Here is a 115343-nt window from a genome sequence, read left to right as displayed (position 1 = left end):
TGAGAAGGCCGGACAGTACTATACTCCACGTGAGATTATCCAACTCCTGGTCAACCTGGTGATGTGTGGCGAAGAGCGGAAGATTTATCAGGAAGGCCATTTATATACAGTCTATGATCCTTGTTGCGGTACGGGTGGCATGCTTACCGTGGCCAAGGAATATCTGGAGAAACTGACTGGCAGAAAGAATGTAGTGCATCTGCATGGGCAGGAACTTAACGAACAGACCTATGCCATCTGTAAGTCGGACTTGATCATGAAGGGAGATGAGGCCAGTGGCATTCATTTGGGCAACACCTTGACTCACGATTGGGAACAGGGAGCTACCTTTGACTATATGTTGGCCAATCCACCCTTTGGCATGGACTGGAAGAAAAGCGAGGAACTGATTAGGGATGAGGCTGAAACCCCCGGAAGCCGTTTCGCTCCCGGTCTGCCCGGAACCAGTGACGGCTCCCTGTTGTTCTTGCTCCACATGATCAGCAAGATGCGCCCCAATGAGGGGAGCCGTATCGGAATCGTGCTCAACGGATCTCCTCTCTTCAACGGGGATGCCGGTTCGGGATGGAGCAATATCCGCAAGTATCTGCTGGACCAAAATCTCCTGGACCTCATCGTTGCCCTGCCGGGAGACCTCTTCTATGGCACCGGTATCAATACCTATTTGTGGGTGCTCGACAACAAACGGCCGGAGGCCCGTCGGGGGAAGGTGCTTTTCATCAATGCCAACCACCCCAAGTTTGAAACCCTGCTCCAGCATTCCCTGGGCAAGAAGCGTTACGAACTAAGTAGGGAGGGAAGTAAGGAAATCGTGGAATTGTACCACAACTACCGTGATGCTTCCGATGATATTGACGGGAAGTCTACGGCTATTGCCAAGGTCATTTCATACGAAAACTTTGAATACACTAAAGTCACCGTCCTCCGTCCGCTCCGTTTGGTGTACAAGGACAGTTCCCGGAAGATCGGAAAACTTCTGCAACAGGGGAGTTTGAAAAAGACCGACCAGTCCTTTTTCAAACACATTGCCGATTTACCTGACATTGATTCCGAACGGACTGACGCAGCGTTTTTTGATGAACTTCGTCAAGACAAGGCATTTCGGAAGTTGACCGCGGTTCAGATTAAGAAAGTGCGCCAGCATTTGGGAGAGACCCGGGAGGATGCTCCCGTGGTGCATGGAGACCCCTTCGATGATAGCAGTCCCATAGTGCCCGATCCCGCCCTCACGGATACAGAGAATATTCCATTTACGGAAAACATTGAAACCTATTTTCAGCGTGAGGTGTTGAAGTTTGTTCCAGATGCCTGGATGGATCGTACCAAGGACAAAATAGGGTGCGAATTCCCTTTCACCCGTCTTTTCTATGTGTATCAACCTTTACGTTCCACGGAGGAAATTATGGCTGACCTCAAAGCCTTGGATGCCGATAGTGAAAAGGATTGGAAAGCATTAATGGATGAAAAGTCATGAGAAGATACAAGCACTATAAGAATTCAGGTATCGAATGGATCGGAGAAATTCCGGAACATTGGGAAAGATACCGTATAAAATATATGCTTTCTCGCTCTGTTTCTGGTGTTTGGGGAAATAATCTTAAAGGGGATAATAATGATACTGTTTGCTTTAGAATTTCTGATTTTGATTATGTGCATGGTTGTTTGAAATTTGATAATCTTACAATGCGTAATATAGATTCTAAACAGTTAGAAGGTAGGTTATCAAAAGAAGGTGATTTAATAATCGAAAAATCTGGAGGAGGGAACTTATGGCCAGTTGGACGAGTGGTTAGAGTAAATAGTAATCTACGAGCTACTTGCTCTAATTTCGCTTGTTTAATTTCAGCTCGTAAAAACATATCATCTAATTATTTATATTATTACTTTTATTGTATGTACAGTAGAGGTGCCAATCTCTTATATTTTAATCAGACTACTGGAATACAAAATTTGAATATTCAGGCATATTTAGGACAAGAGATTTTTATTCCATTACTCCCCGAACAACAATCCATTGCCAATTACCTTGATAAGAAGTGCGATTTGATAGACCGGATGATTAGTAATCTACAAAAGAAAATAGAGTTATTGAAAGAACTGAAGTCTTCCGTCATTAGCCAAGCCGTAACCAAAGGTCTTGATCCTCATGCTAAGATGAAGGATTCAGGCATCGAATGGATCGGAGAAATTCCGGAACATTGGGAAATCATGAAAACAGGTTTGGCTTTTAGGACCATAAGCAGTGGTATAACTCCTTTATCCAGCAAAAAAGAGTATTATACCGAAAAAGGGGTATGTTGGTTGCAAACAGGTGATCTTAATGACGGATTTATTGACCATACTGCAAAACAAATTACACAGAAAGCCATTGAAGATTACAATATGAAAATCTTTCCTTCTGGATCAGTAGTAATTGCAATGTATGGTGCTACAATATGTAAAGTTGGATTACTGCATATTGATACTGCAACAAATCAAGCATGCTGTGTCCTTTCAGATTCCAAATTAATGACATCAGAATTCACCTATGAACTTTATCTTGCTGCAAAGAAATTTCTCATAGCTAAAGCAGTAGGTGGGGGACAACCCAATATTAGCCAAGACATAATTAAAAGATTTTTAATTCCTGTTCCTCCTCTCCCCGAACAACAATCCATTGCCAATTATTTGGATGATCAATGTAAAAAGATAGACGGTGCTGTCGCAAGGGCTCAGCGCAAGATAGATTTATTGAAGGAATATAAGACCGCGCTGATTAGCGAGGTGGTGACTGGAAAAAGGAAGGTGAGTGCTTAACCAAGAATTAAAATGTAAGAAGATATGCCGGAAAAACTGAATGAAACTTATTTTGAACAACATATTGCAGACTATCTTGCTTCAAGTCCGCTGTATGTGAAGAGGAGTCCGAAAGATTTCAATATTGAACATCTTGTGGACCGTGAATTGCTGGTAAGGTTCCTGAAAGCCCAGAAAGACAGTTGGCGGAGACTTCTTCGGATTTACGGATCGGAAGAAGAGGGCGTGAATGAAGTCATTGCTGTGGTCAACCATAAGATCGACCGGGGTGAAAGTTATCTTAAGTTGCTTCGGGAGGGGGTGGTTTTCAGTGGTGTGAGCTTCAAGCTCCTGCAGTTTAAACCAGACATGCACTTGGAGGATGAGACGCAAAGGCTCTATGAGCAAAACCGTTTTGCAATTGTTCGCCAGATGAAGTATTCGACTACCGGTCCTGACAAGGATCATGAACTCGACCTGTGTATTCTTATCAATGGTTGGCCGCTCATGACCTTTGAACTGAAAAATGAGGCTACGGGACAGACAGTACAGAATGCGATGCGTCAGTATGAATATGACCGGGATGCGAGAAACCGGATGCTCAAGACTTGTCTTGTGCATTTCGCGATGGATAATAATACGGTGATGATGACTACCCGACTGGAGGGGGAGGCTACCCGGTTCCTGCCTTTCAATAAGGACACGAAGAATCCGGTGGTAAAGGATGATTATGCCACTTGCTATATGTGGAAGGAAATCTTGAAGGCGGATTCGCTTTTGAATATCATTCAGCATTTCATCAAGCAGTTTCCTACCCGTAAGGGTCAAGTGACGATCTTTCCCCGTTTTCATCAGTTGAGGGTGGTCAGGCGTATTATCCGGCAGGTGAAGGAGGAGGGAGTGGGACGGAACTTCCTGATCCAACATAGTGCGGGAAGCGGCAAGACCAATTCTATGGCTTGGCTTGCCCATCAGTTGGCCAATCTTCAGAATCCGGACAACACTCCGGTGTTTGACAGTGTGATCATGGTCACGGACCGTATCGTACTCGATAAGAATGTGGCAGATGCCATCAAGAAGTTTGAGACTGTACCGGGTACGGTGAATGACATTCGGCACGGGAGCAAGAAACTGGCTTCGGCGCTGGAGGATGGCAGCCGTATCATCGTGAGTACGGTACAGAAATTCGGTTATGCCATGGACTATCTGAATCAGATTGCGGGGCAACGTTTTGCGGTGATTATTGACGAGGCCCATTCGGCGATGGGGAACGAGGCTGCCAAGGATATTCAGGAGGTGTTGACCCGCAAGGACCAGTTGGAAGATGTGGTGGACGACTATGATCCGGAGGAAGAGACACCTTTGGACCATGTTCTCAGCGAGTTGCAGGCTTCGCGAAAGCAGATGAAGCATATTTCTTACTTTGCGTTTACGGCGACTCCCAAGGACCGTACCTTTTCCCTTTTCGGGGAGCCGAATGGAAAGGCGTTTGACTATTATACCATGAAACAGGCCATCGAGGAGGGCTTTATCCTGGATGTGCTGCAAAATTACACGACTTTCCAGACGATGTTTGAACTGGTGAAGGATGAGAAGGTTTCTCCGGAGGAGGCGAAGGACAAGACATACGAGAAGAAGAAGGCGCTCCGCCTGGCGATGCAATATGTTAACGATCAACCTTATGTATTGGACTACAAGGCTAAGATGATGGTGGACTGGTTCATGACTAAAACTGTCTATAAGATCAAAGGCAAGGCGAAGGCTATGGTGGTGACCAGTTCACGCAAGCAGGCCGTGCGCTATAAACGGGCGATAGATAAGATTATTCAGGAGAAGTACAATGGGACGGTGAAGACGCTGGTCGCTTTCTCCGGAACGGTGGAACTAGATGGCGTGAACTATACGGAGGAGTCCCTGAATGGTTGGGGCATCAGAGACAATGCCATCAAGGTGAAGTTTGAGGAACCGGATGAGAGAATCCTCATTGTAGCTGAAAAGTTCCAGACGGGGTTTGACCAACCTTTGTTGCATACGATGTTCGTCGACAAGAAAATGGGCGGTATACAGTGTGTGCAGACGTTGAGCCGACTGAACCGTTGCCATCCTGACAAGGAGGATACGATGGTCATAGACTTTGTCAACAAACAGAAGGAGGTCTATGATGCGTTTAAGGATTACTATCAGGTTACTTATCTGGAGGGGAAGGATGACCCACAACGCCTCTATGACTATAAGAATGACATTGAAAGTTATGGCCTTTTTACTCCGGAAGAGGTAGAGAAGGTGGCAACGGTGGTGGCTGGTAGTGACTTTAAGAGTATAGAGGCGCTTTCGCCGATGATGCGCAAACTCACGGATGAGAAAGTCAAACCTCTGGAGCGGGATAAACAGACACGGTACCGGAGGTCGGTCAACCGCTACATCCGTCAATATGGGTATCTGGCACAGATCATGAATTTTATCGATCCCAAACTTGAAGCCTTTTATATCTTCTGCAAACTTTATTATAAGTTTTTGCCCTACAATGAGGATACTTTACCTACTGACTTGCTCAATAAGATTGACTTGGATAAATACCGGGTGCAACTGGCTGAGGAGGGGGCTATAAAACTGGACGAGGAGGATGGTGCGTTGAAGACGCCGAAGGGTAGTGACGTGCTGAATCCGCAGGAGGATGAAATTACTTTGGAAGACTTGTTGAAAACGGTCAACGAGCCCTATGCCGGTTTCCTGGATGAGAATGACCGGCTCATCAAGAACATTGCGGATCAGTTGAAGAACGACCCCGAAGTCATCCAGATGTATCAGGCCGGAAATACCTTGGATACCATCATGGCGGAAATGAAAAAGAAGTTCGGACAGAAGACCATGGCCGAAATCGGTAAGTATATCAATCTTACGGAAGCGATGAAAAAGAGTCCGACTCTTTCTGAAAGTATCATTACCGCGATAGTGGATTTTATTGCTGAATATGCCAATAAGGACAGGGCGCCGGAGTATGATGAGGCTGTGTTGAAGGAGAAGATGCTGGACGAGTTCAGTGATGAGTTTGCTGAAATTTGCGGACCGGTGTACCGTGGACTGGAAGAGGTGCTGGATGACTTTTTCGTAATTCTGGGGACGGCGACAACCCGGCAACTCGATGGACTGAACCAGTCTACGAAGAATGCTCTGAATGCGGTGTATTGCGGCAATCTTGACCAGACTTATAAGGCTTTGTATTTTTCGCAACTTTCTACGAAATTTGAGGCTTTTCTGCGGAAGATATACTATCTGGAATATGGTGAGGATGTGCCTGTGGAAGAGGGATACAGCAGCGGACTGGCAAATACGTCCTGGCATTTTAAGGAATTGTGGAGGTTGAAGAAGAACAGGGACAAGCGTTTTGACCAGCTCAGCCGATATTATGAAGACTTGAGGGGCTGGCGCAATGAGGAGTCGCATGGTGCGCCGAGTTATACGGAAACGGAACTGGACGAGAATCTCCACAAAACGGTATCACTGTATCTTTTTTCTGTCGCTATCAGTATCACGGAACTTGAGACCGCGGGGAAGATTTAATTAAGAAAACTGTGGGGCTGAGTATTATTTGTAAAGAGAACTTGACAAGTTTGTTTGAATTCTGCGACTAACCTTTAATTATTGTCTGATGAATAAGACTTTATGGAATTACTATAAGAATTCGGATGATGGCAAGCATGCTGTTGAGATGTTTGATCCTGAAACGAATGACATAGACGGTCATGTGTGGCAAATTGCCTCGTTTTTTAAAAGATGGGATCCTTATCTTACTCCGGATAATGTACAATTTGTGGTGTATGTTTATTGCATTAATTTCTTACATCAAAAGTGGCTTCCAATAAAAAAGGTAGACCGTAGGTCTTTTGAAAATTTCGTTGAGCAATATGAAATAAGGTTTTTTGATTTCTCAGAGAGTTATATATCCAGGAATTTGATGGTTCCTGAAGATGTGAACTTTGATAATTCTCCTCGGAGTCTGTTGATTCCTTCAGACAAATATAGAGCCAAGGCTGCTTCAGCACATTTCTTGTCTCTATTGTTATATTATTTTGATCCTTTTTTCAAACCGATGATGTTGGTTGAGCGATTTGATATTTTCCAACGCAGCTGTGATATGTTGGGAATAGATCTGCCCCCGATTCCACGCACCAAAGCCTATAAAGACTATCTCTTGTATTATTATGATTTGTGTGAAAACCTGAAAGACTTTCAAAACGAATATGGATTATCTGATGCGGAAGTCTGTGCCTGCATTTATGACTATGGGGGAAGGGTGCTTCTTGAGGAATCGGAAAATAAAGTACCTCAGGAATTGCCTCAACCTGTTAATGTGTGGTTGACGGGTGCATCTGGAAGTGGTGATTTTGCATTGCTGGATGCGATTAAGAATTCCCCTGTTCAGAGAAAGTCTATGGTTTGGGCAGGTAATGAACACACTCGAACTGGAGATATTGTGGTGATGTATTGTACTTCACCAAGATGTTATATTCATTCTATCTGGAGGGCAGGATCAGGAAGTGTTTTTAATCCCTTTGATTACTATCATGACCGGATACAAATATGCGACGGTCATGCCATACCGGAAATCACTTACAAGGAATTGAAGGCAGATCCGTATTTCTCCAAAGTTCCTATTGTACGCAAAAATCTTCAAGGGGTCAAAGGGGTTGAGCTTAAGGCAGAAGATTATGATAGATTATTGAAGCTCATTCAGCAAAAAGGAGGGGATATTTCCTGTTTGCCTCATTTGTTTAGTGGTACAGCGTTCGACTTTGGTAAGATTGTGCACGAAAAAGATGTGGAAGAACAAATCCTCATTCCTTTTTTAAAAATGATAGGGTATCAGGAATCTGATTGGGTACGTCAGTTGATGTTGAAAGCTGGAAGACAAGAAAAGGCAATCCCTGATTTCGTGTTTTTCCCCGTGGGTGAAAGGCATTTTGAAAGTGCTCCGATGGTAATCGAGGTAAAATTGGATTTTTCCTCTCATCTGGAACTTCAAAAGGCTTTTCGTCAATGCTTGTCTTATGCAAGGATGCTCCGATCTAGATTGATGGGTATATGTGATAAGGAGCGGTTATTGATTTATAAAGTGAATATGAGTGGTATGGCTGATATTACATCTCCAATTTTTGAAAATCATTGGCCAGTTATTTTTAGTAATGATTTAGTGGGTGCCCATCTAAATCAACTGATTGGAGCTGAAGTTATCAAAACAAAATGAGAGTTTATGTTCATTCTTTCCAGTATTGGATGAAAAATATACTGTTATTCCTACTAAATTGTGATTATCTATTATGGAAAGCGATGAATTGGATAAAATGATTATCTTTATGGTTAGTTTTAGCGTTTTGCGATGACTGTATCGTAGAAATGCGGGTATTAAGCTAATGTGAGTTCGATGACTCTTATTAGAACAAAGTCAATTAATGGTCAGAGCCTTTCTGTACTTGAATGGCGGGCTTTTTAGGGAAGAAACAATACACGGCAATACCACTGAGAAGATTGACGAGGAAGTTTTCAAATGACCTGTGTCTGGAATATTCTATCTGTGCAATGTTCTTCAACTCGTCATTGATGGTTTCGATTAAGATCCTCTTCCTGAGCAGTAGTCTGTCAGAGACGGATATCAGGGCTCCTTTCATGTTACTTTTCAATTTGGTGATGAGCTAGCTATATAGGGTCTGCTGATTTATTTTCATCAGCCGATGGCAAGAAACAGAGTTTTCTCGGGCACCCGACTTTGATTTCTAATCATTACCGTATTTTCTAGGATTATTTTGATGATTTCCATCATTTCAATAAGGGCATAAAGAAGTTCCCTGAAGAACTTCATTCTGTTTTTCACGAAGTAGCACGCGCCAACCCATGAAGCTCCCGTATCAGCACGTTTTGCCCTGATGTTGTTTGCCCTGTATATCCGCTTGCCTGTTCCGAAGGTCGCCTCCACCTCGTTTCTCTCTCCCACATTCCTTGCCATAAGGTCCCGTTATGGATATTGTGCAAACGGCTGTTGTAGATCCTTTCGATCTTATCCTTGGGTAAGGTGTCGCCCAGTTTCACCCAGCGGTTCGTCTTGGGCAGCCCTTACAGGGAAGACTTGAAAGCCTCGAGTGTCAACTCCCGGTTTTGTGAATTGAACTTCATTTCTACTTATTTTTAACACTAAAAGTTACTAATGTTCCCTTAATTGACCAAATATTGTATCATGTATCTTGCTGATAATCAATCAAATAAATATTAAATCAACTTATTCAGTGGATCCTAATTATTTTCATTTATAATGGAAGATTTCTTCCATTATATTTGGAAGATATTGTATTTCTGCTTATATTTGCCAGTAAAAAGAATTAGCTATGCTTAGACAGAATCAGATAGCTCAGGTAATTGATATACAGGAAGCAACGTATAAGCCACGCCATGGTGAAATTATAAGAGAGCAGCTTCCATTCATCCACTGGCTTGCGAAGAGTGGGCAAGAGCACACTACTACGTCAGATTGCCAACTCAAGGAAATATCGGCATGTGACCTACCTGAACTTCGATGACATTCGGTTGAGCAGTTTTGAGCAGGATGACTTCAATCGCCTTTATAAGGAGATACGGGCCAGAGGGTCTGAGGTGCTCTTCTTCGATGAGATACAGTTGGTAAAGGGATGGGAAATCTTCATTCACCAGTTGCTTCGCGAAAACTTCACGATTTATATAAGTGGCTCCAACGCCACGCTGCTCAGCGTTGACCTGGGCACGCATCTTACAGGCCGCCATATCCAGAATGAGCTGTTCCCATTTTCATTTACCGAGTTCCTGACTTTTGAAAAGATGGAGAACTCACCTTCGGTTTTTCAGAAATATTTGCTGATGGGCGGCATCCCAGAGTATCTTCGGACGAAGGAACCGCTCGTACTGAGCTCGCTCCTTGACGATGTCCTGGTACGGGATATTGCTGTCAACAAAGGTGTCAGCAATGTGCGGTCACTACGCCAACTTGCCGTTTATCTCCTTTCCAACATTGGAAAGCCTTACTCTGCAAACCGACTGAAGTCAGTATACGGAGTAGCATCTGCGACAACAGTCTCTGATTATATCTCATATATGATGGATGCCTATCTCGTCGGGAGTATTGGTCTTTATAGCGATTCTCTGCAGGTCACTGCAAGAAATCCTAAGAAGGTGTATTGCTATGACACAGGCCTGGCTGCAAGCTTTTCTTTGTCAAGATCACCCGATAAGGGACGGCTGTTGGAGAATATGGTCTTTATCTGGCTTCGCCATCGATATGCACTGGATCATATCTATTATGAGCAGGGAGAGGGCGAATGCGATTTCGTCGCGGTTGACGTTGCCAGCCATCCGGAATTATTGATACAGGTGTGTTATGAACTCAATGATGAAAATTTCCAGCGAGAGATGGACGGACTGACTGAAGCCATGCGGAAATTCCAGTTGCGCGAGGGATTCATCATCACTGCTGATGATGAGGACGAATTCAATACCGAAGTAGGGAAAGTGAATGTAGTCAAGGCCTGGAAATGGATGGATGGTCAGTAAACTCTCAATTTTGTCCATGCCGCCCAGACTAAGGGAGGAGCAGAGGTTGCTCTTGACAACCTTGACAAGAAATGGGGTGAGCAATATCCCATCGTTATCTAATCATGGCGTGATAAATGGGAACTTCTCACCAGTTATTTTCAATATATAGAAGTTATCCGTCAATCTATACGACCAATACGTTGGAGGGCTATCACCGTCAAATTCGCGAGATTACCAAGACCAAAGGAGTATTCCTGAATGACGCTGCTTTGAAAAAACTGGTATATCTCCGGCATACCGCAATATCAATAAGAAATGGACTATGCCTCTGACTAAGTGGGGACAAAGTGCACAACAATTGGCGATAAAGTTTGGTAGTTGCAAATATGTTCACTACCCGTTGGCGGAATTAGAATCTGTGCTCCATCCTGTAGTGGACAGAATGTTGAAGGGCAGGGCAGCCTTTTTCTCTCAGTGGTCCTGGTATTTCCGGAGGGGGAGTCGACAGCAGACCGGATAAAACTGACATGATGAAAGTAAATACGATCGTATTCTTTCTTTTTGATTTTTTAAGACCTTTCAAAACGGCGATATTTTCCAGCAGGTTGTCTTTGGTCTGAAATACGTGATTCTCAGCGAATATCCGCAAAATGCTATGAATCAATGACTTCTGATTTGTTGATACATAATTTTACCTTTCCGGATCGGTAACCAACGTTCGTTCAGGGTGCAATCGCCGTACGTTTGTACCCTGGCTTCAATGCTTTTAGAAGGTAAAAGCATTGTAGTTGCCTCCTAAAGGAACGTCGATTGGAAAACAGGGTTCCGGAGATGTAAGAAAAAACGGAGGTAAGTAAGAATTCAGGACATTTTTTCTTTCTGGTTGAAGAATTTTCACGGAAGTTTTTGAAAAGCAGAAAGTAAGGAAAGGAAACTGAAAACAAGCAATCTGTCATTTCCAGAAACCTTCCTGTCCGAGGATATTGACACAGAAGGAAGCAAGGGAAGAAGTAAGGCCAGAGTATCCCGACGCCGACAAAGGGTATAGGACCTTCACAGCCTTACCCTGCTCTCGCAACTGGCAGATCCGTTTATGGTCATCAGAATATGCGCCCTTGATGAGCAGGCTTTCCACATAGTTGTTTAAAGTCCTGTTGGCCAAGACGGCCTTCTTTTTTAGTATCTCAAGAACATCTGTTCTCAATCTGAAAGAAGTAGATTTTCTTATTGTCTTTGTATCCATTCCGTATCACTTTAGATATTATTTATATGGCAAATGTAATACTAATATTTCCATGGACACATTTGATCTGCTATCGGGTCTTTCACGATATATTCGGATATTCCGGTAAGTCGTGCCTCGAATCGGTCGTCTTGGGATGCCGCCGTGGTTTACGCAAGTCAATTCCCCGCAGCTCAGAATACTCTCAAAAAAGTGCCGGCTTTTTTTATCTGATAACGAGTTTGTCGCTCCCTGCTGCCTTAAAACTCATATCTAATCCTGTGACGCTGTGGGTAAGTGCACCAAAGGAAATAAAGTCTACGCCAGCTTTGGCGTAGGGTATCATGTTGTCAAAAGTGATACCTCCGCTTGATTCTGTTTCGCAACGTCCTGCTACCCGCTCAACAGCCCTCTGCGTTTCCTCCGGTGTAAAGTTGTCGAACATGATGCGGTCGCATCCCTCGGCAAGAGCGTCATCAAGTTCTTTGAAGTTGCGCACTTCACACTCTATTTTCAAGTCCTTCCGGTTGGTCTTGCAATACGCTTTAGCCCGTGATATAGCATTGTGCACACCGCCACAAAAGTCAATATGGTTGTCTTTGATCAAAATCATGTCGAAAAGACCGATGCGATGGTTCATTCCTCCGCCGATTTTGACGGCTTCCTTTTCAAGCATACGCATCCCGGGGGTGGTCTTGCGCGTGTCGAGTACACGTGTCTTTGTTCCGGCGTCGATGAGGGCCTGCTGATACCGATGGGTCATGGTCGCTATGCCACTCATGCGTTGCAAGATGTTGAGCATGAGCCGTTCGGTCTGAAGCAAACTCTGTTCACGTCCCTTTACGCTCATGACAATATCACCAGGTTTCACATGCGCTCCATCCCGGATAAATGCTTTTACGTTCAACTCAGGGTCAAAGCGGTGAAATACTTTTTTGGCAATCTTGACGCCGGCAAAAATACCCTCTTGTTTGATGAGCAGTTTGCTTTCCCCCATAGCATCGGCAGGAATGCAGCATAGAGTGGTGGGGTCACCGTCACCGATGTCCTCACTAAAAGCCAAGTCAATCAACTTGTCGTTAAGTTCGTCTACTGATAGCATAATTATGTTGTTGAATGGTGATTTAAGTTATAATTTGATAATCTATCCGTATCGATTAACTACAGCCCCAACTGCTTGGATATTTCGAGCATTTTATTGATGGGGCGAACGGCTTTTTGGGCAATCTGGGCGTTAACCTCGATGACAGGCCATTCATATTTCAGACAGTTGTATACTTTTTTCAGTGTAATCAGTTTCATAAAGTTGCATTCGTTGCATCCACAGGTACTATCGTCGGGTGGGGCAGGGATGAACAATTTGTGGGGGGCTGACTTCTGCATCTTATGAAGAATACCGCTCTCGGTGGCTATGATGAACTCTTGAGCCTTGTCCGTGATGCTGAATTTAAGCAAGGCAGCTGTACTTCCTACTTTGTCGGCCAGTTTTAAAATAGGGCCTTTGCACTCCGGATGAGCCAGTATTTTCGCATTGGGATATTCATGTTTGAGTTTTAGTATCTTCTCTACGGAGAATCTCTCATGTACATGACAGGCACCGTGCCAAAGTACCATATTACGACCGGTGAGGCTATTGATGTATCCGCCGAGATTTTCATCCGGGCCAAAGATAATCGGTGTGTCTTTGGGAAATGATTCCACTATCTGGCGGGCGTTGCTGCTGGTTACAACCACGTCGGTCAAAGCCTTGACGGCGGCCGATGTATTGACATAGCTGATGACCGTGTGCCCGGGATGGGCTTCAATAAACCTTTTGAAGTCATCGGCCGGACAACTTTCGGCCAGTGAGCAAGAAGCATTGAGGTCGGGAATGAGTATGGTCTTCTCCGGGCATAATATTTTATTGGTCTCACCCATGAAGTGAACGCCACACATGACGATTATGTCGGCATCAGTTTTGGCAGCTTGTTGCGCCAATGCAAGACTGTCGCCTACAAAATCGGCGATGTCCTGTACCTCACCATCTGTATAAAAGTGAGCCATGATTATAGCGTTTTTTTCTTTACATATCCGGCGGATTTCCTTTTTGATATTTATGCCGCTGGGGATTGCTTCATCAATGAAGCCCTTCTTCAACCATCTTTCGTCAGTCATTTTCATATTATCGTTTTTTATAGATATCTAATACATTATTATTTCTTGTCATAGGCGTGTTTAGGATAGTCTATCGTGTAGTGTAGTCCACGACTTTCTTTGCGCTCAATAGCTTGACGCGTGATCAGGTAGCCTACGTTAATCATATTGCGCAGTTCACAAATATCCCGGGTAGGCTTCACACGCTTGAAGAGTTCTTCTGTCTCTTCATACAGCAGGTCAAGTCGCTTCCATGCCCGGTGCAGGCGTAAATTGCTGCGCACAATACCCACATAGTTTGACATAATCTGGCCTACTTCTCTTTTATCTTGTGCGATGAGCACTTTTTCCTCGTTACTCATCGTACCCTCGTCGTTCCATTCCGGAACCTTGTCGTTATATGTATAATTATCGATCGTCTTGATCGAATGATCTGCAGCAGACTTTGCATAGACCACAGCCTCTATCAGCGAGTTGCTGGCCAGACGGTTGCCACCATGCAGTCCTGTGCACGAACATTCTCCTACGGCATAAAGTCTTTTAATGGAACTCTCGCCGTTGAGATTGACCTTGATACCCCCGCACATGTAGTGAGCGCTAGGGCACACGGGGATATACTGTCTCGTGATATCGATGCCTATAGACAGACACTTGGTATAAATGTTCGGAAATTGTCTTTTTGTTTCTTCTGCATCCTTGTGAGTCACATCGAGACAAACATGATTGAGTCCATGAATCTTCATTTCCCGGTCGATGGCTCTTGCCACAATGTCGCGAGGGGCTAAGGACAGGCGTTTATCATACTTCTGCATAAATTCCTCGCCGTTGGGCAGCCGTAATACGCCTCCATAGCCACGCAATGCTTCAGTGATGAGAAAGGCCGGATGAGTTTCTGCCGGGTTATAGAGTACTGTAGGGTGAAACTGGACGAATTCCATGTCTTTTACGGTGCCCTTGGCCCGGTAAACCATAGCGATGCCATCGCCGGTTGCAATATTGGGATTGGAAGTTGTGGCATACACGGCACCGGTGCCACCTGTAGCCATGAGGGTGACCCGACTTAGAAAAGTATCTATTTTCTGTGTATCAGGATTTAGAATATATGCCCCATAGCATTCTATGTCTGGTGTCTTGCGCGTCACCTCAACACCTAAATGGTGTTGGGTAATAATCTCTACAGCGTAATGGTTCTCGAAAATGGTAATGTTTTTGTTTGCTTTGACTGCAGTCATCAGACCGCGTTGTATCTCGAAACCGGTGTCATCAGCATGGTGTAAAATCCGGAATTCGCTGTGCCCTCCCTCCCGATGTAAATCAAAGGAGCCGTCTTCTTTTTTATCAAAGTTTACTCCCCACTGCAACAAGTCATTAATGGCCCCTGGCGCATTTCGTACCACATGTTCTACGGCCTTTCTATCGGAAATGAAATCTCCGGCAATTATCGTATCCTCTATATGCTTGTCGAAATTGTCCACTTTGAGATTGGTTACAGCAGCGATGCCCCCCTGAGCTTTTGCCGTATTTGTTTCGTCAAGTGTGGTTTTACACACTAAGGCAACTTTACCTTTACCGCTGTTAGCTACTTTTAATGCATAGCTCATACCGGCAACGCCACTGCCAATGATGAGAAAGTCAAATTTATAAATCATACCCATTAATTGAATTGATTTTATAAAACATTTATGTTAAAAAAGTTTCGTCCGTCATTAATTCTTAGTAATTGAGTTGTTCTCAAGACATGAAGTACCATTATCATATCCATGCACAACTTCATTGCAAAGTTCCGGGAGATTCTTGACATCTGCAAACAGTTTGCAAGAAGTCACGTCAATGACCATGGAAATATTCCTCGCCATGGTGTCGTCCCCAAATTCTCTGACATGGAAGTGGTCGCACTTTCCATAACTTCGGAGGCATTCAGCATCGATAGCGGATTGACAGGCTTGCCGCCAATGGCCTGACCTCCTTTATCTGAAGGATGTCAGGTGGGAATACCATGACTGGATGATACTCGGAGACAAAGGTATCTGAGTGCGCCGGAACAGCAGGATCTCTTTGAAACAGCCACCACAACTCTTGAAGTTTCCTACAGATTGAACCGGTAGAATGGAAGACCGTCTTTCTGGGCATACCAGCGTTTCCGAAAGAGAATAGAGAAGGTCTTCTCGTAGCTGAGAGGCCATCTTATAATGATACGCAACTATGCAAAGCAACCGGAAGGCTTCTTCGTAAGAATTGCGACCAAAGTTGCTGCATTTACGATGTTGCAGTATTTCAATCTTCTCAATCATAGACCTATAGGGTCAGTCAAGTATGCTTTATTTTAATTCAACCAATAGGTACATGAAGTATGATATGTATGTCTCAGTTTGGTGCAAAGGTAGTAAAAAATTGATAATTCCTTTCATATCTATCGTGTTTTATGGATATATAGAATAAAAGATAAAGATTGAGTGCTATTCAACTTGCGATTTGATAATGGAAGGAGTTAAGTCTGGTTTGCTCAATATATCTAACTTGTGGAACATTAGCATATATTGTGTAATTTAAATATGCTTATTTTCCGATATTTGTTTTCTAGGTTTCAAATTAGATGGAAATAGCTGAGAATCAGTCTACGCAAAGGGGCTGGTACAGATAAATGATAACAATTTGAGGAAATTGCTATTTAAGATGGATAATATATTGAGAAAAACGCATCATAAAGCAAAATACCTCAGAATACACTATTAAACCAAAAGTGATGCTTCCAAATACACATAAATAGAAAAGATACAAAAACAATCATGTTCACACCGAATGGAGAAGGTTGGAATTCGAACTATTACAAAGAAAAAGTCTTAATTTTCGAAAACTTGGTCTATGTGCAATTTGCAAGCGGTGGGAAATAAACCTTTTTTTCTTCAACTAAACTAAAGTGAAGAAAAATCATTTTTTCTAAGTTAAACCAATAATGAGACAAAATGATTAAAGGGGAAATAACCGATTTCTGGCTATAATTCATTATCAGTACATTTCCTTTATGGTTGCCCCCGTGTTCGCAAATAAAAGAAAAAGGAGTTACAGTAATGCAACTCCTTGATATTCAGTGTGGACCAGATAGGGCTTGAACCTATGACCTCCAGATTATGAGTCTGTTGCTCTAACCAACTGAGCTACAAGTCCGTGAAAGCAGCCTCAGTCACTTTCGGCTGCAAAGATACAATGTTTCTGCCTATTTCGCAAATAATTCAGTAAAAATCTTGATGAACTGTCTGTGTAGGATAGGGTATAAAAAAGTGAAATGATTTGGGGAAAAATAAATGAGCCGTTAACAGGATTCAAAAAATAAATAAAGTTGTATAAATATTAAGTAGGTTATTTGGTATTAAATAGAGAAATATCTATATTTGCAAAACATAGAGGGTCACTGTTTATTTGATCAGGCAGAATTTAGTTCTATGTTAAAAGAGAATGATATCTACACGAAGTTGAATGCGATGATTATTGCTGACTTGGGAAGAAGGTTCAAGAGATACAGAGTGCTTTCTCAGTTAACACAACGGGATGTAGCAGAAAGGGCTGGAGTAAGTATTTTTACAATCAGCCAGTTTGAAAAGGGCGAAGACAGGAATATTACTTTTGGCAACTTCCTCGCTTTGTTACGTAGTATCGGATTCTTGGAAGAAGTGGATAAACTCCTTCCCCCGATGCCAGATGAAAAAGGCCTGCAAAGAAGAAAAGAAAGGGTAAGGCACGGAAAATAATATCGTATTTTCTTGTTTCAAATATGAATTGAAGGGGACGGATGTGGACAAGGGAGTGGAATTTGTCTCAAAAAATCTCTGTCCGGACATGACTAACGTGCTGTGATTTGGTGTTAAATCATATTGAGAAGTGGAGAATTGATTTGATTTTCATTAACTTTGCACATAATTTAGGATATAAAGTATGAACATGAACCAGAAATCAGGAGATTTTAATCCCCAGGGTCTGACCGACCGGCAAGTATTGGAAAACCGTGAGAGGTTTGGCAAGAACTTTTTAACACCTCCTCACAAAGTTTCGATGTGGAAATTGTATTTGGATAAATACAAGGATCCGATCATTGAAGTTTTGCTGGTAGCAGCAGCAATTTCTCTTGCCCTGGGTTTTCTGGAAAATGATTTTGTAGAGGCGATCGGCATTCTTCTGGCGGTCTTTTTCGCTACCACGGTAGGTTTTTACTTTGAACGGGATGCCGCCCATAAGTTTGATCTGCTGACGGCTTTGGGTGAGGAACAACCAGTAAAGGTTCGCCGTCATGGTAAAGTGATGGAAATCCCGCGCCTGGATGTGGTGGTGGGTGATGTTATTCTGGTTGAAACTGGTGATGAAATTCCGGCTGACGGCCGGCTTTTCTTTTCCAGGAACTTGCAGATCAATGAATCTCAGTTGACCGGTGAACCGGTGACGACTAAATCGGCTGAACCGGAAGAAGAGGCAGACGCTAAGAATGCTGCTGCTTTTCCGAAAAATGTTATTTTGCGTTCCTCTATGGTGATGAGCGGACGCGGGGAAGCGGTGGTGACAGCTGTAGGAGATGCAACAGAGATCGGCAAGGTTTCAGAGCTGACGACAGCAGAAACTTCCGTAAAAACACCGTTGAATATCCAGCTCTCCAAGTTGGCTGCGCTAATCTCCAAGATCGGTTCGTTGGTTGCTGTTGCGGCTTTCGTCCTTTTCCTGGTTCATGATATTCTGACAAATCCGGCCTGGGGATCAAAGGATTATTTCTATCTGGCACAGATCGTCCTGAAATATTTCATGATGGCCGTAACCCTCATCGTGATGGCAGTTCCTGAGGGGCTGCCGATGGCGGTGACACTGGCTCTGGCGCTGAATATGCGCAGGATGCTGAAATCAAATAATCTGGTCCGGAGACTTCATGCTTGTGAGACCATGGGCGCTGTGACGGTTATCTGTACGGATAAGACCGGCACGCTCACGGAAAACAAGATGACAGTGGGGAGGATGTGTTTGTGCCATCCGGAACCCTTCAAGACCGGCGTCAGCCTTGGTGAACAGGCGGAAAAGAACTTCCTCGCACAGGCTATTGCGGTCAATTCGACAGCGGAACTGGATGGGGATAAAGGTATAGGCAATCCTACAGAAGTGGCTCTGCTGCATTGGATGCGGAGAGAGGGATACGATTATGAGACTTTACGGACTAACCTGGTCATCGAGGATCAGATGCCTTTCTCTACAGAGAAAAAATACATGGTTACCATTGCTGCTGTGAATGGACAGCGGTATCTGTTCATCAAGGGGGCCCCTGAAAAAATACTGGCTTTATGTGATCTGACGGATGATAATCGGAAGAACGCGCAGGACGAGTTGCTGGATTTCCAGAATCATGCCATGCGGACACTTGCCTTTGCTTATAAAAGGATTCCGGAGGGCAGATCTGAACCCGAAGAGGAGGAGATCATCAAATCTGATCATCTGCTGACTCACCTGTCCCTGCAGGCGCTTACGGCTATCTCAGACCCCGTCCGGAAAGAGGTTCCTGAGGCAGTACGTAAATGTCAGAAAGCCGGAATAACGGTTAAGATCGTTACGGGTGACACTTCGGCTACAGCCGTGGAGATAGGACGACAGATCCATCTTTTCGATGATGTCAAGCCGGGGACGGATTTGTCCCCTTATACAATTACCGGCGCAGAATGGGAAGCGCTCTCTGATGAGGAGGCTTCCAAACGTGCCAGGACCCTCCGGGTTATGTCCCGGGCGCGTCCTGCTGACAAGCAGCGTCTCGTGGAATTGCTGCAGAAGGGGAAGGAGGTCGTGGCGGTAACCGGTGACGGTACCAATGATGCCCCGGCATTGCATTACGCTCATGTGGGACTCTCCCTGGGATCGGGTACTTCTGTGGCCAAGGCTGCCTCCGACATCACGCTGATGGATGACTCCTTTGGTTCTATCACGAGCGCGGTGATGTGGGGACGATCCATTTACAAGAATATTCAGCGTTTCCTGTTCTTCCAGCTCACGGTGAACGTGACCGCTTTACTGTTGGTCCTCGTGGGATCGGTCGTCAGCACACAACTGCCCTTGACCGTGACTCAGATATTATGGGTGAACCTCATCATGGATACCTTCGCTGCAATGGCCTTGGCTTCCCTGCCCCCTTCTCCCGAAGTCTTGAAGGAAAAACCGAGGAATCCAGACAGCTTTATCATCACCAGACCCATCGGTATTGCCATCTTTAGCTGCGGTTTCTTCTTCTTCCTGGTTATGTTCCTGTTCTTGCTCTGGTGTGTCAGACGCGGACCGGAAGGAGGGGTGAGCGTACATGAACTGACATGGTTCTTTACGGCTTTCGTGATGCTTCAGTTCTGGAATCTCTTCAATGCCAAGGCCTTGGGCAGCCACCATTCGGCTTTCCATCATTTCTTCGCAGACAAGGGGATGTTCTGGGTGTTATTGATCATCCTGGTAGGACAGTGGCTGATTGTGACTTTCGGCGGCAATATGTTCCGTACGGAACCTTTGTCTTTCAAGGAGTGGATGATCATTATCGGTGCCACTTCAATGGTGCTGTGGGGAGGAGAGGCCGGTCGTGCTGTCGAGAGACTGGCTGCGCGTCACAAGGAGTGAGAAAGTAATGACCTGACTGCTGGTTCTTGGTAGGTGGGTGCTGCTCTTCCGTGACTTTCAAAAAAGAAATGCTGATGATGTATAATAGATATAGTAGTGGTAAAGATTTGAATAAAAACAGGAATGAATCAGATTAAGAATATAATATTTGACATGGGCGGTGTGCTCGTCGGTTTGGATGTTCAGCGTTGTGTGGATGCCTTTACCAAACTTGGAGCGGGGAAGATCGCTCATTATGTGCAGGACCATCTTACGGAAGATCTTTTCTTCGATATTGAGACGGGATCGATCAATCAAAAACAATTCTGTGACCATGTCCGCAGCGTCTCTGATTGCCTGGTCCCTGATGAGGATATCGTGTGGGCCTGGAATCAGTTGCTGACAGGTATTCCGGACATAAAAAAGGAGCGGCTGCTGCAATTGCGCCAGAAAGGCTATCATCTCTTCCTGCTCAGTAATACGAATGTTATGCACTGGACTTTCAGTGTCCGTGAGTTTTTCAACGATGGAAAATATACGGTGAATGATTATTTTGAAAAATGTTTCCTTTCCTATCAGATGCACCTCGTCAAACCTTCTGAGGCAATCTTCCGGACAGTACTGCAACAGACAGGTATCTGTCCATCAGAGACGGTCTTTATCGATGACACGAAAGTGAATCTGGAGGGTGCTGCCCGACTTGGACTGAAGACCTTTCACCATACGAAGGATCATAATTGGGTCTCTTCTTTGGGGGAATGGATAGAAATGGGTAAATAGGTTGTAAGTATCATCATGGATAAGATATATTATAGGAATGGTCATGAAATCCCGGAAATGAGGCCTTGCGTGGCAACCATCGGCTTCTTTGACGGAGTACACCGCGGCCATCAGTTTCTGATCAGACAAGTGGTGGATGATGCTCACCGGGAAGGATTGGATTCGATGGTGATAACTTTTGACCAGCATCCGCGCAAGGTGCTTCAGAGTGATTATCAACCTCAGTTGCTGAGTACACTGGATGAAAAACTCGTCTTGCTCTCCAAGACGGCAATTGATCATACGGTGGTACTTCACTTTGACCGGGAGATGGCTGCCTTGTCGGCTTATGATTTTATGAAAACAATATTGCGTGACCGGCTTAATGTCAGAAGGCTCTATATCGGATATGATAACCGATTCGGGCATAATCGGTCTGAGGGTTTTAACGAATATGTGAAATATGGCAGACAACTGGGCATAGAGGTGGTGAAAAGTACTGCCTTTGTACTGAATGGGGTCAATGTGAGTTCTACGGTCATCCGCTCTTTACTCAGAGAAGGGGAGGTGGAACTGGCAGATCATTGCCTGGGGTATCCCTATACTTTATTCGGAAGGGTGGTACGGGGACATCAGGAAGGACGTAAACTGGGTTTCCCGACGGCTAACCTGGATACAGGGGAATATGATCAACTCGTACCGGCAATGGGGGTTTATGCCGTCATGGCGCGGATCGAAGGGTCAATGGTTTATATGCGGGCAATGATGGACATCGGAACACGTCCTACCTTTGGAGGGAAACAGGTGACCTTGGAGGTGAATATCTTCCACTTTGAAGGAGATATCTATGGGAAAAGACTGTTCGTCAGTTTTATGCACCGCATACGTGAGGATAAGAAGTTTCCTACAATTGAGGCTTTGCAGCGCCAACTCTGTGAGGATGAGAAAATGGTAAATGAACAATTTGATAAAGATTTGGAAAATGAATAAGACAACACGGGGAATCTTAGATGTCGTTTGGTTTGTAATTGCTTTTTTTATGATCCAGGTGATCGTCGAAATGGCTGGCACCTTAATCGTGGCAGTTCATAGTCATCAACCGTTTCAACTAGTCCTTCAGGGGATGGCTGCTGGTCGTCAGGGGGCACTGGTGGCCATTACTACAGCCTTGAGCAGTGTCATCACCATCGTTCTTTTTGCTTGCTTGAAATGGTCTCCGGTGTCACGTACCTACCTGCAGTCCAAACCGTGGGGAGTCATGATCTGGGTTGTCCTCCTGACTCTGGGAACGATCCTGCCGGCTGAATGGCTGGATGAGAAATTCAATCTGGTCATGCCGGAGAACTACGGACAACTTTTTGACAGTGTGATGAAGAATCCATGGGGGTATATTGCTATTGGCATCTTTGCTCCTCTGGCTGAAGAAATGGTCTTCCGTGGAGGTGTCCTGCGTGTCCTGCTCCAACTCTTTCATCAGAAATGGCACTGGGGAGCGATTGCTCTTTCGGCTTTGGTCTTTGCTTTTATGCATGGTAATGTCGCCCAGGGACTGCATGCTTTTGCTATCGGACTTCTGCTGGGGTGGATGTATTATCGTACGGATAGTATTATCCCTGGTGTCATCCTGCACTGGGTCAACAATACGGTCGCCTATTTCATGTTTAATCTCATGCCGTGGATGGAAGACGGCAAACTTATTGATCTTTTCCATGGTAATGCTCGGCTGATGACCGGAGGCATTGTATTTTCTTTCTGCATCCTCATTCCCAGCATCTATCAGTTGTATATGAGAATGAAAAAGGCTTAGCCCTTGTAAGCGTAAGCAGTGGAGTAGAACTAAAGTTGCAGGTATGAAAAAGAAAAGGTTCAAATAATATTGTTGTTGTTTACAGTATACCTCTGATTCTACGGCCTTAAAGTCCCTGTGACACCTGATTCCGGGCGTATAGTCATGGAGGAGCAAAATGCACCATTTTGGGGGTCAAAATACACCATATCGGTCACAATTGACTATGGCCGTGAGAATCAGTGACTATGACTCTTTCTTATCGTTAAAAAATCAACAATATTATTTGAGCCGGAGTCTGCTGTCCGCAGGCATGGATCCCTATAAAAAGAGGAAGGGCCGTCAGATCTCACGAGATTGGCGGCCCTCTTTCTACGTTAGTATGTTATGAAAAATTTGAGAGAATTGAAACTTCACAGTTTCAAGAGTTGTTGTTTTAACTAAACATGATTTTTTTATAGAGAAAGCATAGAAAAATTCTATTTCAATATCGTACCGGCAGGAGTAGGAGTGCTAGGCACCACATTACTCTGCTGGACACTGTCCATGACGGCAGTATCCGCTCCCATGGCCACGGAAGCACCTCTTACGGTCTTTGGGCCTGTCGTGCTTGCAGCCGGTTTGTTTTCTTCCCGGAACGGCACCTGGGCTGCGTTGCCCAGTGTCAGGAGGATAGCGACAATGGCAGCAGCCTTGAACAGAGGCATCAGACGTTGCCGCATGGTGATCACACGGGCACTAACTGTTCTCGTCCCCTCTGTCTTCGACAACACCTTCTGATCGAAATCGTCCCCCAGAACATCCGCCTTTATTTCTTTTTGCGTATAGCAGAAAAGATCCTTGTACGGAAGAAGTTCATCGGGAACATCCTTCTGGCTGTAGAACGCACGGAGAATCTCCTCTTCTTCGAGAGTAGTCTCGCACTTCCAGTAGCGTTCCAAAAGTTGTTCAATGTACTTATAGTCCATATTTGTCGAGTTCCTGATATTTCTTTTTAATGTACTGACGTCCGCGGAAGAGATTTACCTTTACCTGTTCTTCGGTAATATCCATAATTGTGGCGATCTCTTTGTAGGATTTTCCTTCAAAATCACGAAGTTGTATGCAACTCCGCTGCTTCTCCGGTAAGGTGTCTACAATTTCTCTTACTCTTTCCATCCGGTCTTCTTGAATCATTTTCTCTGAAGGATCGGAGGAATGGTCTGCCTGTTCGGTTACCGTATCGTCATCCAGTGAGGCGGTCTGGTTCTCCTGCCGCTTGAGGCGGTCGAGGGAAAGGTTGCGGGTGATGGTGTAGCAGTAAGCTTCTATAGAGTCTAATTCTTCCCATCTATCCCGGTTGTTCCAGACTTTGATCAGCGTATCTTGCACGATGTCTTCCGCTTCTTCTCGGTTGAGAGTGATGCGCAACGCCAGTCTGAAGAGTTGATTCTTCAGCGGCAACACATCGTTACGAAAGCTAATCTTTTTCATCCTCTCTAATTCAATGACGATTCGGTTAACTGAAAGTTACAGTCAATCGGCAGTTTCTCTCGATTTTAATATTCATTAACTTATGAGCTACTCCTTTTTCTTAAAATGACCGGAGAATCCGGTTATTAAAGGATCTGAGTACCCTGGTGTCCGTTCAAGGCTGAATATTTGGTAATAATGACTTCCTTGACTCCTTGGTCTACGGCGTTGAGCGCATTCTGAAGTTTGGGAATCATCCCTTTTGCCACGGTTCCGTCATTCACGAATTGATCAAAATCAGAACGGGTAATTTTAGGGATGACACTGTGGCTGTTCTCTGGATCGCGGAGTACTCCATTTTTTTCAAAACTGTAGACCAGTGTTACCTCATAAAGTCTTGCCAGGGCCTGGGCAGTTTGCGCGGCGATGGTATCGGCATTGGTGTTGAGTAATTGTCCCTTGCCATCGTGTGTCAAAGGGGCTATTACCGGCAGGATACCTTGTTCAATGAGGCTTTGCAGGGCATAACCGTTGACCCGCTCTATGTCTCCTACGAAACCGAAATTGATGCCGTTGACCAGTGGGCGTTTGTGGCTGCGGATCATATCCAGATCGGCTCCTGTCAGCCCTAAGGCATTGAGTCCCATAGCTTGTAGCCTGGCGACCAGGTTCTTGTTAACCAGACCTCCGTAGACCATGGTCACGATTCGTAACATATTGGCATCCGTGATACGGCGGCCTTCCACCATCTCGCTCTGGATGCCCAGGGCTGCAGCTATCTTTGTAGCACTACGCCCTCCTCCATGGATCAGCACTTTATGACCGGGAAGGGCTGTAAAAGAGGTGAGGAATTCTTCAAATTTTGACGGATCTTCCACGACGGCACCGCCTACTTTTACGATTGTCAGATGTTCTTTCTTCATTTTTCCGAGTATTTTATCGTAGTCTGGAAAACGGGAGGTCTTCCTGCAGGGTGACGGTACTTCGTGCTTTCCAGCGAGGAGACCGGCAGACTAATCCAGATAGGTGTATCCGTAGAGGCCACTGCGATAGTTATTGAGAAATTCTCTTCCCTCTTTCAGGGAGATCTTGCCTTCTTTCATGCTCTTGGTGACCCACTGTTCCAGTTGCCTGACGAGCTTCTTAGGATTGTATTGCACATACCCTAGAACGTCTGAGACGGTCTCTCCGTCATAGATCTGGTCTATATTGTAATGACCGTCCTTCACGGTAATATGAGCCGCATTGGTATCTCCGAAGAGATTGTGCATATCTCCTAAAATTTCCTGATATGCCCCCACGAGGAATACGCCCAGATAGTAAGGCTCTCCCTTCTTCAGGGGATGGAGAGGGAGGACATTGGTGATATGATCGTTGCTGACAAAATTGGCAATCTTGCCGTCACTGTCACAGGTGATGTCTTGTATGGTCGCATTTCGTGTGGGTTTTTCGTTGAGTCTTTCTATGGGCATGATTGGAAAGAGCTGGTCAATAGCCCAACTGTCCGGGAGACTTTGGAAGAGAGAGAAATTGCAGAAATATTTATCGGCCAGGATCTTGTCCAGACCGCGCAGTTCATCCGGAACATGCTTCATGGTCTTGGCCATATTATTGATCTCATGGCAGACACTCCAGTACATACTCTCGATCTCTGCCCTGGTTTCCAGGTTGATGATCCCGTGGGTGAAGAGTTCCAGCGCATCATCTCTGATCTGTTCTGCATCGTGCCAGTCTTCCAGCATCGAGTGGGGATTCAGGTTGTCCCAGATTTCGTAAAGGTCTTTGACGAGTTGGTGGTCGGTCTCCTTGGCCTCGAATTCTTCCGGCATTTCCGGCAGAGAGGCGGTCTCCAGCACGTTGATGATCAGCACGGAATGATGTGCGGCAAGGCTGCGGCCACTTTCCGTAATGATATTCGGATGGGGTATATGGTTCTTGTTCGCTGCGTCGACGAAGGTGTAGACACAGTCATTGACATATTCCTGAATGGAGTAGTTGACGGAACTTTCACTGCTTGAACTTCTAGTGCCGTCATAGTCCACCCCGAGTCCGCCGCCGCAGTCTACAAAATCTACATGATAGCCCATCTTATGGAGGTTGACGTAGAACTGTGCGGCTTCCTGCAGGGCATCCTGAATACGGCGGATTTTGGTAACCTGGCTGCCGATATGGAAATGAATTAACCTGAGACAGTCGTGTAGTCCCATCGCATCCAGTTTCCTCAGGGCTTCCAGAATCTCTGAGGAAGTCAACCCGAATTTTGAAGCGTCTCCGCCACTCTCTTCCCATTTACCTGATCCGGTAGATGCAAGTTTGATGCGGATGCCCAGGTTGGGTTTGACATTCAAGTCCTTGGCAACCTTGGCGATAATGTCGAGCTCGTTCAGTTTCTCAATAACGATGAAAATATGCTTGCCCATTTTTTGTGCAAGCATGGCCATCTCGATATAGTTCTGGTCTTTATAACCATTGCAGATGATGAGAGAATCACTCTGGCACTGTACGGCAATCACAGCATGCAGTTCTGGTTTTGACCCTGCTTCCAGTCCCAGGTTGAATTTCTGCCCATGGGAGATGATCTCTTCTACGACGGGCTGCATCTGATTGACTTTGATAGGATAGATGATATAGTTCTGTCCCTTGAAATCATACTCTTTTTTTGATTTCGCAAAGCAGTTTGCAAACTTTTCGATACGGCTGTCCAGAATATCTGGAAAACGGAGAAGGACAGGTGCCGTGACGTCGCGAAGCGCCAATTCGTTCATTACATCACGCAGATCAATCTGCGTGCCGTCCTTGCAAGGAGTTACATAGACATCTCCTTTTTCGTTGATGCCGAAGTAAGAGGTGCCCCATCCTTTGATGTTATAGAGTTCCTCCGAGTCTTCAATCGTCCACTTTTTCATTGCTTGATAAAGAGAAGTTTTTTATCAGATTTCCTGATAACGGGTACTTAAAATTATTTTATCATTTTTTCTAACTGGTCCACCGTGATCTTGATTTTCTCGTAATTGTCCATCAAGTTGACGTCCAGGACATGTTGAGCTTGTAGATAGAACGGTTCACGCTCAGAAAGTTGCTGCCGGATAAAGGTCTGGACTTCCTCAGGGGTCTTGTGGAGCAGGAGCGGGCGTACTGTCTTTCCCATCTTCAGATGCCGGTAGAGTACTTCCGGAGTGGCTTTCAGATAAATGGTCTCGCCTTGATGGTTCAGATAGTCCATATTATCAAAGAAACAAGGGGTGCCTCCGCCGCAACTCAGTATTACCTGGTCAAATTCGGCTACCTCGTGAAGCATGTTATGTTCAATCTGCCTGAAACCGGTCTCTCCACGTTCATCAAAGAGTTGTTTGACCGTTTTCCGCATCCTGCTTTCAATATACCAGTCCAGATCGTAGAACTGGCGGTTCAGGTCCGTGGCAAGTGCTTTGCCTACAGTAGTCTTTCCTGCACCCATATATCCGATGATGATGATTCTTTTCATTCGTTCGCCTTACTCATCCGTTCCGTCTTTCATCTTCGTATTACTTCTTGACTTTCCGGGTTTTCGTACGGGGCTCTGGAGCATTCTTGATAATATCCATACATTGTGCGGAGGTCAGTTCTGCTGCCTTGTCATGAAGGTCCTTCGGGATGCGGTAGTTCTTGCTCTCGTAGGAGATGTAAGGACCGTAACGTCCGTTGAGGACTTCCAGTCCGGGGACTTCATCAAATGATTTCAGATGACGCTTTTTATCTGCTTCGCGTTTGGCCTCAATGAGGCTGACAGCGGTATCCAGGGTGATGGTCATTGGATTGTCTGCCTTTGGAATGGATACATATTTCTTGTTGTGAAGGATATATGGGCCGAACCGTCCTGCACCGATCGTGACGGGGGTACCCTCATAGTCTCCTATTGTCCGTGGCAGTTTGAAGAGATCCAGGGCTTCACTGAGGGTCAGCGTCTCCATGCTCTTGTCTTTTGGAATCTGGGAAAAACGTGGTTTTTCCTTATCTTCGGCTGAGCCGATCTGTACGACAGGGCCATAACGTCCGATCTTGACAAATACAGGCTTCCCGCTCTTGGGATCAATGCCCAGTTGGCGCTCGCCGGCCTTATGCTCGTTACGGGCGTTCATCACCTCGGTGACGGTGGGTTCGAATTTCTTGTCGAAATCTTTCATCATCGTGTGCCATTCTTCCTTCCCGTCAGCGATGCGGTCAAACTGGTGTTCTACCTTGGCGGTGAAATTATAGTCCATGATTTCCGGGAAGTTTTTCATCAGAAAGTCATTGACGACGATTCCTACATCCGTAGGGACGAGTTTGCCTTTTTCTGATCCTGTCATCTCCGTTTTCGTCCTTTGGCTGACCTGCAGCCCTTTCAAAGAGTCTATTGTGTAGTTGCGTTCCTTGCCGGGCTGGTCTCCTTTCTGCACGTAGCCGCGTTGCTGGATGGTAGAGATGGTCGGGGCGTATGTAGAAGGACGCCCGATGCCCAGTTCTTCGAGTTTCTTCACCAGTGAGGCTTCCGTGTAACGTAACGGCGCCTGGGAGAAACGTTCAGTGGCGGAAACTTCACGGCGTTCTAGTTGGTCACCGACTTTCATGATGGGCAGGCTGTGAACATAATCTTCGGCACTGTTGTCCTCGTCATCAGTGGATTCATGATAAACTTTCAAAAATCCGTCGAAAGCAATGACTTCCCCGTTAGCAATAAATTTTTCCTTGGCGTTGCTGAGGGAGATACCTGCGGTAGTCTTCTCTATGTGTGCGTCGGCCATCTGGGAGGCTGCCGTACGTTTCCAGATCAGGTCGTAGAGGCGGCGTTCCTGGGAGGTGCCATCTATTTCTGCATTACTCATAAAAGTGGGGCGGATGGCCTCATGGGCTTCCTGGGCTCCCTTGGAGTGAGTGACATAATTGCGGGGCTTGCTGTATTCCTTTCCGTAGAGTTTGATGATCTCATCCTTGCTGGTATTGATGGCCAGGCTGGAGAGGTTGACACTATCGGTTCGCATATAGGTGATCTGCCCGCTTTCATACAGCCGCTGGGCTACCATCATGGTCTGACTGACCGTAAATCCGAGTTTGCGGGCGGCTTCCTGCTGTAAGGTTGATGTAGTAAAAGGAGGTGCTGGCGTACGCTTTAATGGTTTCTTGGTTACCTCTTCCACGGAGAAAGTGGCATTCTTGCAAAGGTCCAGAAACTTTAACACCTCTTCGTGTTTCTTAAAGCGTTTGTTCAATTCAGCTTTTACTTCGGAGGCGCTGCCATCAGGACTGATAAGGGCAAAGATGGCGTTGACACGATAATAAGGCTCGCTCTGGAATTTCTGTATTTCTCTCTCCCGTTCTACGATCAGTCTGACGGCTACACTCTGGACACGGCCGGCACTCAGTGCAGGTTTTACTTTCCTCCAGAGTACGGGGGAGAGTTTGAATCCTACCAGTCGGTCCAGGACGCGACGTGCCTGCTGGGCGTTGACCAGGTTCATATCCAGATGGCGGGGGTGCTTGATGGCTTCTATTATGGCAGGTTTAGTAATTTCATGGAATACGATCCTGCTGGTCTTGCCCTCATCCAGGCCCAATACTTCACACAGATGCCAGGAGATGGCTTCTCCTTCACGATCCTCATCAGATGCCAGCCATACTTTCCTGGCATCTTTGACGTTTGCTTTCAAGTCTGCTACGAGTTTTTTCTTTTCCGGCGGAATCTCGTAGGTAGGGTCCATCGTCTTCTTATCTATACTGAGCTCTTTCTTCTTGAGGTCACGGATATGGCCGTAAGAGGACATTACCTTGTAGTCTTTCCCTAAAAACTTCTCGATGGTCCGGGCTTTTGCGGGACTCTCGACGATAACCAAATTTTCTTGCATATCTCGCTCTTTAATTGTTTTATAATGGCTTTTGTGAGATAGATCAGAAAGCCTGATTTTCCTCACTTCGCCTTCTCCTTCCTGATTTTGTTCCAAGATTAAATTCACAATTTCTGAGACCGTTTTTGTCGTTGATTTTTTACCTTAAACTGTTTGCAGAATGCCGGAAATGATCTCAGATGTCTGTCATTTGCTGACAGGTCTCATTTTGGGCGCAAAAATAAGCAAAGTTTTGGCTTATACCTTATTATATAAAATTATTTTTTTCGTTTTTTAATGTTTTTAGGCGTAATTTATAACTATTAACTATTGCAGCTGGGAGAAGATGGAAGAAAACAGAAAATCGTCTGGTTTTCATGAATAGAAAATCCTTTCTTGCATTTGCACGTCGGATAAAGAAGACGGTGCACTTGCAGGAAAAGATCGTTTTGTTCGGTTCGCGGCTAATCCAGCAACCGGTGGAGTGCCTGACGGATAGAAGACAGGCCAAACTGGTCTATGTGCAAATCATTCAGCGGTATCCATATCAGTTCTGCCGCATCATCTGAAGCTTTGGGACTCTGACCTTCACGGATCGCACACTTGAAGAAAAAGTCAAGTGTGGGAATATCCATGCCTGAATAATGGTAAATATTGGGCAAACTGAAAAGATATTGTGTGGAGGTGAGTTTAAGGTGAGTCTCTTCCCAAACTTCCCGGGCAATTCCCTCTTCAGCGGTTTCTCCTATATCGGTAAACCCGCCTGGAAGGTCCAGCGTCCCCTTTTCCGGTTCCCGTCCTCTTCTTTCTACGAGAAGTTCTTTCCTTTGATTGATGATAAAAGCTGCGGTAGAAGCACTGGGGTTCAGAAAATATTCGAAACCGCAGTGCTTGCATTTCTTGCTCTTTTCATCTTGCACGTCAAAGCAGGAAGAGCCACACACAGGACAATACTTGAATTTTTCTAAAGGGTGCATTCTATCAGTGATTAAAATCTGTTCATTCCCAGTTGTCGGTCCTGAAAGGGAAGAGGGGTAGCAGGGCACGGTTCTTGACGTTACCGTACCCCCAGTTGCGGAATGCATAGCGTACGGCTACCGGATTCTTTACTTCCGGACAGGTGAGAATGATCCCCTTCGTCCAGTAATAGGAAGCATGGGCTTGATGGAAAATCTTGTCCGCTCCCGCGATCTCAAAACCTTCGAGGTCCTCATATCGGCTGATCGCACCGTAATCATTCTGGAGATGGATATAACAGGTATCATGACTGATTTTCAAGTCTTTGAACTCGGGGCTCTCACACCATAGGGCTTTTATTCCGTAAGTCTTGTTCAGAGCCTGAAGGGCCAGCCGCTCTCCGACGGGCTTTTTCTGGCAGGGATGGATCTGCTGGCTCTCGTACGGGTAGACGCAGTCATCCGTGCACACCAGCCCGCAGTCGCGTATTACCTTGGATGCTTTCCATTGGTCTTCCCGTAACCTGGCTCCTGCATCTCCCTTTTTGTCACCATAGAAGTAGGGAGCGATCTGTACGTAATAGAAGGGGATGTCTCCGAGCCGGAAATCCCGCCGCCATTGGCTGACAAGTATTTCCAGGCGCTTGGCATACTGTCCTGACGGGTCACCGACATTCGAGCATCCCTGATAATAGAGAATACCTTTTACGGTGTAGTTGAGGATAGGACAGAAGGTACCGTTCCCCCATACCAGTGGACGGAGATAGTCATTCCTTTCGTATTTTCTGACATTGGTCATAGAATCCAGGCTCTCGCTGGTGTATCTCTTCAGATTATCGGCATCGAGCCAACTTTCCACGCGGGTACCTCCTTTATTGGCCATGATCAGTCCTACTGGTTCATTCAGTGTCTTGCTGATGAGTCGTGCAAAAAAGTAACCCACCGCAGAACAGTCTCCAACGGTACTTGGGGTGATGGTCTTCCATATACAGTCTGCATCGTCGAGAGGTTTCATGCTCATCACGCTCGGAATCTTCACATAATGGATGCCTTGATGATGAAGGGCACCCAGGACAGCCTGATTATATCCTTTAACCGGACAATTATTAAACCCTTTGAGGGTGATCTCCATATTACTCTGTCCTGCACAGACCCATACTTCGCCTGACAGGATGCCTTTGAGGGTCGTGGATTCTCCGTCATCAAACGTGATGGAATGGGGAGTATAACTGGCTGGCGGCGTCCTGACGGTCAACTGCCATTTGCCGTCTTTTCCGGTTCTGACAGTATATTTCCGCGAGGTCCAGGATGGGGATACGCGAATGGTCTTCCCCGGCTGGTCCCATCCCCAGAGACGTGCGTCCGTCTGTTGCTGAAGGATCATCCCGTCTCCCAGCAGATGGGGGAGTCGGACTTTTGCCTGTGTCCCGGCCATAATCATGGCGAGGATTCCGGTCAGTAAGATTGGTTTGTTCATGATAGTAAGGCTTGACCGATTCTTTGCGTAGCGTTATCGCTTCAACAGTGCCTGGATCTCTTGGTCGATATTCTTGACTTGCACATCCCGTTTCTGGAGCACATTGTTCCGGTCTATGAGGAAGTAAGTCGGAATGGTCTGCACGTTGTATTCCTGCAGGCTCTGTCCTTGTACTCCCCCTTGGTCACGTACACAGATCCATGGTAGAGATGCGGTCTGTTGTCTCCAGAAAGATTCGTCCGGGTCTACGGACACCTGGTAGATCTCAAAACCGGCTTTATGATATTTGTCGTACAGGCCGCGTAGCCACATGATCCTTTGCATGCTCTGGTCACTTGCGAAGAGATGAAAATCGAGCATCACTACCTGTCCTTTCAGTGAGGAGAGTGTCTGTACCTGGTTCTTGTTGTCCGGGAGCTGTAGATCGATGAGCCCGGCATTGCTGACCTGGCTGGAAGCAAGTTTCTGGGCTTGCTGGGCAGCGACGATACGGATGTTCTTCATTCCTTGTAAGGCAATCTGGTGCAAGTTCTTGCCGCGCTGCGAACCGGGATAAAACGTGTCCCAACTCGTGGCTACTGCGGCGAACACCTGGACGTCAGACTTGGAGGCTTGCGGATTGAATATCAGGGTGTTCTGCCCGCCGATCTGAACGGTCTGGAACAGGGCATAATAGGAGGAGGCCTTCATCGGCTCTTTGAAAATATAGTGGATCTTTACTTTATTCTTGTAAGCGTCAATGAGATTCCCGATGGCTACTTCTGATGAGTCGATACCGAAAGAGGGGTTCTGGGCAATGGCGTTGATCTGCCCTTGTAACTGCATCTGCATGAGGGAAAGTTCCTTGATACGGGAACAGTCATCGGAACCCTTGACGGTATAGTGTGTGGACATCTGGGGCCATCTGGCGTTGACGGTAACGGTTTCTGTGGAGTCAATGGAAAGGTTGATGCTCTGACCGGCAATGCGCAGGCGATAGAAGTTCGGACATACCGAGTCGGCAGCACTCTCCGTAAAATCGAAGGCTCCTTTCTCATCGAGTTTCATGGAGTCGATTTTTACCGGCCCGTTCAGACTGATGTTCTCCAGATACAGCATCGAGTCTTTGGCATTTGTGATATTGCCTTCTATATGGAATTTCTTGCTTGAACAGGAGGTGACTGCCAGAGCTGCTCCGACGAGGACAATTGTGGTAAAGAACTTAGCTATTTTCATTTTCAGGTTTTATTGTGTTCATCTGCACCGGAATCGTTCACTGTGCCCTTCTTCCCAACTCCTGGAGTTGGGTCGATTATTCTTGCAAATTTACTGTAAATGCAGCAGATTACAAAATTATTCTTGCATTTTTCTCATGCCTGGGACTAATTTCAAGAATGCGTGCTTCTGAAAAATGACTTTTTTGATCGGATTCTTTCCTGTAAGCCTCCTTCTGTTGACCGGACAGGATTTTCTTTGTGAAAAGACAGTATTGCTCTTGCTGGGAACATAATTGATGTCATTTTCCGATAATAAACATAAATAAATACGCTTTTCTTCTTTATTAAGTAATAAATTAGGTATCTTTGCTTCGGTTTTTACTGAAGAAACGCTTTGGTAAAGTCTTTTAGAGGTTAGTCAAAACAATAAAGTATTAAATTTTAGATGAACGTAATTACGAAAACAGTTCAATTGCCGGATGGCAGGACCATCTCAATTGAAACCGGAAAGGTTGCAAAGCAGGCCGATGGTGCCGTTGTCCTCCGAATGGGCAAGACCGTCATGCTGGCCACCGTTTGTGCAGCCACTGAAGCAGTGCCGGGGACAGATTTCATGCCTTTGCAGGTAGATTATCGCGAGCAGTATGCTGCCGCAGGTCGTTTCCCGGGTGGCTTTACCAAGCGTGAAGGTAAAGCGTCAGACAGTGAGATCCTTACTTCACGCCTCGTGGACCGTGTCCTTCGTCCACTTTTCCCCTCTGATTTCCATACAGAGGTTTATGTACAAGTGATGCTTTTCTCGGCTGATGGGGTCGATCAGCCTGACGCGCTGGCAGGATTTGCAGCCTCTGCAGCTATGGCTGCTTCAAATATTCCTATCGAATGTCCGATCTCTGAGGTCCGGGTGGGCAGGATTGATGGCAAGTATATCATTGATCCTACTGTCCAGGAAATGGCAAAGTCGGATATGGATGTCATGGTCGGTGCTACGAAAGAGAATATCATGATGGTTGAGGGTGAGATGGATGAGGTTTCTGAACAGGACCTGATCGGTGCCCTCAAGGCTGCTCAGGAGGCTATACGCCCGATGTGCGAACTTCAGGAAGAACTTTCTAAAGAACTCGGCACGGATGTAAAGCGTGAATATTGCGATGAGACGAATGATGAGGATCTTCGCAAACAGGTTCGTGATGAACTTTATGACAAGTGCTATGCTGAGGCTCAGGCCAGTGATGCAGACAAAAAGCACCGTGAGGAAACGTATGATAAGATCAAGACGGATTTCGTAACGGAATATGATGCCGCTCACACGGATCTCTCTGAGGAGGATCTGGATGAGAAACATGCGGAAATTGACCGCTATTTCGCTGACGTGCAGCGTGATTCCATGCGTAACAGCGTCCTGGATACTCATAAGCGTATGGATGGCCGTGCCCTGGATGAGATCCGGCCGATCTGGTGTGAGGTCTCTCCTCTACCAATGCCTCACGGAAGTGCGATCTTCCAGCGTGGGGAGACAATGTCACTGAGTACTTGTACTCTGGGTACAAAACTGGATGAGAAGCAGATTGATAATGTCTTGGAGAAAGGCTATCAACGCTTCATCCTTCATTATAATTTCCCACCGTTCTGTACGGGTGAGGCTAAAGCCCAGCGTGGCGTTGGCCGTCGTGAGATCGGTCATGGACATCTGGCATGGCGTGCACTGAAGGATCAGATTCCTTCTGACTTCCCTTATACGATCCGCCTGGTATCTGAGATTCTTGAGAGTAACGGCTCTTCATCCATGGCTACGGTTTGTGCCGGTACACTGGCACTGATGGATGCGGGCGTACCTATCAAGAAACCGGTTTCCGGAATTTCCATGGGCTTGATCAAGGATGGTGACCGCTATGCGATCCTCACGGATATTCTGGGTGATGAAGATCACTTGGGAGATATGGACTTTAAGACTACGGGTACGAAGGATGGATTGACCGCTACACAGATGGATATCAAGTGTGACGGTCTGAGCTTCGAGATCCTTGAAGAGGCTCTGATGCAGGCTAAAGGTGCCCGTGAGCAGATCCTTGACAAGATGCTCCAGACTCTGCCTGAGCCGCGTAAGGAATTGAAGCCGCAGGTGCCTCGTATCGAGGCTTTCGATATTCCGAAGGAGTTTATCGGTGCCGTCATCGGGCCGGGTGGAAAGATTATCCAGCAGATGCAGGAAGAGACGGGTGCTACGATTACTATCGATGAGACGGATGGAAAGGGACACGTTCAGGTCTCTGCGCCTAATAAGGATGGCATTGATGCTGCCCTGGCCAGAATCAGATCCATCGTGGCTGTTCCTGAAGTGGGTGAGGTCTATGAGGGAACGGTTCGCTCCATCATGCCTTACGGCTGTTTCGTGGAGATTATGCCGGGGAAGGATGGTCTCCTTCATATTTCGGAGATCGACTGGAAACGGCTGGAGCGGGTCGAAGATGCCGGTATCCATGAGGGCGATAAGATCAAAGTGAAATTGATCGATATTGATTCCAAGACCGGGAAATACAAACTTTCTCATCGTGCATTGCTTCCTAAACCGGAAGGCTGGGTGGAACGTGAGCGCCGTCCTCGCCGTGAATATGGCGACCGTGATCGTGAGCGTCGTCCGTACCATGAGCACCGCCGGTTCGAACATCATGATCACGCAGAAGCTCCTAAGGATGAAGCTCCACGGGAAGATGGGGAGAATCAGGAAGATTGATTGATCCGTCGTCCTTCTCCGGGAAGGACGGAACGAAAATAAGCAAGGGCCTCGCAAATATTTGTTTTGCGGGGCCTTTCTGGTTTTCAACAGGAGACCTTCCTCCTTTGGGAAACCTGATCAGCGTAGTTGCGATGACCGGTGAGATAGGACTATGGGGCCGTTTTTGTTTGTAATTCTAAAAAGATTAAATATTATACATATTCTTCTTGCTCCTTTCCTTTTTTATTTATATATTTGCACAAAGTCCTGATAAGGGACGATCATACATATTATAAATAAAACATTATGAAAAACTTAAAAGGTACAAAAACAGAAAAGAACCTGCAGGATGCTTTCGCAGGTGAATCACAGGCGCGTAACAGGTATACTTTCTTCGCTTCCAAGGCTCGTAAGGATGGGTATGAGCAAATAGGCGCTCTCTTTGAGGAGACGGCTAATAATGAGAGGGAACATGCTAAGATCTGGTATAAATACCTTCAGGGTGGTGATTTGAAGGATACCGCTACTAATCTTCAGATTTGTGCTGACGGTGAGCACTATGAATGGACGGATATGTATCCTCGTATGGCCAAGGAGGCTCGTGAAGAGGGCTTCACCGAGATCGCTGCTAAGTTTGAGATGGTCGGTGCCATCGAGAAGCATCATGAGGAGCGTTACTTGAAGCTGCTGGATAATGTCAAGCATGATGTGGTCTTCTCTAAGGATGGTGACAAGATCTGGAAATGCCGTAACTGTGGACATATCGTAATCGGTCCTAAGGCTCCTGGGGTTTGCCCGGTTTGTGGCCATCCGCAGAGCTTCTTTGAGATTGATGCTCGAAATTATTGATTGTAACCTTGTTTGGAATGCCTGTCTGTCAGGCATTCAATGAAAAAGGCGGACCTCTGTGGTTCGCCTTTTTCTGTGTTTGCGGCAGTCTGCCGGCTGGTGATCAGTCAGTCTCATTCCTTTATTCCTGCGGCAATGATCTTAGCCAGTTGGGCAGCACCTTGGGCGGTGGGGTGGATACCGTCCTGCTGCATCAGACTGGCGTATGGGGAGAACAAGGTGTGGAGGTCAAGCATCTTACAATGGTTCTTCCGTCCGAGCTTCCGGATCACTGGAATGATCCCTTTCGTGATGACGCTGTCATTGATGTTCCAACTCGGCTTGAATGCGGGGATAGGGGTCGCAAGATAGATCGTCGGATGACTGGGCAGGGATTTGAGTGAGTCAACCATCTGCTGCATGTCTTTCCTGAAATCCTGACCATAACGCCAGTTCTCCGGCTTGGAGTCGTTGGTGCCTAATTTTATGATAACGATCTCGGGGTCAAATGCCAGGGCATCCTTCCACGCTAACTCTTTCATGTAGGGATGATCGCCCCTGTTGAGCATTGTCCGTCCGCTTACCCCGAAGTTCTTCACGAGGTATCCTGTTCCCAGATCTTTCTGCAGACAGGCGGGATAGCCTTTCTCTGAACTCATGTCAATGCCTGCCCCATCGGTGATGCTGTTGCCGATGCAGGCTACACGGATGGCATTCATGGGTGGTGTGGGATGAGTTGACAGCCATTCGGAGAGGTCGTTCAGCACTTGTTCATGATAAGTGAAGTGTGGATTGAAGCCGAATCCGTGACCGCCGGTGGGATAGATATAGAGTGAGCAGTCGTTGCCTGCCTCCCGCATCGCGGTGTAGTAGGCTACGCCGTTTTCAACGGGGGGCACAATATCATCGTCATTGGCAAGGAAGATGACAGCAGGAGGGGTGAGGTGTGCCCGTACCTGTTTCTCGTTAGAGTAGGCTTTGACTAACTGTGCATTGGGTGATGGTCCGAGGAAATTGTCTTTCGACCCTTCATGGGTGCCTCTCCCCATCGTGATGACCGGATAGAAAAGGAGGGAGAAATCAGGACGGGCAGCATAGTCGGCGTGGGTGCTTACGGTAGAGGCTAGGTGCCCTCCGGCGGAGAATCCCATGATGCCTACGTCGTAGGGATTGATCTTCCATTGACTGGCGGAGTCACGGACGAGCCGCATGGCATTTTCGGCATCACTGACGGGCAACTGGCGGTTGCCTTTCGGCATGCGGTATTTCAACACGAAATAGCTGATTCCCTTCTGGTTGAAATAACCGGCCCAGTCGTTGCCTTCGCTGTCCATGGACAGCCATACGTAACCTCCCCCGGGACAGTCGACAACGGCTCTTCCCGTAGGGTGGTCAGCCAGGTAGCAGGTCAGTGTTGACGTTCCGTCTGCGGTGATGTTCAGTGTGAACTTACGGGCAGTCTGCGCGGACAGGGAGAGAGCTATAAGCAGAAATGAACCAAATAGTAAATTTCTTTTTTTCATGATGGATGATTATTGTTAAATAAAGGATATTTCCTTTGGGAATGGTTTCCTGCAAGGAGAAGCAGGAGACCATCTAACATACTTTGCTCCCGGGTTTGACCTGATCCAGAATGGTCGTAACGGCCAGACGGTTGTCAGCATCGAGTGCGGAAAGAATCATCCCCTGGCTTTCTATACCCATCATCTTCCGTGGGGGCAGATTGGCAATGAAGAGGACATCTTTGCCTTTCAGGTCTTCCGGTTTATAGAACCTGGCGATTCCTGAGAGGATGGTGCGGTCTTTCCCTTGCCCGTCGTCTATGGTAAACTGGAGGAGTTTGCTGGACTTCTTGACCTTTTGACAGTCTTTGATATGCCCTACGCGAATATCGAGTTTGTCGAAGTCTTCTATAGTGCAGGGGGTCTTGACTGGCTCCGCTTTATAGGCTTTGGCTTCATTGGCTTTCTTCGTGTTCTCCAGTTTTTGCAACTGGGCCTCGATGGCTTCGTCGTCAATTTTCTCAAAGAGGAGCTGGATCTCTCCGATCTGATGTCCAGGTTTGAGCAGGTCCGTGCTGCCTAGTTGGTTCCATTCGAAGTGCTCCATACCGATCATCTTGCGGAGTTTTTCAGAGGAGAACGGCAGGAATGGTTCGAAGGCAATGGCGAGGTTAGCGACGAGTTGCAGGGAGATATAGAGAATGGTCTCCACACGCTTCTGGTCTTCTTTCCACACTTTCCATGGCTCACACTCCGTAATGTATTTATTGCCGATACGTGCGAGGTTCATCGCTTCTTTCTGGGCTTCACGGAACTTGAAGTGGTCCAGGTAACCTTCCATTTTCTCCTGTACATCCTTGAATTCCCTGATCGTTCTTTGGTCTACTTCCTGCAGTACGCCGCATTCAGGGACGACGCCGTCCCAGTATTTCTTGGTCAGTTGGAGGGCACGGTTGACGAAGTTGCCATAGATGGCCACGAGCTCAGAATTGTTTCGTTCCTGGAAATCCTTCCAGGTGAAGTTATTGTCTTTCGTCTCCGGGGCATTGGCCGTGAGAACATATCTCAGGACATCCTGCTTGCCGGGGAAATCCTTCAGGTATTCATCCAGCCAGACAGCCCAGTTGCGGGAGGTGGAGATTTTCTGGTTCTCCAGGTTCAGGAATTCGTTTGCAGGCACGTTATCCGGCAGGATATAGCCGCCGTGGGCCTTCAGCATCGTCGGGAAGATCAGGCAGTGGAAGACGATGTTGTCCTTGCCGATGAAATGGATCAGGCGGGTATCGGGGTCCTTCCACCATTTTTCCCAGTTGCCAAACTTCTCAGGCTCTTTCTGACAGAGCTCTACCGTGTTACTGATGTAACCGATAGGAGCGTCAAACCAGACATAGAGGACTTTTCCCTCTGCGCCCTTGATAGGCACAGGAATTCCCCAGTCGAGGTCACGGGTCATGGCTCGTGGCTGGAGGTCCATATCCAGCCAACTCTTGCATTGGCCGTACACGTTGGACCGCCATTCCTTATGGCCTTCCAGTATCCATTTCTTCAACCAAGCCTGATATTCGTTCAGCGGCAGGTACCAGTTTTTGGTCTTCTTGAGGACCGGTTTGCTGCCGCTGATGGTCGAATGCGGGTTGATCAGTTCCATCGGACTCAGGTCACTGCCGCAGGCTTCACACTGGTCGCCGTAGGCGTTCTTGTTATGGCAATGGGGACATTCCCCCATGATATAGCGGTCGGCGAGAAACTGATGGGCCTCTTCGTCATAATATTGTTCGCTCTCTTTCTCAATCAACTTGCCATCATCATACAGTTTCCTGAAGAAATCGCTGGCAAACTGGTTGTGGATTTTTGAGGTCGTACGACTGTAGATGTCAAAACTGATGCCGAATTCCTGGAAGGAATCTTTGATCAGCCGATGGTAACGGTCGCAGATATTCTGAGGCGAGCAGCCTTCCTTCTTGGCACGTATGGTGATGGGTACACCATGCTCATCACTTCCTCCGATGAAGCAGACCTCCTGCTTCTTCAGACGGAGATACCTTACATAAATATCTGCGGGGACGTAAACACCGGCCAGATGACCGATATGCACACCGCCGTTGGCGTAGGGGAGTGCCGCCGTCACGAGGGTACGCTTGAATTTCTTTTCTTCCATGAACTTATCTTTTTTACTCTTTTGTGCAAAATTACTATAAATTGGGCGGAGAACAAAATAAATTGATTGTTTTTTGCGGGCATGGAGAAGAAGTGGAGTGCCATGCCGGGATAAAGGCTATCATTGTGTAAAGTCCTCTGACAGAGGGGAGAGCGTTTCCTGGAATGTGAAGGGGGAGGTCAGGAGAAGGGGACTTATCCCTGGCCCTCTCTTGTCTGGTCAAAGGGAGAAGCCTCTTTCTGCCCAGTCCCCCCGGTCTAACTCGCGGTAGGAGATCGCTTCTGCCAGATGCTCGGGTCTGACGGTCTCACTTGACCCTAAGTCGGCAATGGTCCGGGCAACCTTCAGAATCCTGCTGTAAGCACGGGCGCTGAGGCTGAGTTTGTCCATGGCCGTACGCAGCAGGGCCAGTCCTTCTTCATCTGGCTCAGCATACTGATGGATCATCCGTTCACTCATCTGGGCATTGCAATGTATGCCGGGGACATCCGTGAACCGTTCGGTCTGGATGGCACGGGCGGCGATGACGCGCCTGCGGATCTCTGCGCTGGGCTCTCCCGGGGCAGCCTTGCTGATTTCCTGAAAGGGCACCGGGGTGATGGAGCACTGGATGTCTATCCGGTCCAGCAGTGGCCCGCTGATCTTGTTCATATAGCGCTGGATCTGTCCTGGAGTACATACGCAGTGGTGGGTGGGATCACCGTAATAGCCGCAGGGGCAGGGATTCATGCTGGCTACGAACATGAACGAACAGGGATAGGTGATGGTATACTTGGACCGGCTGATGGTGATGGTCCGGTCTTCCAGGGGCTGCCGCAGGACTTCCAGGGTGTGCTTGTTAAACTCCGGCAGTTCATCACAGAAGAGTACTCCGTTGTGTGCCAGGGAGATCTCTCCGGGCATCGGGTTAGTGCCTCCGCCGACAAGGGCAACTTCTGAAATGGTGTGATGGGGGGAGCGGAAAGGCCGTTGGGAGATGAGGGAGATCTGACGCCCCAGTTTCCCGGCAATGGAATGGATCTGGGTCGTCTCCAGACTCTCGGCGAGTGACAGGGGTGGAAGGATGGAGGGCAGCCGCTTGGCCATCATCGACTTACCGCTCCCCGGGGGGCCGATCATAATAAGGTTATGTCCTCCTGCGGCAGCTACTTCCAGGGCACGCTTTACGCTTTCCTGCCCGCGGACGTCTGCGTAGTCGAGGTCAAAATGACTTTGGTTCTCATAAAATTCTTTCCGGGTGTCAATGATGGTTGGTTCAATGTCCTGCTGCCCGTCTAGAAATCGGATCACTTCCATGATATGATCCATCCCGTAGACGTCCAGGTGGTTGACTACAGCCGCTTCCCGGACATTCTGGCGGGGTAGGATCAGACCCTTGAAATGTTCTGCCCGGGCTTTGATGGCAATGGGCAGTGCTCCCTTGACGGGCTGGAGCTTCCCGTCAAGGCTCAATTCTCCCACAAGCATATAGTCCTTCAGCCGGTCACCACTCATGTTCTCATTGGCGGCGAGAATTCCGATGGCCAGGGGGAGGTCGAAGCTGCTGCCTTCCTTCTTCAGGTCTGCCGGAGCCATATTAATGGTAATGTCTGCGATGGGAAACTTGAATCCGTTGTATTGCAAGGCGGCAGCGATGCGGTCGCGGCTTTCTCTTACAGCTTCATCTCCCAGACCGGTGAGATGAAACTGTACACCTCTTGTAATACTGACTTCGATGGTTACCGTGGTCACTTCAAGTCCGTTGACCGCGGCACAGAATGTTTTTATAAGCATAGATATAAGGCAACTTTTTCCAGACCATTCCGGCCTGTTAAGATCATTTTACCAGTTTCTTGAGTTGGCTGTTGATCTGACTGATCTTGATGCCGCGTGCGATGACACGGCCTCTTTTCAATAGCAGGTTATCGGGAACATCAGTGAGCCCCAACTTCAGCAGGGTCTTGTTTTCGAGCATCTGCCCGTCCCAGATATTGGGCCATGAGATGGTGTCATTCTTCAGGGAATTTGTACAGTCCTGCCTGCTGGCATCAATGGAGATGCTGACTACTTGCAGTTTACCGCCACTACGGCGGCGGAAGGCATTGACTTGCCGCAACATCTGCTGACTCTCGTCATTCCACGTGGCCCAGACGATGATCATGGCGTATGGGGAATGCGCAAGAGTGGTGCTTGTGACAGCACCACCGTTCATGTCTGTGGCCTTAAAACGGGGCAGTTGGCGTCCTGCCTGTGTAGCTTCAAGACTGCTGATCTTTTCCCGGATACGGACCAGTGTCCCATTTTTCCCTTGGGCTCTCAGCATCAGCCCCGTCAAATTCATCGCTTTGGTGTAGTCAGGCTGTGGGTCCTGGATAAAATATTTCTGAACGAGGTAGGTACCCACCTGGGAGGTGGGATGATCCTTGATAAACTGCTCTGCATAGTGCTTGGCCTGCGGTGGGGAAGCATTTTCGATTTCTTGCCGGAAACTGGTCATCAGTTGATTATCTTTTGTCCCGGTGACTTTCATCTCTTTTAATTTGGACGCATCAGCACTGATCTCAACGGACTTTCCGGATTGGGCGAAAATAGGCTGCTGGGAAAAATTGGGGAAAACGAGCATCAATATGGCTTTTTCCTTCAGAGGAATCTCGTAAGCGAAACGTCCGCCCTGAATCTTGATGGTATCCATCCCGATGGTGCCTCCGTCCAGGCTGTAAACGTACAACTCCCCCTGATTGATATGAAGGATGCGGCCTTCTAATTTGAAGTGACCCTTGCTCACACCGCAGGAGGTGAGCAAGCAGGTCAGAATAAAGAAAAGGGTGTATGCTGCTCGTCTCATGTATTTACCCTCACTGATCCTTGAAAACAGGGATCTTTAGTTGATGATTTAAGAAGTGCCGCGAACGGGACTCGAACCCGTACAGCCATTTCTGGCCAAGGGATTTTAAGTCCCTCGTGTCTACCAATTCCACCATTGCGGCTCCCGGAATCGGGAATGTGAGCGGCAAACGGGACTCGGACCCGCGACCTCGACCTTGGCAAGGTCGCGCTCTACCAACTGAGCTATTGCCGCCTCTCGTCATACCTGAATATCACATAACGATTGCAAAGATAGAGCTAAATCTTTGAAATGCCAAATGAATTGAGGACTTTTTGCTGAGGAATGTGCTTTTAGGGAAACTTGACTTCCTTTCTTTGATGGGGGTAGTCATAATCACCTGCCATCAATATGGTGCATCCGGTTTGTCTGTATGGTACATTCAGATTGTCTGTATGGTGCATCCAGGTTATCTGTATGGTACATCCGGATTACCTGAATGGACGATATGGCAGAGCACCATGCGCCCTTGCAGTGGTTGCTGACGATGACCGTGAAAGAGGATGGTGCCTGTTGAATCAGTTTATTTCAATAAATCTTTTTCAGCCTTCTCAACTTTCTCAAAGTGAAAATCGCTGAGGTTTTTCTTCATAAGAAGCTCTATCTGATCATTACAGAGATTGCCGATGGAGCCCTCGTGAGTGTGGTGGATATGCTTGTCGGGTCTGAAGGTCCCGGCTTCGATTTCCAGTCCTACTTTCTTGTAGGCATCCCGGAACGGCATCCCGCCTGTCGTGAGTCGGTTGACTTCTTCCACGGAGAAGATCGGATCGTACATCGGATCGTCCAGGATATGGGTGTTGACTTCCATCTTGTTAATGATGTAAGCTGTCATCTGCAGACAGTTGATCAGTTCGTCGAATGCTGGCAGAAATACTTCCTTGATCATCTGCAGGTCACGGAAATAGCCGCAAGGAAGGTTGTTCATGATCATCATGATCTGCTGTGGCAGACTCTGGATCTTGTTGCTCTTGGCCCGGATCAGTTCGAAGACATCGGGGTTTTTCTTATGGGGCATGATGCTTGACCCTGTCGTACACTCTTTGGGAAGGTGTATGAAACCGAAGTTCTGACAGTTGAACAGGCAGGCATCATAAGCGAGTTTGGCGAGTGTTCCCGCCACGGTTGCCAGGGAGAAGGATACGTTGCGTTCCATCTTTCCACGGCCCATCTGGGCGTAGATGACATTATAGTCCATGGAGTCAAATCCCAGAAGCCGGGTGGTCATGGAACGGTTGAGAGGGAAACTGCTGCCATAGCCTGCCGCACTGCCCAGGGGGTTGCGGTTAACCATACGGTAGGCGGCCAGCAGATAGAACATATCATCTGCCAGTGATTCGGCGTAAGCGCCGAACCAGAGTCCGAAACTGCTTGGCATGGCTATCTGGAGATGGGTATAGCCTGGCATCAGGACATCCTTGTACTGGTTGCTCTTCTGGATGAGTTCGTCAAATAGTATCTTTACATGGTCCACGACTTCTTTGAGTTCATGCCGGGTAAAGAGTTTCAGGTCAAGCAGGACCTGGTCGTTACGGCTTCGCCCGGAATGAATTTTCTTGCCCGTGTCTCCGAGTTGGCGGGTCAGCATGAGCTCTACCTGTGAGTGGACATCCTCCACGCCCTCTTCGATCTTGAACTCTCCGCGTTCACAGATCCTGTAGATATTCTTGAGCTCAGAGAGGAGCTGGCTGAGTTCGTCTTTTGTCAGAAGACCGATGGATTCCAGCATCGTGATGTGAGCCATGGACCCCAGGACATCATATTTGGCCAGGTACAGGTCCATCTCCCGGTCATGTCCGATTGTAAAGGTTTCTATCTCTTTATTGATTTCATAACCTTTTTCCCAAAGTTTTTTCGCCATAATCGTCTCTCTTTAAATTGATGTTCTCCGGCTTTTCCGCAAACGACTTCCAGGTAAGCCGGGCTCTCTTGTTATACCGTTACGGCCTTGCGGGGGGATCTCGTAAGGCCGTTTTAAATTCTGTTATTGGTTCTCCAGAAACTATGCCAAGGGCTGTCTTGTCAAAAACAGGGAGGTAGTCTTATTCTTCTTCGTAGGGGATAACGGCCAGAGCATCGGCCATTTTCTCCAGGCCTTCTTCTAAAGGTTTCTGGATCATTCCCTTCAGGAAAGGACTGACTTCAGCCTTGACCGTGAGTTTCATCTTACAAGCGTTTTCCTCCTTGGGAAGGAGCTGTATCCAGAAGGTGAGAGGAACCGGACTCTTTACAGTTTCCAACTTAATGGTCTTCGGTTCTTCCCGGCTCACCACTTGCATGGTGACCTGCCCGGCCATGGGGACTTTGAAAGTGATGCTGTCACGGTCAAAAGACACCTCCCCGACCTTATCTGCCGGGATTTTATCTTTGAGCCGTTCCAGATGGCTCAGGTCACTGAGGTTCTTGTAGACAGTCTCTTGTGCGTAGGGTATCTGCTTGACGCTGCTTTCGATCTTTATCATGTTGCTTTCTCGGGATTATCCCTTGAGACAGGGGTGAAAATTGTTTTTATTCTAGTGATCAACAGTTGTGCGGTTATTCCTTCTTCCAGTTTGCCGGATCTTTGCGCCATTTATGCAGGACCTCCACATCGCTGTCGGCAATATAGCCGGTTTCCAGCGCTTCAGCCACGACATGATCATAATCCGTCAACGTATAAAGTTGGACGCCAGCATCCTTGAAGGCTTTCTTCGCTTCCGGGAATCCGTAGGTATAAGAGGCGACCATTCCGATGACTTCACAGCCGTATTTGCGGAGGGCCTCAACAGCCTTGAGGGATGAGCCGCCGGTGGAGACGAGGTCTTCCAGGACCACTACTTTCGTCCCTGGTTTCAGTTCACCTTCAATCAGGTTTTCAAGGCCATGGTTCTTAGGCTTCGAACGGACATAGACGAAGGGCAGGTTGAGCACATCGGAGACAAGAGCTCCCTGGGGGATTGCTCCTGTAGCGACGCCTGCAATGGCTTCAACTTCAGGAAACTGTTCCTGGATGATATGTGCGAATTCGAGTTTGACGAATGTCCTGAGGGTGGGATAAGACAAGGTCTTGCGGTTGTCACAGTAAAAGGGTGACTTCCAGCCGGACGCCCATGTAAAGGGATTGTTGGGCTGTAACTTGATGGCCTTGATCTGAAGAAGTTTTAGTGCAAAAACTTTTTTTAAGTTGTCCATAATAAATGTTAGAAGTGATATAGATTTCCGTACAAAGGTACAATACTTTTCTCAATAAAAGGTCTTGAGAGAGACTAATTTGCATTTTTTGGATGATGACCGTTCCTTTTTAGAATTCGGGAATAGTGCTTTTAACTCTTTGAATATCCTAAGGTCAGAATACTGAATTCCTTCCCTCCGGCTTTCTGGAGTGCCCGGGCACAGGCAGTAAGCGTGGCACCGGTCGTACAGATGTCATCCGTCAGCAGAAGATGACAACCGCGAACCTGCCCGGGATGATGAGCCTGGAACAGTCCTTCTACATTGTCTGCGCGTTCCCACCGGTCCTTCTCGGTCTGGCTGGTGATGAACCGGCTTCGTGTAATGATCTTGTCCCATACGGGGATGCCCGTGCTCTCGCTGATGCCTCTGGCGATTTCATCGCTTTGGTTATAGCCGCGCTGGCGCAGGCGCTTTCGGGCTAAGGGGACGGGTACGATAGCATCTATGCCTTCAAAAAAATGTGAGGGAGCGATCTCCTCAGCAACCATCTTCCCCATGAATTCCCCGAATTCCCGGTGCCCTTGGTATTTCAAGGCATAGATCATGCGTGCTTCCTGGGATCCGCCATGGTGGTAGATCCAGGCAGCGGCACGCTCCACGGGGATCTTCCCCCAGAAAGTCTTTGCCATCTCGTTGTCGTAAGGATGCTGCCACTGATAAGTCCGGGGCAGGGAATAGTTGCAGGAGGAGCAGATCATATCTTCTCCCGGTGCCAGCCGTCCGCCGCAGATGGCGCAGGTTCTTGGTGCGATGAGGCTGAGGATTCTCTCAAGCAGACTGATGGTCATGTGTTTTTTTTCTTGTTGGTGGCTGGTGTTTGTGCCCCGAAGGTTGTGGAGACCCTGTCGATCCGGTCGTCTTCGCCGAAGGTGCTCGATAACCGGTCTTCCTGTCCGTCATCCCCGAAAGTCCCGGAGAGCCGGTCCGGGGTGTCTTCCCGATCGGTGAAAGCGCCGGTTTCTTCGGCGTCCAGGGGGAATGCATCCATCTCCTCTCCTCCCGGGATACATCTCCGGATCACCTCCGCCGTGAATCCGCGGCCGGCAGCAAAGCGGAAGAGTTTCTGGTTCCGTTCATATACCGATCTGGCACGGACGGATTTTATCCTGGCTTCCATCAAGGGCCGGAGGATGCTGAGATAGGTTTCTTCAGGAACGGCATCAAGGACAGGAGTTGAGATCTCCTTGGAAACACCTTTCCTATAAAGAGCCAGCTCGAGTTTGCGCCGTCCCCATTTCGCATAGTGGATCTTGTCATGGATAAAGGCACGGCAGTATCGCTCATCATCGATGAAACCGTCTGAAATGAGTCGTCCGATGACCCGTTTGCGCATGGCCTCAGGCATATCCCATCGTTTCATCTTTTCGTCCATTTCTCCTGAACAGTACTCCGCCGTGGCGCAAAGAGAGGAGAGAATGTTCAATGCCTGTTCTTCTGATTTCTGTCTTGAGGATCTTCTCATAAGTATTTCCATTATTCCGGATAAACCGGGGTATCTTTTTAAATAGATTCATTTACAGGCGGGCCATCAGCATCCTGAGTTTTCCGAAGGTGTCCCTATGGAGGACCGGATGAGGGAAGCCTGCTTCAGAAACCAGCGATTTCATCGCATCTGCATAGAGGGGATTGATCTCGAAACAGAGCATTCCGCCTGGCCGGAGAGCCATTCTGGCATATTCGGTAATTCTCTGGTAGAAGCATAGAGGATGATCATCGGGGACAAAGAGGGCCATACTTGGTTCATAGTCGAGTACGTTCTTCTCCATTTCTGATTGTTCCTTTTCCGTCACGTAAGGAGGATTGCTGACAATGACGTCCCACTGCTGGTTGCCCATGGGAAGGTGGAGGGCGTCCTGGCGGGCGAAGGCCACCTCTGCATGGAGTCTCTGTGCATTCTCCTCAGCGATCTGCAGCGCTTTCTCCGAAAGATCCCAGCCGGTGGCTTGTATATCTCCTTTCAAGGCCAGCGCAAGTGTGATGGCGATGCACCCGCTGCCGGTTCCGATGTCCAGGATACGTCCATGAGGCTTCCGGTGCACGATGAGTTCGCAGAGTTCGGCGGTTTCAGGTCGTGGGATGAGTACTCCCGGAGCTACCCTGAAGGGATGTCCGCAGAAGTCCGCTTGCCCTAAGATGTACTGTACGGGCTCACCTCTCTTGAGTCTCTGCATGATTTTTTCCAGTGTTTGGCACTCTTCTGCTGAAAATTCACTAACTTTGTCACAGAGTAGGTCAGCAAGTGTCAGGCCGAAGCGTACTTCAAGTACGGTGCGGACGATGGCTTTTGCCTCGCCGGCATCATAGAGGGGTGACAGTTCCTGCCAGAGTTGCTGAATGCTGATCATGTTGCAAAATTACTGAAAATATGGAGAAAGACCAAGAAGCTCAGGATGAAAAATTCATGCATCGTTGTCTGCAGCTGGCTGTGAACGGCCGTCAGAACGCAAAACCGAACCCGATGGTGGGAGCCGTGATTGTGAATGCTGCGGGGCGGATTATCGGAGAAGGCTATCATGTGCGTTGTGGCGAGGGGCATGCAGAGGTGAATGCTTTTGCTTCTGTCCGTCCTGAAGATGAACGATTCCTGCCGGAGTCTACGATTTATGTCAGCCTGGAGCCTTGTTCTCATTATGGGCGGACTCCGCCTTGTTGTGACCTGATTATCCGGAAGGGCGTGCGTCGTGTGGTCTGTGGCAGCATCGATCCCTTCGCTAAGGTGCGCGGCCGTGGCGTAAAGAAAATCCGGGCTGCAGGCATTGAGGTTACCGTGGGAGTCCTGGAGAAAGAATGCCGCCATCTTAACCGGCGGTTCATGACTTTCAATACTCTTCACCGGCCTTACATCATTCTGAAATGGGCTCAGAGCGCCAATGGACGGATGGATGATCATTTCAGACCTGTACAACTTTCGAGTGATTTTACCCGGATGCTGGTTCATCAGCTCCGGGCAGAGAATGATACGATTCTCGTAGGTCGTATCACCGATGAGCGCGAGCATCCGCAACTCAATGTCAGGGAGTGGAGCGGTCCGGACCCGGAAAGGATCGTGCTGCGGCACCCGGATACGCCGAAAACAGTCTTGGACCAACTCTATGAGGAGCAGAAGCAGAGTCTGGTCGTTGAAGGAGGTGCGGTAACGCTGAACAGTTTCCTGTCCGCCGGCTTATGGGATGAGATCCGTGTAGAGACGGCCTTGGACTGTGTGATTGATGAGGGGACACGGGCACCACAGCTGCCGGGTGACCTGATGCTGCTGAGTCAGAAAATCTATGATCACCAACTCATCTGTACTTATGAAAGAAGGGAGGAGTATGGCAACGAATAGGTTTACTTCACGGCTGACAGCTTCGGATGACTATAAACGCGAGGTCTTGATCCGGAAGATTGAAGAGGCTGTAGAGAAAATGACGCTGGGAGAACTGGATGCTCTCAGCTATGATATGTTCACGAAGGGATATATTGAGGACCTGTAGACCGAAACCATTCGGATAGTGCAGGAGAAAGGACACGGATCCGACTCTGCCAACGGGTTGATATTGTTTTTAGCAATATCTTGTTTTGCTGCATTTATTTCATCAAATTATTTATTCAGTTTACCGACAATAACAGATAGGTTCACCGAAATAGGGTTGTAGAGTCAGTCTGGATACGCTAACTTTGTACCGATTTTGTAAAGTACAGATACAATGTACTCTGATTGTTTTTTAAATTAATAAATGAAATAAGATGAAAATACATGGTTTGAAAAGTCTGTTTTGGGGCGTTCTTATTGTTTTAGTGGGAGTAATTTACCTCCTGTTCAATTTTGGCGTTCTGCCGGTAGAGTGGAAATCCGTGATACTATCATGGCAGATGCTGTTGATCTTGATAGGAGTTACACAATTCTGCTATCGTCATTACAGTTTAGGGATTGCCACTTTTGTCTTTGGAGCCCTCTTCCTGTTTCCTAAATTAGCACCACTTATAGGATTATCCTATTCCAGTGTTACCTTCCATAATGTGTTCTGGCCTGTTGTGATCATTTTTGTCGGATTGTTGATCATCACCCACCGTTGTCATCATTGTCATGTCCACAGGCAATATCTTAGCGGGTGGCGTGGACACCACGCGCAATATCCTTATCAGGATAGAAAAGACGGCCGTGTGAATTATCATTTGATAATGAATGGTATTGATGAGATCTTCTTGGAGCCAGTTTTCCGTGGAGGAGAAATTAACAATGTGATGGGAGGAATGAAACTGGATCTTCGCAAGACTACTCTTCCTGAAGGAGTGACGACACTTGAGGTTGATGTCATCTGTGGAGGCGTTGATATAATTGTTCCTGAGGATTGGTATGTGGAAGTCGTTGTTGATTCCTTTCTAGGAGGATTCGAAGACAAAAGAGCAGGGAACGGGACCTTTGCCGACCGGAAATTGATAATTAAGGTAAATGCGATTTTAGGCGGAGGTGATATAAGATGTTGAGAAATCCGATATTATATGATTACTATGTTAGGCGGAACTATATATTACTTGATATGATGGCAGGTTTCGCCTATGCTTTCGCTTTCGGATATTCCTCTAAAATGCCGGTTTATCCTATTGCGTCGCCTGCCTGACTCTGTTTTCAGGCTTTGAACTATTCATCGCAGATATTGTATATCCGGAATATTTTGGCGCATTTGTTTCCCAACTTGTCCCTCGTGTCTTTTGCCAGATAACAATATATCTGGCATTTCGCGGGTACTATTTAAGTAATCAACCCGAAAATGTGGGAGAGTCACTTCATGATAGCAATATTGATGAGACGTATGACAGAGACAATGACCATCTTACGCCAGCTCATTATGAGCAAATAGAACGGGTAACGATCAGGGTGGGACAGAAGATAAAGGTTATCCTGGTAGAAAACATCGTATTTTTGAAAGCAGAGGATGATTATGTCTCAATACATACGGAAGAAGGGCACTGGCTTAAAAGTGAGACCATGAAGAGATACGAAACCTGCTTGCCTCAGGATCGGTTTGTCAGGGTTCATCGTTCATACATCGTCAACCTCTCTAAGATACTGAAAATAGAACGATATGGGCAAAAGCAATTGCTGCAACTTTCTGATGGTACCTCTATCCGTGTCAGTGCAACGGGGTATAAGCTGTTGCGTGAAAAACTGGATCTATAGAATAAATAGCTGGCATCGTCCGGTTAATATGTTCACGGAAGAAAGAAGATGTCCGACGACCGTAGCGGTAAATGCATGATTAAAGTGAAGGTGCGGATAGAATCATCATTTTTAGGTATTCTCGATAAAAGATTAATCATGTACCTTTGCCACAACTTAATGTAAGTGACTTATTATTGGATATAGAGATATGGAAAATATTCAGTACAGAAAATTCGGAGAGATCAATCATGATGTTCGGTCTGAAAACATTATCTTATCATCGAAGGATATCGAAATACGTTGGGTGGATATTAGTTTTGATCATGATGAAAGGGTGAAAGTTCATGAAAGGAATAATTTCATGGAGCTTCATTTCCAGTTTAATGGAGTTAGCAAGACCCTTTTTAAAAGCAGAGAGATAATCCTGTCTCCGAATTCTCAGACCGTATTTCATGTTATGGATTTTTCAGGTGAGCACCGGTTGTATAAGGACAACGTTAATCCTTTTTCTTTTCTGGAAATAAAGATGGGGAAAGATGCTGTGAGCAGATTGTTCCCCCGGGGAATGTGGAATGAGCTGGGGACAATGCCGGATGTTTTCGGGAGGAAAGTTGCATGCATCAGTCCGATCAAGCCGATCTCACCACAGATGTTTAGTGTCATTTATGATATATGTCATAATTCCTTCAAAGGGGAGCTGAGAAAATCTTATATCGAAGCTAAGATCATTGAGCTTTTTCTCTTGCAGACGAAGAGTCATTGTCCGGTACAAAAGATTGATTTGAAGAGAGAAGAGCAGAACAAGATCATTGCCGCCAGAGAATATCTTGACAGGAATTATCAAAGGAAAATACGTATCATCGATTTGGCAATGATAGTAGGTACGAATCAGCAGACTTTAAAAAGGGGATTTAGAGAGATGTTTCATACGACAATTTTTGCTTATTATAATGGACTGCGTATGGAAAGGGCAAAATATCTGCTGATGGATAGTGGCAAGAGCATTTCGGAAGTCTCAGATGAGATAGGATATAAGAATCCTCAACATTTGACCGTGGCTTTTAAGAAGAAATTTGGTTTGTCTCCGAAAAATTTCAAATAGGAGTTCTTATGCTACTATAGGTTATTTCTTATAGCGTTGTTTTTATTTCTTTTTACGTTATCGGTTGCCATTGATGTAGCAGTATCTTTGCAACGTAAGAAAAAATAAGAATATTTTATGATGAAACTGCTCAAATTCTCAGCGAGAGAAAGGTACAAATCGGGTAGTGTACTTGTCCTTTTTATGTGTGTTTTTTCGATCGCTTTCCCTCAGGGGGTAAAGCATTATACATTAGACGAACTTGTTCGTAGTGCTTATGTCAATTATCCTTTTGCAAGGCAATTAAGTTTGACGAAGTTGCAGAACTTAGAGTCGGTGAAGAATCTCGGCACCGACTGGCTTCCTCAGGTATCTGTCTCTGGTAAAGGGACCTGCCAGTCAGAGGTTTACTCTTTGAAGATGCCCGAAAGTATCGTTCAGGAATTCGGACTTGATCTGAGCCAGGCCAGGAAGTTACAGTATCAGGGGCAGATGGGGATCTCTCAGTTGATTTATGACGGAGGAATGAGCCGCGTCCGGAAAAAGCAGATGGCCATAGACGGAGAGATTCAATCTGATCAGATAAAATCTTCTATGTTGCAAGTAGAGGAACTGGTCAATACTTTATTCGAGTCCATACTGGTTGACAGGGAACAAATCAAAATCATTCGTTTCCGGCAGAATGATCTGGAACAGAGAAAGAAGGATATTGCCTGTGCCATTCAGAGTGGCGTTTCCCTTCGTACCGATCTTCAGGAAATAGATGCAGATCTTATCCAACTCCGACAGCAGAAAATGGCTTTGTTAATGCAACAATGCCAGTACTGTGTACAATTATCTTCCTATACCCGGCAATCTGTTGATACCACAACCGTACTGGATCTCCCGGAAGTGAAGGATGTGGAAAACAGTAATTATACGAACAGGCCGGACTACAGAGTGTTCGGAGAACAGTTGCAGGGTGCAGATTGTCAATTGAATCAGTTGAGGCGGGAGGCACTTCCCCGAATTTCCTTTTTTGCAAATGGCTATTATGGCCGTCCGGGACTTAATGTCATGAACTATTCGACTCATCTTTCAGGAATCGTTGGCGTTTCGCTGACTTGGAATATTGCTGCTTTATATGATAATGGCCATAAAAAGAAGATGGTCGAACTGAACAGAGAACTTGTAAAAAACAGACAATCTGTTTATGAGTTAAACATGGACAAACAGATTGAGGATTTGAAAATTGATGTCTTAAAGAATAAAGGGCTGATGGATAGTGATAATGACATCGTGAAAATTCGCCTGAACGTGAAAAAAGTTGCAGCCTCTCAACTTAAGAACGGTTCCATAACACTGGCTGATTATCTGATTAAGTTGAATGACATCAGCCGAGCGATGATCGGTCAATCGATTCATAGGATAGAGTTTTCTATGGATATGGCTAAGATGAGGACATTATTGAATAAAAACAATTAGAGAGAGAAACGGAATATGGATAATAAAGGTAAAAAGAAAAAGATCTCCCGGACAGTCATTTATATGGGAGCAATAGCAGGGATCATCGTTCTCGGCCTGGTTTTAAAATTAGGATATGATTCGTGGTGTCACGAATCGACGGATGATGCACAGATTGACGGTAACATCATTCCGCTTCGTACGATGGTGACAGGATATATCAGTCAGGTCCGGTTTACGGATAATCAGAAGGTGAAGAGAGGAGATACCCTGGTAGTTTATGATACAGCCAGTTTGAGTGCGCAGGTCATGGAGGCACGGGCAGCGGTTCTTGCTGCACAGACCGAATTACTGTCTTGCAAGAAACAGGTGTCAGCATCAGAATTCAGTGAAATAGTAGCCGGTCTCAATTCTGGTTCGGTGAAGGAGAATATCACGATGGCAAGGGCCAAAGCATGGCAGGCCCTGAGAGATTATCAGAGAAAAGAAAAGATGAGCAAAAATGGCGCTGCTACCCCGCAGGCTCTCGATGCTGCTAAAGCTGCATGGCAGATTGCTGATGCCCAACTTGCTGCTTCGGAGAAATCATACGAATCTTCTATGGCTCAGGTATCCACGATCCGTTCACAGACCCATGTCCACAGCATTCAGATCAGACAGGCTGTTGCGCATATCAAGCAGGCACAGGCCCAGCTGCTTCAGGCGGAAGATCAATATAGACATGCTTTCATCACTGCTCCATGTGATGGCGTCGTTTCTAAGAAGGTGATAGAGCCCGGTCAGTTTGTCCCGTCAGGGATGGTTTTGGCTTCTATCATTGATCTGTCAGATATCTGGGTTACTGCTAATTTTAAGGAAACACAATTAGGCAGGATGCAACTCGGACAGAGAGCGGTAGTGACCGTTGATGCTTATCCTGGACTGAGATTAAAAGGCAAGGTGCAAAGTTTCTGTGGTGCTACCGGGAACAAGTTCTCGATACTCCCGGCTGAAAACGCAACAGGTAATTTTATTAAAGTAACACAGAGGTTGCCGGTACGTATTCACATCAGCAATTATAGCAGGACAAGACGCCTGCTTCCCGGAATGAGTACAGAGGTGTCCGTAAAAACAAGATGATATGGGCGGAAGAGTGCAGAATATAGAATATCCTTCCGGAATCTTACGGACCATCATCGTTGTCACTTGTATTATCGCATCCATGCTCGAGTTGGTTGATACGACGATTGTCAATGTGTGTCTGCGTCATATTGCCGGAAGTCTGGGCGTTTCGACGACCGATGTCGTATGGGTCTCTACCGCTTATGCCATTTCCAATGTGATCATCATACCTCTTAGTGGAATGCTTTCACAACTGATAGGGGAAAAGAGGTACTTTACTTTCTCGATATTATTGTTTACTTTCTCCTCATTTATGTGTGGTAATTCGACCGAGCTGTGGCAGTTGATTGTCTGGAGAAGCATCCAAGGACTTGGCGGGGGAGCATTGATGGCTCAGTCACAGACCATACTGGTGAGGTCTTTCCCTCCGGAGAAGTTGAATACGGCTACAATGATCTATGGCATCGGGGTGGCAACCGCTCCTGCACTGGGGCCGACATTAGGAGGGCTTATTGCAGACAACTATTCATGGAACTGGATATTCTTTATCAATGTTCCCTTGGGATTGTTGGCGGCAGCAATGTCGTGGGTGGTTGTCTCTGATGAAAAGGATGTAAACCTTAAGAATAATATTGACTGGTGGGGCATCATCTTTCTTGCCGTAGGAGTCGGAAGCCTGCAATATGTCCTGGAGGATGGTAACAAGAACAACTGGTTTGATGATCATACGATTACTCTTTTCAGTATTGTTGCCAGTATGGGTATCCTTGCTTTTATCCTGAGAGAACTGCATGTGAAGTTTCCTGCTGTCAACATTAAATTGCTGAAGAACCGGAATCTGGCATTGGGGATATTCTTTAACGGAGTGATGGGAGCCTTGCTTTATATTGCAATCTATGCTTTCCCTCTGATGGCTCAGATCAATCTGGGATGGACTACGACATTAAGCGGGTTAGCCTTGGTTCCCGGGACATTTATCTCGATTGTCGGAATGGCGATCAGTAAAAAAATGCTGGCAAAAGGGGTCAGCCCGAGAACGTTGATGATCGGTGGATTTATCTGTACTTTCATTTTTGGTTTATGGATGTGTTACCAGTCCCCGGATTCTTCATGGTGGGATCTGTTCTATCCTTTGCTGTTCAGAGGACTTGGAATAGGATTGTTCATGCTTCCTGTGCTCATTATGGCGCTGGAAGGTCTTCGGGGTGCAGATATAGGTCAAGGAACAGGACTTGCTAATATGGCAAAGCAGCAGGGGGGTGCGTTCGGACTGGCCTTAATAGGCACTCATATCAGTAATTCGCAAGCAGTTGACCAGGCCCTGCTCTCTTCACATATCACACTGTATGCGCCCAATTGCACGAATGCCGTCTCCGGCTTGACTCATCTGCTTCAGGGAATGGGCTATGATACCGGCAGTGCCCAGGCTTTATGCTATAAACTGTTGGACTATAGTGTCTTCCAGCAGTCCTCTTTATTGAGTTATCTGTCTTCTTTTCGTGTTCTGGCCATTATCTGTGTTGTCTCTTTACCTCTTATGCTCCTTTTGAGAAAGCATCAGGAGCCCTGATCGTTGCTCCGCCTTGTTCCGGTTATCGTAAAGATACTTTGGACCCATCCTTATCAGATAACCTGAGGTTAAAAACAAGAACATTATTGCCTGATTTTAAGATGATTTTTCTTTTAAATTGTGAAAAATGTTCCAGTTATATGATATTCCTTGATGAAAAGATAGCCTGTTGGATTTTTTTTATTAATTTCGCAATCAGAAATATAATAAGTTCTATGATAACAGGTATTCCTATTCTTTATATGTTGTTTGATCATGGAATCCAGCCTGAAGAAGTTCCGAGTTTTCGCCGCGCAATGGTTCGGTACATGAATAATGATACTAATCCTAAAGCAGATGTTTGTAAGAAAGGTGAATCAGAGAGCCAATATCCGTTGGCACAATACAAGATCCTGTGCGGCCGTCCGGTAATTGTTGCTTTAGGTAATGCGATTCCCAGGGTAGATTCTCTTCTTTCTCGGTCAAGTTTTTCCTCTCTTCTTGGCGTTCGGAAGGTGGATATGAAGATTGAAAAGGTTGAATGTCATCAGTATCAGCCTCGCATACAAGCCTCCCCCCGGCATTATTCCATGAACCATTATGTGTTCTCGGATCATGATTCGGGAAACGGGGAAGGAGCATTGTTGCCCTTAAAAGATCAGACCCATTATATCGAAGGTCTTTTGAAGAAAGATATTCTCACTTTCTTTAAGAGTATTGGCTATCATGGAGAGAAAGAACTGAAGATTATCATTACAGATAAAGTTTTTCCGGAACGAATTAACTATAAAGGTGAAATCGTCCAGGTTCTTGATTTCCACTTTATTTCAAATATACTTTTGCCGGATGGTATCGGATTGGGGAAACATTCTGATATAGGTTTTGGAACCATCATCATGGACTTGTCTACAAAACCTTATTAGTCTGCAATATGAGAGGGAAGAGCCTTAGAATATTTTATAAAGTAGTTAACAGAAAAAATCTATTTCTTCTTTCTTCCGAAATCAGCCGGACATTCGCCCCATTGTGAGGTTTCCCACTTGAGAATCGGTACATGGACCGGATGTGCATGCAACCATTGTTCCGCGCGGTTAATGATCCCATACAATGGAGCAGTACCCGCATTTCGTACAAGTTTGGTCTTGCATTGCTTTTTCTGTACCCACAGGATTGCATTGTAGCTGTCAGAATAGATTACCTTATCCTGAATATGACGCTGATCCATGAGTGCCAAGGCATGGACGATAGCGAGGAATTCTCCGATATTGTTCGTGCCTTTTACGGGTCCGAAATGAAACACACGCTCTCCCGTAGCCAGGTCAATGCACTGATATTCCATCGGTCCCGGGTTGCCGGAACAAGCTGCATCCACCGCCCATGCGTTTGCCTTTACCGCCATAGGTAAAGGCAAGACCGTATCGTGACGGTAATCAGGGGGATTGACCGGTTCTTTTTTCTGTGCTATCATCTTATGAACTATTCTCTTCAATTTAGTGGAAGGGCATCGTGGAATTACATTCTTTCCGGCACTTCGATCCCCAGGAGGCTCATCGCATTTTTGATGACTCTGGACACGTTCTCTGCGATGACCAGACGAGTGATCTTCTCCGCCTCATTCTCTGCATTCAGGATACTATAGTCATGATAGAACTGATTGAAATCCTTGGTCAGTTCATAGGCGTAGTTAGCGATCACGGCAGGGTTATAGTTATTCCCTGCTTCCTGTACCGTTGCTGAAAAGTCATTCATCTTCTGGATGAGTTGGACCTCCTTTTCATTGATAGGCGCATTCTCCGGGAGTCGGGCAGGAATCTGGATGTCCTGTTCGGCAGCTTTCCGCATGATGCTGCGGATACGGGCGTATGTATATTGGATAAAAGGACCAGTATTACCGTTGAAATCGATGGATTCTGCCGGATTGAAGAGCATGTCCTTACGAGCATCCACTTTCAGTATAAAGTATTTCAATGCTCCCAGGCCCACGATACGAGCTACTTCATTCTTTTCCTTTTCCGTCATATCCTTGAATTTCCCGAGTTCATCGGAAGTCTCCCGTGCCTGTCTGATCATTTCAGCGATCAATTCGTCAGCATCCACGACCGTTCCCTCACGGCTCTTCATCCTGCCGTTAGGCAGATTGACCATCCCGTAAGAGAAGTGCACCAGATCTTTGCCCCATTTGAATCCGAGTTTATCGAGGATAATGGAAAGTACCTGAAAGTGGTAATTCTGCTCATTGCCGACAACATAGATCATCTTGTCGATAGGATAATCATGGAAGCGCATCTCAGCCGTCCCGATGTCCTGAGTCATGTAGACGGAAGTGCCGTCCTTCCGGAGCAGTAATTTCTGATCGAGCCCCTCCGGAGTCAGGTCACACCAGACACTATTATCCTCTTTCCGGTAGAAAAGGCCTTTTTTCAAACCCTCCAGGACCTTGCGTTTCCCTTCAATATAGGTATTTGATTCGTAATAGATCTTGTCAAAGTTTACTCCTAAAGCCTTGTATGTCTGGTCAAAGCCTGCGTAGACCCATGAGTTCAGTTTCTTCCACAGCGCACGGACATCCGGGTCATTGTCTTCCCAGCGTACGAGCAGGTGGTGAGCCTCCTGGATGAGCGGAGCTTCATTTTTGGCTTTTTCTTCAGCTTTCTCCTCATCGAGCCCCTTTCTGACATATTCAGCCTTCAGCTCTTCCCATTGAGCCTTATAGTGCTGCTCGAAGGCCACATAGCAGTCGCCGATGAGATGGTCTCCCTTCTTGCCTGTAGATTCCGGGGTCTCTCCATTAAACCATCTCTTCCACGCGATCATCGACTTGCAGATATGGATACCGCGGTCATTGACAATATTGGTCTTGATAACCTTCTTACCTGTGGCAGCCAGGATCTGAGAGAGAGCCCAGCCCAGCAGGTTATTGCGGACATGGCCCAGATGTAATGGCTTGTTCGTGTTAGGCGATGAATATTCCACCATATAGAGCGGAGCATCCTTAGCGGGAGCCGTCTTGCCGAATTCCGGGTCAGCATGAATATCATTAAGCAGTCCTACCCAGGCGGAGGGAGCAATATTGAGGTTCAGGAATCCCTTCACCACATTATATCCCGCTATGGCCTTGCAGTCTTTCAGCAGGTATTCTCCGATTGCCCTGCCTGTATCTTCCGGTTTCTGATGAGAGATTCTGAGCAAAGGGAAAACCACAAGCGTGAGGTTACCTTCGAAATTACTTTTCGTCTTCTGAACCTGGATCATCTTGCCAGGTATTTCCTGCCCGTATAATTCCTTTACGGCACGGACAGCCGAGTTACTGATTTGGTCTTCGATTTTCATACCGGTATGTTTTTTTATTAATATCGCTGAAGTTCAACCGGCTGTACGGGTCCTATGGGATCCAGTCATAGCAATGACCCTCCCGTTGAACAAGGCACGAGTGAGGATTCTGTGACACGGGCCGGTTGCAGTTGCAAAGTTACTGAAAATAATCGGAAAGTCCACGAGACGAGAGGAAAAATCCCGAATGATCTGTCGTTTGTCCTTGTGTCTTCTCTTTGCTTCCCATGGCTATTAATCTCATCAGGTAATGCCTTTTTTTATCAAAAAGCACTATCTTTGCAATAGACTATGGCAGAGCGGAAGATCATACATATTGATATGGATGCTTTTTTTGCAAGCATTGAGCAGCGGGATCGTCCAGAATTGAAAGGACTTCCTGTGGCGGTAGGGCATGACAGTGTACGCGGTGTTGTGGCCACAGCAAGTTATGAAGCACGGAAATACGGGGTTCATTCAGCTATGTCTATGGTGACGGCAAAACGCCTGTGTCCGGATTTGGTCATTGTAGAAGGGCGCCGGGATTATTATGTCCAGGTCTCCGATGAGATCCGGGGAATCTTCCACGAATATACAGATCTGATCGAACCGATTTCCATCGATGAGGCTTTTTTAGATGTTACGGTGAATAAGAAAGGCCTTGTGCTGGCTGATGATATAGCCAAGGCTATCAAGAAAGAGATCAAGGAGAAGTTGAACCTGACAGCTTCTGCAGGAGTATCCTATAATAAATTCCTGGCAAAGATTGCCTCCGATTACCGGAAGCCAGACGGGCTTTGTACGATTCATCCTGCAAAAGCGCTCGATTTCATTGCTCAGTTGCCGGTAGAGAAATTCTGGGGCGTGGGGTCAAGAACGGCACAGGTCATGCACGATATGGGTATTTTTACCGGTTCCCAGCTCCGGGCCTGCTCACAGAAGCACCTCAATGATGTTTTCGGAAAGGCCGGCACCGTGTTCTATCATTTTGCCAGAGGCATAGATGACCGTCCTGTGATCACTCATCGTGAGAGGAAATCCGTGGGTTGTGAGCGAACGTTCCCCGAAAATATCAGTTTGAAATCGACCGTGATCATCGAACTCTATCATACGGTACTGGAGCTTCAGGACCGTCTGGAGAAAAGTAAGTTTGAAGGTCGTACGTTAACACTGAAGATTAAATATGGCGATTTCACCCAGATGACGCGGAGTCTGACTCAGGGGAAGATCCTCAGGACAAAGGATGATATTCTGCCATTAGCCAAGAGTCTGCTCCACCAACTCCATTATGATGTCATGCACCCCATCCGTCTCATGGGACTTTCAGTGTCAAGGGCAGGGGATCATGAGAGTAAAAGACCCGAATGGAAAGAATTGGATATTGTTTTTGATGACTGAAAGATTCTTTTATTGAAGACGATCCGGCTATAAAGAAACGAAGAGATCTGGAAGAAACAACAATAAGAATGGGAGAGCATAAAGAAATATCAAGTGGAAGTCAGAGTGACGCAAGAGAGACACTCTGGAACAGTAATTATATCAAGGTTCTGGCAGCCAATACGATGATGTATTTTGCCTTTTACCTTCTGGCTCCATTGCTGCCCATTTACCTGAGCGAGCGGTTTGGGGCGACAAAGGACATCATCGGAATTGTACTCTCCGGTTATACCGTGGCAGCCTTGGTCATTCGTCCGTTCAGTGGTTATGTCGTTGACAGTTTCAACCGGAAGAAAGTACTGATGATCTGTGTCTTCACCTTTGCCGCCTGTTTTGCCGGTTATCTTGTAGCCGGCACCTTGCTGATGTTCGGCATCGTGAGAACCCTCCATGGAGGTCCCTTTGGGGCTGCTACCGTAGCGAACAGTACCGCAGCGATTGACGTGCTGCCTTCATCCCGGCGTACCGAAGGCCTCGGCTATTACGGTCTGAGTAATAACCTGGCCATGGCATTGGCCCCTTCTGCCGGTATCTATATCTATCAAGCCTGCCACGATTTCACCGTTCTTTTCTGGATCGCCCTGGCCGTTGCGCTCCTCGGATTTTTCATTGATGCTTCCGTCAAGATACCTGTCAGGGAGATTGTCCGGAGGAAAGGCCGGATCTCTCTGGACCGTTTTTTCCTGACACGAGCATGGCTGCTTGCGGTTAATATAGCGCTGTTTGGCTTCTGTTTCGGGGTGTTGAGTAATTACTTAGCCATTTACTCGAAGGAAGTCATGGGGATAACCAGTGGGACCGGGACCTATTTTGCCCTTCTTTCGATAGGACTTTTCAGCTCCCGTCTTCAGGGGGCAAAGGCACTGCGTCAAGGAAGGGTCACCCATAATGCAGCCTATGGGATGTGTATTGCCCTTGCCGGGTATCTCCTTTTTGTGGCCTGCCCGAACCAGGCCGGCTATTATCTCTCCGCCTGTCTGATCGGTCTGGGCAATGGTCACATGTATCCAGCTTTCCTGAACATGTTCGTAGCTACAGCCCGTCATGACCAGCGAGGCACTGCCAATTCCTCCATCCTTACTTCCTGGGATCTAGGCTTTGGCATAGGGATATTGCTGGGTGGTGTCATATCCCAGTTTTTCGGTTATACGGCCGCTTTCTGGATGGTCGCAGCCGACAATGCAGTCGGAGTATTGCTCTTCTTTCTGGCGACGAGGAGATTTTTCCTCAGAAGGAAACTGGGGACGATCTGTTAGCCGGGTTGAAAAGTACGTCGGCAAAATATAGAAACAAGGTGAAGCTATTCCTTCAATTTAACCATTTATGCATTACGTCTCATCTCTGCATTTTTCAGAGGCAATCTTTTCTTCAGATGATGGTAGAGCCAGGCGAAGGCAGGGATGAGGAACAGGTCAGCCATACACCAGGCTACAGGGTCACCATAACATACTCCCAGGAATTTCAGTGCTGGCACCAGCCAGATGCTTACCCCACAACGGGCGATCATCTCCATGACTCCGCTCATCATCGAAAGGTTCGAATAGCCCAGTCCCTGGATAGAGTATCGCAGGATGGTCAGGATACCCAGCGCCGGGTAGAAATAATTGGCTATTCTCATGAACAGGGCAGCATTGGTGACGACTGCCGTCTCACCGGATTTGACGAAGAGACTCATCATGTCATCTGCAAAGGGGTAGATGATAAGGATAGTGAAGACGAAATAAACCAGCATGATCTTGATAGCAGAGCGGACTCCCAGGGCGACCCGGCGGAGATCACGGGCTCCGATATTCTGTCCGCAGTAAGTAGCCATGGCTACGCCTATATTTTCAAAGACACAAGTAAACAGGTATTTGATACGCATGGAGGCCGTGAAAGCTGCCACGTAAACAGTGCCCAAAGCGTTGTTGGCACTTTGCAGCATGATGATGCCGATACCGGTGATGGAAAACTGGAGCCCCATCGGTACGCCATTGTTGAGGAGGATGCTGATCCGTTTGTTGTCATATTGTTTTTCTTTCCCTTTAGGGATAAGGATATGCAACTTCCTCCTGATGTAAATCCAGCAGAGCAGTCCGGCAAAAGCCTGGGAAATCATCGTGGCAAGGCCAGCTCCCGCTACTCCTAGATCCAGCAGGATAATGAGGATGATGTCCAGGAAAATATTCAGAAAAGAGGATAGGATCAGAAAGTAGAACGGTTGTTTCGAATTGCCAAGAGAGCGGATGAACCCGGAGAAGAGATTATAGGAGAATATAAACGGGATAGCCAGGAGTTGAAGCAAGAGGAACACGTAAGCATCATGGAATATTTCCCCTGGAGTATTTACAATCTTCAGGAGTTTGCCGCAGAAGATACAGGCCAAGAAAGTGATGACAATGACAAAGATGATACCGATACGGATGGCATTACTCACATAAGATCTCATCTTGGAATAGTCCTTTGCGCCGAATGACTGGGCGATGGGGATGGCAAAGCCTGCACAGCAGCCGTTGCAGAAGCCCAGTATCAGGAACATGATAGAGGATGAGGCTCCTACGGCAGCAAGTGCGTTTACACCGATCCACCTGCCGACGATAGCTGCATCGATGATCAAGTACATCTGCTGGAGAATATATCCGACGATGAGAGGTACAGCAAATTTAAGGATTCCCCGTGTAGGAGAACCCACAGTCATATCATTTGTATTTGCCATGTTTTTATCCGTTGAGAGCCATAAGGAACAGCTCCGGCTGTAATTTGTTTTTGAAGATACCTTACTTTTGCTTATCCTGGGACAGGAGTTGATCCGCCCGCATAACTGCGAACAGGGTCCGGGCGTCTCAATTTTCCTGTAACTGTCGGATATGAGCCAGTTTCTGCTGCCTGCTCATGGAGTATGTGTCACTCCGCTGGTCAACATAGTCTAGAAGTTTAAAAGCCTTGTCCAGCAACAGGTCACGCAGAGGCTTGCTGCCCATGAGATCGCCCTCGTCATACCAGAGTTCGGCCAGCATTTCCAGTCGTTCGATACGTTCCTCCTCTTTCCAGTTATCCTGTGCATACGTGAGAGCCTCGTCCAAGGACATATTTCTCAGGAGTTCGTATTTACCCACATACCGACGGTAAAGTTCCTTGAGCATGGCATCCTTTTCCTTTCCTTCATTTTTCTCAAGAAAGGCCTGGACAGCAGCTTCGAATTCTCGGAGTACTCTTATAAAATAGTCTCGTTCTAGCATAAATATTTACTGATTTGAAAAATTATTGTTCTTTGTCTTTTTCCGGATTGTTTGTGCCCGTCTGATCTCCTGTGCCAAGGCTTGTCTTTTCCGTCGAGGCTGTATGTCCTTCATTAGTCACCTGGATATAATTCCATAGCTTCAGGTAGAACGGATGTCTTGTCAGCGTGGAGACATCACCCAGGATGATGAGTTTCATCCTGGCACGAGTGATGGCCACGTTCATACGTCTCAGGTCGCTGAGGAATCCAATCTGCCCGTTTTCATTAGAGCGGACCATAGAGATTAGGATGATGTCCCGTTCCTGTCCCTGGAATCCATCAACAGTATTGACAGTGATCAGGGACCGGTAAGGCTTGAAGAAAGCCCGTTTATGAATCAGCTTCCTCAGGTATTGTACCTGAGCACGATAAGGAGAGATAATCCCAGTGTCGATCTCTTCGTCGAGGATACGCTGTTTCCCGATTTTCCTGAAATAACCTTCCATGGTGTTCAGGGTAAGTTCAGCTTCGGCCTTGTTGATTCTTCCGAAGGAAGTTCCCACATACTGTTCGTGAAAAGGGCGGCTCGATTCGTCCTCTTCTTCTGGTTGATAGTCCGGATTACGGATGAAGTCCCGGGGGTCGATCCACATCATCGGATGATCATAGTCCAGGATACCACGGTGCATGACTTGAGGCGCACTGACCACCTGTCCGTCATAGAACCAGTCACTGGAGAAGCGCATGATCTGGTCATTCATCCGATACTGTACTTTCAGGAGCGTTACCACCTCCGGTTTGTTCCTGACGATTCTTTCCATCAGAGTCTTGCCAAGGCCAGCCTTTACTGCGGCAAGACTTTTGATGGTCGGTGGCAACTGGCAGTGATCTCCAGCGAGGATCACGCGTGTACATTTGCGGATAGGGATCCAGCAGGCCGCTTCCAGAGCCTGTGCTGCTTCATCGATGAACAAAGTGGCATATTTCTGTCCGTCCAGGAGATGATTGGCAGATCCGGTGAGTGTGCAGGCGATGACACGGGCCTCACTGAAGAGCCGTGCCCGGATACGGAGTTCGAGTTCAACGGCCTTGTTTTTCAGGCGTTCCAGTTTCTGGTGCTCTCCTTTTTTCCGGTTCCGTCTCAAGTCCCGGATATTTCTCCTGACAGCCCAGAGAGACGGATAATCAGGATCATCCTCAAATCGTCTCTCATAGGTTGACGACAGCATCCGGTCTGTCACCCGTGTGGGGTTCCCGATACGCAGGACGTTGATGCCCCTGTCATCGAGTTTCTCGCAGATCCAGTCAACGGCCATATTGCTTTGAGCACAGACCAGCACCTGATTCTCACGCATCAGAGTGGCATTGATGGCCTCCACGAGCGTCGTTGTCTTTCCCGTACCAGGAGGGCCGTGTACGACAGCTACATCTTTTGCCCAAAGCACTTCATTGACCGCTTTCTCCTGGGTGGCGTTCAGCCACGGGAAACTGGACGGAGCAAAAGAAAACCGGCCAGCCGGACGATGGGAATAGAACAGGTCACGGAGATAAGCCAGCCGGTTGTCTTTAGCATTGATGACCCGGTCCAGAGCGTCGAACATCAGCCGGTAGCTGGTTTCATCGAAGAAAAGTTGGATTCCCATCTTGTTTTCGCAGCTCTGGATGCTGATAACTTCCGTGTCCGGAACAACGATAGCCATACGGTTACCCTCTACGAAACTCACCGTTGCGGTGAAATTGAGATAGCGGATATAGTCCTTTCCGTTCTTCTGGGAAATACTGAACAAAACAACCGGTTTCCCAAATTCAAAGTTGTGCTCAATGCCCTCCTCCTCTGTCCGGAAAACTTCCAGGATTCTTTGATTCAGAGAATTATAATAACTTTTTCCGATGGTTAAAGGATACCAGGCATCACCCCGTTTGATTTTACGTTGCAATCCCATCGTTTCCGTCTGTTTGCGGAAGGCTTCCTTTTCCTCGAAATATTCCATCTTCAGGAGCAACTTCTGTCGCTGGAGAGCCTGAATAGGAGAATCTTGATCACTCATCTTGTCGCAAAGGTACAGAATTTATCTCATAGATGTACAGAGATTTGCCGGAATTATTGTCTTATGGAGGCACAGACCTTGTTATATCTATTGTCCAGAGTCTTTCTTCCTGTAGATGATATGTTCCATAATGAGCACGGTGATAATGCCAACGACGAAACCATTGGCTAACAGCGGCCGCAGAAGGGATGGCATAGCAGCGACGTACGAAGCAGGCATGAAGACCGGTATCATTGCGATCATCAGAGGAACAGCAATGACCATGCAACTGTCAAAGTCTGGTGCTGCATCTTTCTGACTCATGAGTTGGAAAGAGGAAGCCAGTTGGGTCATCATCAGATAGAGGATGATGATCCCCATGACCGGTCTGGGGATCAAGGTCAGGATTCCGATGGCATGGGGGAATAAGGAGCATAGGATCAAGGCGATTCCCGTAGGAATCATCGTATATCGTGATGCACAGCCTGTACTCATGATCACTCCCGTGCTGAGAGAATAGTCTACCGGTCCAACGACGCCTGCGGCACCGGAGAGAGCGTTCAGCAATCCCGTAATCCTGAGGCCCTTCTTGCTCCTTTTCTCCAGGTCCTTTTCATTGATGGCCGTGCCTACTGATTGAATAGATCCGATGTCATTGATAAAAAGGGCGATATAGCAAAACAGGAAAGACAGAAGGATGCCGGGATTCAGATGAAAATGACTGATTAATAATGATTGTCCGGGCAGGCTCGAAAGAGCGGGTATAGATGGTCTTATCCCTGATAGAAGGTTATAGCAGACAGAGCCGATCAGCATCCCCCAGAGGACGACCGTAGATTTCCATATTCCTTTCAGGAATCTGCTGGCTATGAGGAGTCCGAGTGTCAGGATCAGCGTGAACCAGAGCGGAAAAAGCCCCTTGTCGCTTCCATCAAAAATCAGTTGTAGTATCGTCGGCATCATGGTAACACTGATCAGAGCCAGTATCACGACGATCACCCTGCTCGTGAAAACTCTCTGAAGATAGGACATGAGCCGGGTATAGGACAACAGGAAGATCAACAGCCCCCCACAGATCATCGCGGTGCCTACTTCGGATAAATCGGAAGTTTGTGAGGTAACCAGTCCGATGAGGAGGGCCGTGGCAGGACCTAAGACCAGCGGCAGCCGGTGTCCGATGAAAATCTGGACGAGGAATCCTATTCCTGTTATGGCAAATAGTTTCTGGTTATAAAGGGTTACTTCCGCAGGATTTAATTTTTCTATGCCACCCACGACTACACCGATGATAATGATGAAGGGAATGGTGATTAGGAACCATTGCAATCCGTATAGGATGGATTGGAAGAGTGACGGTTTGTCGTCATTCTGATATTTTAAACTTGAAGAATGAAAACTCATGATAATATTTATACTTATTGAAGAGGACCGGAGGATGGATCCAAATGATTTGGGATGCAAAAGTATTAATAATTTGAGGTACTTTGTGTTATCATCTGTACTTTTAACAAAGATTAAGTGCTTGTTCCTCCCTGGAAAGTCAAAAGCGCTTGTCTTATGCGGACAGATATGAGGCAGAGAATCCGAAAGTTAAGATTTTCCGGTCAGAATCAATTAAACTCAGGGATTTTTGCACATTTGCCTGGAGTTTGTTAATTTTGCAGTATGGAGACCTTGCGATTAGAAAACCTCAGTATTGGTTATGCAGAACGCCGGAAAACAGTAAGGACTGTCATGTCTGGGCTCAATGCTTCATTGTACAGTGGCCAGCTCACCTGTCTGTTAGGCGCTAACGGAGTAGGGAAGTCGACCCTTCTCCGTACCCTTTCCTCTTTCCAGCCCCCCCTAAGCGGGGATATATTGCTGAAGGGAAGACCTCTGTCCGCTTATTCCACCCATCAACTCTCTATGCTGATCAGTATCGTCCTGACAGGTAAGCCACGGGTCCGGAACATGACCGTTGCAGAAATGGTTGGTCTGGGACGTTCTCCCTACACTGATTTCTGGGGACGGTTGTCTGCAGAAGATAAGGAGGTAGTTGAAAAGGCACTTGCCCTGACTGGCATTACCGCCTTGAAAGACCGCTTGGTCCAGACGCTTAGCGATGGTGAAAAACAAAAGATGATGATCTCAAAGGCACTTGCCCAACAGACTCCGGTCATCTTCCTGGATGAACCAACTGCCTTTCTGGATTTTCCGAGTAAAGTGGAAATGCTGTTGTTGCTTCGTAGATTAGCCCATGAGATGAACAAGACTATTTTTTTATCCACCCATGATTTCGAACTTGTCCTACAGGTGGCAGATACCCTTTGGCTTATGGACGCCGAGCAGGGCATCTCCTCAGGCACTCCGCGGGAACTGGCTGATTGTGGGGATCTCAGCCGGTATGTAGAGCGGAAAGGAATCTCCTTTGACCGGCAGACCATGAGGGTTACGGTTATAAAAAACGAATAGCAGACCGGAAAGTCTGCTATTCCCCAATCGTCAATGAATTATCCTTATTCGTTTTTCAGGATATTCCTGATGTCTCTTTCCGTGCCGTTAAAGGGCCCATTATGTTCCAGTTTAAGGGTACACATGGCTGCAGCATATTTCCCCGCTTCTTCTGGAGACCGCCCCAGCATTCTGCAGTAAAGGTATCCAGCAGAATACGTGTCACCACACCCTGTCGCATCCACAAACCGATGTGGGGAATAAGCCGGTATCTGGTAAAGATGCCCGTCAGCATAGATGATGGAACCAAGACTGCCCAGTGTGATGCAGACTTCTTTTACTCCCCAGTTGTGCAGCTCGTGTGCAGCTTCCTCAGGATCCTTCTTCCCGGTGATGGTTTCCATCTCTGTCTCGTTTACCTTAAGATAATAGGTATGCCGGAGCACTTCTTTCTTCTCTTTCCAGTCAACCGGGTACACATTTTCCCCGCGTACTTCCCGCAGGTATCCCTGCGCATCAATGGATACCCTGCCCTTTTGAGCCAGATATTCAACCAACTGCAGAGAAAAGTCATCGTGGAGCAAACTCCCGAGATGGTAAACGGTCGCATGGATATTCCGGAGCTGATCGATCTGAAAAGGATCAGCTTTGGCCAGGACACGTTGTGAACGGTCATTGGGATCGTTCCCGTAGATGTTTTCGAAAAAGACAGTGTGGCGTGAGGGAAACAGTGTGACCTCAATGCCATTCCGCCGCATTTCCTCTGCTGGTTCAGTTTCCTCCGGATTCATTGCTGTAACCAGCGAGAAAGGAACTCGCCTGGGGAGTCGGTTGATGGCATAGGAGAAATAGAAAGAAGTCCCCCCCGACATGTAGACCGTTCCTTGTGGCGTGATGATCTTGTCTTTCGTAATATGACCGATACAGCAAATGTTATGATTCTTTTCAGAAACGTCCTCCTCACGGGCTTCCTTCATCCCTTCAGAAGCTCCCTGTTTAACCGACTGGCTCATGTGTTAACCTTTTAAAATTTTGCAAATATACTCATATTTTTGCAGAAACCATCAATCTTGGAGTTGATATTCTGACCGGATCATGAATCGGACAGATAAAAGGAAACTGCTGATTCAAAGAATCTCAGGATCATTTGCACCCTCTCTATTCTATCATATACTTTTTGCTTTCTGTTTTTTCAGGAAAAAACAAATAAGTGATGTGATGTCTTGATTTTTTATTAACTTTGCGTGCGAAATACATTTCGATATGGATCAGAAACAGATATTGCTCATCAATGACATTGCCGGTTATGGAAAAGTGGCTACTGCAGCCATGCTGCCTATACTCTCTTATTTCGGCTATTCTACGTACAATCTTCCCACGCTCCTGGTTTCTAATACACTGGACTACGGTAAATTCAACATGCTGGATACAACCGACTATATCAAGGGTGTCTTTCCGGTGTGGAAAGAACTCGGTTTCCATTTTGATGCTATTGCTACAGGCCTTCTTGCAAGTGTCCGCCAGGCCGATTATATCAGCCGGTATTGTAAAGAGCAGGCTGCTGCGGGTACACCTGTCTTCGTTGATCCTATTATGGGGGATGAAGGAAAACTTTACAATGGAATGACCATGGACTCTGTCCGCAGTATGAGAGAAATGTTGTCTGTAGCTGATCTCTGCTATCCTAATTATACGGAGGCCTGTCTGTTGACCGGCCATCCTTATCAGCCGGAAGGAGTCAATCAGGCAACTGCTCGTGTGCTTCTGAATCATCTTCTGAAATTGGGGACACGTTCGGCACTCATCACCAGTATACCTGTAGATGGCCAGACCTGTGTCTGTGGTTACAATGCCGGATTAAAATCCTATTTTACCCTTCCCTATACGGAGATTCCCGTCCATTTCCCCGGTACGGGGGATATTTTCTCTGCTGTGCTGATCCGATACCTTCTTGACGACTGCCCTCTTGAAGAGAGTACGCAAAAGGCAATGGATGCGGTATGGAAACTCATAGACTTGAATAAAGACAATGTGGATAAGAATCATGGTATTCCTGTTGAGCAGTATTTGAATATCTTGTAAAAGATGCTGCCTGATGCGGGGGGAGTTATGAGGTGAATTTATGTAAACTACTGGATGCAATTCTCAAAAAATATTCCTGACGGTCATTTTCTATCGAATATTTAAACGTTTTTTAAGCATTTTGTTTGGAGTTTTCATAAAATAAAGTAATTTTGCACACAAATTTGAATTCATAGTAAAAAACATGGATTGGCTTGCGGGGCTTTTTAAAATTCATTCTGATATAGAATCAGTAGTTGTCATTTCACTGATTATTGCTGTGGGACTGGGTTTAGGGCGAATCAAGGTGAAAGGCATTTCACTGGGGGTCGCTTTCGTTTTCTTTGTCGGCATTTTTGTCGGCCATTTCGGCTTGAGCATTGATCATACCGTCCTTATCTATTCAGAAACTTTTGGACTAGCCCTGTTTGTCTATTGTCTGGGTTTGCATGTTGGTCCTAATTTCTTCGGATCATTGCGGCATGAAGGACTGGACTTGAATCTGTGGAGTCTTTTTATTATCCTGTTCGGCACCATTTTTGCAGTTTGCCTTGTTCCGATTACAGGCATTAAACTTCCTGACATGGTAGGTGTGCTATGTGGAGCAACCACCAATACTCCCGCACTGGGTGCTGCAACACAGGCAATGGCCCATCTGGGACTCCCTTCCGGGAGTCTGGCTCTGGCTACTGCGGTAACCTATCCGTTGGGGGTCCTGGGCGTTATTGTCGTCATGGTCGTGATGAGAAAGGCGTTTGTCAAGCCTCGTGATCTGGTAGTAAAACCTTTATCGGAAGATGATGAGACTTATATCGCCCAGTTCGTAGTCATTAACCCGGCATTGGAAGATAAGACGATTGCTGATCTTACGCACATGACACATCTGAAGTTCATCGTCTCCCGTTTATGGCGAACCGGTCAGGTAATTATTCCCGAGGCAGATACAGTATTGCACATTAATGATATAGTGATGGTCGTGACGACCAAGGATGATGAAGAATCCCTGGTCCTTCTTTTCGGAAAATTGAAGAAAAACTGGAATGAGGGGAAAATCAACTGGAATGCGATTGATGCTAAGGTTGAAAGCAGGGTACTGGTGGTGTCCCGGACAGTGCTCAACGGAAAACGGCTGGGGCAGCTCCATTTACGTGATACCTATGATGTCAACGTGAGCCGTGTGATCCGCGGTGACATCAAACTGTTGGCTACGAGTGATCTGAGATTGCAATATGGAGACCGGGTTACAGTAGTCGGAACACACGATGCAATAGATAATGTGGAGAAGTTTTTTGGAAATTCCGTCAAAACACTGAATGAACCGAATCTATGCAGCATCTTTATCGGCCTTCTTCTCGGACTGGCCTTGGGAACGATCCCTATTCATATTCCTGGGATAGAGAGCCCTATCAGGCTGGGTATTGCAGGAGGTCCTATTATCATGGGAATTATTGTAGGAGCTTTAGGACCACAACTTCATTTCATTTCCTATACGACCCGCTCTGCATCATTGATGCTGAGAAAATTCGGGTTAAGTATCTATCTGGCTTGTCTGGGACTGGATGCCGGTAAAGATTTTTTTGCCACGGTCATGAAACCAGAGGGAGTGATCTGGATAGTCGTCGGTTTCCTGATCACCGTTATTCCCTGTCTGATTATAGGTCTCATAGCCTTGAAAACCAAGAAGTACGACTTCGGTACAATATGTGGCATCCTCTGCGGGAGTATGGCCAATCCGATGGCTTTAGGCTATGCCAATGATACGCTGAAAGGAGATTCTTCAAGTGTTTCATACGCTTCAGTTTATCCGCTGGGGATGTTCATCAGAGTCATTATCGCGCAAGTCCTGATTATGTTTTTTGTTTAGCGGATCTATTTCTTCGTGATCCTTTCTCCGGATTCCATCTTCCTAGTTATTCCTGTGGCAGCAGATACCAGAGGATGGGACGGCACTTGCTTTCACATGCCGGATAATAATGCAGATGTTTCCGTATTTCTCCCTTGGGAGATTTTCCCCACCAGAACATTGCCATGCAGAGAGGGTGAAGATGATGCTGATTAGCATACTGTAAAAGTTTAGGTTCACAGCATTCCCCGCAGCCCGCAGGAGGATAAACATCATTGATCAGGGTCTCCCTTCCCGATGAATTCGGCCGGAAAGAAGGATGAATGGTGATATAGTGCTTCCTGTAGATTTCCAGCAGATTATGCTGCTCTCCTTTGGGAGAACATAGGATGAAGTGGTCAAAGAGCCACTGCTGCAAGGCATCACTGTGCGCTTTCCGCTGGAATTTCAAGTTGGTTATCCTCATCCGATATTGTTCTAATGCGAATTTTTTATTGTCTAGATAAGTATCGTATAACCTCTTCGTACGGCGTACTTCTGCTTTCAAGAACTGGCTTTCATGGATCATCTCCTGTTTTATACCATAGGACAGTTGCCCTTCAGCCCGTTTCCTGTCTCTGAGTTGTTTGGCCCTTTTCATGGTATTCCTTTTTTCGTTGATTGCCTCTTCTGCCTCATGTCGCAGGGCGTTATAGGCCGTTAGTTGGCTATGGTACCTTTCAGAATGTTCCATTTGATCGATATGGCGGTTGATATTTGTGATCTCTGTTTCTTTCTTCTTGAAGTATCCGTCAGGTTGCAGATAGTCAAAGATAGCAGGGACAAATCCTTCCCAGTCACTTCGTCCGTCAATTTGTCCTCCATAACCTGCCAGATACCCAATATCCTTTAGCGAATCCTGGACGACCAGGACACCGAACATCTTGCCGCGTGCGATTTCTTCTTTAAAGGATGCCGGAATCTCTGATGAAATCAGAAAATTCTGTACTTCCTGGGCGGCAAGAAGACATAGCGGATGAGGCTTGTAATGAAAAGGGTCATTGAATCTTGCAGGCAAGGGAATGGTGGTATGGAAAGGATGGAAGAGCGTATGCGGGCTCATAGAGAGTTGGCTTTTAACAATTTTATCCTTATCAGTATTTATTTCCATGTTTTGAATCTTTATATGCAAAAATAAAGAAAACTTTTCAGATTAAATTTATTTTTGTCGTATCTTTGCAAATAATATGAGCGATATTTTTGTGCCTGCGTTGTTAAGATGGTTTGAGGCAAATGGACGGGATCTTCCGTGGCGTCATACACATGATCCATACGCGATCTGGCTGAGCGAAGTGATCCTTCAGCAGACACGAGTCGTGCAGGGGCAGGCCTATTGGGAACGCTTTATGAAAACCTATCCTACTGTCCGGGACCTGGCATCTGCCAGTGAGGACGATGTCCTTCTGCTCTGGGAAGGTCTGGGCTATTACAGCAGGGCACGTAACCTTCACCATGCAGCAAGGCAGATTGTCTCCTTGGGACATTTCCCTGAAACTCCGGAAGAGCTGAGAAAATTGAAGGGGATAGGCCCTTATACGGCAGCAGCCGTGGCCTCTTTTGCTTTCGGCGTTCCCGTGGCGGCCGTTGACGGCAATGTCTATCGGGTGCTGTCCCGTGTGATGGGCATCGATACACCAATCAATTCTCCGGAGGGGGAAGCTCTTTTTCCCCAGATGGCGCAGTCGCTTATACCCAAGAACCGTCCTGCTGATTTCAATCAGGCGATGATGGACTTCGGGGCCACACTATGTATGCCCCGTTCTCCCAGATGTGACAGTTGTCCGTTTCTGGAGATTTGTTCTGCTTTCCGCAGCAATAAGGTCGGGCAGCTGCCGGTGAAATTGAAGAAAACGAAAGTGCTTACCCTCCGGCTGGCCTATATCTATATTCGCTGTGGGGGAAAGGTTGCCATTCACCGCCGGGGGGAAGGGATCTGGCATGGGCTTTGGGAACCGCTTATGATAGAAAAAACAGCGGATTCATCGGTGGATACGGTATTCGCAAAATGTGGAGGAAAACCTGTCTTGCTCAGACAAGGGGTCAGACATGTGCTGACACACCGGGTGCTCTATGCGGACTTTTATCTGTTGGAGAAGCAGGAAAAACCGGAATTGCCGCGAGAATATATCTGGGTGAAAGAATCGGAATTGAGGCACTATGCAGTGCCCAGGCTCGTGGAACTGCTTCTGGAAGCAGTCCATAATTATGAGTCGGACTGAAAGATCTGTGAAATCTTAGAAGTTGCTTTGTAATAACAAATGTATGAATCACAAGAGATGAAGTCGAAAAATACCACCATCCTATTAGTTATCCTGTGCATTACTGCATTCTTTGTCAATCGTAGTGCTCTGCCTACCGACATTATGGAATCGCGGAATATCGTGACCGCGCGGGAAATGGTATCAGACAACAACTGGCTGGTGCCTACCATGAACGGAGAATTACGGTTGGAAAAACCACCCTTGCCCACGTGGGTGGCAGGTCTTGTAGAGATGATTGTGCCGAACAGTCTTTCCGCACAGCGTTTTGCACCGGCTGTCATGGGATTCCTATGGACGTTGTTCCTGTTCTTGACGGCGAAATATCTGACAAGGAGGAACCGCTTCGCTGTGAATAGCGTGCTGGTCTTTCTCACCTTATATAATGTGGTGCTCATGGGGCGTTCGGCTACATGGGATATTTACTGTCACGCTTTTATGATGGGAGCAGTCTATTTCCTGTTGCGTGGCTTTTATGATGATGATCATGGGTTCTATGAGGAAGACCTGGGATTTTATGATGGCGGACTGGTGCATACGCATAAATGGCGTTGGTTTCTTCTGTCCGGACTTTTTATGGGACTTTCCTTTGAGAGCAAAGGTCCCGTTTCCTTTTATGCACTGCTTCTGCCTTTTATCGTTACGGCAATATTCCTCAGAAGACCCCGGATGAAAGGGAAGTGGGGACCATTAGGTGTCGCCATCCTGATCTGCCTTGTCCTGGGCAGTTGGTGGTATATCTATTTGCTGATTTATCATCCGGAAGCGACCGAGTATGTTATCCATAAAGAATCTTCCGCCTGGTCTGACCATAATGTCCGGTCTTGGTATTATTACTGGCGTTTCTTCCTCGAAGGAGGCCTCTGGGCTCCTTTCATCCTGGTAGCCCTGGCTGTTCCCTTCTGGCGGAAACGGGTGACCCAGCCCCGGAAATATGTTGCTGTCGTCATCTGCATGCTGCTCCAGCTCGTCTTGCTTTCCTGTATGCCTGAGAAAAAGATGCGTTACCTGTTGCCTATGGCTCCCACGGTCGCAATGTCAGTTGCTTTCGTCCTGGACTGGCTGGAGACAAAAAGCAGGCACCCGAAATTATCAGAAGGATTCGTGTGGGGTTATGCAGGACTCTTTTTCATAGCAGAACTGTTTTTCCTCCGCCCCGTCGGCAAGTTGTTCGGCAACCCTGATGAGCATAGCATCAGTGAGGTCTGCTCTATGCACCATCTTGATCAGGTGCCATTCTATTATAATGAAAAGGAGCAGTTGCGTATCGAACTGGTCTATGAAGCACATCGTAAGATCCTGCCGTTGAATTTGGGCAAGAAGGCTGAAGTAATGTCGGATCTGCCCTGTGTCATCGTCTCTCGAAAACCAGTTGGCCAGGAAATTCCAGCTTCCATTCTGTGCAGGTTGGACACCGTGAGGATCGGCTATTACGATGACAACAAGCATCCGAAGAAAGACAGTCATTACAGTAATTTGTTTCTCAATTATGTAACCCTCTTGAAGGAAAAGAATATCCGGAAGAGCGGTACGGCCGGAAGAAGGGCTGGCAAATCAGTAAAAAGATAATTAATTATTCCTGAAGACAAGACCGGAAGGATATTATATAAAAGGATTAAATCAGAAAAATGAATCATACGAAGGATTATGACTTTACGATTATCATGCCTGTCTATAATGAGGAAGATAATCTGGATCGAGTGGAAAAAGAGTTGTCGGCTTACCTGCCGAAAGCCCCTATGAAGACTTGTCTGCTCCTGATCAATGATGGCTCCAAAGACCATAGTCTGGAGAAAATCAAGGACATCTGTACTCGTAACAGAGATTTCTATTTTATCTCTTCAGATAGAAATCATGGTCTTAGTACGGCGATGAAAGCAGGGATTGATACGGTGGAAAGTAAATATATCGGTTATATTGATTCCGATTTGCAGACAAATCCGGAGGATTTTAATCGCCTGCTGGAGTTTGCTCCTGAGTATCAACTGGTCTCCGGTATCCGGGCTCATCGCAAGGATTCCGGGTTCAAGAAATTACAGTCGAAGATTGCAAATGGATTTCGCCGCAAGATGACCGGTGATACGGCAACAGATACGGGATGTCCGTTAAAAGTGATGTGGACCGATTATGCCAGGCGACTGCCCTTCTTTGACGGTATGCATCGTTTCCTTCCTGCTCTGATGATGCTGGAGCACGGGAAATTCAAGGAAGTTCCCGTCCGTCATTATCCCCGCGTAGCCGGTGTCTCGAAGTATCACCTGTGGAATCGGCTGAAGGGTCCGTTTGTTGATTGCTTCGCCTATCGGTGGATGAAAAAGCGGTATATCCGTTATCATATTGATGAACAGAATCTTTATAAGAAAGCCTGAATGCAAACCTCTCCTTTATTTGTTTATGCTATAGGCTTTATTGCGCAGGGATTCTTTTCTGCGCGGATGCTTATCCAATGGATATTGTCAGAACGGGCCAAGAAAGTAGTTTCGCCAAATCTTTACTGGATCTGCAGTCTGGTGGGTAGCATTCTGCTCTTTGTCTATGGGTGGATGAGACATGATTTTGCCATCATCCTGGGACAACTGATTTCTTTCTATATCTATATATGGAACTTGGATATCAAGGGTTTGTGGCATAGGATACCCCTGGTGTTCAGAATATTGATTGGCGCTTTACCTCTGGTTGCCATTTCATTTATGCTTTCAGATGTGCCGCGGTTTATCCATAATTTCCTGCATAATGAGGCGGTCTCTCTACCTTTGCTGATCTGGGGATCTGTGGGTCAGGTAATCTTTACTTTAAGGTTTATCTATCAGTGGTTTTATTCTTACCACCGTCATGAATCCATATTGCCGGTAGGTTTCTGGATTATCAGCCTGATAGGATGTTCCATTATCGTAAGTTATGGTGTGTTCAGGCTGGATCCAGTGTTGATTCTGGGACAGTCAGTGGGATTTTTTACTTATTTCAGGAATATTGTCCTCCACCATAAGGAGCAGAAGAGACAAGAATGTAATAGAAGTGTGGGTGATGATTCGTCATCCTGCGCGCAATAGGATTAGAAAATGAAAATATTAATTACAGGAACGGCCGGTTTCATCGGCCATCAACTGGTAAAAGTGCTGGCTGCAGAAGGGGCCGACATGGTAGGCTTGGATGTGATCAATGATTACTATGATCCGAATCTGAAATATGCCCGTCTGGCAGATACAGGCATCTCCAGAGATGAAATTGTCCGAGACAAACTTATACAAAGTAAGACCATTGCCCGTTATCGTTTCGTACAGATGGACCTTACGGATCGGGAAAAATTGAATCAACTTTTTGAACGAGAACATTTTACCCATGTCTGTAACCTGGCAGGACAGCCAGGAGTACGTTATTCCATAGAAAATCCATATTCTTATGTTCAATCGAATATTGTGGGTTTCCTGAATCTTCTCGAGGCCTGTCGTCACCATGGGCTCCCTCATCTCGTCTATGCCAGTTCAAGCAGTATTTATGGTATGGATGCTCATGTGCCCTTCTCTGAAACTGACCGTACAGACCAGCCGGTGAGTCTTTATGCTGCTACGAAGAAAAGTGAAGAGGCGATGGCATACGCATATAGCAAACTCTATGCCATTCAGACGATAGGACTTCGTTTCTTTACCGTGTATGGTCCTTGGGGACGCCCGGATATGGCACCAATCAAATTCATGAAAGCCATTTCCTCGGGGCAGGAGATCCCTGTTTTCAATCATGGAGAGATGCTTCGTGATTTTACTTATATTGATGATATTACAGAAGGAGTACGGAGGATCCTTCATGCTGAGGTCGATGAGAAAGTACCTTATCGTATTTATAATATAGGTAATTCCCAACCGGTAAAATTACTTGATTTTATCCATAGCATCGAGGTCGTAACCGGTCACCAGGCCTGTATGAAAATGCTGGGAATGCAGCCTGGGGATGTGACCCGTACTTATGCAGACACCTCCCGTTTACAACGGGATTTCGGCTATAAACCTGCTACTTCCTTGCAGGAAGGAATGAGCAGGTTATATGCATGGTATACAAAACATGCCGGACTCATCCGGTAGAATTTGCTATCCGTCTGTCGGAGAGATCACTTATAACATGCGGTTTCATCGGAGTAAGATTCTGGTCTTACTCCGTTTTTTATCAGGTTAGATGAACTTCAGAAAAGCATCTGCCTGTTTCTCCAGGTGTGCCTTGTCCTCAGGGGAGAGGGTGAGGAGGTCTGATGTCCAGGCTTCTTGATTGACGTGGATTTTGGTCATCGGTTCTTTCATGACATCAGCTTTGATGAAACCAAAGAGTTCCGTTAATTTTTCCTGCATTCCTTGGGTCGCAAAAGTGCCGCCAGCACCGGTGATGGTAATCTTTTTCCCTGCAATGGCCGTTGGTCCGTTGGGTGTTCCGGGATCATTAGGACGTGAAAGCCAGTCAAACAGGTTCTTGACATATCCCGGATAACTGTAATTATATTCCGGAGAGAATACCCAGAGACCATCAGCGTCCATTACTCCTTTTCTTATCCTGGATACGATTCCAGGTACAGGGCTTTCCTGATCCTGATTGATAAAGGGAAGATCAGTGAAATCGAGATACTGGATATTTGCTTTGCTCTTTAGCAGACTTTCAACATATTGTGCGGTCTGTCGGTTAAAGGATTTTGCTCTTGTCGAGCCAATAATAAAAAGTATTGTTTTCATATTGATTTTACTTATAAAACTCATCAAAGGTAATCATAATTTTTTAAAGTCCGGGTATTTTAGACAGATGATTTATGGTTAATCTTAATGGTAGAGGTCTTGTGCCCTGCCCACCTTGTTTTTTGACGGTATGTAATGCGTTCTTCATGTTTATGTCTCGTTTTTGTCAAGTACCAGTCTTTCCATTGTAATATGGAGATTATACTTTTGCATCCGATAATTAGAAATAATGACTTCATAATGAAAAAAGGCAAACGGGTAATTTTATTTGTTTTCTGTATGGGAATGTGTTTATGGGGTAAGCGAGCTGAAGCCCAGTCATTTCCCATATCAGGAAGAGTGGTTGACGCAGCAGGGAATATTCCATTGATCGGTGCGATCGTTAAACAGGAAGGTACGAAAAATATGGCGGTGACTGATCGTGACGGATGCTTTTCCCTTGAAACGGATGACCGGAATAAGCCACTGGACATCTCTTATATGGGATATAAGAAAACAGAATCGGAGATAGGTAAGAAGTCGGATCTGTCCGCTCTTATCATCAAGATGTATCCTGATGGGATTATGTTGAAAGGTACCGTGGTGACCGCTCTGGGTATCAAGCGCAAGACAAAGTCTTTAGGCTATTCAGTAGCTAACATAGATGGTGATGTCATTACGGAAAACTTGTCAGGAAACTGGTTGAATGCGCTGAATGGAAAAGTCGCCGGACTGGAGATGCTTCAGACAGGCAGTGGTCCCACCTCTTCCGTGAGAGTTACCTTGCGGGGAGACCGTTCTTTAAACTATGGGAGTAATGAGGCCTTGTTTGTCGTTGATGGAGTGCCGATCAGCTCTGGGGGGACATCGACAGGTAGTGGATCCTCTTATTCCAATGGGGATGCACCCATAGATTTCGGGAATGATATCAGTCAATTGAATCCAGAGGATATTGCCTCGGTAACGGTATTAAAAGGGGCTTCTGCCGCTGCCCTCTATGGTTCGCGAGCAGCGAATGGCGTTATCTTGATTACGACTAAGGGAGGACGACTCCAGAAAGGACTTGGCATTACCGTCAATTCTTCGGTGCAGTTTGATAAGGCAATGCGTTTTCCGGATTTTCAGAAAGAATATGGTCCGGGTTCAGACAATGGTGCTTCTCCTTATAGTTTCTGGACATTGTCCGGAGATGAGGCCGCCGATGGGCAGAGCATCAAGATGCATGATTCTTCTTATTCCTTCGGGGGGAAATTTGATCCCTCTCAGTACCGTTATCTCTATGCTTCGAAGAATTGGGATACGGATAAATATACTCCTTTGCCCTGGAAATATCAGGATGACTGGTATAAAGGTATTTTTAAAACGGGTGTGACTTGTACGAATACGGTGACCATCTCCGGGAACAATGGGAAGGGAACGACCGGCAGACTTTCTTTTACCGATGAGAATAATCACTGGATTCTGCCCAATACGGGTTATAGGAGGGATGCAGTATCCTGGGCGTCTGACCATCATCTGAACCATTATATCAGTATCAGTTCACGGTTGAACTATATTCTTCAGACGACAGACAATACACCGGCCGGAGGTTATGGCGACACCAATCCTTTGTATGATCTGGTATGGGGGGAGAATGTCAATCAGATGCAGTTGTGGAAGGATGAGTACAACAAGGGTCGTTTTAATGAAGCCAATTATTCCTCTTCCGATCATTCCGGAGGAGCTGCTTTAGTCGCAGATGATAATCCTTATCGGACCCTGTATGAAGAGTTGAATGCTTCCAGAGTCAACCGGGTTTATGGGCTAGTAAATGCAACCGCTGCTCTTTATAAAGGGTTGAATTTAGCTCTTCGTACGGGCATAGACTGGACGGACCAGTTTCGTACTCAGCAGAAGCCCTTTCTTTCCAGCAGTTATCTTCAAGGGTTCTATCGTGAGCAGTCCATCCGTAAGTTGGAGTACAACACGGATTTCCTGTTGTCTTATCACGATGATTCATGGTTCGGAAATCGCTTGTCCTTCAATACTTCCTTTGGCGGAAATGAACGGTCCAACTATTATTATAGCAATAAAATCTCTTTGGATAAGTTGGAGGTTGATGGAGTCTATAACCTGAACAATTATCCTGCGGACGTGATCCCGGACATCGGGACTTACCGTTCCAAGAAACTTGTAAACAGTTTGTACGGATTAATGGATTTCGGTTGGAATAACAGTTGCTATCTGGATGTGACTGCCCGTAATGACTGGTCCAGTACCCTCTCCCGCAACAACTGGTCATTCTTTTATCCTTCCGTCAGCACAAGTATCCTGCTGGATCAGGTCTTGGGTCTGCATGACAGCATGCCCTGGATAGACTTATTGAAAGTGCGGGCATCGTGGGCAAATGTAGGGAATGATACAAGTCCTTATTCACTTTTGGAATATTATGGCACGACCCAATTCCCCGGAGGCTATGATATGCCTTCTACTATTCTAAGCAAGAATATCAAGCCCGAACGGACGGAGAGCTGGGAAGGTGGAGTAGACACTTATCTCTTTCGCGGACGCGTAAAACTGGATTTTACAATGTATCTGGAAAGAGGCTTTAATCAGATTCTCAGTATTGATTTGGATCCCATTACAGGTGCTTCGGGAGAGAAAATTAATGCTGGTGAACTGCAGGATAAGGGAATTGAGATTTCCGCATCATTCATACCTGTGGAAACAAGGAATCTCACCTGGTCATTTAACGTGAACTGGGCAGCCAACCACAACAAACTGGTAAAGCTCCAGGATGGATGGGATCCGTCAGAACCCCTTCAGACTGATATGGGTACGACCATAGGCAGTCGTACTTATGTTTATTCTTACGTCGGGCACGAAATGTATGAACTCTATGGCCGTGGCTATCAGCGTGCTCCCAAGGGGGCCTATTATCTGGATGCGAAAGGGAATAAAATAGACTGCTCAGGGGCAAAACTTGTCCAGACTTCAGATGGAATGCCAGTTCTGGACGCTTATCCTACACGTCGGATCGGAAAGATCACTCCGGACTGGCAGGGCGGGATGACACAGACTTTACGTTATAAGAACGTGACCTTATCCGCGGATTTCTCTGCTCAGGTCGGAGGACACTGTTTCTCCGTTACCAATTTCGCCCTTTCTTATCAGGGGAAATTGAAGAATTCTCTGGCAGGGCGTGACAATGGTCTGACCGTTGAGGGCGTAAATGCTATCCAAGGAGCAGACGGTACCATCACTTACCAGAAGAATACAACGCCAGTGAACAGTATTGTGACTTATTATAATAAGTATGTCTGGGTTCGTAATAATACGGAGGAAAACACCTTCAGCACAGATTTCTTTAAATGCAGGGAGGTCCGCCTGGACTATGCCATTCCTGAGAAGTTGTTGCGCAAAAGTAAAGTGCTGCAAGGGGCGCATATCAGCGCGTGGGTAACAAATCTGTTCTGCATCACCCCCTTCCCCCAGTATGATCCTGAGACCGGTATGCTGAATGGTACGGATGTGCATGCAGGAATAGAGACCATGGCTTTCCCTATGACGCGATCCTATGGGCTAGATCTCATGCTATCGTTCTGATCCTGAAGATGAAATCTTTGGAAATCAGCGATCGTTTTGATGATGATGGCGACCAATAATAATTTTTCAAATGAGAAGATAATGAAAAGAATAAGAAGATATATCCTTTTGGGTATTGCGGTACTGTCCCTGTTCTCCTGTACTTCTGGTTTTGATTCTGCAAATCAGAATCCTAATGCTATCAGTACAGGAAAAAATCTGCACGCTTATAATTTCTTTGAACCGATCTTGTATCGTGTGGGTTGCAAATGGCTGAATTATACATGGTACTGGAATGATGAATTAATCCAGTTTACTGCTTTTACTGGCGGGACAACCCGTGAGGAACACCGGTATTTTATTTCAGATGCAGACTGGGAGAGTGTATGGAATTTCTATACAGGATATGCCACCGATGACATGCAGATGATCAGGACAGCTGCTCAGGAAGGTGATAAGGCCACTGAGGCCATAGGACTGACCATGAAGGTGTTGCTGATGTCTAATCTGACGGATATGTTCGGTGACATTCCTTATTCACAAGCCTTCAAGATCAAGGATGGAATCAGTCAGCCAGTATTTGATGCCCAGCAGCAGGTCTATCAGGAGATGTTTGCAGATCTGGATTCTGCCAATGTCCTTTATAATACAAAACCGGTTGAACCCAAGCCTGAACTAGATGGTATGTATGGCGGCGATGTCAGCAAATGGCAGAAATTCAATAACTCTTTGTACCTGAGATTAATTTGCAGGATTAGTGGACGTACGAAAATGAATCCTGCTGCGTTATATAGCAAGATACTGGATCATCCTGATCAGTATCCGATCTTTACTTCCAATGATGACAATGCTATGGTTCATTTCCGGGATACGGATCCTTATCGCAGTTATTTCGCTGATATGACGGAAAAAGATTTTACTTCTTCAGGAAGAAAACTGACTCAGCAGTTGATCAAGATGACGGTCATCAAAGATTCTATGGGCAATGAACTCTATGAAGATCCCCGGTTGGCCGTATGGGGGAAGAAAGCTAAAAATTATACAACCTGGAAGGGTACGGTATCAGGTTGTACTTCAGAGCAACAGGGCTCTGTTGACGTAGGTACTTCCTGGTTGAATACGGAGGTCTTTTGCCGGGATGAGATGCCGGCATATTTTATGGATTATGCCGAAGTGAATTTCATACTTGCAGAGGCGGCCTTGAAAGGACTGATCCCCGGTGGGGAGGGGAAAGCCGAAACGTACTATCAGGCTGGTGTGACTGCCTCTATGGAAAAATGGGGTGGAATGGGACAGTTCAGCGCCTCCCCCGTGACGATTATTCAGGCAGATATAGATGCTTACCTCAAATCTCCTCTTGCCTCGTGGGATAACCATTCAGATAAGACTGAACTGATAGCAGATCAAAAGTATCTCGCCCTGTTCTTTGTAGGCATGGAGGCTTATCATGAATACCGGCGTACAGGCTATCCTGTCCTGACCATTGGCGCCGGTACTCTCAACGATCATGTCCTGCCTACGCGCTTTGCCTATCCTACTGTCACGATGGCCACTAATGACGCTCATGCAGAGGAAGCTCTCCAGAGGATGGGGGGCGCTAATGATATGAAAACACCGGTATGGTGGAGCAAACAGGCCATTGATGAAGGAAAATGAGAATGAAAAGGGATAGTTGTGGATGCCCTGTTAATGGCTTCTTTATTGTTCAGAGAATGTTTCAAATAAAAATATTTTATCATCATGAATAAGAACAAAGGAATTCGTTTTACATGCAGAATGACTTTCATTCTCTTTTTCTCCTTTCCGATGTGCATCTTTTCTCATGCCGTGGCCGGAAAAGAGTTTCTTCCTGGACTTCCTGCTGCTGAAGGCACGAATGTCGAGGGCTCTGTAACTTGCGATGGGAAAGGGGTCGGAGGTGTGGAAGTATCTGATGGATATGAAGTGACACTTACCAATGATAGAGGGATGTACCGACTCAACTCGAACAAGAAAAACGGGTATGTCTTTATCTCTATTCCTTCAGGGTATGAGGTGGCTTGTGACGGTAGCCGTCCTGTTTTCTTCCAGTATCTTACGCGGCCAGTCAATGATGTAGAAGAGAAGAATTTTTCACTGGACAGGGTGGATAATCGCCATTACTATTTATTATGCTTCTCTGATACGCATCTTGCGGCACGGAATAATGATACCCAGGTGTTTGATCATGTGTTCGTGCCGGATATAAATACTACGATAGGACATTTGGAGTCTGGTGGAGTGAAGGTGTACGCGATAGCGCTGGGTGACCTGACCTGGGATCTATACTGGTACAAAGATCATTTCTCTTTAAAGGACTATCTGAGACAGGTGAATAAAATCCATTGTCCGGTATTCAATGTGATGGGAAATCATGACAATGATCCTTATGCTGCTGCAAATCCGGATGATGGCACGGATGCTGACTGGAATGCAGCTAAGCCGTTCAAACGGATCATCGGTCCCTCTTATTATTCTTTTAATTTAGGCAACACTCATTATGTCGTGTTGGATGATATTCAATATCTTAATACTGGAGGTGCCCAGGGGAAGATCGGGAAGAGGAATTATAGAAATCGTATTGTGCAGGCACAGATGGAATGGCTGAAAAAGGATCTCGCGACGGTTTCAGATAAAAATGCACCCCTGGTAATCGCTATGCACATTCCCCTTTATGGTGTCCCCCAATTGGTCGGACAGCAGCAAAAAGATCATTATTCTCTTGATGGGGATAATGCTAAGGCCCTGAAGAAAGAACTATCAGGCTTTAGTAATGTACATATCCTTTCCGGGCATATCCATCAGAGTTACAATGTCACTTGTGATGCTCATCTGTTTGAGCATAATACTCCCGCCGTCTGTGCTACCTGGTGGTGGACCAGCAAGGACGGTTATGCCAGGAATATGATTTGTAAGGATGGCACTCCGGCAGGCTATGGTATCTATGATTTTGACGGCAACAAGTTGACTTGGCAATACAAAGCTTTGGGATATGATACCAATTTCCAATTTCGTGTGTATGACTTAAACCAATGCCAAATAACTGCTGCAAAGTATGCTCCTTCTGCTGATGATGCGGATGTCAAAAAATATGCCGGAACTTATGCAGAAAAGAAAAATAATAATGAGGTCTTGATTAATGTGTGGAATTATGATCCGGCTTGGAAAATTACAGTTGAAGAAAATGGAGTGAACTTGCCTGTGAAACGAGTTTCGGCTAAAGATCCACTTCATATTATATCATACGAGATGCTTAGGCTCAATCATGGTGCGACCCCTACGAAGGACTTTGCTACTAACCGCAATTGTCATTTGTTCCTGGTGAAAGCTTCCAGTCCGGATTCTACTCTTCTGATCCGAGTGACTGACCGTTTCGGCAATGTCTATACCCAAGAAATGAAACGGCCTAAACAACTTTCCTGTTCGATGAGGTAAGGATATATTTTATTTGCCTTTCTTCTTGAGACTGCCTTCAATTCTGATTTTCATTCCAATAGATAAGTCTTTGTATTGACAATATAAAAAAATGTAGAAATCGGTCTCTGACCTCTTATGATATTTGTTTATATTCATCCTTCAGTGAAGGAGAATGGGCCTTAAGGATATTATCGGATCAGTTTCGAATTGATGATTTGTATGTCCTTGCCATCTATTTTGATTGCACCTTCCTGTTCGAAGTGGGAAAGGACACGGAGCAATGAGAATTTCTGGATGCCGAAGCTTTTGGCAATTTCCTGCCGGCTTCGGTCCAGGTGAATGAGATTACTGTCTTGTTCGTCGGCAATCTTGCGGATGAGATAAGCTACTTTTTCTCGAACGGTATAAAGACTCAGGATCTTGATCTTTCCTGTAAGGAATACATTGAGATCAGAGAGCAGGCGGATGAAGTTCATGCGCACTTGACGGTTACTGTCTGCCAAGGTTCTGAAACTCTCTTTTGACATTCGAAGGATCTCTGCTTTGGTATCAGTTTCCACGCTGACCGGCATTGCATGGTCTTGGGAAAAAAGATAGGCCGGAGCAATCATATTCCCCCGAGACAGACGACTTACCTCTAGTTGTTTGCCACTCAACGAGGCCATGCTGCAAATGAGAGAGCCTCCTACAACGATGTCTGCATATCGGCAGGGGATACCGGCTAAAGCGATGATTTCTCCTTTTGAGAATTCAACGGTCTTGTAATTTACGTTTTCCATTACAGACTCAATCTCTTTCCCATCCATTTGTGCAAATAAAGGGCAGGACATGAGAGCCGTTCTGATCTTTTCTTCCATATTGCAAAGATAGATAAAAAGGAATTTCAAATCTTTGATTCATGTATCTTAATGGAAAGGAGAGAGAAACTTTAACAGAGATTAACTTGATAAGGGCACAAAAGTGACTTGTGGTTTAATCTTCATTATATTACCTTTGTAAAATAAGAGGAGGAGAAGCCTTCTCTTAAAAAAAGCATACGAAGGGTGTTGAGTTTATTTAGTGAGAAAAAATCATTTTGGAGGAAACAGATATGGTGAAGTTTGAAAAAGGAAAAGTATTCAATATGAATGAAAGCATTATCTATGCAGACGGTGGAGTGGTCAGCAAAGAACTGGTTCATACTGATTTTGGTTCAGTGACTCTGTTCTCATTCGATGCAGGGCAGGGCCTGAGCCCTCATCAGGCACCATACGATGCTTTGATTAGTGTGATTGACGGGAAGATGGAACTGACGGTAAATGGTCAGAAGAATATCCTCAGGAAAGGGGAAAGTTTTGTTATTCCGGCCGGAGCATTGCATGCTGTGAATGCTCCTGAACGTTTTAAGATGGAATTGACGATGATCCGGAATCAGGAAGGGGATAAATCATAATGCCGATCCATCCGATTTTGATTAAACGCATTTATACCCCTGTAGAGCCGGGGGACGGCTATCGTGTCCTCGTTGACCGTCTCTGGCCAAGAGGTATGGCGAAGACCAGAACCTGTCTTGATGAATGGAATAAAAATATAGCTCCGACTTCAAGCCTGAGGCAATGGTTCGGTCATCAGCCGGAGAGGTTTCCGAAATTTACGCAAGATTATACGGCAGAACTCGACCAGAATGCCGAGGCACATGCTTTCGTTATCAAATGCAGAGATTTGCTAAAAAAATCTCCCGTAACTTTACTTTACGGTGCCAAAGACGAAGTGTATAATCATGCGATAGTCCTTCAGTACTGGTTAAAAGAACAATTAAAGTCTGAGTCAGCTGGTAAAGACTGATATGTCATTTTTGACTTAATACAGAAAAGGTTTACACCGTTTTAACAAATTAAAAGTACCAAAGCCTGGTTGACAACCTAATTTGAGGTTAACAAATTATATTGTCAACTAAATGGTAATTTAACAACTAAAGCTGTCAACTAATTCCAGTATACATCATGGTATGCTCATTACCAAAGTCTGGTAATATCATTACCACAGTCTGGTAAACTAATTACCACAGTCTGGTACGCATGTTACCATAGTCTGGTAATTATATACACTTAAAGATGAGATATCCTAAGTTTGATGAATATTAGCGATATGTGCAACTTTTTAAGCATGTTTTTTCTTAAAAATTAATTCCCCCAACGGGTTAACTTCGACAAATCACTTTCTACATTATACCGATTTACAGAAGTAACAAAATATGTTCCTTTTTCTGATAATGGATAAGAGGTTCCGGAAGTTGTGCCAAGCAATGTTGCTGTTTTTCCAGGTCCATTGCTTTTATATACAGCATATTTTACTTCTTCCTGGCCTGTGCCTGTCCAAGAAAGTTCTCCTTTACTGGCCAATACTCCAGAAGGAACTTCAGGTTTATTATTTGCCATAGAGGAAATTACACAAGGAGGAAGTGCCGGATTTTTGTATTCATCCTTGATTACATCCGTAATTCCCACTTTATTCTCAGTCAAATACTTAGCACTGTACAATAATCCGCCTTTCACTTTTTTCATGGAAGTCGCATAGGCAAACTGTTTCTTTAAGTCATCTGAAGACTGGAACTGTTCTCCCTGAGTCGAATCTCCGAATTTATAAATCCCATATCCTACCATCAAAGTATTCTTGTATGTAAACTGAGACCACCAATAGAGGAGTTGGTTAAAACTCGAATCATCTGTTCCGGTAGAAAAATACAATTGGGGGATAATCACATCCGTCCACCCATTCTGAGACCATTTCAATACATCAGCATATATGGTATTATAATTGTAAGTGTTGTCAGCTGCCGGGCTTATCGAAAAAACCACCCAAGGTTTTACGTCCCTGATCACTTGCTGCACCTTCTGAACAACTGTATCCACATTGTGCCGTCTGAAGTCTTCGATACTTCCGAATGTCCCTTTTCCATACTGGGCGTATTCGGCATCATCCTTCATACTCTCCGATGAAGAAAGCGAAGGATAGAAATAATCGTCAAAATGAATGCCATCCACATCATAGTGTGAAAGAAGTTCTTTTACAATATCCGAAATTCGTTGCCATACTTCCGGAAGAGCAGGATTATAAATTCTCACCTTATCATAATCTTTCACCCACATCTGTGGAATCTTAGCATCCAACTCAGAGAAAGATTGTGATTTATCTGCTCTGGTAGCTATCCGGTAAGGATTAATCCACGCGTGGAATTGTATTCCTCGTTTATGAGCCTCATCAATCAAAAAGTTCAATACGTCATAGGATGGTTTCTGCCCCGTCACTCCGGTAATTGTCTTACTCCAAGATTCATACCGTGAATCATAAAAAGCGTCGGCCATGCTCCTTACTTGAAAAAATATGGCATTGATATGACAAGATTCACACAAATCAAGATAATCAGTATACAATTTTTTCTGAACCTTTTCATCGTAATTTCCCATAGGCCAATCCAGCCCCCATGCCGTAGTCATCCATATCCCTCTCAACTCCTTTTCAGGTAGAATGGGCAAATTCTCTAAAATGTCTGTAGGATGATTGTGGTCGCTACATGCAGCTATGAAAGCCATAAATATTAGAAGTAGTACGATATATTTGCAATCTGTTTTTTTCTTGATGTTCATATCCACTCCTTATCAGTTGTCCGTTTGTTGTTTAATCGGAAATTTAGAAATCATGAACCCTGAATCTGCACGAGCACCGAAAATATAAAGTATTGAATCATTCCCAGCCTCATCTTTTTCCACGTAATATCCAGTTTGGGCAGATGGAGCAGAATTTCCCATACCTCCTAGCGCAAAAGAATAATCTGGATTATGATTGGTTGCATTGTCAAAGGTCTCCATAGCTTCCTGCACAGTAGATCCTTTGGTAATGTTATAGACATATACTGTTGGTGTAGCAGTTGAGGCACTGCCCAGCCCTGCTGTACAGACAATTAGGTAACGTTCCTTGTTAAAGGTAAAGATTCGTGGATCTATCGCTTCAGCTGCAATATGGTCTTTTTGCATAGAATATTTTATGTTTCCCATTTCATCAGTAAGCATGATAGGCGTACGTACACCGCTCCATACATATTGTCCCGATTCCGGCACAAGGTTGATATTCATAAAAGCTGTTGCTTCACTGCTCGATCCAAGTACGGTCGGGCTGTCTACGGTTTTATATCCGGAAACTTTCAATCTGAGAATCGTTTTGGAAGCGTTGTCACCAAAATAAATATAACCGTTACCCGCAGGATCAAGATCTACGGACATATTGTCGCCATATCGTGAACCGGTTCCTGAAATGGAAGCCAGATCGATATTTGCAATTGTTTGTGGTACAGATATAGGGGTATCCCAATAATAAATTTTCAAAGGTGATGCCTGCGAACCGGCAAGTGAAGCTATATAAATATGTCCACCACACAAGGCCCCTTCATTGTAGGCAAAAGTTCCTCCTGATACTCCGGTCAAGTCTAGTCTTACAGGAGAAATTATACCCTTCTCCAGATCAGAGACTTTCAACACATGAGGTCCTGTGTTTTCACGGGTTACAATCAACACCTGTTTTCCGTCAAATGCCGCTCCTCTTGTCAACAAAGACTTGAATGTAGAATAAATGCTGTCTCCTGAGAAATTATAGACTATTGGATTTTCAAAATCAGCTCCGAATACAGGAATATTCTTACGCACCTTTATAAAATAATCTTTATACCTTGTATGATTGGTAACTCTCAACAATAGAGTCTTTGACGACTCATCAGGTGCCATAGAGAAGTCAAACACAGACTGTGATAGTTGTGCTCCCTCAGAAACCTTTGCATCCACATTTAATGCTAAGAAATTGGTAAGCGTATCCAGGCGAGGAAAGGAAACCATCTTGTTGTCTTCATCCACTGTTCCGTCTACAACAGTCTTTCCATCAGCTCCGGCATTCGTAATTTTGACTGACAATAAATCCGTTGCATAAGGTTCTTCCTTGCTTTTAGGATAGTCGTCACTGCATGAAACCACTGCGATACTTGTGGTCACAAGCAATATCCCCATATAATATTTCAATCGGTTCTGCATACGATTTATACTTTAATTACTGTTTATATTTCAATTAATTAGAGGAAGGCCAACCTTCTGTTTGAGTCAATGTGTATCCTTTACTCTTGTAATTTTCAATCTCTGTGGTACCTACAGGAGACAAATAAGGATTTACATTAGGTATATTCAGGAACGGAAGACGACCCTGAACATCTGTCGAATAGAAAAATCCATTCATTTTGGAGGCATTTGTTCCATCATAAACGATTGAATTACCACTTTTGTCTAAAATGCGTAACTTTCCGATATTAGCAGACTTTAGTTGGTCAGGTGCATCTTTTTGGAAATTTACCCAAGTACCTGTCAGCAGATCCGGATGTTTGTCAGTATCCATATAATCCAATTTCTTCCATCTTCTCAAATCCACAATACGTGAAAATTCAAAAGCAAATTCCATTCTTCTCTCACGCCGTATTTCCCACAACAAAGGAGGAACTGTTTTATCACGCGACGGATCATCAGGCAAATCTGTAAGTTTCATCGGAGCGGTTTTCGTAACGCCTTCGGCAATCGCTTCCGAGGCCAAAGGACGGTTGCGGATTTTGTTGATCGAAGCATCGATATCGGCTTGAGTGACAGAAGTCCCTCCCAAATCTGCAAGTTCAGCCTTAGCTTCTATCCAGTTTAAGAGCACTTCGGCATAACGCATTACCGGATATCCCGTTACATTTTTCTCTCCTTGAAATTCAGCCGCCGGAGCATCTCCAGCTTGGATATAATTAAGTGCTGAACGCGGTATGAACTTAGTCACATATAAATAACAACTTTTAGCTTTAGGTGTTGGCTGGTTCCAGAACATAGCTTCAAAACGCGAGTCACGGGTTTTAATAAGGTTTGACAGTGTAAAATCATTGGCATTGGGCTCAGACGACGTTTGCCAGTCCTTTCCATCTGCACAGATAAATGATTTGATTAAATCCAAATTAGGTCCTATATCAGTTGGAGAATATAAATTACATGTTGATGCGATGGAATGTGTTATTCCTTTGGATGCATCGTATTTACGATATAGGATGCAATCCTTGCTGCTTGAAAGATCCGTGGAACCAAATAAAGTTCTGAAATCGGTCACAATATCATACTTACCACTGTTCATCACTAATTGGGCAGCGTCAACAGCCAATTGGAAGAATTTGATAGCACGAGCATTGTTCTTATAATAATATTTTTGCCAACTTCCTTCAAACAGAGCCCAGCGTGATACAAATGAAGCTATAACATATCGATTTACATTCTGAGCACCATCGTCAATCCTCACATTGGTCATTGCGTACTTAAAGTCATTGTATACTGAATCCATGACTTCATCTCGGGGGGTACGGTCTTTATAAAGTTCATCCAGATCCGTATTCGATACCTCTTTATCATAATAAGGGACATTCCCGAATACATTTACCAGTCGGGCGTATTCAAGTGCCCTGAAGAATCGTCCAATTCCCGTCCAATGGTTATAAGCCTCTACAGAAAGAATTCCTTTCATTCTCTCTTTCAGGCGATCAATCATGATATTGGCTTTCCTAATCCATGCAAAATTCCACGTAGGGCCAGTAAATTCACTTTGCCATGTCATCCCTAAAGATGTACTGCCTTTTGAAGTTGGCACGGCACGAGTAAACTGACTCTGCGAAGATAACCTAACCGCATCATCATTAAATGTATAATTGGCATTAGGCGCATAAGTGGTCTCATACTGAAGTCCATATCCAGGGAAAAAATAGGTATAAAAATCATTGGCATATAGTCTTACCTTATCTTCATTTGTCCAGTAAGTGTCATCTTCAGAAGTTGTTTGAGAAGGCCGGTCCAAGATGTCGTTACAACTTGTAAATACCAGTGCTGATAAACACAGCATATATATTGTTTTCATTTTCATACGGCGATAGATTAAAATGTAAGTTGAAGTCCGAATGATAAAGATTTAAAAGAAGGTGTTCCTGTACCAGTCCGTCCCAAATTATAATTGGAAGAGAACATGGAATATCCCGAAATAGCTTCAGGATCAATTGGTAAGCCCCTCAATTTATCAAAGGTAAAGAAATTTTCCAGCGAGAGATATACACGTGCCTTTTGGATGAAAGCTTTCGATAGGACTTTTTTCGGCAATGTATACCCCAGCGTAATATTCTTGACCCTTAAGTAGGCCATATTCAGCAAATATTTGCTTTGAACTTGCATTCCAAATCCCGTATTACTTCCCCCAAGGTCCCAGGCGCGAGGATAAAAAGCATCTGTTCGATCCTCAGTCCAATAATCGGAAGCAAAAGTTTCGGGAATGGCTCCTTCCTTGGCATAATATCCCGGTATGGCGAGCTGACCGCTTCCCCATATTTTACGTTTGCCGATTCCCTGTAAGAAGACAGATAAATCAAATTCCTTATAATCGCATCCTAGTCTCAGACTGTATTCATAACGTGGTGTGGAATTTCCGATTACTTTGCGATCACCTGGATCGCCGTTCGTTCCGGAACCAGAAGAAATATAACCGTCTCCGTTAAGGTCCACGAACTTTACATCGCCGGGTGCGAAAATCAACTTGTTGCCGTCTTCGAATTCAACCTGATATACCGGATAAGCAGAACTCTGCTTATTCGTTGTATGTGCAGTTCCCTTGTAAATTACAGTTGTTTTTACAATCTGTCCATCTGACCCATAAATAAAATCTGATTTTTGAAATAATCTGTCAGTAACATAACCGTAAATATCTCCGTAACGTCGACCTGTGGAATAGCCATTGCTCAGGTACCGGTCAGCCCATGGCGTCTGCCAGTCAGCACCTTTCGTGATATATGTGGTGGCGTCAGAAAGAGAGAACATGGCGTTAATACCTAAGCCATTATCAAAACGATGATTAAAATCTATGGCCAGTTCCCATCCACGTGTTCTCAGATTTCCATAGTTCCCTTCTGGGGCATCTGTACCCAGTGTTACGGGAAGACTTTCACCTGGAATAATCATATCTTTCGTATATCGTTGGAACCAATCGAAAGTAAGTCCAAGCTGATTGTTTAAAAAACGCATGTCAATTCCAAAATCAAGCGTTTCAATACGTTGCCAGCCGATATTCTTGTCTATTAGCGTAGGTGTTCCGAAAGAAATGGTTTGTGTACCTGATCCTCCTAACCAGCTTGTCTGCGAATAGGACAATACTGATTTATACAGCGTATTCGATACAGACTGGTCTCCTATGCTGCCCCAGGAAGCTCTGATTTTTCCAAAGCTCAACACGGCACTGAGCGGTTCCATGAATTTTTCTTCAGTAAAGACCCAACCTGCAGAAAATGATGGGAACCATCTCCATCTTAGATTCGTCGGAAATTTAGAAGAACCATCACGTCGTAAATTAGCTTCAAAAAGATAGCGGTCACAATAAGCATAATTAATACGTCCGAAAAAACCAAGTTGTGATTCCCAATTACGGTTTCCGCTAATGAACTGATCACCGGAAGCCAAAGGAAATTGGGGATTGTCCTGATCGATTAAATTGGTTTTCTTACCTGTGTAAGAACGCCATTTATTGGTCACACAGTTCAGACCGATCATAAACTTGAATGCATGTTGCATTTCACTCCCCATTTTCAATTTGTAGGTTGAATAAGCATTGAATGTGTTGTTGTCTGAAGTCAGATTATAATTCTGTACATAATTTATGGTATTATTTGAATAATAAGACTGAACCGGAAAGGTGTAGGCTGCTATACCTCCCGTGTCAGTTACATCTCCGGTCACCGAATTCACATATACTTGATTGCCATCATCATCCAACCATAATACCGGTGAATACCATGTCTGCCCTGCAGTATATTGGACAACTGAAGAATTCTGGTCTGTCATCTGGTGGTCGTATGTATAATCAAATACTACATTCCAATCAGGAGTCAGATTCAAAGTAGCTCCTATACTGATATTATAATATTTATTTTCAAGATTATCAGTATTGGATGCCCCCATTTCATAGGCCGGCTCCCTCAGAGGGTGTCCATTTTCTGTTACTCCTATGGGGAACAGTGAACTCCATCTGTATAGATACAGCCAGGGGTCAGCCGAAGTAGTGCCTACTCCTGGATATCGTTTATTCCTGTCGGAATACAAGGAACTGGCCCGTATGGTCAAATACTTGTTGATCTCAGAGGTGAGGTTAATCGAGGCATTGTAACGGTTAAAATCATCATGTTCGGCTGTCCTTGACATCCCACTCTGGTTCAGATAACCCAAACCGACATTATACCACGTTTTTCCAGATTTACCGTTGATAGAAAGATTATGAGTCCTATCTGGAGCCCAATTTCTGATCATGGCTTTGACAGCGTCATACGTACGATAGCCATATTTGTCAATCCCGTCAAAGGTCCAGTCGCGACCATATTTTACAGGATCATTCCATTTTATAGTCTTTCCATAAAGTTTTTGCCATTCTATTGCTTTTTCAAGACTTTCTTGATTAATTCTCCAAAAACCTCCGGCTGGCATGACTCCACCACGGTTTATTTGTGAATCCAAGGTATACTGTAATGCGTCAATTGCCCCCATTTTAATATCTTTCGCTGGATTTTGCCATGAAAAATTATCCGAATAAGTAACTTCGAACTTATCACTTTGTGCTCCCGACTTTGTCGTAATCAGAATAACGCCAAATGCTGCTTTTGATCCATAAATAGAAGATGAAGCTGCATCTTTTAACACCGATATTGATTGCACATCATTGGGATTCACCATCTGTATGCTGGGGATTTCCACGTTATCCAATAAAATAAGTGGCTTGTTGTCTCCTGAAATAGATCCCAGCTGCCCCCTGATTTTAATTAGTGGATCTGAACCTATTTCACCAGTAGGAATCACGATATTTACTCCAGGTACAGTTCCTTGGAGCCCACGACCAATATCAGCAATAGGTCTGCTTCCCAACGTCTTGTCTACATCTACCGAAGACACGGCGCCTGTTAGATTAGCTTTTTTCTGTGTTCCATATCCCACGACTACTACCTCATTCAACAGTTTATTGTCATTTTTTAGAATGACATTTATAACTTTTTTGTCTCTTACATGTATTTCTTGTGATTTCATTCCTATATAAGAGAAGATAAGTACAGATTGGTCAGGAATGGTAATGCTATACTGACCATCTATATTAGTAACTGTTCCAATTTTAGGTAATTCCTTAACAGAAATTGTTACACCTGGAAGTGGATCCCCTGAAATGTCTTTTACTATACCAGTTATCGTACTTTGTGCAAAACTCGATAGAGTAAATATGCACAGAATAAAAATAGTTATTAGAACTTTTTTTCTCTGTAAAGAATCTCCTTTTAACCATAAAATCTTCATAAACTTTTTTTTAGAATTAGATTAGATATAATAGAGATGTCCTAAACTTTTTACTTTGTTAAAGTATAGATGTTTAGAGCTAAAATAGCTCCGTGACGAATTGAATCGACTATCTTTGTCAGCTATAGGCAAAATGGTCATCCAATAAACAACGGAAATAGATTTACTCTCAACTTGTAGAGTTCCTGTCTCAAAGAATAATTGACGGGATTGCCATGAAAAATCCTTTAAAATTCAAACTTAAAAAATATCAAATTACTTAAATTGTAATTTTACCCTTTCATAAATTCAAAACTTCTCCATAAGCATTTTTCTTTAAAATGATATTTTCAATTAAATTGACGTATTGATTTTACTTAGATGCACTTTTCGTAGTGATGATTTAGAATGTTATTAAATTAATTTTTTAGGTAAAAAGTTATCCTCTCTCCCCCTATTTACTGAATAGAGATCTTTCCTGGATGCATCCCGCCAATGGCACTTCTTTTTTACTATCTTAAGTTTGGATAGTCGTTTACTTTTGCTTTCCGGCAACAACACGATATGGAACCTGAAATCAGTTTTTATGAATGTTTCACCTCCTTTCCATTGATGATTCTGTTTTTTTCATAACGTTTAAAACAATTACCAATTGCAAATATAGAAAATATTCTATTAATAAGCAAATCATTTCCCAGAATATATACTATTTAACGTTATTTAATACAGCGCATTATGGTGTTAGAGCACATAAAATAATATGTGGCTTACAAGAGTATATCCATCTCTGCTTTCGAAAAAGGTATCGGTATGTCTAATGCTTCTTTTAGAAAGTCGCTGAAAAGCAAGGGTGCAACAGAAAGTGAAAAGTTAGAAAATATTCTAAGTGTGTATTCGGATCTTTCTCCTTCTTGGTTATTTACAGGAAAAGGGGATATGATCGAAAAAAAAGGCTAATAAAACGGTTCCTCTAAAAAATCTTTCCGGAAAAGAGGGCTTCTTATCTGAGCCTCTTTCTCCTGAAGGTTATTACAAAAAAGTATTCCTTTGATCCCTTTGAATGTGATGGCCGGTGCCCTTGCTTTACATCAGGCTGTCAAGGGATCAAAATGTGAACGGTATGTCATACCGGCATTAGAGGGTGCTGATTTCCTTTTTACGGTAAAAGGTTCTTCTATGCTTCCTGTATTCAGGTCGGGTGATTCTTATTGTATCTGATGATTCTGCCTATAATCCTTTTGAGTTAACCTATACTGATATCAGTTCCATTGCCTTAGTCGTGGGGGTATATGATTAACGGTGTAATAAAATACGTGTTTCCTGAGAAAAAGGAAAAATGAAATTCATATACCTGTTGGCGGAATCAAATAAAAGCATATATAACTCTCTGATTATGTTTTTGACTTATTTTTATCGTTTTGTTTTCTGCTCGTATGAATTATAGTTATAAAATCCATAACCGTAGTTATATCCATAGCGATAACCGTAGTAATGATAGCCGTGACGGCCGCCATAAGCGGCTGTGGTACCATTGAGCAGGACAGCCATGTTATTTAGTTTCTTCTTTGTATAAAGTTCTTCAGTTGCCGGCAGCATGTCGCGTTCTATTAGTTCTGCACGAATGATGAACAGGGTTATGTCTGCCCATTTTCCGATAATGCTGGTGTCTGCCACGATTCCAATGGGAGGACAGTCGATGAAGACATAGTCGTATTCATTTTTCAGCTTAGCAATCAGATCTTCCAAACGTTTGCTGAATAGCAGTTCCGTTGGGTTAGGAGGAATGATTCCTACAGGAATGATGTCAAGAGTGGGATATTCTTTGCTATGGATGATAATATCCTTCACTTCTGTAGTCAGGCCACCTAGATAATTGGATATTCCGGTTCTGGGATGATCGATATAATTGCTCAGTGCAGCTTGGCGCAGATCAAGATCAATGACAAGGATTTTCTTGCTTTTGATAGCCAAGCTTACGGCAAGGTTAATTGTGATGAATGTCTTGCCGCTAGCCGGGTTGGCGGAAGTAGATATGATGACCTTATGTGGATTGTCCGATCCTGCCATGAATTCCAGATTAGTACGTACTACACGAAAGGCTTCATTGATAAGATTCTTGTTCTTTTCTTTTACTACTAACAGTTGTCTTCTATGAGTCATGTTTGTTTTTCTGCCGGATAGGGACTTAAGGTATTTCTTTCGCTTCCCCTCGTGGACCAGTGGAATTTCGCCGATAAATGGAATAGTTAGACTTTCGAGGTCTTTACGGCCTCTAATATGAGTGTTGTTATTTTCTTTAATGAAAAGGAATATAGCTGGCACAAGCAGACCTACGGTGAAAGCAATCAGAAAAATACAGGATTTGCGGGGAGAGGTAGGGGATTCGCTTCCCCGTGGTGCCGTAATAATGCGGGTATTATAGGCCGTAAAAGTTTGGCTCAGTTGGTTTTCTTCGCGTTTTTGTAACAGATAGAGATAGAGTTTTTCCTTTACCTTTTGCTGACGTTCCACCGAGAGTAAATACCTGGCCTGTTTCGGATTGCTGGAGAGTTGATTTTCTGTGTTTGATTCCTGTGCGCTCAGGTTGTCAATCTGCATATACAGGGATGCAATGATGTTATCTACTGATTTCATGACGCTTGCCCGAATAGCATACAGTGATTTTGTCTGTTCCTGTACCAGAGGATTCCTTTCACTGCTGCTGGATAGCAGTTTGTTTCGGGCCAACAGGATGGTGTTGTATTCGTTGGCCAGATATTGCAGTCCGGTATCATTAATATCTAAACTGGCAGGCAAGGGCTGGGTGTAATTCTGTTTCTTTAATTCTTTGTAGATATATTGTGCGGTAGATAGCTGGCTGTTTAAGTCCAGCAGTATTTTTCGGTTTTCAGAGTTCTGGGTTAGGTATTGGCTGGCTACATCTTCTACATCGGGCAACAAATGCATACTCTTATAGTTGGAGATGCTGGCGTCTACATTGTTAAGTTCCCTTTCAATCACTCTCAGGCGGTTGTCTATGAAATGTGAGGTGCTGACCGCCATCCGGTTTTTGTCTAATATCCAGTTTTCATTATAGACCTTAATAAGTTCATTCAATATATCTTTGGATTTCTTTTTGCTAGTATCCTTTATGCTAAGTGTTATAATAGTGGCATTTTTATCATCCAACCGAGCTTGCAGCCGACTTGTATAATTGTCGGCTATACTTTCGAGTCCTATTTGGGCATACTTGATCGGTATATTTGTCCACGTGTCTGAATAATTGGGTGAGGCTGTGAGCGTAAGTGTGCCGACCGGTGTATTTACCGGGATTCCGAGTGTTACAGTAATTTTCTTGTCTTTATCAATTCCAGGGAAATCAGACAGTGTGACTTGATTCCTTCCTTTGGACCTGATTGTAAAGGAAATAGTGTTTCCATATCTTGGTCTTAAAAATGTTACTATAACTGGAGTGTCGTGGTAGAGTTCCCTTTTTTGTAATCCGTCATTGACAGTATAAATCTCATTCAAGTTTAATCGTTTGACGACTTCCGTCATTAATGTAGGGGATTGAAGGGTAAGCAGTTCATTATTAATATTGGTGTTGTTTTTGAATATTCCTAAGTCTTGAATGCCGGTTGATTCATCTCCGCCAGTATCTCCTCCGCTTTTGCTATCGGTATTTTTGATAAGTATGGAAGCGGTACTTGTGTAGAGCGGTGGAGTCATCAGTATATAGAGCGCAGCTATAAATAGTGTAATGCTTAATGATATGATGAACCAGTACCATTTTGGAAGAAATATGTCCAGGAGATCTTGTAGGTGTATGGGATTATCATATTGTCTTGTATCATTTGTCTGATCTGCTATTATCATGGTTGATTTGTCTTATTTAAAGCTCAGTTTCTGCTTTAGTCATGCACTTACAGGTATCTCATACAGGGGAGTTGATGTTCCTCGTATCATCCGTGTATGCGTATTTTTTATCATTATTATCACTGCTCGTTGGTGGAACCGATGTGGCTCTGTACTCTGGTCAAATTGAACAGGGCAGCCAATTGAAGGTTTTTGCTGCTGATGATAATGGAGGTTTGGTCTTTAGGTTGAAGTGTGATATCCCGCATGTTTTGGATGGTCTGTGTTTGATTGACCGCAATGTCCTGAAAATACAAAATTTTCTCCGATGTGTCGCTGGGTGTGAGCAAGAACTATATCCGATGCTCAACAGCCATTTTTTCATTCGTCTCATTTACAAAAGTACTTATGTTGATCTTCATAAAAAGTAATGGGACATTTTTATTTCGCATGTTCCAAAATCGTGCATAAATGTATTCATATTTTCACTTCTCTTAGTAAAAGAAAAATCTTACTGCAAAGATAGCACTTTTTATTGATGAGTCTGCTTTAAAGAGTGATTTTAATGTATTATGTCGTCTTTTATACTTCATATATCTATGAAGAGATTGAAGGGATCAGTTCCTTTGTAGACTATTCCAAACATTATGAATGACTTCTTTGTCAATCAGAACTTTTTAAAGTGGATTCTAAATATAAAAAAATGGAAATAACCGAAAATACCGGTTATTTCCATTTTTTTTATAGTATTCCTGTTGGGGAGTTATTTCGATTTCCAGAGGCCATGCAGGTTGCAATAGGCACGTGCATACACCTCCTTGGCATCAGTCTTGAACTCAGCTGCCGGTTTATCTTTCGGAGTCAAGTACTTACGCATGACTTTGTTGTCCGTTACTAGTTCAATCCATTGAATATAGTGGGCTTCTGTCATCGGATGCTCTACTGATCCCACTTTCACACGATAACCGCCTTCAATCTTTTCGATTACGGGTACGTGCTTTTCTATAGCAGCGTCTGTTGAATTCTCTTTCAACAATTCCATAGGCTGACCACAGCAATAGAGTATGCCCTCTGCTGGATGAATTACTTCCACAATGTTGCCACATACGGCACATTTGTACACTTCTTTCACTTTTGTCATAATGTTATTTGCTTAATGTAAACCCAACAAAGATAACAATTATTTTAGAATAAAGCAAGTACTTTCTCATAAAAAATATAAATGTACTGGCTAAATTTCTATTTCTTTATAATCTATTCTATTGTCTGACATTAAAATATTCTTACTCTGTTATTTCTCGACAATTCACCGGGATTGCTTCCGGGCTTGCTTTCCGGAACAGTCTTTCCCCCTCGCTGGTAATATTTTTTCCAATAATGCAATATATGGCCTTTCCGGTCATGAAAGGACATGGGTATGGGTTGGAATACCAGATGACCAAAATGATCCACATAACTTTTCTGCACCAGTTCGCTACAGTAGATTTCCTTATCATCCGGCATAAAATAGAAATCGTACGGTCTGCCAAGATAAGACATTGCTCTTCGGATGGATGCAGGGATATCAACGTCACCGGTCACACGTCCATACAGAATAGAAGAATTGGTTCCCGAAAAGGTGTGTCTGCTGATTAACTGATCAAGAGAAGTCAGGACAACTCCCCGATGTATGGCTTCAAGCACCTCCCATTGTCTGTCTTTCCAGATGACAATGCCAACGTGGTCAATGGTTGCATCATGAATTCCACAAGTTACTTTGGTAATCGCATTATTTTTATTCTCACAGACGAAGACCAGGTCTCCTTCCCGTAGTGAATCGGGATTGAAAGCAGCTTGTGTCCCAACTGTTGGGGTCAGAAAAATAAAAAAAAGAACAAGCCTGTGGATGGAATAATACAACTGATGCATCTTTCTGATTATATTTTCTGCAAAGATAAGAAAAAACAAGGAACTTTTACTCTTGGGGAAGATAGAGTTTGATAATAATGTTTCAGAATGGAATTCCTTTTTTATCGTTCAGAAAATATAAAGACAGTCGGAAAAGGTAGTCCTGATGAATTGGAACCTGCCCTTTCCGACCGTTTAGACGAAACCTTCCTTCCTTTTCAGCATTCAACCAATTGGAATTTTTTCATGTCCTCTTCAACAGTTGAGATGGATCCAAGATCAAACTGTTCCTGAAGTACTTTCAATACATTGGGTGAGATGAAGGCAGGCAGGGATGGACCGATATGGATGTGTTTGATTCCCAGGCTCAACAATGCCAGGAGAACGATGACAGCTTTCTGTTCATACCAGGCAATATTGAAAACGATAGGAAGATCATTGATATCCTTAGCCTTGAAGATCTCCTGCAATTTCATAGCGACTACTGCCCATGAATAGGAATCATTACATTGTCCCGCATCAAGAACACGCGGAATCCCGTTGATCATACCAAGGTTCAGTTTGTTGTACCTGTATTTCGCACATCCGGAGGTCAAAATGACCGTATCTTCCGGCAGGGTATCAGCAAAATTCTTATAATAGTCACGAGTCTTCATTCTTCCGTCACATCCACTCATAACAATAAACCTCTTGATTGCCCCGGTTTTGACTGCATCTACAATTTGGTCAGCAAGCTCGAAGACTTGGTTATGTGCAAAGCCACCGATGATTTCACCATGTTCGATCTCTTCTGGGGCCTTACAGTTTTTAGCCAGGGCGATGACTTCAGAAAAATCCTTGTGTCCTTGAGCATCCACCGGAATCCGTTTCCATCCCGGATATCCGGCGGCATTGGTCGTAAAGACACGGTCTTTATAACTTGCTTTTGGAGCAGGAGGAACGATACAGTTGGTCGTAAAGATAATGGGGCCGTTGAAATGTTCAAACTCCTGGCGCTGTTTCCACCATGCATTCCCATAGTTGCCTACGAGATGGTTATATTTTTTCAGTTCAGGATAGTAGTGCGCCGGCAGCATCTCACTATGTGTATAGACATCGATCCCCGTACCTTGTGTCTGCTCTAGTAACTCTTTGATATCTTTCAGATCATGTCCGGAAATCAGGATGCCGGGTTTTGTGCCTACACCGATATTTACTTTTGTCATTTCAGGATTCCCGAAAGCTTTCGTATTTGCCTGATCCAATAAGGCCATTACCTTAACACCATGTTGCCCGGTAGCCAGAACCGTTTGCAGGAGTTGTTCCTTAGTGGATTCCGGATTTGAAACTACAGCTAGGGCAGAAGCCATGAAATCTATGATTTCCTGACTATGAAAATCTAAGCGGGCGGCATGTTCTCCATAGGCAGACATCCCCTTCAATCCCAAGGTGATCAGTTCTTTCAAGGACCGGATATCCGGATCCGTATTGCGTAGAACGGTTTCTCTTTCTGCCTCGTGTTCATAGTCAGCCCGTTCTCCATCCCAGGTTACCTCGTGGAAATCAGGCAAGACTATCTGATTCTTTCGGGCCAGCTCAGTCAATTTAGCCTTGAGCAGGAGACCGGAATCTACTCGTCGCAGGATACTCTCATCATCGAAATTAGCATTGGTGATGGTTGAAAAAAGAGCGTCATAAAGGAAAGTCTCGACATCAGGAATCGGTTTGATAGAAGAAGCCCGAAGCTCATGGTAAATGGTTCCTACACCTCTTACTATTGAGATCAATAAATCCTGATAACGGGCTGTCTGTGGGAGTTTTCCGCAGACTCCTCTGAACGTACAACCTGTGCCGAAAGCCGTTTCCTGGCACTGAAAGCAAAACATTTTCTTTTCCATATTTTTGAGTTCTAAATCATTGATGTTGCAAAGTTACTCTACTCTGCACCGTATTGCCGGACACAATTGTGCCCGCAGACCCTATAAAAGAAGTTAAAAATGAGTTAGACCCTCACTATGTTATCCGGTTATTCCCTCCGCCATCCTAAATATAAAATTCGCTGGGATCTACCAAACCTGCCCGGAATGCGTATTTTACCGCCTCATGGGCTGTATTTACCCCAAGTTTTCTGAATATATTTTTACGGTGAGTGTTGATGGTATGGATGGAGCAGAAGCGCTCGGAAGCTATTTCTTTAGTCGTTTTTCCTTGTGCAATCGCTTTGAGGACTTCCATTTCCGTAGAAGTAAGAATAGTCGTATCCACTTGCTTTTTCTGTTGATCCAACAGAATTTCCATGGCCCTCTGGCAGATATACCTGCCTCTTTGTGTTGCCGATATGATAGCATCACAGATAATGCTGACAGGAGAATCCTTGAAGACCACACTGAATTGATGGTTAGAGTAGATTACACGGCGCAGGAAAGTGTCTGTCAGGTCGTCACTTATTAGTATCCATTCTGCCAGTGGAAATCGCTCACTGACAATAAGAAGACTATTTTCATCATTGAAGTCAAATAAGGTATAGTCTAGCAGGATAATGACACGGGCATCTTTCTTGAGAAGTTCAATGAGCCTGGACTTGTCTTCCACCTGGATGATATTTCCCGGGGAAACTCTTTCTATGAGCGCTTCCAATCCTATTCGAGTAAGTTCTTGATTATCTGCCAAAAGATATGTTACCATATAAAAGTCTCCTTTCTGTTTGTCTCGACAAAAGTACGCTTTCCTGACAATAAGAAAATTATAGAAATAATATCTTATACCTTGTTTTTGGAGAAATGGTTCATGATAAAGCGACCACCGAGGCTCAGGATCAGCACGATGAGGGTGAGGACAACAGCAGCAGCGTATGCGCGGTCTTGTACAGACTGTTGAGGCGCGCTGAGTTGAAAAAAGACACTGAGAGGAAGTGTTGCGGCTTGTTGGCCCAGACTCTTCGGAATATTGTCTGAAAAGCCTGCCGTGAACATTACTCCGGCACAATCACCGATGGCTCTTCCGATGCTCAACAGGGTTGCTGTGGCTATGGCAGGAGCAATCTGGTGAAGCACCACACTGATCGTTTCGAGGCGGGTAGCTCCCAGGGTATAAGCAGCCTCCAGCATATCCTGAGGAATATTCTTGGCTACTTCATCTATGCTCCTGACCAGAATAGGCACAATCAGCATGGTAACTACCAGAATTCCTCCTGCCAGAGAGGCCCGCATACCCAGTACGATCATCAGTGAGAATGCAAATGCACCATAGACAATACTCGGAATTCCGAAGAGTGTATCAAATGACAGTCTGGCAATATAACCTAATTTGCTATCAGGTTTCAGGTATATGTTCAGATAGAACACAATAGGCAATGCAATGAGTAATCCTAAAATGGTGGAAGCCCCTACGATATAAACACTGCCTGCGATGGCATTGAGAAACCCACCTTTACCGCCGATATAGAATCCCCCGCTTGGCAGTTCGCTGACCATCTTCCAGGAAAGTACCGGAAAGCCACGCTTGAAAATGGTCCATATCACGCTTACTACAAAATAGAATACGATGACTAAAGATGAGTACATCAGTAGTTTCGCTATTTTTTCCTCTATGAATTTCCCTTTGACCATAGCATCATTTGTTTTTAATTTTTTTCAGAACGATACGAGACCCCAGATTCAAAATCACAATAACGAAGAACAACAGAAAGGCAGCGAACATGAGTGCACTTTCATACATGGGTACGGACAGCATTTCTCCGTAGTTATTGGCGATCAAAGCCGGAATCGGGTAGCAGGCGTCGAGCAGGTTGCTGGGTACGATGGGCAGATTCCCACAAACCATGAGGACAGCGATGGTTTCCCCGAGAGTACGACTCAGTGCCAGGACAATAGAGGCGATGATGCCCGGAGCAGCCTTTCTCAGGACGACAAACTTTGTGGTCTGCCAGGTCGTGGCTCCCAGTGACAGCGATACTTCCCGAAGGTCTTTAGGAACATTACTGAAGATTTCCATAAACAGGGAAATGAGCAAAGGCAGGATCATCACGCTCAGCACAATACCACCTGCCAGTACGGTGTAACCACTGTTATAGTTTGTGAACATCGGTGCGATGACTTTTGACACCCATGGTACGATAAGCAAAGTCCCCCAGACACCATAGATAACTGAGGGCAGGCCTGCCAGGATGTCCAGCAGCGGATAGAAATACTTTCGGACGGCAGGCCGCGCGTATTCTGTCAGATAGATAGCCATGAACAGTGATATGGGCAAGGCGATGGCGATGGCCAGAGCCGTGCACCAGAATGTTCCGGCTAAAAAGGGCAGAAACCCGAATTTGCCTTCCATAGGTTTCCAATTGCTTTCAGTCAGAAGGTCCCATAAATGATACTGGTGCAGAATCGGCGCTGACTTGATATACAGGCCGACTCCCATGGCGATAACAAAAAACAGGGAAGAAATGGTCAATATGAGCATCACCTTTCCTGCTGCCTTGTCTTTGAAGATTCTATAGTTCATTGCCTTTGGTGTAATCCGCATTCCCGATGATCCGGGTCTTCCCACCACCAGCGTCCGGAGCGGATATCCTCTCCGGGTTTGACAGCCCGGGTACAAGGCTCACAGCCGATGCTGGGATAGTTCCTGTCATGGAGTTTGTTATAGGGTACATGATGCTTCCTGATGTAAGTCCATACTTCCTCTTCACTCCAGTTGATCAATGGATTTATCTTAATGAGGTGATGGATGTCATCCCATTCAACTAATTGCATCCCCTTGCGTGTGGTGCTCTGCTGCTGCCGGAGTCCGCAGATCCATGCGTCCAGCCCCTGCATGGCCCGGTGTAAAGGTTCAAGTTTGCGAATTCTGCAACAACGGTGACGGCTTTCTATGGAATTGTAAAAGGGATTGATGCCTTCTTCACGGATCATCCGTTCCACTTCCCGGTAGTCAGGGAAGAAAACTTCGATCTTGATGTTATATGTCAGATTCGTCCGATCAATGAGTTGATAAGTTTCCGGAAAAAGGCGTCCTGTATCCAAGGTAAATATCCGGGTTTCCGGGTCAGCCTTGACAATCATGTCCGTAAGTGCCTGGTCTTCGATGCTGAGGCTGGAAGAAAGGGCGATACGTCCCCGGAAAATTTGCAGGAAGTAACTGATGACCTCTTCAGCCGAGGTCTTGCTGAACTTCTCATTGAGAACTTTGATTTGCTCAATTTGATTCTGAGTGATTTCCATTTCGTCCGTAATCTTAGTTTACTTGATCATTCCCGCTCCTACAGTCTCGTTGGTATCCGGGTCGATAAAGATCAGACTACCTGTTACCTTGTTTTCTGCATATTTGTCGAATACCAGTGGATTAGCCGTATGAACGGTGATTTCAGCGATATCATTCATTTTCAGTTCGCTCACACTCTCTTCTTTCTCCAACGTATTGATATTGCGTCGATAGTTGATGTTACGTATGACGGACAGACTCTCAGAGGTCAACTGCCGGATCATGTATCTGTTTCCAACTTGTGCCGGACGCTCATTGAACCAGCATACGTTCATGGTGATGTCCTGTTCGATTTGCGGTTGTTCCTCGCCGGCTTTCACCAGTGTATCTCCGCGGCTGATATCGACATCATCTTCTAACAGAATAGTGACACTCTCCGGAGAGAATGCTTCTTCCAGATGCTGGTCTGTGAAATCGATACTTTTGACTGTGCTCTCCAGTCCCGAGGGCAGTACCCGGACCCGGTCACCCGGTTTCAACAGTCCTCCGCTTACCCGGCCTGCATACCCCCGGTAGTCAGGATATTGATCACTGATAGGACGGATGACATACTGGATCGGAAACCGAAAGAAATCACTGATGGCCTTATGACTGACCGGTACCGTTTCCAGATAATCCAGCAGAGTCTTCCCTTTATACCAAGGCATTTTGCTGCTTTTGTTTACGACATTGTCACCTATTTTGGCACTGATTGGGATAAAAGCCACGTTCTGGATATGCAGTGTGTGAGACATTTTCTGATAGTCAGAGACCAATTGGTTATAGACTTCTTCTGAATAATCTACGAGATCCATCTTGTTGATGGCTACAACGATATGTGGAATTCCCAACAAGGATGAGATATAGCTATGCCGGACGGTCTGTTCGAGTATGCCATGCCGAGCATCGACGAGTATGATGCTCAGGTCTGCCGTGCTGGCACCTGTCACCATATTACGGGTATACTGGATGTGTCCCGGAGTATCGGCAATAATAAACTTGCGTTTAGGAGTGGCGAAGTACCGGTAGGCAACATCGATGGTGATGCCCTGTTCACGTTCAGCCCGCAGGCCATCCGTGAGGAGTGCAAGGTTCACCTCCTCATTTCCCCGGCTTTTGGAAGCTTCTTCTACCGCTTCCAGTTGGTCTTCGAAAATAGACTTGCTATCATAGAGAAGTCTTCCGATGAGCGTACTCTTTCCATCATCCACGCTGCCCGCAGTTGAGAAGCGCAGCAGTTCCATATTTAAATATCCTCTTATATCTGGCATTTTCTGTTTGGTATTGTTGATTTTGAATAATGAGGTAAGATTCTTATATCCTACCCGTTAATATTGATTTCTCAAGAAGAATTCCCGGGATTTAGAAATATCCTGCCTTCTTCCGGTCCTCCATGGCTGTTTCACTACGTTTGTCATCCGCACGGCCTCCGCGTTCAGTCACTCGGGTAGAAGCGATTTCATCGATGATGTCGGCCACGCTGGTTGCCTTCGATTCGGTCAGACCTGTACAGGTGATGTCTCCGATGGTACGGCAGCGGACCAGTTTTCGGACCACTTCTTCAGTAGGTTTGCGCTTGATGACCGGCAGGGCAGCCAGCCACTGTCCATCACGGTTGAATACATCACGTTCATGAGCGAAATAGAGGCTTGGCATAGGAATATTTTCCAGATAGATATATTGCCACACATCCATTTCCGTCCAGTTGGAAATCGGGAATACCCGGAAATGTTCACCCACATTCTTCCGGCCATTGAAGATATTCCAGAGTTCCGGCCGCTGTTTTTTCGGATTCCACTGTCCGAATTCGTCACGGTGGCTGAAAAAGCGCTCTTTTGCGCGTGCCTTCTCCTCATCCCGTCGCGCACCGCCGATGGCAGCATCGAATTTGTGTTCACTGATCGTATCCAACAGGGTGGTGGTCTGCAACTTGTTGCGGCTGGCGTAGTAACCCGTTTCTTCCTTTACCCGCCCCTTATCTATACTTTTCTGTACAGAGCCGACGACGAGGTCAGCGCCAAGTTTCCTTACGAGTGCATCACGGTAGTCCAGCGTTTCCTGAAAATTGTGTCCAGTATCAATATGCAGTAGTGGAAACGGAATCTTTGCGGGGTAAAAGGCCTTGTAAGCCAGATAGGTAACTACGATTGAGTCTTTCCCTCCTGAGAATAGAATCGTCGGATGCTCAAACTGAGCTGCTACTTCCCGAAGGACAAAGATTGCTTCTGATTCGAGTTCCTTTAAATGTGTCATGTTTTTGTCGTGCATAATCTCTCTTATTTTAATTTTTCCAGTGACTGAAGTCTTTTACCTTGTCTGGTATCTTACGTGATATCCAGGATACCCTTGTCAATCAATTGTTTTATCCGATTCCTGACCCTTATAGATCGCCTGACGTCCTCTCCGTCCGAACCAACCGAAATCGAGAGTTTTCCATTGCTAAAGATAGCCGGTGAGATAAAGTCACAATACTCACGGTCATCACATACGCTCGTAAGAATTCCCAGATCTTCAGCTATCCGTTTGATGCGATGGTTTCGCTCTTTGTCAGCCGTGCAGACAAAAAGGACCTTTACCCCTTGTAAATCTTCTTCATCAAATTCCTTTTTTACAAATCGAAAAGGCAAATTTCTGATTTCTTCCGGTATTACCGGCGAGATGAAGATTACTTGATCCATGAGCCGTGCCAGTCTTTTGGCTTTTCTGATACCTTCCTGGCTGCCACCGATAATCATGACGCGGGCATCCGTGACAGGGATGGCAACGGGAAGATAGTGAAGGGACATATCAATGGCTTTCTAATGAAATTATTTTTTCTTGATGATAACCTTCCAGTAGTTATCGGTCTTTTCCGTAGAGAGTACCGTATGCCCCTCATTCTTCACACTGCCCGGGACATTCTGGATGGGTTGTCCGTCATCGAGGAGAATTTCCAGAATCTGTCCGCTTTTCATCGGAGCGAGGGCAATCTTGGTCTTTACGAAGTTCATCGGGCATGCCACTCCCCGGAAATCCTTTTTTACGTCAGGTTCTGAAACGTTCCCTGATTTCTCTTCAGGGACAGTTTTCTCCTCTGCTGCAATCTTGGAGGATTCCGGAACGGCAGTTTCCTTTACTTTCTCTGTATTAAACTGCAGATTATCGCTCATATTCCGGTATAAATCATCCAGTAAATCAGACAATTCGAAGATAAGTGTCTGCTCCTCTGCCAGACTCTGGTCGTGGCGGGCTTTATCCGTAAGTATCTGGTATTTGACCGGTACGATGCCTGCCTGTATGAATTCTCTTGTAAAACCATTGTATACATCATCGTCAGTACGGGGGTCAATGCCACGGGTAACCAGCAGCATACGGTTTTCAGCAAATACGATGTCGTGTAAGGTCTTCTCTATATCCTTGACCGTGCCAGACTCTATTTCCTTCCTCTTTTCCGCAATGGTTTGCTGATCCAATTCGATAATGTCGAAGAGGCCTGCAGAGCATTCCGCTTGTCCGTACTTGACAAGGCTGAACTTCTCATCATCACCCCAGTCATAGTAAGTTTGCGGCTCCTCGTTGAACGGTTTTACCTTTATGTATTTTTCGGTGAGTTGCTTTACCGTTTCTACCCCCCTATTGGCTACATAGTCATAATAGTCAGTATATTCGCACTGATGAGCAATGACATCACGCAGGTAGTCCTCTACAAAACCAGGAATGTGTCTAGCCGGTACATACCCCTGTTGGAGATCGATCTGGTTCCTTCCCTTGGCGGGAAGCCATACGGTATATGCCGGGAACGGGTCATCACCCATACGACCGATACGGCCGCTGAATCCCAGGTCCGCCCATGTCGCATTGGCGCAGATATTAGTACATCCATTCATTCTCAGTTCGAAGTCCGGAATAGCATCCAGATTGAGATTACTGGCCAGCAAGTGTCTGGCAGTGGCATCAATGGCCCCTTTGGGCAAACATATCCCCAACCGGCAGGTATCGGCACCTGTACAGGATATCAGATTATTGATGATAACGGGATAGTCTATCTGATAATCCCCTATTTTCTTGAAGAAGTGATAGATGTCAGGCAGATATTCCTCATTGATGTTGCGTATCTGAATTTGTTCCTTCTTCGTGAATCGGATAACATCATTCCCGAATTTATCCATGAATTCTGCTACTGATGCAAAAAACTCAGTACGGTTGTTACCGTGGTCTACAGGAATATAGGTGTACCAGAGATTCTGAGCGAGTCCTTCCCTGGTCGTCTGTTTGTGAGCATAGCGCTTTTTCCATGTCTTGAAAACTTGGCTATTGTCGGTTGAGGGAGCGAATGAAGGTCTATGGTGTTCCAGGGGCAGGGGCGGTGCGAAGAAATCAAGGCTTGCATCTTGCTTTAACTTCTTGAATTCCTCATAGTAGAACTTTTTGGCTTCCTCTTCACCATATTTATAGAATATGTAGCGCATACGTGCCTTATGCCGGTTCCGCCGGTTACCGTACCTGTTAAACCAGTTTTTCAAGGCTTTGGCAGCACGCATGAGGTCAATTTCCGGCAGGAAGGCAAAAACCTCCCATCCTGTATGCGGATTAGTAGAAGTACTACCGGCGATGAGCACACGGAATCCCCGTTTTCCATTTTGTGTTCTGGCTTGCAGTCCAAAGTCAGCGACATAAGAAGAGTGGGCATCTTTCACATTATAGTCTATGGCTACCTTGTATTTTCGAGGCATCGTGAATGAGTCCTTTTCAGCAATCAGCCTGGAGGTCAGTTCTTCAACGTAAGGATATACATCGAATTCCTCATCACCGGTCAATCCACTCCGGTCATCAACAGTCATATTGCGTACGGTGTTTCCACCACCTCCAGCGGTGCTCAGCCCAGCCTTCTCGAGTTTGCGTAAAGCCGGGATGGCATCGGCAATATCCACATTATGGATCTGAATCTCCTGACGTGTTGTAAGGTGAAGATGAGAGGCTGACACCTGATGGCCGACGAAGGCTATCTGAGCCAGTTGATTGGGAGTAATCAGTCCGCCTGCACAACGTACGCGCAGCATGTGGTGCCGGTCTTTGCGTTGTTCATAGATGCCCATAGGTACCCGGTTGCTCTTTAATTCTGCTGCGGATATTTCTCCTGCCTGGAATTTTCTGATCAGCGATTCGGTATAATCGAGATCACTGTCTAATGTCGATGGAATTCTGTACATCTTTATTTATTCCTTTCAATATCTTCGTATTCACTTCTTGCAATACTACTTTTTGTCGTTTGTGAATGTTTCCGTTCATTCAGAGGAAATCAATCCTCAGCAAAGTGAACTTCTTTATCAATGACTTTACTCTCGATAATCTTGAAAGAATTCAAGTGAATTCCTTCAAAGAGAGAGAGGATGGCGTAGCGGATATGAGGGTCATTGGCCAGTCTGATGTCTTCCTGTGAAGGACGTGAAGGAGATGCCGGGTGACTATGCCAGTTGGCGAGAATTCTGAGCTCTTTGCTACGGGCGTATTTCAGTGCGGCAAACTGGTCTTTCGGTTCAAAGGAGAAATGCTCTGTGCTATGGTCAATGTTTTCCATCCAATAGCTTTCAGTCACGATATCATCTTTCCCTAACAGATAGCCACAAGTTTCTACGGGGGCATCTTTTCTGGCTTGTGCAATCATCACTTGTATCACATCATCATTGATTTTCATCCTGTAATTATCTGATTATAGTCTTGTCGTTTTATCGTTTTTCTTCCGCCTTTACCCTTTCCCATGGACAGAGTTTCCTATTCGTGACTTTTTAAATCACAGGCAGCCTGTTCATAATCGATCAGATGGTCAATGGTAGGGTGATCACCGCAAATCTCACAAGTGGATCTTTTCTTTACCTTGATGGTACGGAAAACCATGGTCTTCGCATCGAAGGTAAGCAGGCGGTCGGTGAGCAAATCTCCTATGCCGAGGATATATTTCAATGCCTCAGTTGCCTGAATGGTTCCGAGCATACCTGCAACAGCTCCTAACACGCCAGCCTGACTGCAAGTCGGGACGGCTCCGACAGGTGGCGGCTCCTTGAAGAAACACCGGTAGCATGCTGTACCCGGAACATGAGTGAAGGTCTGTCCCCGAAACTTCAGAATACCACCGTGGGAAAAAGGCTTGTTCAGCATGATGCAAGCATCATTGATAAGAAACTTCACAGGGAAATTATCGGTTCCGTCAATGATGAAGTCCCATGGCTCAATGATTTCTCTGGCATTGCCGGAGTCGAGGAATTCATGATAAGTGGTCACCTTGATGTCCGGATTGATTGCCAGCATTTTTTCCTTTGCACTCTCCACTTTCGGCGTACCTACATCCTTGGTGAAGTGGATGATCTGCCGTTGTAAATTGCTGAGATCTACCACGTCAGCATCTACGATAC

At 45.5% G+C, this 115343-nt stretch carries 93 protein-coding genes, 3 tRNA genes and 2 pseudogenes (2 of these 98 cut by a window edge); 41 read left to right on the top strand and 57 right to left on the bottom strand.

Going from position 1 to position 115343, the window contains the following annotated elements:
* The 4 genes from ACYRYG_RS05640 to ACYRYG_RS05625 form a co-directional block, all read left to right on the top strand.
* Nucleotides 1–1474, top strand: partial view of a type I restriction-modification system subunit M gene (locus ACYRYG_RS05640; protein ID WP_460197812.1) — the 3' portion only. The gene continues 548 nt to the left of window position 1, outside the view; 1474 of the gene's 2022 nt are visible here — the last part of the coding sequence; its start codon lies off the left edge, out of view; its stop codon occupies nucleotides 1472–1474.
* On the top strand, nucleotides 1471–2796 hold the full coding sequence (locus tag ACYRYG_RS05635) for a restriction endonuclease subunit S (RefSeq protein WP_460197811.1): 1326 nt from the start codon (nucleotides 1471–1473) through the stop codon (nucleotides 2794–2796). The genes ACYRYG_RS05640 and ACYRYG_RS05635 overlap by 4 nt, the downstream gene beginning before the upstream one ends.
* Before the next feature lie 24 nt (nucleotides 2797–2820).
* Complete coding sequence (locus ACYRYG_RS05630; protein WP_460197810.1) at nucleotides 2821–6336, top strand: type I restriction endonuclease subunit R; 3516 nt, start codon at nucleotides 2821–2823, stop codon at nucleotides 6334–6336.
* Nucleotides 6337–6424: 88 nt separating this feature from the next.
* Complete coding sequence (locus tag ACYRYG_RS05625) at nucleotides 6425–8020, top strand: restriction endonuclease subunit R (RefSeq protein ID WP_460197809.1); 1596 nt, start codon at nucleotides 6425–6427, stop codon at nucleotides 8018–8020.
* 202 nt (nucleotides 8021–8222) lie between these two features.
* Here ACYRYG_RS05625 and ACYRYG_RS05620 read toward each other — a convergent pair.
* A pseudogene (locus tag ACYRYG_RS05620) lies at nucleotides 8223–8465 on the bottom strand (transposase); the annotation flags it as partial.
* Between the two features lie 32 nt (nucleotides 8466–8497).
* Nucleotides 8498–8776, bottom strand: coding sequence for a hypothetical protein (locus ACYRYG_RS05615; protein ID WP_460197808.1), 279 nt, complete (start codon nucleotides 8774–8776; stop codon nucleotides 8498–8500).
* 482 nt (nucleotides 8777–9258) lie between these two features.
* Between ACYRYG_RS05615 and ACYRYG_RS05610 the strand changes: the two genes are divergently transcribed.
* Together ACYRYG_RS05610 and ACYRYG_RS05605 are read left to right on the top strand one after the other, a co-directional pair.
* Nucleotides 9259–10347, top strand: coding sequence for an ATP-binding protein (locus ACYRYG_RS05610; protein WP_293429515.1), 1089 nt, complete (start codon nucleotides 9259–9261; stop codon nucleotides 10345–10347).
* Between the two features lie 3 nt (nucleotides 10348–10350).
* Nucleotides 10351–10705: pseudogene (locus ACYRYG_RS05605) on the top strand (transposase); the annotation flags it as partial.
* Nucleotides 10706–11281: 576 nt separating this feature from the next.
* Here ACYRYG_RS05605 and ACYRYG_RS05600 read toward each other — a convergent pair.
* The 4 genes from ACYRYG_RS05600 to nadB form a co-directional block, all read right to left on the bottom strand.
* A complete protein-coding gene (locus ACYRYG_RS05600) occupies nucleotides 11282–11572 on the bottom strand; it encodes a hypothetical protein (protein ID WP_293429512.1) in 291 nt (96 codons plus the stop codon).
* A gap of 205 nt (nucleotides 11573–11777) precedes the next feature.
* The gene (gene nadC, locus ACYRYG_RS05595) at nucleotides 11778–12653 is read right to left on the bottom strand and encodes a carboxylating nicotinate-nucleotide diphosphorylase (RefSeq protein ID WP_293429509.1); all 876 of its coding nucleotides are present in this window, start codon (nucleotides 12651–12653) and stop codon (nucleotides 11778–11780) included.
* Between the two features lie 59 nt (nucleotides 12654–12712).
* Nucleotides 12713–13705, bottom strand: coding sequence for a quinolinate synthase NadA (gene nadA, locus ACYRYG_RS05590; protein WP_293429506.1), 993 nt, complete (start codon nucleotides 13703–13705; stop codon nucleotides 12713–12715).
* A 38-nt stretch (nucleotides 13706–13743) separates the two neighbouring features.
* Nucleotides 13744–15333 (bottom strand): L-aspartate oxidase, encoded by a 1590-nt coding sequence (nadB, locus tag ACYRYG_RS05585; RefSeq protein ID WP_293429503.1) that lies wholly within the window; start codon nucleotides 15331–15333, stop codon nucleotides 13744–13746.
* Between the two features lie 111 nt (nucleotides 15334–15444).
* Here nadB and ACYRYG_RS05580 point away from each other — a divergent pair, with 111 nt between their 5' ends.
* Complete coding sequence (locus tag ACYRYG_RS05580) at nucleotides 15445–15645, top strand: hypothetical protein (protein ID WP_460197807.1); 201 nt, start codon at nucleotides 15445–15447, stop codon at nucleotides 15643–15645.
* Nucleotides 15646–15651: 6 nt separating this feature from the next.
* Here the strand turns inward: ACYRYG_RS05580 and ACYRYG_RS05575 are convergent, their stop codons facing one another.
* On the bottom strand, nucleotides 15652–15975 hold the full coding sequence (locus ACYRYG_RS05575) for a hypothetical protein (RefSeq protein WP_460197806.1): 324 nt from the start codon (nucleotides 15973–15975) through the stop codon (nucleotides 15652–15654).
* Nucleotides 15976–16775: 800 nt separating this feature from the next.
* Nucleotides 16776–16849: transfer RNA gene (locus ACYRYG_RS05570), tRNA-Ile, on the bottom strand.
* Nucleotides 16850–17124: 275 nt separating this feature from the next.
* Here ACYRYG_RS05570 and ACYRYG_RS05565 point away from each other — a divergent pair.
* The 5 genes from ACYRYG_RS05565 (at nucleotide 17125) to ACYRYG_RS05545 (ending at nucleotide 22847) form a co-directional block, all read left to right on the top strand.
* A complete protein-coding gene (locus tag ACYRYG_RS05565; RefSeq protein WP_294730125.1) occupies nucleotides 17125–17430 on the top strand; it encodes a helix-turn-helix domain-containing protein in 306 nt (101 codons plus the stop codon).
* A 190-nt stretch (nucleotides 17431–17620) separates the two neighbouring features.
* Nucleotides 17621–20302 (top strand): calcium-translocating P-type ATPase, PMCA-type, encoded by a 2682-nt coding sequence (locus ACYRYG_RS05560; RefSeq protein WP_294730128.1) that lies wholly within the window; start codon nucleotides 17621–17623, stop codon nucleotides 20300–20302.
* A gap of 123 nt (nucleotides 20303–20425) precedes the next feature.
* Entirely contained in the window at nucleotides 20426–21061 is a 636-nt protein-coding gene (locus ACYRYG_RS05555) for an HAD family hydrolase (protein WP_293419048.1), read from the top strand.
* Nucleotides 21062–21076: 15 nt separating this feature from the next.
* Nucleotides 21077–22030: a bifunctional riboflavin kinase/FAD synthetase gene (locus ACYRYG_RS05550; protein ID WP_293419045.1), complete on the top strand. Its 954-nt coding sequence runs from the start codon at nucleotides 21077–21079 to the stop codon at nucleotides 22028–22030.
* Entirely contained in the window at nucleotides 22023–22847 is an 825-nt protein-coding gene (locus tag ACYRYG_RS05545) for a CPBP family intramembrane glutamic endopeptidase (RefSeq protein ID WP_293419042.1), read from the top strand. Before ACYRYG_RS05550 ends, ACYRYG_RS05545 begins: the two co-directional genes overlap by 8 nt.
* A gap of 458 nt (nucleotides 22848–23305) precedes the next feature.
* Here ACYRYG_RS05545 and ACYRYG_RS05540 read toward each other — a convergent pair whose 3' ends face one another.
* The 9 genes from ACYRYG_RS05540 to ACYRYG_RS05500 form a co-directional block, all read right to left on the bottom strand.
* On the bottom strand, nucleotides 23306–23794 hold the full coding sequence (locus ACYRYG_RS05540; protein WP_293443513.1) for a pyruvate ferredoxin oxidoreductase: 489 nt from the start codon (nucleotides 23792–23794) through the stop codon (nucleotides 23306–23308).
* On the bottom strand, nucleotides 23784–24299 hold the full coding sequence (locus ACYRYG_RS05535; protein WP_293419036.1) for an RNA polymerase sigma factor: 516 nt from the start codon (nucleotides 24297–24299) through the stop codon (nucleotides 23784–23786). Before ACYRYG_RS05535 ends, ACYRYG_RS05540 begins: the two co-directional genes overlap by 11 nt.
* A 125-nt stretch (nucleotides 24300–24424) precedes the next feature.
* Nucleotides 24425–25201: an acetylglutamate kinase gene (gene argB, locus ACYRYG_RS05530; RefSeq protein ID WP_293419033.1), complete on the bottom strand. Its 777-nt coding sequence runs from the start codon at nucleotides 25199–25201 to the stop codon at nucleotides 24425–24427.
* Between the two features lie 90 nt (nucleotides 25202–25291).
* Entirely contained in the window at nucleotides 25292–27184 is a 1893-nt protein-coding gene (speA, locus tag ACYRYG_RS05525) for a biosynthetic arginine decarboxylase (protein ID WP_293419030.1), read from the bottom strand.
* 53 nt (nucleotides 27185–27237) lie between these two features.
* Nucleotides 27238–27762, bottom strand: a complete 525-nt coding sequence (locus ACYRYG_RS05520) for a shikimate kinase (RefSeq protein ID WP_293419027.1) — start codon at nucleotides 27760–27762, stop codon at nucleotides 27238–27240.
* Nucleotides 27763–27802: 40 nt separating this feature from the next.
* Nucleotides 27803–30139 carry a type I DNA topoisomerase gene (topA, locus tag ACYRYG_RS05515; protein WP_460197805.1) on the bottom strand — a complete coding sequence of 779 codons (2337 nt, stop codon included), beginning with the start codon at nucleotides 30137–30139 and terminating at the stop codon, nucleotides 27803–27805.
* A gap of 443 nt (nucleotides 30140–30582) precedes the next feature.
* A complete protein-coding gene (locus ACYRYG_RS05510) occupies nucleotides 30583–31095 on the bottom strand; it encodes an NUDIX hydrolase (protein ID WP_293419020.1) in 513 nt (170 codons plus the stop codon).
* Nucleotides 31096–31117: 22 nt separating this feature from the next.
* Nucleotides 31118–32551 (bottom strand): sialate O-acetylesterase, encoded by a 1434-nt coding sequence (locus ACYRYG_RS05505; RefSeq protein WP_293443510.1) that lies wholly within the window; start codon nucleotides 32549–32551, stop codon nucleotides 31118–31120.
* 33 nt (nucleotides 32552–32584) lie between these two features.
* Complete coding sequence (locus ACYRYG_RS05500; RefSeq protein WP_293424500.1) at nucleotides 32585–33766, bottom strand: DUF4369 domain-containing protein; 1182 nt, start codon at nucleotides 33764–33766, stop codon at nucleotides 32585–32587.
* 426 nt (nucleotides 33767–34192) lie between these two features.
* Here ACYRYG_RS05500 and ACYRYG_RS05495 point away from each other — a divergent pair, with 426 nt between their 5' ends.
* Entirely contained in the window at nucleotides 34193–36481 is a 2289-nt protein-coding gene (locus ACYRYG_RS05495; protein ID WP_293418373.1) for a polyribonucleotide nucleotidyltransferase, read from the top strand.
* 288 nt (nucleotides 36482–36769) lie between these two features.
* Entirely contained in the window at nucleotides 36770–37312 is a 543-nt protein-coding gene (gene rbr / locus ACYRYG_RS05490; RefSeq protein WP_293418371.1) for a rubrerythrin, read from the top strand.
* 113 nt (nucleotides 37313–37425) lie between these two features.
* Here rbr and axeA1 read toward each other — a convergent pair whose 3' ends face one another.
* From axeA1 to ACYRYG_RS05460, 6 genes are all read right to left on the bottom strand, one after another.
* A complete protein-coding gene (gene axeA1 / locus ACYRYG_RS05485; RefSeq protein WP_294730134.1) occupies nucleotides 37426–38814 on the bottom strand; it encodes an acetylxylan esterase AxeA1 in 1389 nt (462 codons plus the stop codon).
* Nucleotides 38815–38887: 73 nt separating this feature from the next.
* Entirely contained in the window at nucleotides 38888–40951 is a 2064-nt protein-coding gene (gene metG / locus ACYRYG_RS05480; RefSeq protein ID WP_293424504.1) for a methionine--tRNA ligase, read from the bottom strand.
* A gap of 219 nt (nucleotides 40952–41170) precedes the next feature.
* Nucleotides 41171–42724 carry a YifB family Mg chelatase-like AAA ATPase gene (locus ACYRYG_RS05475; protein ID WP_293418365.1) on the bottom strand — a complete coding sequence of 518 codons (1554 nt, stop codon included), beginning with the start codon at nucleotides 42722–42724 and terminating at the stop codon, nucleotides 41171–41173.
* A 43-nt stretch (nucleotides 42725–42767) separates the two neighbouring features.
* A complete protein-coding gene (locus tag ACYRYG_RS05470; protein ID WP_293424508.1) occupies nucleotides 42768–43775 on the bottom strand; it encodes a DUF4369 domain-containing protein in 1008 nt (335 codons plus the stop codon).
* Nucleotides 43776–43831: 56 nt separating this feature from the next.
* Nucleotides 43832–43917 (bottom strand) — tRNA-Leu (locus tag ACYRYG_RS05465).
* Between the two features lie 19 nt (nucleotides 43918–43936).
* Nucleotides 43937–44009 (bottom strand) — tRNA-Gly (locus ACYRYG_RS05460).
* A gap of 125 nt (nucleotides 44010–44134) precedes the next feature.
* Here ACYRYG_RS05460 and ACYRYG_RS05455 point away from each other — a divergent pair.
* A complete protein-coding gene (locus ACYRYG_RS05455) occupies nucleotides 44135–44299 on the top strand; it encodes a hypothetical protein (protein ID WP_293424510.1) in 165 nt (54 codons plus the stop codon).
* Nucleotides 44300–44337: 38 nt separating this feature from the next.
* On the opposite strand, the gene argH is transcribed toward ACYRYG_RS05455, so the two are convergent.
* From argH to prmC, 6 genes are all read right to left on the bottom strand, one after another.
* Complete coding sequence (gene argH, locus ACYRYG_RS05450) at nucleotides 44338–45675, bottom strand: argininosuccinate lyase (RefSeq protein WP_293418361.1); 1338 nt, start codon at nucleotides 45673–45675, stop codon at nucleotides 44338–44340.
* Between the two features lie 181 nt (nucleotides 45676–45856).
* On the bottom strand, nucleotides 45857–46276 hold the full coding sequence (locus tag ACYRYG_RS05445; protein ID WP_293443504.1) for an SRPBCC family protein: 420 nt from the start codon (nucleotides 46274–46276) through the stop codon (nucleotides 45857–45859).
* Nucleotides 46277–46349: 73 nt separating this feature from the next.
* Nucleotides 46350–46985 carry an orotate phosphoribosyltransferase gene (gene pyrE, locus ACYRYG_RS05440; protein WP_293418357.1) on the bottom strand — a complete coding sequence of 212 codons (636 nt, stop codon included), beginning with the start codon at nucleotides 46983–46985 and terminating at the stop codon, nucleotides 46350–46352.
* A 131-nt stretch (nucleotides 46986–47116) separates the two neighbouring features.
* Nucleotides 47117–47815 carry a ComF family protein gene (locus tag ACYRYG_RS05435; RefSeq protein WP_293418355.1) on the bottom strand — a complete coding sequence of 233 codons (699 nt, stop codon included), beginning with the start codon at nucleotides 47813–47815 and terminating at the stop codon, nucleotides 47117–47119.
* Entirely contained in the window at nucleotides 47812–48489 is a 678-nt protein-coding gene (locus ACYRYG_RS05430; RefSeq protein ID WP_293418353.1) for a regulatory protein RecX, read from the bottom strand. The genes ACYRYG_RS05435 and ACYRYG_RS05430 overlap by 4 nt, the downstream gene beginning before the upstream one ends.
* Nucleotides 48490–48541: 52 nt before the next feature.
* Nucleotides 48542–49372 carry a peptide chain release factor N(5)-glutamine methyltransferase gene (gene prmC, locus ACYRYG_RS05425; protein ID WP_293418351.1) on the bottom strand — a complete coding sequence of 277 codons (831 nt, stop codon included), beginning with the start codon at nucleotides 49370–49372 and terminating at the stop codon, nucleotides 48542–48544.
* 20 nt (nucleotides 49373–49392) lie between these two features.
* On the opposite strand from prmC, the gene ribD reads away from it, so the two are divergent.
* The 9 genes from ribD (at nucleotide 49393) to ACYRYG_RS05380 (ending at nucleotide 58267) form a co-directional block, all read left to right on the top strand.
* Nucleotides 49393–50352, top strand: coding sequence for a bifunctional diaminohydroxyphosphoribosylaminopyrimidine deaminase/5-amino-6-(5-phosphoribosylamino)uracil reductase RibD (ribD, locus tag ACYRYG_RS05420; protein ID WP_293443500.1), 960 nt, complete (start codon nucleotides 49393–49395; stop codon nucleotides 50350–50352).
* The gene (locus ACYRYG_RS05415; protein ID WP_293418347.1) at nucleotides 50339–50500 is read left to right on the top strand and encodes a hypothetical protein; all 162 of its coding nucleotides are present in this window, start codon (nucleotides 50339–50341) and stop codon (nucleotides 50498–50500) included. The genes ribD and ACYRYG_RS05415 overlap by 14 nt, the downstream gene beginning before the upstream one ends.
* Before the next feature lie 253 nt (nucleotides 50501–50753).
* Nucleotides 50754–51494: a LiaF transmembrane domain-containing protein gene (locus ACYRYG_RS05410; protein WP_293418345.1), complete on the top strand. Its 741-nt coding sequence runs from the start codon at nucleotides 50754–50756 to the stop codon at nucleotides 51492–51494.
* Between the two features lie 286 nt (nucleotides 51495–51780).
* Complete coding sequence (locus tag ACYRYG_RS05405) at nucleotides 51781–52188, top strand: LytR/AlgR family response regulator transcription factor (protein ID WP_460197804.1); 408 nt, start codon at nucleotides 51781–51783, stop codon at nucleotides 52186–52188.
* Nucleotides 52189–52378: 190 nt separating this feature from the next.
* Complete coding sequence (locus tag ACYRYG_RS05400) at nucleotides 52379–53272, top strand: helix-turn-helix domain-containing protein (RefSeq protein ID WP_460197803.1); 894 nt, start codon at nucleotides 52379–52381, stop codon at nucleotides 53270–53272.
* Between the two features lie 120 nt (nucleotides 53273–53392).
* Entirely contained in the window at nucleotides 53393–54715 is a 1323-nt protein-coding gene (locus ACYRYG_RS05395; RefSeq protein ID WP_294076802.1) for a TolC family protein, read from the top strand.
* Nucleotides 54716–54730: 15 nt separating this feature from the next.
* Nucleotides 54731–55813 carry an HlyD family secretion protein gene (locus tag ACYRYG_RS05390; RefSeq protein ID WP_460197802.1) on the top strand — a complete coding sequence of 361 codons (1083 nt, stop codon included), beginning with the start codon at nucleotides 54731–54733 and terminating at the stop codon, nucleotides 55811–55813.
* A 1-nt stretch (nucleotide 55814) separates the two neighbouring features.
* Nucleotides 55815–57365: a DHA2 family efflux MFS transporter permease subunit gene (locus tag ACYRYG_RS05385; RefSeq protein ID WP_293418335.1), complete on the top strand. Its 1551-nt coding sequence runs from the start codon at nucleotides 55815–55817 to the stop codon at nucleotides 57363–57365.
* Between the two features lie 215 nt (nucleotides 57366–57580).
* A complete protein-coding gene (locus ACYRYG_RS05380; protein WP_460197801.1) occupies nucleotides 57581–58267 on the top strand; it encodes a CRISPR-associated endonuclease Cas6 in 687 nt (228 codons plus the stop codon).
* 59 nt (nucleotides 58268–58326) lie between these two features.
* Here ACYRYG_RS05380 and ACYRYG_RS05375 read toward each other — a convergent pair whose 3' ends face one another.
* Both ACYRYG_RS05375 and argS read right to left on the bottom strand, forming a co-directional pair.
* A complete protein-coding gene (locus ACYRYG_RS05375) occupies nucleotides 58327–58812 on the bottom strand; it encodes an RNase H family protein (RefSeq protein ID WP_293417769.1) in 486 nt (161 codons plus the stop codon).
* Nucleotides 58813–58856: 44 nt separating this feature from the next.
* The gene (argS, locus tag ACYRYG_RS05370; protein ID WP_293417766.1) at nucleotides 58857–60674 is read right to left on the bottom strand and encodes an arginine--tRNA ligase; all 1818 of its coding nucleotides are present in this window, start codon (nucleotides 60672–60674) and stop codon (nucleotides 58857–58859) included.
* A gap of 291 nt (nucleotides 60675–60965) precedes the next feature.
* Between argS and dinB the strand changes: the two genes are divergently transcribed.
* A complete protein-coding gene (gene dinB / locus ACYRYG_RS05365; RefSeq protein ID WP_460197800.1) occupies nucleotides 60966–62051 on the top strand; it encodes a DNA polymerase IV in 1086 nt (361 codons plus the stop codon).
* Between the two features lie 68 nt (nucleotides 62052–62119).
* Nucleotides 62120–63346 (top strand): MFS transporter, encoded by a 1227-nt coding sequence (locus ACYRYG_RS05360; protein ID WP_293417760.1) that lies wholly within the window; start codon nucleotides 62120–62122, stop codon nucleotides 63344–63346.
* Nucleotides 63347–63411: 65 nt separating this feature from the next.
* Here the strand turns inward: ACYRYG_RS05360 and ACYRYG_RS05355 are convergent, their stop codons facing one another.
* The 4 genes from ACYRYG_RS05355 to ACYRYG_RS05340 all read right to left on the bottom strand — a co-directional run bounded on the left by ACYRYG_RS05355 (nucleotide 63412) and on the right by ACYRYG_RS05340 (nucleotide 68717).
* Nucleotides 63412–64785, bottom strand: a complete 1374-nt coding sequence (locus ACYRYG_RS05355) for an MATE family efflux transporter (RefSeq protein ID WP_293417757.1) — start codon at nucleotides 64783–64785, stop codon at nucleotides 63412–63414.
* A 127-nt stretch (nucleotides 64786–64912) separates the two neighbouring features.
* Entirely contained in the window at nucleotides 64913–65308 is a 396-nt protein-coding gene (locus ACYRYG_RS05350) for a hypothetical protein (RefSeq protein ID WP_293417754.1), read from the bottom strand.
* A gap of 22 nt (nucleotides 65309–65330) precedes the next feature.
* Entirely contained in the window at nucleotides 65331–67337 is a 2007-nt protein-coding gene (locus ACYRYG_RS05345; RefSeq protein ID WP_293417751.1) for an AAA domain-containing protein, read from the bottom strand.
* Between the two features lie 87 nt (nucleotides 67338–67424).
* Nucleotides 67425–68717, bottom strand: coding sequence for a uracil-xanthine permease family protein (locus ACYRYG_RS05340; protein ID WP_293417748.1), 1293 nt, complete (start codon nucleotides 68715–68717; stop codon nucleotides 67425–67427).
* A gap of 264 nt (nucleotides 68718–68981) precedes the next feature.
* On the opposite strand from ACYRYG_RS05340, the gene ACYRYG_RS05335 reads away from it, so the two are divergent.
* Entirely contained in the window at nucleotides 68982–69770 is a 789-nt protein-coding gene (locus ACYRYG_RS05335) for an ABC transporter ATP-binding protein (RefSeq protein ID WP_460197799.1), read from the top strand.
* Nucleotides 69771–69814: 44 nt separating this feature from the next.
* On the opposite strand, the gene ACYRYG_RS05330 is transcribed toward ACYRYG_RS05335, so the two are convergent.
* Complete coding sequence (locus tag ACYRYG_RS05330; RefSeq protein ID WP_293417775.1) at nucleotides 69815–70726, bottom strand: PfkB family carbohydrate kinase; 912 nt, start codon at nucleotides 70724–70726, stop codon at nucleotides 69815–69817.
* Between the two features lie 286 nt (nucleotides 70727–71012).
* Between ACYRYG_RS05330 and ACYRYG_RS05325 the strand changes: the two genes are divergently transcribed.
* Both ACYRYG_RS05325 and ACYRYG_RS05320 read left to right on the top strand, forming a co-directional pair.
* Entirely contained in the window at nucleotides 71013–71831 is an 819-nt protein-coding gene (locus ACYRYG_RS05325) for a bifunctional hydroxymethylpyrimidine kinase/phosphomethylpyrimidine kinase (protein ID WP_293417744.1), read from the top strand.
* Between the two features lie 184 nt (nucleotides 71832–72015).
* Nucleotides 72016–73674 carry a putative transporter gene (locus ACYRYG_RS05320; RefSeq protein WP_293417741.1) on the top strand — a complete coding sequence of 553 codons (1659 nt, stop codon included), beginning with the start codon at nucleotides 72016–72018 and terminating at the stop codon, nucleotides 73672–73674.
* A 46-nt stretch (nucleotides 73675–73720) separates the two neighbouring features.
* Here ACYRYG_RS05320 and ACYRYG_RS05315 read toward each other — a convergent pair whose 3' ends face one another.
* Complete coding sequence (locus ACYRYG_RS05315) at nucleotides 73721–74803, bottom strand: hypothetical protein (protein WP_293417738.1); 1083 nt, start codon at nucleotides 74801–74803, stop codon at nucleotides 73721–73723.
* A gap of 76 nt (nucleotides 74804–74879) precedes the next feature.
* On the opposite strand from ACYRYG_RS05315, the gene mutY reads away from it, so the two are divergent.
* Genes mutY through ACYRYG_RS05290 form a run of 5 tightly spaced genes read left to right on the top strand, consistent with a single transcriptional unit; the run spans nucleotide 74880 to nucleotide 80026 of the window.
* Nucleotides 74880–75911, top strand: a complete 1032-nt coding sequence (gene mutY / locus ACYRYG_RS05310) for an A/G-specific adenine glycosylase (RefSeq protein WP_293417735.1) — start codon at nucleotides 74880–74882, stop codon at nucleotides 75909–75911.
* A 39-nt stretch (nucleotides 75912–75950) separates the two neighbouring features.
* Nucleotides 75951–77519 carry an ArnT family glycosyltransferase gene (locus tag ACYRYG_RS05305; protein WP_294728355.1) on the top strand — a complete coding sequence of 523 codons (1569 nt, stop codon included), beginning with the start codon at nucleotides 75951–75953 and terminating at the stop codon, nucleotides 77517–77519.
* Nucleotides 77520–77578: 59 nt separating this feature from the next.
* Nucleotides 77579–78319: a glycosyltransferase family 2 protein gene (locus ACYRYG_RS05300; RefSeq protein WP_293417729.1), complete on the top strand. Its 741-nt coding sequence runs from the start codon at nucleotides 77579–77581 to the stop codon at nucleotides 78317–78319.
* Nucleotides 78320–79000 carry a lipid-A-disaccharide synthase N-terminal domain-containing protein gene (locus tag ACYRYG_RS05295; protein ID WP_293417726.1) on the top strand — a complete coding sequence of 227 codons (681 nt, stop codon included), beginning with the start codon at nucleotides 78320–78322 and terminating at the stop codon, nucleotides 78998–79000.
* Between the two features lie 9 nt (nucleotides 79001–79009).
* Nucleotides 79010–80026: an NAD-dependent epimerase/dehydratase family protein gene (locus ACYRYG_RS05290; RefSeq protein WP_293425186.1), complete on the top strand. Its 1017-nt coding sequence runs from the start codon at nucleotides 79010–79012 to the stop codon at nucleotides 80024–80026.
* An 87-nt stretch (nucleotides 80027–80113) separates the two neighbouring features.
* Here the strand turns inward: ACYRYG_RS05290 and ACYRYG_RS05285 are convergent, their stop codons facing one another.
* Nucleotides 80114–80662 (bottom strand): NADPH-dependent FMN reductase, encoded by a 549-nt coding sequence (locus tag ACYRYG_RS05285; protein ID WP_293417720.1) that lies wholly within the window; start codon nucleotides 80660–80662, stop codon nucleotides 80114–80116.
* A 240-nt stretch (nucleotides 80663–80902) separates the two neighbouring features.
* Here ACYRYG_RS05285 and ACYRYG_RS05280 point away from each other — a divergent pair, with 240 nt between their 5' ends.
* The 3 genes from ACYRYG_RS05280 (at nucleotide 80903) to ACYRYG_RS05270 (ending at nucleotide 87658) form a co-directional block, all read left to right on the top strand.
* Nucleotides 80903–84226, top strand: coding sequence for a SusC/RagA family TonB-linked outer membrane protein (locus ACYRYG_RS05280; RefSeq protein ID WP_460197798.1), 3324 nt, complete (start codon nucleotides 80903–80905; stop codon nucleotides 84224–84226).
* Nucleotides 84227–84307: 81 nt separating this feature from the next.
* Complete coding sequence (locus tag ACYRYG_RS05275) at nucleotides 84308–85861, top strand: SusD/RagB family nutrient-binding outer membrane lipoprotein (RefSeq protein ID WP_293417714.1); 1554 nt, start codon at nucleotides 84308–84310, stop codon at nucleotides 85859–85861.
* A gap of 84 nt (nucleotides 85862–85945) precedes the next feature.
* The gene (locus ACYRYG_RS05270) at nucleotides 85946–87658 is read left to right on the top strand and encodes a calcineurin-like phosphoesterase C-terminal domain-containing protein (RefSeq protein ID WP_460197797.1); all 1713 of its coding nucleotides are present in this window, start codon (nucleotides 85946–85948) and stop codon (nucleotides 87656–87658) included.
* Nucleotides 87659–87828: 170 nt separating this feature from the next.
* On the opposite strand, the gene ACYRYG_RS05265 is transcribed toward ACYRYG_RS05270, so the two are convergent.
* Complete coding sequence (locus tag ACYRYG_RS05265; protein ID WP_460197796.1) at nucleotides 87829–88497, bottom strand: Crp/Fnr family transcriptional regulator; 669 nt, start codon at nucleotides 88495–88497, stop codon at nucleotides 87829–87831.
* Between the two features lie 233 nt (nucleotides 88498–88730).
* Between ACYRYG_RS05265 and ACYRYG_RS05260 the strand changes: the two genes are divergently transcribed.
* Together ACYRYG_RS05260 and ACYRYG_RS05255 are read left to right on the top strand one after the other, a co-directional pair.
* The gene (locus ACYRYG_RS05260; protein ID WP_293424542.1) at nucleotides 88731–89072 is read left to right on the top strand and encodes a cupin domain-containing protein; all 342 of its coding nucleotides are present in this window, start codon (nucleotides 88731–88733) and stop codon (nucleotides 89070–89072) included.
* A gap of 5 nt (nucleotides 89073–89077) precedes the next feature.
* On the top strand, nucleotides 89078–89464 hold the full coding sequence (locus ACYRYG_RS05255) for a DUF488 domain-containing protein (protein ID WP_293424874.1): 387 nt from the start codon (nucleotides 89078–89080) through the stop codon (nucleotides 89462–89464).
* Nucleotides 89465–89802: 338 nt separating this feature from the next.
* On the opposite strand, the gene ACYRYG_RS05250 is transcribed toward ACYRYG_RS05255, so the two are convergent.
* The 4 genes from ACYRYG_RS05250 to ACYRYG_RS05235 all read right to left on the bottom strand — a co-directional run bounded on the left by ACYRYG_RS05250 (nucleotide 89803) and on the right by ACYRYG_RS05235 (nucleotide 98040).
* Nucleotides 89803–91212, bottom strand: a complete 1410-nt coding sequence (locus ACYRYG_RS05250) for a glycoside hydrolase family 10 protein (protein ID WP_460197795.1) — start codon at nucleotides 91210–91212, stop codon at nucleotides 89803–89805.
* A gap of 66 nt (nucleotides 91213–91278) precedes the next feature.
* Nucleotides 91279–92697, bottom strand: a complete 1419-nt coding sequence (locus ACYRYG_RS05245) for a DUF4623 domain-containing protein (RefSeq protein ID WP_293424546.1) — start codon at nucleotides 92695–92697, stop codon at nucleotides 91279–91281.
* A gap of 34 nt (nucleotides 92698–92731) precedes the next feature.
* Nucleotides 92732–94591 (bottom strand): RagB/SusD family nutrient uptake outer membrane protein, encoded by a 1860-nt coding sequence (locus ACYRYG_RS05240; RefSeq protein WP_460197794.1) that lies wholly within the window; start codon nucleotides 94589–94591, stop codon nucleotides 92732–92734.
* 11 nt (nucleotides 94592–94602) lie between these two features.
* Nucleotides 94603–98040, bottom strand: a complete 3438-nt coding sequence (locus ACYRYG_RS05235) for a SusC/RagA family TonB-linked outer membrane protein (RefSeq protein WP_460197793.1) — start codon at nucleotides 98038–98040, stop codon at nucleotides 94603–94605.
* Nucleotides 98041–98781: 741 nt separating this feature from the next.
* On the opposite strand from ACYRYG_RS05235, the gene ACYRYG_RS05230 reads away from it, so the two are divergent.
* Nucleotides 98782–98976 (top strand): hypothetical protein, encoded by a 195-nt coding sequence (locus ACYRYG_RS05230; protein ID WP_293427091.1) that lies wholly within the window; start codon nucleotides 98782–98784, stop codon nucleotides 98974–98976.
* Nucleotides 98977–99066: 90 nt separating this feature from the next.
* Nucleotides 99067–99237, top strand: coding sequence for a hypothetical protein (locus ACYRYG_RS05225; protein ID WP_293427094.1), 171 nt, complete (start codon nucleotides 99067–99069; stop codon nucleotides 99235–99237).
* Between the two features lie 192 nt (nucleotides 99238–99429).
* Here ACYRYG_RS05225 and ACYRYG_RS05220 read toward each other — a convergent pair whose 3' ends face one another.
* The 14 genes from ACYRYG_RS05220 to ACYRYG_RS05155 all read right to left on the bottom strand — a co-directional run.
* Entirely contained in the window at nucleotides 99430–101874 is a 2445-nt protein-coding gene (locus tag ACYRYG_RS05220) for a GumC family protein (protein ID WP_460197792.1), read from the bottom strand.
* Between the two features lie 742 nt (nucleotides 101875–102616).
* Complete coding sequence (locus tag ACYRYG_RS05215) at nucleotides 102617–102994, bottom strand: desulfoferrodoxin (protein WP_460197791.1); 378 nt, start codon at nucleotides 102992–102994, stop codon at nucleotides 102617–102619.
* 131 nt (nucleotides 102995–103125) lie between these two features.
* Entirely contained in the window at nucleotides 103126–103761 is a 636-nt protein-coding gene (locus ACYRYG_RS05210) for a YiiX/YebB-like N1pC/P60 family cysteine hydrolase (protein WP_460197790.1), read from the bottom strand.
* 197 nt (nucleotides 103762–103958) lie between these two features.
* Nucleotides 103959–105617: a hydroxylamine reductase gene (hcp, locus tag ACYRYG_RS05205; RefSeq protein ID WP_293415982.1), complete on the bottom strand. Its 1659-nt coding sequence runs from the start codon at nucleotides 105615–105617 to the stop codon at nucleotides 103959–103961.
* A gap of 145 nt (nucleotides 105618–105762) precedes the next feature.
* Entirely contained in the window at nucleotides 105763–106404 is a 642-nt protein-coding gene (locus ACYRYG_RS05200; RefSeq protein WP_293427103.1) for a helix-turn-helix transcriptional regulator, read from the bottom strand.
* A 74-nt stretch (nucleotides 106405–106478) separates the two neighbouring features.
* Nucleotides 106479–107282 (bottom strand): ABC transporter permease subunit, encoded by an 804-nt coding sequence (locus tag ACYRYG_RS05195; RefSeq protein WP_293415986.1) that lies wholly within the window; start codon nucleotides 107280–107282, stop codon nucleotides 106479–106481.
* A gap of 49 nt (nucleotides 107283–107331) precedes the next feature.
* Nucleotides 107332–108216 carry a phosphate ABC transporter permease subunit PstC gene (gene pstC / locus ACYRYG_RS05190; RefSeq protein ID WP_293427106.1) on the bottom strand — a complete coding sequence of 295 codons (885 nt, stop codon included), beginning with the start codon at nucleotides 108214–108216 and terminating at the stop codon, nucleotides 107332–107334.
* A complete protein-coding gene (locus tag ACYRYG_RS05185; protein ID WP_293415990.1) occupies nucleotides 108213–108935 on the bottom strand; it encodes a phosphoadenylyl-sulfate reductase in 723 nt (240 codons plus the stop codon). The genes pstC and ACYRYG_RS05185 overlap by 4 nt, the downstream gene beginning before the upstream one ends.
* A gap of 18 nt (nucleotides 108936–108953) precedes the next feature.
* On the bottom strand, nucleotides 108954–110225 hold the full coding sequence (gene cysN / locus ACYRYG_RS05180) for a sulfate adenylyltransferase subunit CysN (protein WP_293415992.1): 1272 nt from the start codon (nucleotides 110223–110225) through the stop codon (nucleotides 108954–108956).
* A 91-nt stretch (nucleotides 110226–110316) separates the two neighbouring features.
* Entirely contained in the window at nucleotides 110317–111222 is a 906-nt protein-coding gene (gene cysD / locus ACYRYG_RS05175; protein ID WP_293415994.1) for a sulfate adenylyltransferase subunit CysD, read from the bottom strand.
* 56 nt (nucleotides 111223–111278) lie between these two features.
* A complete protein-coding gene (locus tag ACYRYG_RS05170) occupies nucleotides 111279–111740 on the bottom strand; it encodes a precorrin-2 dehydrogenase/sirohydrochlorin ferrochelatase family protein (RefSeq protein WP_293415996.1) in 462 nt (153 codons plus the stop codon).
* Nucleotides 111741–111761: 21 nt separating this feature from the next.
* Nucleotides 111762–114143 (bottom strand): sulfurtransferase TusA family protein, encoded by a 2382-nt coding sequence (locus ACYRYG_RS05165; protein ID WP_293415998.1) that lies wholly within the window; start codon nucleotides 114141–114143, stop codon nucleotides 111762–111764.
* Between the two features lie 89 nt (nucleotides 114144–114232).
* Nucleotides 114233–114628 (bottom strand): M67 family metallopeptidase, encoded by a 396-nt coding sequence (locus tag ACYRYG_RS05160; protein WP_293416000.1) that lies wholly within the window; start codon nucleotides 114626–114628, stop codon nucleotides 114233–114235.
* 77 nt (nucleotides 114629–114705) lie between these two features.
* Nucleotides 114706–115343, bottom strand: partial view of a HesA/MoeB/ThiF family protein gene (locus ACYRYG_RS05155; protein WP_293416002.1) — the 3' portion only. Its footprint extends 175 nt past the window's final position; only the last 638 of its 813 coding nucleotides appear in the window; the start codon falls outside the window, past its right edge — the gene reads right to left on this strand; the stop codon is at nucleotides 114706–114708.

Source organism: Segatella asaccharophila (assembly GCF_054687055.1).
This window is presented reverse-complemented; position numbering and strand designations above follow the sequence as displayed.

Coding starts and splice junctions, on each gene's coding strand:
- ACYRYG_RS05635 (WP_460197811.1), top strand. CDS start 1,471: ATGAGAAGATACAAGCACTATAAGAATTCAGGTATCGAATGGATCGGA.
- ACYRYG_RS05630 (WP_460197810.1), top strand. CDS start 2,821: ATGCCGGAAAAACTGAATGAAACTTATTTTGAACAACATATTGCAGAC.
- ACYRYG_RS05625 (WP_460197809.1), top strand. CDS start 6,425: ATGAATAAGACTTTATGGAATTACTATAAGAATTCGGATGATGGCAAG.
- ACYRYG_RS05615 (WP_460197808.1), bottom strand. CDS start 8,776: ATGGCAAGGAATGTGGGAGAGAGAAACGAGGTGGAGGCGACCTTCGGA.
- ACYRYG_RS05600 (WP_293429512.1), bottom strand. CDS start 11,572: ATGGATACAAAGACAATAAGAAAATCTACTTCTTTCAGATTGAGAACA.
- nadC (WP_293429509.1), bottom strand. CDS start 12,653: ATGCTATCAGTAGACGAACTTAACGACAAGTTGATTGACTTGGCTTTT.
- nadA (WP_293429506.1), bottom strand. CDS start 13,705: ATGACTGACGAAAGATGGTTGAAGAAGGGCTTCATTGATGAAGCAATC.
- nadB (WP_293429503.1), bottom strand. CDS start 15,333: ATGATTTATAAATTTGACTTTCTCATCATTGGCAGTGGCGTTGCCGGT.
- ACYRYG_RS05580 (WP_460197807.1), top strand. CDS start 15,445: ATGCACAACTTCATTGCAAAGTTCCGGGAGATTCTTGACATCTGCAAA.
- ACYRYG_RS05575 (WP_460197806.1), bottom strand. CDS start 15,975: ATGATTGAGAAGATTGAAATACTGCAACATCGTAAATGCAGCAACTTT.
- ACYRYG_RS05565 (WP_294730125.1), top strand. CDS start 17,125: ATGTTAAAAGAGAATGATATCTACACGAAGTTGAATGCGATGATTATT.
- ACYRYG_RS05560 (WP_294730128.1), top strand. CDS start 17,621: ATGAACCAGAAATCAGGAGATTTTAATCCCCAGGGTCTGACCGACCGG.
- ACYRYG_RS05555 (WP_293419048.1), top strand. CDS start 20,426: ATGAATCAGATTAAGAATATAATATTTGACATGGGCGGTGTGCTCGTC.
- ACYRYG_RS05550 (WP_293419045.1), top strand. CDS start 21,077: ATGGATAAGATATATTATAGGAATGGTCATGAAATCCCGGAAATGAGG.
- ACYRYG_RS05545 (WP_293419042.1), top strand. CDS start 22,023: ATGAATAAGACAACACGGGGAATCTTAGATGTCGTTTGGTTTGTAATT.
- ACYRYG_RS05540 (WP_293443513.1), bottom strand. CDS start 23,794: ATGGACTATAAGTACATTGAACAACTTTTGGAACGCTACTGGAAGTGC.
- ACYRYG_RS05535 (WP_293419036.1), bottom strand. CDS start 24,299: ATGAAAAAGATTAGCTTTCGTAACGATGTGTTGCCGCTGAAGAATCAA.
- argB (WP_293419033.1), bottom strand. CDS start 25,201: ATGAAGAAAGAACATCTGACAATCGTAAAAGTAGGCGGTGCCGTCGTG.
- speA (WP_293419030.1), bottom strand. CDS start 27,184: ATGAAAAAGTGGACGATTGAAGACTCGGAGGAACTCTATAACATCAAA.
- ACYRYG_RS05520 (WP_293419027.1), bottom strand. CDS start 27,762: ATGAAAAGAATCATCATCATCGGATATATGGGTGCAGGAAAGACTACT.
- topA (WP_460197805.1), bottom strand. CDS start 30,139: ATGCAAGAAAATTTGGTTATCGTCGAGAGTCCCGCAAAAGCCCGGACC.
- ACYRYG_RS05510 (WP_293419020.1), bottom strand. CDS start 31,095: ATGCACCCTTTAGAAAAATTCAAGTATTGTCCTGTGTGTGGCTCTTCC.
- ACYRYG_RS05505 (WP_293443510.1), bottom strand. CDS start 32,551: ATGAACAAACCAATCTTACTGACCGGAATCCTCGCCATGATTATGGCC.
- ACYRYG_RS05500 (WP_293424500.1), bottom strand. CDS start 33,766: ATGAAAATAGCTAAGTTCTTTACCACAATTGTCCTCGTCGGAGCAGCT.
- ACYRYG_RS05495 (WP_293418373.1), top strand. CDS start 34,193: ATGAACGTAATTACGAAAACAGTTCAATTGCCGGATGGCAGGACCATC.
- rbr (WP_293418371.1), top strand. CDS start 36,770: ATGAAAAACTTAAAAGGTACAAAAACAGAAAAGAACCTGCAGGATGCT.
- axeA1 (WP_294730134.1), bottom strand. CDS start 38,814: ATGAAAAAAAGAAATTTACTATTTGGTTCATTTCTGCTTATAGCTCTC.
- metG (WP_293424504.1), bottom strand. CDS start 40,951: ATGGAAGAAAAGAAATTCAAGCGTACCCTCGTGACGGCGGCACTCCCC.
- ACYRYG_RS05475 (WP_293418365.1), bottom strand. CDS start 42,724: ATGCTTATAAAAACATTCTGTGCCGCGGTCAACGGACTTGAAGTGACC.
- ACYRYG_RS05470 (WP_293424508.1), bottom strand. CDS start 43,775: ATGAGACGAGCAGCATACACCCTTTTCTTTATTCTGACCTGCTTGCTC.
- ACYRYG_RS05455 (WP_293424510.1), top strand. CDS start 44,135: ATGGGGGTAGTCATAATCACCTGCCATCAATATGGTGCATCCGGTTTG.
- argH (WP_293418361.1), bottom strand. CDS start 45,675: ATGGCGAAAAAACTTTGGGAAAAAGGTTATGAAATCAATAAAGAGATA.
- ACYRYG_RS05445 (WP_293443504.1), bottom strand. CDS start 46,276: ATGATAAAGATCGAAAGCAGCGTCAAGCAGATACCCTACGCACAAGAG.
- pyrE (WP_293418357.1), bottom strand. CDS start 46,985: ATGGACAACTTAAAAAAAGTTTTTGCACTAAAACTTCTTCAGATCAAG.
- ACYRYG_RS05435 (WP_293418355.1), bottom strand. CDS start 47,815: ATGACCATCAGTCTGCTTGAGAGAATCCTCAGCCTCATCGCACCAAGA.
- ACYRYG_RS05430 (WP_293418353.1), bottom strand. CDS start 48,489: ATGAGAAGATCCTCAAGACAGAAATCAGAAGAACAGGCATTGAACATT.
- prmC (WP_293418351.1), bottom strand. CDS start 49,372: ATGATCAGCATTCAGCAACTCTGGCAGGAACTGTCACCCCTCTATGAT.
- ribD (WP_293443500.1), top strand. CDS start 49,393: ATGGAGAAAGACCAAGAAGCTCAGGATGAAAAATTCATGCATCGTTGT.
- ACYRYG_RS05415 (WP_293418347.1), top strand. CDS start 50,339: ATGGCAACGAATAGGTTTACTTCACGGCTGACAGCTTCGGATGACTAT.
- ACYRYG_RS05410 (WP_293418345.1), top strand. CDS start 50,754: ATGAAAATACATGGTTTGAAAAGTCTGTTTTGGGGCGTTCTTATTGTT.
- ACYRYG_RS05400 (WP_460197803.1), top strand. CDS start 52,379: ATGGAAAATATTCAGTACAGAAAATTCGGAGAGATCAATCATGATGTT.
- ACYRYG_RS05395 (WP_294076802.1), top strand. CDS start 53,393: ATGAAACTGCTCAAATTCTCAGCGAGAGAAAGGTACAAATCGGGTAGT.
- ACYRYG_RS05390 (WP_460197802.1), top strand. CDS start 54,731: ATGGATAATAAAGGTAAAAAGAAAAAGATCTCCCGGACAGTCATTTAT.
- ACYRYG_RS05385 (WP_293418335.1), top strand. CDS start 55,815: ATGGGCGGAAGAGTGCAGAATATAGAATATCCTTCCGGAATCTTACGG.
- ACYRYG_RS05380 (WP_460197801.1), top strand. CDS start 57,581: ATGATAACAGGTATTCCTATTCTTTATATGTTGTTTGATCATGGAATC.
- ACYRYG_RS05375 (WP_293417769.1), bottom strand. CDS start 58,812: ATGATAGCACAGAAAAAAGAACCGGTCAATCCCCCTGATTACCGTCAC.
- argS (WP_293417766.1), bottom strand. CDS start 60,674: ATGAAAATCGAAGACCAAATCAGTAACTCGGCTGTCCGTGCCGTAAAG.
- dinB (WP_460197800.1), top strand. CDS start 60,966: ATGGCAGAGCGGAAGATCATACATATTGATATGGATGCTTTTTTTGCA.
- ACYRYG_RS05360 (WP_293417760.1), top strand. CDS start 62,120: ATGGGAGAGCATAAAGAAATATCAAGTGGAAGTCAGAGTGACGCAAGA.
- ACYRYG_RS05355 (WP_293417757.1), bottom strand. CDS start 64,785: ATGGCAAATACAAATGATATGACTGTGGGTTCTCCTACACGGGGAATC.
- ACYRYG_RS05350 (WP_293417754.1), bottom strand. CDS start 65,308: ATGCTAGAACGAGACTATTTTATAAGAGTACTCCGAGAATTCGAAGCT.
- ACYRYG_RS05345 (WP_293417751.1), bottom strand. CDS start 67,337: ATGAGTGATCAAGATTCTCCTATTCAGGCTCTCCAGCGACAGAAGTTG.
- ACYRYG_RS05340 (WP_293417748.1), bottom strand. CDS start 68,717: ATGAGTTTTCATTCTTCAAGTTTAAAATATCAGAATGACGACAAACCG.
- ACYRYG_RS05335 (WP_460197799.1), top strand. CDS start 68,982: ATGGAGACCTTGCGATTAGAAAACCTCAGTATTGGTTATGCAGAACGC.
- ACYRYG_RS05330 (WP_293417775.1), bottom strand. CDS start 70,726: ATGAAGGAAGCCCGTGAGGAGGACGTTTCTGAAAAGAATCATAACATT.
- ACYRYG_RS05325 (WP_293417744.1), top strand. CDS start 71,013: ATGGATCAGAAACAGATATTGCTCATCAATGACATTGCCGGTTATGGA.
- ACYRYG_RS05320 (WP_293417741.1), top strand. CDS start 72,016: ATGGATTGGCTTGCGGGGCTTTTTAAAATTCATTCTGATATAGAATCA.
- ACYRYG_RS05315 (WP_293417738.1), bottom strand. CDS start 74,803: ATGGAAATAAATACTGATAAGGATAAAATTGTTAAAAGCCAACTCTCT.
- mutY (WP_293417735.1), top strand. CDS start 74,880: ATGAGCGATATTTTTGTGCCTGCGTTGTTAAGATGGTTTGAGGCAAAT.
- ACYRYG_RS05305 (WP_294728355.1), top strand. CDS start 75,951: ATGTATGAATCACAAGAGATGAAGTCGAAAAATACCACCATCCTATTA.
- ACYRYG_RS05300 (WP_293417729.1), top strand. CDS start 77,579: ATGAATCATACGAAGGATTATGACTTTACGATTATCATGCCTGTCTAT.
- ACYRYG_RS05295 (WP_293417726.1), top strand. CDS start 78,320: ATGCAAACCTCTCCTTTATTTGTTTATGCTATAGGCTTTATTGCGCAG.
- ACYRYG_RS05290 (WP_293425186.1), top strand. CDS start 79,010: ATGAAAATATTAATTACAGGAACGGCCGGTTTCATCGGCCATCAACTG.
- ACYRYG_RS05285 (WP_293417720.1), bottom strand. CDS start 80,662: ATGAAAACAATACTTTTTATTATTGGCTCGACAAGAGCAAAATCCTTT.
- ACYRYG_RS05280 (WP_460197798.1), top strand. CDS start 80,903: ATGAAAAAAGGCAAACGGGTAATTTTATTTGTTTTCTGTATGGGAATG.
- ACYRYG_RS05275 (WP_293417714.1), top strand. CDS start 84,308: ATGAAAAGAATAAGAAGATATATCCTTTTGGGTATTGCGGTACTGTCC.
- ACYRYG_RS05270 (WP_460197797.1), top strand. CDS start 85,946: ATGAATAAGAACAAAGGAATTCGTTTTACATGCAGAATGACTTTCATT.
- ACYRYG_RS05265 (WP_460197796.1), bottom strand. CDS start 88,497: ATGGAAGAAAAGATCAGAACGGCTCTCATGTCCTGCCCTTTATTTGCA.
- ACYRYG_RS05260 (WP_293424542.1), top strand. CDS start 88,731: ATGGTGAAGTTTGAAAAAGGAAAAGTATTCAATATGAATGAAAGCATT.
- ACYRYG_RS05250 (WP_460197795.1), bottom strand. CDS start 91,212: ATGGCTTTCATAGCTGCATGTAGCGACCACAATCATCCTACAGACATT.
- ACYRYG_RS05245 (WP_293424546.1), bottom strand. CDS start 92,697: ATGCAGAACCGATTGAAATATTATATGGGGATATTGCTTGTGACCACA.
- ACYRYG_RS05240 (WP_460197794.1), bottom strand. CDS start 94,591: ATGAAAATGAAAACAATATATATGCTGTGTTTATCAGCACTGGTATTT.
- ACYRYG_RS05235 (WP_460197793.1), bottom strand. CDS start 98,040: ATGAAGATTTTATGGTTAAAAGGAGATTCTTTACAGAGAAAAAAAGTT.
- ACYRYG_RS05220 (WP_460197792.1), bottom strand. CDS start 101,874: ATGATAATAGCAGATCAGACAAATGATACAAGACAATATGATAATCCC.
- ACYRYG_RS05215 (WP_460197791.1), bottom strand. CDS start 102,994: ATGACAAAAGTGAAAGAAGTGTACAAATGTGCCGTATGTGGCAACATT.
- ACYRYG_RS05210 (WP_460197790.1), bottom strand. CDS start 103,761: ATGCATCAGTTGTATTATTCCATCCACAGGCTTGTTCTTTTTTTTATT.
- hcp (WP_293415982.1), bottom strand. CDS start 105,617: ATGGAAAAGAAAATGTTTTGCTTTCAGTGCCAGGAAACGGCTTTCGGC.
- ACYRYG_RS05200 (WP_293427103.1), bottom strand. CDS start 106,404: ATGGTAACATATCTTTTGGCAGATAATCAAGAACTTACTCGAATAGGA.
- ACYRYG_RS05195 (WP_293415986.1), bottom strand. CDS start 107,282: ATGTACTCATCTTTAGTCATCGTATTCTATTTTGTAGTAAGCGTGATA.
- pstC (WP_293427106.1), bottom strand. CDS start 108,216: ATGAACTATAGAATCTTCAAAGACAAGGCAGCAGGAAAGGTGATGCTC.
- ACYRYG_RS05185 (WP_293415990.1), bottom strand. CDS start 108,935: ATGGAAATCACTCAGAATCAAATTGAGCAAATCAAAGTTCTCAATGAG.
- cysN (WP_293415992.1), bottom strand. CDS start 110,225: ATGCCAGATATAAGAGGATATTTAAATATGGAACTGCTGCGCTTCTCA.
- cysD (WP_293415994.1), bottom strand. CDS start 111,222: ATGCACGACAAAAACATGACACATTTAAAGGAACTCGAATCAGAAGCA.
- ACYRYG_RS05170 (WP_293415996.1), bottom strand. CDS start 111,740: ATGTCCCTTCACTATCTTCCCGTTGCCATCCCTGTCACGGATGCCCGC.
- ACYRYG_RS05165 (WP_293415998.1), bottom strand. CDS start 114,143: ATGTACAGAATTCCATCGACATTAGACAGTGATCTCGATTATACCGAA.
- ACYRYG_RS05160 (WP_293416000.1), bottom strand. CDS start 114,628: ATGAAAATCAATGATGATGTGATACAAGTGATGATTGCACAAGCCAGA.